Annotated in this window: 110 protein-coding genes and 4 pseudogenes (2 of these 114 only partly in view); 59 read left to right on the plus strand and 55 right to left on the minus strand. The window is 65.2% G+C overall.

Annotated features, from left to right (window positions below):
- From H537_RS0130630 to iscB, 4 genes are all read left to right on the plus strand, one after another.
- A protein-coding gene (locus H537_RS0130630; RefSeq protein WP_051243709.1) for a DsbC family protein crosses the window boundary here: on the plus strand, positions 1-238 show its 3' portion. Its footprint begins 665 nt before the window's first position; only the last 238 of its 903 coding nucleotides appear in the window; its start codon lies off the left edge, out of view; its stop codon occupies positions 236-238.
- 90 nt (positions 239-328) lie between these two features.
- Positions 329-2551 (plus strand): hypothetical protein, encoded by a 2223-nt coding sequence (locus H537_RS0130635; RefSeq protein ID WP_029000935.1) that lies wholly within the window; start codon positions 329-331, stop codon positions 2549-2551.
- A gap of 75 nt (positions 2552-2626) precedes the next feature.
- Positions 2627-3868 carry a DUF1173 domain-containing protein gene (locus tag H537_RS0130640; RefSeq protein ID WP_043460758.1) on the plus strand — a complete coding sequence of 414 codons (1242 nt, stop codon included), beginning with the start codon at positions 2627-2629 and terminating at the stop codon, positions 3866-3868.
- A gap of 267 nt (positions 3869-4135) precedes the next feature.
- The gene (gene iscB / locus H537_RS0130650; RefSeq protein WP_029000938.1) at positions 4136-5569 is read left to right on the plus strand and encodes an RNA-guided endonuclease IscB; all 1434 of its coding nucleotides are present in this window, start codon (positions 4136-4138) and stop codon (positions 5567-5569) included.
- A 170-nt stretch (positions 5570-5739) separates the two neighbouring features.
- Here iscB and H537_RS0130655 read toward each other — a convergent pair whose 3' ends face one another.
- Positions 5740-6132 carry a hypothetical protein gene (locus tag H537_RS0130655; RefSeq protein WP_156902032.1) on the minus strand — a complete coding sequence of 131 codons (393 nt, stop codon included), beginning with the start codon at positions 6130-6132 and terminating at the stop codon, positions 5740-5742.
- Positions 6133-6475: 343 nt separating this feature from the next.
- On the opposite strand from H537_RS0130655, the gene H537_RS0130660 reads away from it, so the two are divergent.
- The 3 genes from H537_RS0130660 to H537_RS49865 are packed head-to-tail and all read left to right on the plus strand — an operon-like array spanning position 6476 to position 9214.
- Positions 6476-7111, plus strand: coding sequence for a response regulator (locus H537_RS0130660; protein WP_029000940.1), 636 nt, complete (start codon positions 6476-6478; stop codon positions 7109-7111).
- Positions 7112-7147: 36 nt separating this feature from the next.
- Positions 7148-7531, plus strand: coding sequence for a hypothetical protein (locus H537_RS53585; RefSeq protein ID WP_211235112.1), 384 nt, complete (start codon positions 7148-7150; stop codon positions 7529-7531).
- A complete protein-coding gene (locus H537_RS49865; protein WP_051243711.1) occupies positions 7532-9214 on the plus strand; it encodes an ATP-binding protein in 1683 nt (560 codons plus the stop codon). It abuts the gene before it with no gap.
- 86 nt (positions 9215-9300) lie between these two features.
- On the opposite strand, the gene icmT is transcribed toward H537_RS49865, so the two are convergent.
- From icmT to H537_RS0130695, 6 genes are all read right to left on the minus strand, one after another.
- On the minus strand, positions 9301-9570 hold the full coding sequence (icmT, locus tag H537_RS0130670; RefSeq protein WP_029000941.1) for an IcmT/TraK family protein: 270 nt from the start codon (positions 9568-9570) through the stop codon (positions 9301-9303).
- On the minus strand, positions 9567-10727 hold the full coding sequence (gene traJ / locus H537_RS0130675) for a plasmid transfer ATPase TraJ (protein ID WP_029000942.1): 1161 nt from the start codon (positions 10725-10727) through the stop codon (positions 9567-9569). The genes icmT and traJ overlap by 4 nt, the downstream gene beginning before the upstream one ends.
- Positions 10724-11515, minus strand: coding sequence for a type IV secretory system conjugative DNA transfer family protein (locus tag H537_RS46420; RefSeq protein ID WP_238446865.1), 792 nt, complete (start codon positions 11513-11515; stop codon positions 10724-10726). Before H537_RS46420 ends, traJ begins: the two co-directional genes overlap by 4 nt.
- 146 nt (positions 11516-11661) lie before the next feature.
- Positions 11662-12138: a DotD/TraH family lipoprotein gene (locus H537_RS0130685; protein ID WP_029000943.1), complete on the minus strand. Its 477-nt coding sequence runs from the start codon at positions 12136-12138 to the stop codon at positions 11662-11664.
- Positions 12139-12197: 59 nt separating this feature from the next.
- Positions 12198-13886 carry a TraI/MobA(P) family conjugative relaxase gene (gene traI, locus H537_RS46425; protein WP_259375251.1) on the minus strand — a complete coding sequence of 563 codons (1689 nt, stop codon included), beginning with the start codon at positions 13884-13886 and terminating at the stop codon, positions 12198-12200.
- Positions 13883-14116, minus strand: a complete 234-nt coding sequence (locus H537_RS0130695) for a hypothetical protein (protein WP_029000944.1) — start codon at positions 14114-14116, stop codon at positions 13883-13885. The genes traI and H537_RS0130695 overlap by 4 nt, the downstream gene beginning before the upstream one ends.
- 25 nt (positions 14117-14141) lie before the next feature.
- Here H537_RS0130695 and H537_RS0130700 point away from each other — a divergent pair, with 25 nt between their 5' ends.
- Positions 14142-14342, plus strand: a complete 201-nt coding sequence (locus tag H537_RS0130700; protein WP_029000945.1) for a hypothetical protein — start codon at positions 14142-14144, stop codon at positions 14340-14342.
- A gap of 860 nt (positions 14343-15202) precedes the next feature.
- Here the strand turns inward: H537_RS0130700 and H537_RS46430 are convergent.
- Positions 15203-15460 (minus strand): hypothetical protein, encoded by a 258-nt coding sequence (locus H537_RS46430; RefSeq protein WP_051243716.1) that lies wholly within the window; start codon positions 15458-15460, stop codon positions 15203-15205.
- Between the two features lie 99 nt (positions 15461-15559).
- Positions 15560-15856, minus strand: coding sequence for a plasmid mobilization protein MobA (gene mobA / locus H537_RS0130715; protein ID WP_238446868.1), 297 nt, complete (start codon positions 15854-15856; stop codon positions 15560-15562).
- Between the two features lie 259 nt (positions 15857-16115).
- Between mobA and H537_RS53590 the strand changes: the two genes are divergently transcribed.
- Genes H537_RS53590 through H537_RS0130730 form a run of 3 tightly spaced genes read left to right on the plus strand, consistent with a single transcriptional unit; the run spans position 16116 to position 18259 of the window.
- Positions 16116-16925 (plus strand): hypothetical protein, encoded by an 810-nt coding sequence (locus H537_RS53590; RefSeq protein ID WP_156902035.1) that lies wholly within the window; start codon positions 16116-16118, stop codon positions 16923-16925.
- 10 nt (positions 16926-16935) lie between these two features.
- On the plus strand, positions 16936-17619 hold the full coding sequence (locus tag H537_RS0130725) for a nucleotide-binding protein (protein WP_029000947.1): 684 nt from the start codon (positions 16936-16938) through the stop codon (positions 17617-17619).
- Positions 17612-18259 carry a hypothetical protein gene (locus tag H537_RS0130730; protein ID WP_029000948.1) on the plus strand — a complete coding sequence of 216 codons (648 nt, stop codon included), beginning with the start codon at positions 17612-17614 and terminating at the stop codon, positions 18257-18259. The genes H537_RS0130725 and H537_RS0130730 overlap by 8 nt, the downstream gene beginning before the upstream one ends.
- A gap of 165 nt (positions 18260-18424) precedes the next feature.
- Here the strand turns inward: H537_RS0130730 and H537_RS0130735 are convergent, their stop codons facing one another.
- Complete coding sequence (locus H537_RS0130735) at positions 18425-19483, minus strand: DUF932 domain-containing protein (RefSeq protein ID WP_051243719.1); 1059 nt, start codon at positions 19481-19483, stop codon at positions 18425-18427.
- Between the two features lie 96 nt (positions 19484-19579).
- On the opposite strand from H537_RS0130735, the gene H537_RS53595 reads away from it, so the two are divergent.
- Positions 19580-19753 carry a hypothetical protein gene (locus tag H537_RS53595; protein WP_156902036.1) on the plus strand — a complete coding sequence of 58 codons (174 nt, stop codon included), beginning with the start codon at positions 19580-19582 and terminating at the stop codon, positions 19751-19753.
- A gap of 920 nt (positions 19754-20673) precedes the next feature.
- On the opposite strand, the gene H537_RS56360 is transcribed toward H537_RS53595, so the two are convergent.
- The 4 genes from H537_RS56360 to H537_RS46435 all read right to left on the minus strand — a co-directional run bounded on the left by H537_RS56360 (position 20674) and on the right by H537_RS46435 (position 24150).
- Positions 20674-20796: a hypothetical protein gene (locus tag H537_RS56360; protein ID WP_259375252.1), complete on the minus strand. Its 123-nt coding sequence runs from the start codon at positions 20794-20796 to the stop codon at positions 20674-20676.
- Between the two features lie 120 nt (positions 20797-20916).
- Positions 20917-21507 carry a hypothetical protein gene (locus tag H537_RS0130745; RefSeq protein WP_029000950.1) on the minus strand — a complete coding sequence of 197 codons (591 nt, stop codon included), beginning with the start codon at positions 21505-21507 and terminating at the stop codon, positions 20917-20919.
- A gap of 226 nt (positions 21508-21733) precedes the next feature.
- Positions 21734-23209, minus strand: a complete 1476-nt coding sequence (locus H537_RS0130750; protein ID WP_029000951.1) for a tetratricopeptide repeat protein — start codon at positions 23207-23209, stop codon at positions 21734-21736.
- Positions 23206-24150: a hypothetical protein gene (locus H537_RS46435; protein WP_156902037.1), complete on the minus strand. Its 945-nt coding sequence runs from the start codon at positions 24148-24150 to the stop codon at positions 23206-23208. The genes H537_RS0130750 and H537_RS46435 overlap by 4 nt, the downstream gene beginning before the upstream one ends.
- Before the next feature lie 362 nt (positions 24151-24512).
- On the opposite strand from H537_RS46435, the gene H537_RS53600 reads away from it, so the two are divergent.
- On the plus strand, positions 24513-24743 hold the full coding sequence (locus tag H537_RS53600) for a hypothetical protein (protein ID WP_156902038.1): 231 nt from the start codon (positions 24513-24515) through the stop codon (positions 24741-24743).
- 163 nt (positions 24744-24906) lie between these two features.
- Entirely contained in the window at positions 24907-25341 is a 435-nt protein-coding gene (locus tag H537_RS46440; protein WP_051243722.1) for a hypothetical protein, read from the plus strand.
- 66 nt (positions 25342-25407) lie between these two features.
- On the opposite strand, the gene H537_RS0130765 is transcribed toward H537_RS46440, so the two are convergent.
- On the minus strand, positions 25408-26469 hold the full coding sequence (locus tag H537_RS0130765) for a metallophosphoesterase (protein ID WP_029000952.1): 1062 nt from the start codon (positions 26467-26469) through the stop codon (positions 25408-25410).
- A 316-nt stretch (positions 26470-26785) separates the two neighbouring features.
- On the opposite strand from H537_RS0130765, the pseudogene H537_RS56905 reads away from it, so the two are divergent.
- Both H537_RS56905 and H537_RS56910 read left to right on the plus strand, forming a co-directional pair.
- A pseudogene (locus H537_RS56905) lies at positions 26786-27208 on the plus strand (DUF6880 family protein); the annotation flags it as partial.
- 334 nt (positions 27209-27542) lie between these two features.
- Positions 27543-28019, plus strand: a pseudogene (locus H537_RS56910) (DUF6880 family protein); the annotation flags it as partial.
- Between the two features lie 233 nt (positions 28020-28252).
- Here the strand turns inward: H537_RS56910 and H537_RS46445 are convergent.
- Both H537_RS46445 and H537_RS46450 read right to left on the minus strand, forming a co-directional pair.
- A complete protein-coding gene (locus H537_RS46445; protein ID WP_043460765.1) occupies positions 28253-28561 on the minus strand; it encodes a hypothetical protein in 309 nt (102 codons plus the stop codon).
- A gap of 135 nt (positions 28562-28696) precedes the next feature.
- On the minus strand, positions 28697-29362 hold the full coding sequence (locus tag H537_RS46450) for a hypothetical protein (RefSeq protein WP_043460851.1): 666 nt from the start codon (positions 29360-29362) through the stop codon (positions 28697-28699).
- A gap of 602 nt (positions 29363-29964) precedes the next feature.
- On the opposite strand from H537_RS46450, the gene H537_RS53610 reads away from it, so the two are divergent.
- The gene (locus H537_RS53610; protein ID WP_156902040.1) at positions 29965-30258 is read left to right on the plus strand and encodes a hypothetical protein; all 294 of its coding nucleotides are present in this window, start codon (positions 29965-29967) and stop codon (positions 30256-30258) included.
- Positions 30259-31016: 758 nt separating this feature from the next.
- Here H537_RS53610 and H537_RS55960 read toward each other — a convergent pair.
- From H537_RS55960 to H537_RS0130795, 3 genes and pseudogenes are all read right to left on the minus strand, one after another.
- Positions 31017-31268: pseudogene (locus H537_RS55960) on the minus strand ((2Fe-2S)-binding protein); the annotation flags it as partial.
- A gap of 29 nt (positions 31269-31297) precedes the next feature.
- A complete protein-coding gene (locus tag H537_RS0130790) occupies positions 31298-32176 on the minus strand; it encodes an alpha/beta fold hydrolase (protein WP_029000954.1) in 879 nt (292 codons plus the stop codon).
- 9 nt (positions 32177-32185) lie between these two features.
- The gene (locus H537_RS0130795) at positions 32186-33091 is read right to left on the minus strand and encodes an NAD-dependent epimerase/dehydratase family protein (protein ID WP_029000955.1); all 906 of its coding nucleotides are present in this window, start codon (positions 33089-33091) and stop codon (positions 32186-32188) included.
- A gap of 104 nt (positions 33092-33195) precedes the next feature.
- Here H537_RS0130795 and H537_RS0130800 point away from each other — a divergent pair, with 104 nt between their 5' ends.
- Positions 33196-34293: an RNA-guided endonuclease InsQ/TnpB family protein gene (locus H537_RS0130800; protein WP_029000956.1), complete on the plus strand. Its 1098-nt coding sequence runs from the start codon at positions 33196-33198 to the stop codon at positions 34291-34293.
- Positions 34294-34318: 25 nt separating this feature from the next.
- On the opposite strand, the gene H537_RS0130805 is transcribed toward H537_RS0130800, so the two are convergent.
- From H537_RS0130805 to H537_RS46470, 5 genes are read right to left on the minus strand one after another with little or no spacing between them, the layout of a single operon-like run.
- Positions 34319-36064 carry an FAD-dependent oxidoreductase gene (locus tag H537_RS0130805; RefSeq protein ID WP_029000957.1) on the minus strand — a complete coding sequence of 582 codons (1746 nt, stop codon included), beginning with the start codon at positions 36062-36064 and terminating at the stop codon, positions 34319-34321.
- The gene (locus H537_RS46460) at positions 36061-37059 is read right to left on the minus strand and encodes an NAD(P)-dependent oxidoreductase (RefSeq protein ID WP_064736074.1); all 999 of its coding nucleotides are present in this window, start codon (positions 37057-37059) and stop codon (positions 36061-36063) included. The genes H537_RS0130805 and H537_RS46460 overlap by 4 nt, the downstream gene beginning before the upstream one ends.
- An 8-nt stretch (positions 37060-37067) precedes the next feature.
- The gene (locus tag H537_RS0130815; RefSeq protein ID WP_029000958.1) at positions 37068-38024 is read right to left on the minus strand and encodes a Bug family tripartite tricarboxylate transporter substrate binding protein; all 957 of its coding nucleotides are present in this window, start codon (positions 38022-38024) and stop codon (positions 37068-37070) included.
- Positions 38025-38048: 24 nt separating this feature from the next.
- Positions 38049-38474, minus strand: coding sequence for a nuclear transport factor 2 family protein (locus H537_RS49875; RefSeq protein WP_029000959.1), 426 nt, complete (start codon positions 38472-38474; stop codon positions 38049-38051).
- A complete protein-coding gene (locus tag H537_RS46470; protein WP_051243811.1) occupies positions 38474-40156 on the minus strand; it encodes an FAD-dependent oxidoreductase in 1683 nt (560 codons plus the stop codon). The genes H537_RS49875 and H537_RS46470 overlap by 1 nt, the downstream gene beginning before the upstream one ends.
- Positions 40157-40249: 93 nt before the next feature.
- Here H537_RS46470 and H537_RS46475 point away from each other — a divergent pair, with 93 nt between their 5' ends.
- Positions 40250-41152, plus strand: a complete 903-nt coding sequence (locus H537_RS46475) for a LysR family transcriptional regulator (RefSeq protein WP_051243727.1) — start codon at positions 40250-40252, stop codon at positions 41150-41152.
- Between the two features lie 264 nt (positions 41153-41416).
- Here the strand turns inward: H537_RS46475 and H537_RS57110 are convergent, their stop codons facing one another.
- Complete coding sequence (locus H537_RS57110) at positions 41417-41581, minus strand: hypothetical protein (protein WP_156902041.1); 165 nt, start codon at positions 41579-41581, stop codon at positions 41417-41419.
- A gap of 59 nt (positions 41582-41640) precedes the next feature.
- The gene (locus tag H537_RS57115; protein ID WP_043460771.1) at positions 41641-41967 is read right to left on the minus strand and encodes an MmgE/PrpD family protein; all 327 of its coding nucleotides are present in this window, start codon (positions 41965-41967) and stop codon (positions 41641-41643) included.
- Here H537_RS57115 and H537_RS55970 point away from each other — a divergent pair.
- Positions 41873-42076, plus strand: a pseudogene (locus H537_RS55970) (integrase); the annotation flags it as partial. The gene H537_RS57115 and the pseudogene H537_RS55970 overlap by 95 nt on opposite strands.
- 171 nt (positions 42077-42247) lie before the next feature.
- Here the strand turns inward: H537_RS55970 and H537_RS0130845 are convergent.
- A complete protein-coding gene (locus H537_RS0130845) occupies positions 42248-42427 on the minus strand; it encodes a hypothetical protein (RefSeq protein WP_169517121.1) in 180 nt (59 codons plus the stop codon).
- Between the two features lie 402 nt (positions 42428-42829).
- Between H537_RS0130845 and H537_RS0130850 the strand changes: the two genes are divergently transcribed.
- The gene (locus tag H537_RS0130850) at positions 42830-44764 is read left to right on the plus strand and encodes an aldehyde dehydrogenase family protein (protein WP_238446870.1); all 1935 of its coding nucleotides are present in this window, start codon (positions 42830-42832) and stop codon (positions 44762-44764) included.
- Between the two features lie 89 nt (positions 44765-44853).
- Here H537_RS0130850 and H537_RS46485 read toward each other — a convergent pair whose 3' ends face one another.
- Positions 44854-45063, minus strand: coding sequence for a hypothetical protein (locus H537_RS46485; RefSeq protein WP_043460777.1), 210 nt, complete (start codon positions 45061-45063; stop codon positions 44854-44856).
- Between H537_RS46485 and H537_RS0130855 the strand changes: the two genes are divergently transcribed.
- The 19 genes from H537_RS0130855 to H537_RS0130940 all read left to right on the plus strand — a co-directional run bounded on the left by H537_RS0130855 (position 45062) and on the right by H537_RS0130940 (position 64071).
- Positions 45062-46198, plus strand: coding sequence for a zinc-binding dehydrogenase (locus H537_RS0130855; protein WP_029000963.1), 1137 nt, complete (start codon positions 45062-45064; stop codon positions 46196-46198). The two genes, H537_RS46485 and H537_RS0130855, sit on opposite strands and share 2 nt — an antisense overlap.
- A 2-nt stretch (positions 46199-46200) precedes the next feature.
- The gene (locus tag H537_RS46490; protein WP_051243733.1) at positions 46201-47028 is read left to right on the plus strand and encodes an N-acyl homoserine lactonase family protein; all 828 of its coding nucleotides are present in this window, start codon (positions 46201-46203) and stop codon (positions 47026-47028) included.
- Positions 47029-47050: 22 nt separating this feature from the next.
- Positions 47051-48016, plus strand: coding sequence for a Bug family tripartite tricarboxylate transporter substrate binding protein (locus H537_RS0130865; RefSeq protein WP_029000964.1), 966 nt, complete (start codon positions 47051-47053; stop codon positions 48014-48016).
- Positions 48017-48084: 68 nt separating this feature from the next.
- On the plus strand, positions 48085-48495 hold the full coding sequence (locus H537_RS0130870) for a carboxymuconolactone decarboxylase family protein (RefSeq protein ID WP_029000965.1): 411 nt from the start codon (positions 48085-48087) through the stop codon (positions 48493-48495).
- 34 nt (positions 48496-48529) lie between these two features.
- The gene (locus H537_RS46495; protein WP_043460778.1) at positions 48530-49501 is read left to right on the plus strand and encodes an NAD(P)-dependent oxidoreductase; all 972 of its coding nucleotides are present in this window, start codon (positions 48530-48532) and stop codon (positions 49499-49501) included.
- A gap of 76 nt (positions 49502-49577) precedes the next feature.
- Positions 49578-50531: a Bug family tripartite tricarboxylate transporter substrate binding protein gene (locus H537_RS0130880; RefSeq protein WP_043460779.1), complete on the plus strand. Its 954-nt coding sequence runs from the start codon at positions 49578-49580 to the stop codon at positions 50529-50531.
- A gap of 107 nt (positions 50532-50638) precedes the next feature.
- The gene (locus tag H537_RS0130885) at positions 50639-51553 is read left to right on the plus strand and encodes a LysR family transcriptional regulator (RefSeq protein ID WP_029000967.1); all 915 of its coding nucleotides are present in this window, start codon (positions 50639-50641) and stop codon (positions 51551-51553) included.
- 504 nt (positions 51554-52057) lie between these two features.
- Positions 52058-52204: a hypothetical protein gene (locus tag H537_RS53620; protein ID WP_156902043.1), complete on the plus strand. Its 147-nt coding sequence runs from the start codon at positions 52058-52060 to the stop codon at positions 52202-52204.
- A gap of 10 nt (positions 52205-52214) precedes the next feature.
- Positions 52215-53051, plus strand: a complete 837-nt coding sequence (locus H537_RS0130890; RefSeq protein ID WP_029000968.1) for an SDR family NAD(P)-dependent oxidoreductase — start codon at positions 52215-52217, stop codon at positions 53049-53051.
- Positions 53052-53654: 603 nt separating this feature from the next.
- Positions 53655-53948, plus strand: a complete 294-nt coding sequence (locus H537_RS0130895; RefSeq protein ID WP_043460781.1) for a hypothetical protein — start codon at positions 53655-53657, stop codon at positions 53946-53948.
- 11 nt (positions 53949-53959) lie between these two features.
- On the plus strand, positions 53960-55555 hold the full coding sequence (locus H537_RS0130900; RefSeq protein WP_029000970.1) for an MFS transporter: 1596 nt from the start codon (positions 53960-53962) through the stop codon (positions 55553-55555).
- A 157-nt stretch (positions 55556-55712) separates the two neighbouring features.
- The gene (locus H537_RS0130905; RefSeq protein WP_211235113.1) at positions 55713-56645 is read left to right on the plus strand and encodes an NAD(P)-dependent oxidoreductase; all 933 of its coding nucleotides are present in this window, start codon (positions 55713-55715) and stop codon (positions 56643-56645) included.
- Between the two features lie 41 nt (positions 56646-56686).
- Positions 56687-57070, plus strand: a complete 384-nt coding sequence (locus H537_RS0130910; RefSeq protein ID WP_029000972.1) for a carboxymuconolactone decarboxylase family protein — start codon at positions 56687-56689, stop codon at positions 57068-57070.
- 119 nt (positions 57071-57189) lie between these two features.
- Positions 57190-58119, plus strand: a complete 930-nt coding sequence (locus tag H537_RS0130915; RefSeq protein WP_051243744.1) for a tripartite tricarboxylate transporter substrate binding protein — start codon at positions 57190-57192, stop codon at positions 58117-58119.
- Between the two features lie 100 nt (positions 58120-58219).
- Positions 58220-59170 carry a Bug family tripartite tricarboxylate transporter substrate binding protein gene (locus tag H537_RS0130920; protein WP_043460782.1) on the plus strand — a complete coding sequence of 317 codons (951 nt, stop codon included), beginning with the start codon at positions 58220-58222 and terminating at the stop codon, positions 59168-59170.
- Positions 59171-59229: 59 nt separating this feature from the next.
- Positions 59230-59688, plus strand: coding sequence for a (2Fe-2S)-binding protein (locus H537_RS0130925; RefSeq protein WP_029000975.1), 459 nt, complete (start codon positions 59230-59232; stop codon positions 59686-59688).
- A gap of 65 nt (positions 59689-59753) precedes the next feature.
- On the plus strand, positions 59754-61967 hold the full coding sequence (locus tag H537_RS0130930) for a xanthine dehydrogenase family protein molybdopterin-binding subunit (protein WP_169517122.1): 2214 nt from the start codon (positions 59754-59756) through the stop codon (positions 61965-61967).
- A 62-nt stretch (positions 61968-62029) separates the two neighbouring features.
- Positions 62030-63709, plus strand: a complete 1680-nt coding sequence (locus H537_RS0130935) for a PQQ-dependent dehydrogenase, methanol/ethanol family (protein ID WP_043460783.1) — start codon at positions 62030-62032, stop codon at positions 63707-63709.
- A gap of 17 nt (positions 63710-63726) precedes the next feature.
- Positions 63727-64071: a c-type cytochrome gene (locus H537_RS0130940; protein WP_084151062.1), complete on the plus strand. Its 345-nt coding sequence runs from the start codon at positions 63727-63729 to the stop codon at positions 64069-64071.
- A gap of 128 nt (positions 64072-64199) precedes the next feature.
- On the opposite strand, the gene soxA is transcribed toward H537_RS0130940, so the two are convergent.
- The 10 genes from soxA to H537_RS0130995 all read right to left on the minus strand — a co-directional run bounded on the left by soxA (position 64200) and on the right by H537_RS0130995 (position 73504).
- Positions 64200-64907: a sulfur oxidation c-type cytochrome SoxA gene (soxA, locus tag H537_RS0130945; RefSeq protein ID WP_169517123.1), complete on the minus strand. Its 708-nt coding sequence runs from the start codon at positions 64905-64907 to the stop codon at positions 64200-64202.
- 80 nt (positions 64908-64987) lie between these two features.
- Positions 64988-65314: a thiosulfate oxidation carrier complex protein SoxZ gene (gene soxZ, locus H537_RS0130950; RefSeq protein ID WP_043460785.1), complete on the minus strand. Its 327-nt coding sequence runs from the start codon at positions 65312-65314 to the stop codon at positions 64988-64990.
- Positions 65314-65769 carry a thiosulfate oxidation carrier protein SoxY gene (locus H537_RS46500; protein ID WP_051243746.1) on the minus strand — a complete coding sequence of 152 codons (456 nt, stop codon included), beginning with the start codon at positions 65767-65769 and terminating at the stop codon, positions 65314-65316. The genes soxZ and H537_RS46500 overlap by 1 nt, the downstream gene beginning before the upstream one ends.
- A gap of 144 nt (positions 65770-65913) precedes the next feature.
- Positions 65914-66363 (minus strand): sulfur oxidation c-type cytochrome SoxX, encoded by a 450-nt coding sequence (gene soxX / locus H537_RS0130960; RefSeq protein ID WP_043460874.1) that lies wholly within the window; start codon positions 66361-66363, stop codon positions 65914-65916.
- A 32-nt stretch (positions 66364-66395) separates the two neighbouring features.
- Positions 66396-67688 carry an FCSD flavin-binding domain-containing protein gene (locus H537_RS0130965; RefSeq protein ID WP_051243817.1) on the minus strand — a complete coding sequence of 431 codons (1293 nt, stop codon included), beginning with the start codon at positions 67686-67688 and terminating at the stop codon, positions 66396-66398.
- 26 nt (positions 67689-67714) lie between these two features.
- Positions 67715-68071 carry a c-type cytochrome gene (locus H537_RS46505; protein WP_084151064.1) on the minus strand — a complete coding sequence of 119 codons (357 nt, stop codon included), beginning with the start codon at positions 68069-68071 and terminating at the stop codon, positions 67715-67717.
- A 273-nt stretch (positions 68072-68344) separates the two neighbouring features.
- On the minus strand, positions 68345-69334 hold the full coding sequence (locus tag H537_RS0130975) for an SMP-30/gluconolactonase/LRE family protein (RefSeq protein WP_064736076.1): 990 nt from the start codon (positions 69332-69334) through the stop codon (positions 68345-68347).
- Between the two features lie 673 nt (positions 69335-70007).
- Positions 70008-71315 (minus strand): multidrug effflux MFS transporter, encoded by a 1308-nt coding sequence (locus H537_RS0130985; protein WP_084151065.1) that lies wholly within the window; start codon positions 71313-71315, stop codon positions 70008-70010.
- Positions 71316-71372: 57 nt separating this feature from the next.
- Entirely contained in the window at positions 71373-72356 is a 984-nt protein-coding gene (locus H537_RS0130990) for an aldo/keto reductase (protein ID WP_029000985.1), read from the minus strand.
- A 176-nt stretch (positions 72357-72532) separates the two neighbouring features.
- Positions 72533-73504: a LysR family transcriptional regulator gene (locus H537_RS0130995; RefSeq protein WP_029000986.1), complete on the minus strand. Its 972-nt coding sequence runs from the start codon at positions 73502-73504 to the stop codon at positions 72533-72535.
- Between the two features lie 386 nt (positions 73505-73890).
- Between H537_RS0130995 and H537_RS46510 the strand changes: the two genes are divergently transcribed.
- The 3 genes from H537_RS46510 to H537_RS0131010 all read left to right on the plus strand — a co-directional run bounded on the left by H537_RS46510 (position 73891) and on the right by H537_RS0131010 (position 76391).
- A complete protein-coding gene (locus H537_RS46510) occupies positions 73891-74826 on the plus strand; it encodes a xanthine dehydrogenase family protein molybdopterin-binding subunit (RefSeq protein ID WP_051243748.1) in 936 nt (311 codons plus the stop codon).
- A 31-nt stretch (positions 74827-74857) separates the two neighbouring features.
- Complete coding sequence (locus H537_RS0131005) at positions 74858-75604, plus strand: SDR family oxidoreductase (protein ID WP_029000987.1); 747 nt, start codon at positions 74858-74860, stop codon at positions 75602-75604.
- Positions 75605-75914: 310 nt separating this feature from the next.
- Positions 75915-76391: a nuclear transport factor 2 family protein gene (locus H537_RS0131010; protein ID WP_029000988.1), complete on the plus strand. Its 477-nt coding sequence runs from the start codon at positions 75915-75917 to the stop codon at positions 76389-76391.
- Between the two features lie 24 nt (positions 76392-76415).
- On the opposite strand, the gene H537_RS0131015 is transcribed toward H537_RS0131010, so the two are convergent.
- From H537_RS0131015 to H537_RS51675, 4 genes are all read right to left on the minus strand, one after another.
- Positions 76416-76616 (minus strand): response regulator, encoded by a 201-nt coding sequence (locus H537_RS0131015; protein WP_029000989.1) that lies wholly within the window; start codon positions 76614-76616, stop codon positions 76416-76418.
- A 9-nt stretch (positions 76617-76625) separates the two neighbouring features.
- Positions 76626-76958 (minus strand): hypothetical protein, encoded by a 333-nt coding sequence (locus H537_RS53625; protein WP_156902045.1) that lies wholly within the window; start codon positions 76956-76958, stop codon positions 76626-76628.
- Between the two features lie 35 nt (positions 76959-76993).
- A complete protein-coding gene (locus H537_RS0131025) occupies positions 76994-77590 on the minus strand; it encodes an NAD(P)H-binding protein (RefSeq protein WP_029000990.1) in 597 nt (198 codons plus the stop codon).
- A 219-nt stretch (positions 77591-77809) separates the two neighbouring features.
- Positions 77810-78016, minus strand: a complete 207-nt coding sequence (locus H537_RS51675; RefSeq protein ID WP_310733037.1) for an aldo/keto reductase — start codon at positions 78014-78016, stop codon at positions 77810-77812.
- 176 nt (positions 78017-78192) lie between these two features.
- On the opposite strand from H537_RS51675, the gene H537_RS0131035 reads away from it, so the two are divergent.
- Positions 78193-79086: a LysR family transcriptional regulator gene (locus tag H537_RS0131035; RefSeq protein WP_029000991.1), complete on the plus strand. Its 894-nt coding sequence runs from the start codon at positions 78193-78195 to the stop codon at positions 79084-79086.
- A gap of 70 nt (positions 79087-79156) precedes the next feature.
- On the opposite strand, the gene H537_RS0131040 is transcribed toward H537_RS0131035, so the two are convergent.
- From H537_RS0131040 to H537_RS0131050, 3 genes are read right to left on the minus strand one after another with little or no spacing between them, the layout of a single operon-like run.
- The gene (locus H537_RS0131040; protein WP_029000992.1) at positions 79157-80566 is read right to left on the minus strand and encodes an efflux transporter outer membrane subunit; all 1410 of its coding nucleotides are present in this window, start codon (positions 80564-80566) and stop codon (positions 79157-79159) included.
- A gap of 20 nt (positions 80567-80586) precedes the next feature.
- Positions 80587-83814, minus strand: a complete 3228-nt coding sequence (locus H537_RS46515; protein WP_051243751.1) for an efflux RND transporter permease subunit — start codon at positions 83812-83814, stop codon at positions 80587-80589.
- A gap of 30 nt (positions 83815-83844) precedes the next feature.
- A complete protein-coding gene (locus H537_RS0131050; RefSeq protein ID WP_029000993.1) occupies positions 83845-85086 on the minus strand; it encodes an efflux RND transporter periplasmic adaptor subunit in 1242 nt (413 codons plus the stop codon).
- A gap of 389 nt (positions 85087-85475) precedes the next feature.
- Between H537_RS0131050 and H537_RS0131055 the strand changes: the two genes are divergently transcribed.
- Complete coding sequence (locus H537_RS0131055) at positions 85476-86441, plus strand: AraC family transcriptional regulator (RefSeq protein WP_156902046.1); 966 nt, start codon at positions 85476-85478, stop codon at positions 86439-86441.
- Positions 86442-86455: 14 nt separating this feature from the next.
- Here H537_RS0131055 and H537_RS0131060 read toward each other — a convergent pair whose 3' ends face one another.
- The 6 genes from H537_RS0131060 to H537_RS46520 form a co-directional block, all read right to left on the minus strand.
- Positions 86456-88009 (minus strand): cation:proton antiporter, encoded by a 1554-nt coding sequence (locus H537_RS0131060; protein ID WP_029000995.1) that lies wholly within the window; start codon positions 88007-88009, stop codon positions 86456-86458.
- Positions 88010-88133: 124 nt separating this feature from the next.
- Positions 88134-89117, minus strand: coding sequence for an aldo/keto reductase (locus tag H537_RS0131065; protein ID WP_029000996.1), 984 nt, complete (start codon positions 89115-89117; stop codon positions 88134-88136).
- 21 nt (positions 89118-89138) lie between these two features.
- On the minus strand, positions 89139-90128 hold the full coding sequence (locus H537_RS0131070; RefSeq protein ID WP_029000997.1) for an aldo/keto reductase: 990 nt from the start codon (positions 90126-90128) through the stop codon (positions 89139-89141).
- A gap of 71 nt (positions 90129-90199) precedes the next feature.
- Positions 90200-91192: an aldo/keto reductase gene (locus H537_RS0131075; RefSeq protein ID WP_029000998.1), complete on the minus strand. Its 993-nt coding sequence runs from the start codon at positions 91190-91192 to the stop codon at positions 90200-90202.
- Positions 91193-91804: 612 nt separating this feature from the next.
- Positions 91805-92866 (minus strand): NAD(P)-dependent alcohol dehydrogenase, encoded by a 1062-nt coding sequence (locus H537_RS0131085; RefSeq protein WP_029001000.1) that lies wholly within the window; start codon positions 92864-92866, stop codon positions 91805-91807.
- Positions 92867-92916: 50 nt separating this feature from the next.
- Complete coding sequence (locus H537_RS46520) at positions 92917-94347, minus strand: MFS transporter (protein ID WP_043460794.1); 1431 nt, start codon at positions 94345-94347, stop codon at positions 92917-92919.
- 147 nt (positions 94348-94494) lie between these two features.
- Between H537_RS46520 and H537_RS53630 the strand changes: the two genes are divergently transcribed.
- The 10 genes from H537_RS53630 to H537_RS0131135 all read left to right on the plus strand — a co-directional run bounded on the left by H537_RS53630 (position 94495) and on the right by H537_RS0131135 (position 104100).
- The gene (locus tag H537_RS53630) at positions 94495-94827 is read left to right on the plus strand and encodes a hypothetical protein (protein WP_156902047.1); all 333 of its coding nucleotides are present in this window, start codon (positions 94495-94497) and stop codon (positions 94825-94827) included.
- A 225-nt stretch (positions 94828-95052) separates the two neighbouring features.
- Positions 95053-95217, plus strand: coding sequence for a hypothetical protein (locus tag H537_RS53635; RefSeq protein ID WP_156902048.1), 165 nt, complete (start codon positions 95053-95055; stop codon positions 95215-95217).
- 15 nt (positions 95218-95232) lie between these two features.
- Entirely contained in the window at positions 95233-95859 is a 627-nt protein-coding gene (locus tag H537_RS0131100; RefSeq protein ID WP_029001001.1) for a glutathione S-transferase N-terminal domain-containing protein, read from the plus strand.
- Between the two features lie 65 nt (positions 95860-95924).
- The gene (locus tag H537_RS0131105; RefSeq protein WP_029001002.1) at positions 95925-97346 is read left to right on the plus strand and encodes an MmgE/PrpD family protein; all 1422 of its coding nucleotides are present in this window, start codon (positions 95925-95927) and stop codon (positions 97344-97346) included.
- 119 nt (positions 97347-97465) lie between these two features.
- Positions 97466-98419, plus strand: a complete 954-nt coding sequence (locus H537_RS0131110) for a Bug family tripartite tricarboxylate transporter substrate binding protein (protein ID WP_029001003.1) — start codon at positions 97466-97468, stop codon at positions 98417-98419.
- A 95-nt stretch (positions 98420-98514) separates the two neighbouring features.
- Positions 98515-99954, plus strand: coding sequence for an aldehyde dehydrogenase family protein (locus tag H537_RS0131115; RefSeq protein WP_051243754.1), 1440 nt, complete (start codon positions 98515-98517; stop codon positions 99952-99954).
- Between the two features lie 17 nt (positions 99955-99971).
- Positions 99972-101102 carry a zinc-binding dehydrogenase gene (locus H537_RS0131120; RefSeq protein WP_029001005.1) on the plus strand — a complete coding sequence of 377 codons (1131 nt, stop codon included), beginning with the start codon at positions 99972-99974 and terminating at the stop codon, positions 101100-101102.
- A 78-nt stretch (positions 101103-101180) separates the two neighbouring features.
- Positions 101181-102299: an amidohydrolase family protein gene (locus H537_RS46525; RefSeq protein WP_084151071.1), complete on the plus strand. Its 1119-nt coding sequence runs from the start codon at positions 101181-101183 to the stop codon at positions 102297-102299.
- Positions 102300-102305: 6 nt separating this feature from the next.
- Entirely contained in the window at positions 102306-103058 is a 753-nt protein-coding gene (locus H537_RS0131130) for an SDR family NAD(P)-dependent oxidoreductase (protein ID WP_029001006.1), read from the plus strand.
- Positions 103059-103143: 85 nt separating this feature from the next.
- On the plus strand, positions 103144-104100 hold the full coding sequence (locus H537_RS0131135; protein WP_029001007.1) for a Bug family tripartite tricarboxylate transporter substrate binding protein: 957 nt from the start codon (positions 103144-103146) through the stop codon (positions 104098-104100).
- A 48-nt stretch (positions 104101-104148) separates the two neighbouring features.
- On the opposite strand, the gene H537_RS46530 is transcribed toward H537_RS0131135, so the two are convergent.
- Together H537_RS46530 and H537_RS0131145 are read right to left on the minus strand one after the other, a co-directional pair.
- Positions 104149-105117 (minus strand): amidohydrolase family protein, encoded by a 969-nt coding sequence (locus H537_RS46530; RefSeq protein WP_238446872.1) that lies wholly within the window; start codon positions 105115-105117, stop codon positions 104149-104151.
- A 5-nt stretch (positions 105118-105122) separates the two neighbouring features.
- Positions 105123-106115: a Bug family tripartite tricarboxylate transporter substrate binding protein gene (locus H537_RS0131145; RefSeq protein WP_029001008.1), complete on the minus strand. Its 993-nt coding sequence runs from the start codon at positions 106113-106115 to the stop codon at positions 105123-105125.
- Between the two features lie 283 nt (positions 106116-106398).
- Here H537_RS0131145 and H537_RS0131150 point away from each other — a divergent pair, with 283 nt between their 5' ends.
- The 4 genes from H537_RS0131150 (at position 106399) to H537_RS0131165 (ending at position 111762) form a co-directional block, all read left to right on the plus strand.
- Positions 106399-107355 (plus strand): Bug family tripartite tricarboxylate transporter substrate binding protein, encoded by a 957-nt coding sequence (locus H537_RS0131150; RefSeq protein WP_029001009.1) that lies wholly within the window; start codon positions 106399-106401, stop codon positions 107353-107355.
- 1079 nt (positions 107356-108434) lie between these two features.
- The gene (locus tag H537_RS0131155; RefSeq protein WP_169517124.1) at positions 108435-109421 is read left to right on the plus strand and encodes a Bug family tripartite tricarboxylate transporter substrate binding protein; all 987 of its coding nucleotides are present in this window, start codon (positions 108435-108437) and stop codon (positions 109419-109421) included.
- Between the two features lie 10 nt (positions 109422-109431).
- Positions 109432-110784 (plus strand): MmgE/PrpD family protein, encoded by a 1353-nt coding sequence (locus H537_RS46535; RefSeq protein WP_043460805.1) that lies wholly within the window; start codon positions 109432-109434, stop codon positions 110782-110784.
- A 60-nt stretch (positions 110785-110844) separates the two neighbouring features.
- A complete protein-coding gene (locus H537_RS0131165) occupies positions 110845-111762 on the plus strand; it encodes a LysR family transcriptional regulator (protein WP_029001011.1) in 918 nt (305 codons plus the stop codon).
- Between the two features lie 29 nt (positions 111763-111791).
- Here H537_RS0131165 and H537_RS46540 read toward each other — a convergent pair whose 3' ends face one another.
- On the minus strand, positions 111792-112452 hold the 3' portion of the coding sequence (locus H537_RS46540) for a tripartite tricarboxylate transporter substrate binding protein (RefSeq protein ID WP_064736077.1). It continues 299 nt past the right edge of the window; 661 of the gene's 960 nt are visible here — the last part of the coding sequence; the start codon falls outside the window, past its right edge; its stop codon occupies positions 111792-111794.

Here is a 112452-nt window from a genome sequence, read left to right on the forward strand (position 1 = left end):
CAGCGCCGGTGCGCGCTCGGCCGGCTGGAAGAGGCTGGTCACCGGTGGCAGCGTCGCCGATGCGCCGGCCTGCGAGGACGGGCCGCGTGCAGTGGCCGCCAATGACCAGATCTTCCGTGTCCTGGGCCTGCCCGGCACCCCGTCGATCGTGGCTGCCGACGGGCGGATCATGTCCGAGAGCCTGCCCCTCAACGCGCAGAGCGTGGACAGCTGGATGCGTGCCGCGCAGCGTCGCTAAACCCGGGCCCGCGTGCGCTGCGGCTGGCCTCGCGACCACCCACAACCCAGTCCACTTCGACATCGTCTCGCCCCATGTTAAGGAACGAACATGGCAGCGCTCAATCGGCAGCACGAGATCAACCCGGCCAAGCTCACGCGCGATACCCGCACCGCAGGACAACGCCTCCTCACCACGTTCCTGCGCCCCAGGGTCTTCAGGCTCTGGTTGCTGGCGTCCATTGCGCTGCAGCTCTGGCTGCCTGCGCTGTGGCCCATATGGCTGGTGACCATCTGGGCCGCGACGATCTTCTTCCAGGACCAGAAGTTCCAGATGCCGCTGCGCATGCCTCAGGACGCCGGCGGCCTGGATCGCACGGACTACACCGAGGAGATGAAGGAAGAATCGCTGCTGTTCGGGCTGATGCGCCGATCCAGGGCCGTGCGAAAGCTCGCCGTGGCCGGCGGCATTCTCTACCTGGGCTACCTGCGTTCGCCCCAGTTCCACGAGTACGGGCGCGAGTTGTGGCTGACCAATTCGGACGCGCGCACGCATCTGTTCCTGGATGGCACCACGGGCAGCGGCAAGACCCAGACACTGCTCGGCGTGGCCTTCAACACGCTGTGCTGGGGCTCGGGGTTCACCTACGGCGACGGCAAGGCAAGCGTGGCCCTGCCGTTTTCGATCTGGTCGATGTGCCGGCGCTTCGGCCGCGAGGATGATTTTCTCGTTCTCAACTACCTCACCGGCGGTGAAGATCCGTTCAAGCGCTTCGTGGCCATGGAGGATGGCAACTTCGCCAGCGGCATGCCTTCTCTGCCCCAATCCAACGGCGCCAATGCATTTTCCGAAGGCGCATCGGATTTCTTGCTGCAGTTGCTCGCGTCGTTGCTCCCGCGCATGACTGGCGGTGACGGCGCTCAATGGCAACAGAAGGCGTTGAACATGATTGACGCCGTGCTGCGGACACTCTGCTACAAACGCGCCCGCGGCGAAATCGATTTATCGATCGGGGTAATTCGCCACTACCTGGCACTGAACAACCTCGTGCAACTCTATATCGACGGCAGGGAAGGCAATTTGCCAGAACTGGCATTCCTGCCGCTGAAAGCTTACTTTGAAACGGGCCTGCCAGGCTTCAATCCGGATCTCGCGCATGATCCCTCGCAGTGGGATCCGGAGGTCTTCAACCAGCATGGCTATCTCACAGGCCAGCTTTCCCGCACGCTGTCCATGATGATGGACACGTATGGGCACATATTCTCCGACAAGTACGGTGAAATTGACCCACTGGACGTGCTTCTGAACAACCGCATTCTCGCAGTCCTGATTCCATCGCTTGAGAAATCCCCTGCGGAAGCCGCTGCGGTCGGCCAACTTCATACAGCCACACAGCGCCTGATGATGGCGCAGACCCTTGGATACAAGCTGGAGGGCGACAAATCCGAAATCCTTGACTCCCGTCCCTCCAACCGCCCGAACCCCTACATCATCATCAATGACGAACTTGCGTACTGGTTCTCCGAGGGGCTGGCGGTCATGTTCGCCCAGGCCCGGGAACTGGGCTTCATGATGGTGGCGGGCGTACAGGACGTGCAAGGCATGAAGCGCGCGGCAGCCGGTGACGAAACCGCGTCTGTCATCGCCAATACCAAGATCAAGTGGACGCTGGCGCTCGAGGACCCGGACGATACCTTCGACCTGATTCGAAAGGCAGGCGGCGAAGGTTATTACAGCCTGCTCTCCGGGCATGACACCGTCACCGGAACCTTCTCGACCAAGTATGCCGCCCAGGATACGGCCAGCGTCGAACGACGCGATCGGATCAGCCTGGGGGAACTCAAGGACCTGAATCCCGGCGAAGGCTTGGTTATCTTCAAGAACAGCGTCCTGCCCAGCAGCGCGTTCTACCTCCCGGATGAGCAACGGTTGTCGTCGTGCCTGCCGGCGCGGATCAACCGCTTCCTGCAAGTCGAGCGTCCCGCCTACAAGCGCTTGCCGAGGTCCGCCAGGCGCGTCAGGGACGACGCCCGGTCCATGGATCTGATCGCCTCCTATATCCGGCGTTCCGAGGCGCCCTACGCCCCAACCCTTGACGATCCCATCCTTGAGGCCTGCCGCGCGGCGGCCGATCACTTGAACGCGATCCAGCGCTTCGAGGTTTCGCCTATTGAACGCGGCATCGTCCTGTTCCAGGCCGCGCGTGCGGCATTGCATCGCTGCGAGGCTGCGGGCCGGCAAGGCTATATGCATGAAGCCCACTATGACGACCCGCCGGAAAGCTCCATTTCCGAGGATGACGACGAACTGCCGGAGGACGCGGATGCGAATTAGCAAAAACCGAAAGGGCATGGAATCTTGTCGAGCCGACGGCAGTGCTCACTCGTCCAGGGAGTCAAGGAGAATGCCATGAGCGTCTGTTTCCTTATGGGCGGTTCGCCGATTCAACCCGGTGACGCTGGATTTGAAGATGCGATTTCAGCCGCCTACGCGGCCAAGCAGAGGCCGCTGTGCCTGTGCCAGGATCCCGGCATCCCGATGTATATTGCGGCGATGGATCGCCACCATATCGTCAAGCGCATGCCCAATACGGGGAGTCAACACTCCCCTGACTGCACATCGTTCGAACCCCCGGCTGAACTGTCAGGCTTTGGCGAGGTCGCAGGCGCAGCGATCATCGAAGACACCGATACAGGAGCCGTGGCGCTGAAACTCGATTTCAGCCTTTCGAAGACAGTTGGCCGATCTGCACCCATGCTCGCCGGCCGCGAATCCCATACCGTCAGAACCGAAGGCGCCAAGCTGACATTGCGCGCACTGCTGCACTATCTCTGGGAGGAAGCCGGTTTGAATTCGTGGTCACCGGCCATGGAGGGCAAGCGCAGTTGGTACGTGGTGCGCCGGGAGTTGCTTGCGGCGGCAGCGACCAAATCCGTCAAGGGACATTCACTCGGCGACAAGCTCTTTGTTCCAGAGCCTTTCTCCCTGGAACACAAGCAGGAAATCGAGCGCCGGCGCACCGAGGCGCTTGCCCAGTTGTACGCCGTTGGCAGACGGCAAGAGTTGATGCTGCTGATCGGTGAGGCGAAGTCCGTCAACCCCGCGCGGTACGGATTCAAGGTGGTCGTCAAACACCTGCCGGACATGGCTTTCAACCTGGATGATCAAACCGCCCACCGCATGGCGAAGCGTTTCGGGGATGAATTGGCGTTGTGGAACGCCGATGAAAGCACGCACTTGATGATGGCCGCGACATTCGGGGTCGGCCCCGCCGGAATGATGGCCGTCAACGAAATGTCCTGCATGCTGACCTCTGCGGCATGGCTTCCCATCGACGGCCTCCACGACCAGCAGCTCGTGTGCTGCCTGGTTCGGGAAGGGCGCCGGTTCCGCCGGTGCCTGCGCTACAACCTCGCAGCGGACAGGCCCGTGGCAGTTGCGGTGGCCACCGACACGCGCCCGCGGCCGGTGGCCATGTACGTCGTCACACCGGGCGTGGAAGACGACTACCTGACGGCGCTGCGGGAGATGGCGCAACACAGCGAGTTTCCCGCCTGGTTCTGGCATGCAGGATGCGAGCCCTGCCCTGCGCTGCCTGCGATCAACGGCTTCGAGGCGGTCAACCACCCCGCCATGAAGGGCGAGGCTTGAAAGAGCCTGGTTGACCAGACCGAGAAAGGAGCTTCACAGCACCAATCTACGTTGCGCACAGGACAGCAAGGCCGACGTTGAAGTGCTTCTCCAGCTTCAACCTCTCGAAGCCGCAGCAGCAGACAACCCCGGGGTAGGGACGAAACGGGCTGCGGCGGGTGCCCCGTACGGGGTGCCACCCGGTGCGCAACACGGTCGAGGAGAGCGTGGCCGAAAAGGCCACCGTCACTGGAGCCCGTAAGGGCAGTATTTCAAGGAGCCGCCGCCATGTCGGTGTTCGTGTTGGATCGCAGCAAGAAGCCGCTGATGCCATGCAGCGAGAAGCGCGCCAGGAAGCTGCTGACCGCGGGCCGTGCGCGGGTGCATCGCATGTACCCGTTCACGATCCGGCTGTTGGACCGCACGGCCGAGGATTCGGCGCTGCAGCCGCTGCGACTGTCCATCGACCCGGGCAGCAAGGCCACCGGGCTGGCGCTGTGCCGCGTCGAGGATCGGGTCGACGCCGACACCGGGGAGGCGGGTGAGCCGGCGCTGCACATCGTGGCATTGGTGGAGCTGGTGCATCGGGGGCAGGCGATCCGCGACAGCTTGCGCCGGCGCGCGATGCTGCGCCGCTCGCGCCGTGGCAGAAACACGCGCTACCGCGCGCCGCGCTTTGACAACCGGGGCGGCAAGCGCACCGGCTGGCTGGCGCCGTCGCTCTTGCACCGCGTCGAGACCACGCTCACCTGGGTGCGCCGGCTGCGGCGGTGGGCGCCGGTCAGCGAGCTGGCGCAGGAGCTGGTGCGCTTTGACATGCAGCTCATGCAGGCGCGCGCCGCCGGGAAAGGCATCGAAGGCGTCGAGTACCAGCGCGGCGAGCTCGCCGGCTTCGAGGTGGGCGAGTACCTGCTGGCCAAGTGGGGCCGCAGGTGTGCCTACTGCGACGCCGAGGGCGTGCCGCTGGAGAAGGACCACATCGTGGCGCGCGCTCGCGGCGGCAGTGACCGGGTGAGCAACCTGGCGCTGGCGTGCCGGCCCTGCAACCGTGCCAAGGGCGCTCAGGACGTTGGCGAGTTCTTGGCGCATGCACCCGCACGGCTGGCGCGCATCCTGGCGCACGCCAAGGCACCGTTGAAGGACGCCGCTGCGGTCAACGCCACGCGCTGGCGGCTATTCAATGACCTCAAGTCCACGGGCCTGCCACTGCAAACGGCTTCAGGCGGGCGCACGAAGTTCAACCGCACCCGCCTGGCCTTGCCCAAGACCCACGTGCTGGATGCCGCGTGCGTGGGCCGAGTCGGTGAGGTGCTGCGCACCGCGCAGCCGACGCTGCAGGTCCAATGCAATGGCCGCGGCTCGCGCAGCCGCACGCGGCTGGATGCCCACGGCTTCCCGCGCGGTTACCTCATGCGCGAGAAGTCGGTTCTCGGTTTCCGCACGGGGGACATGGTGCACGCCACCGTGCCCGCCTCGTCCAGGAAGGCCGGTACCTGGGTGGGCCGCGTAGCCGTGCGTAGCAGCGGCAGCTTCAACGTGCAGACCGCAGCTGGCACCGTCCAGGGTATCAACCACAGGCACTGCCGCGTGCTCATGCGCGGCGACGGGTACGGCTACCAACTTGTAGCGCAGCACCGAAAGGAGAGCGGGTACAGGGACGGCGCTTCGCGCCGTGCGCTATCCCTCTTCGGCCTGAAGGCCGAGGTTTCCCGCGCCGTCTGATGAAGCTGCCGCAGATTTCCCCGACAGCACGCGGCACTGAAGCGGGTGAGGCCGGTTTTCGCTTCGATGCCGCGCGGGGGCGACGGATTGGCCGCAGATCTCTTCAGGCACGAGCTCAAGGCTGGAGCGATCGACAACGTGGTTGCCGACCGCATTCGCTTGGTGTGCTCTCAGCGCGTGGGCGCCGCTTGCGCTTGAGCCAGGAGCTCACGGAACAAATTGATGTGCCAGCGGAGTTTGCGCAGCGCGGAGGACGGATAGCCGGCGCGGCCGCCATCGCTTTGCGAACGGAGTTCTGCAACACGACTCTCGGAAAACCCCAGCGCGTACAGCGCCGCGTCGTCGCCGGCCTTGAGGCTCTTGTGCGCGGCGCGCATTACGCGCAGTGCCTCCTCGAGTCGGTGCAGTTCTTCGTTCAGGTGTTCGCAGTCACTGGCGTCCACTGTTGGAAGAGCGCGCACCCTCTTGCGGACGCCTCCTCGTCGTACCCGCCGGTCATCCTTCACACGTTGCTTGGCAATGCTTTCACCGACCAAGGGGAAAGCAACTCGATAGACACGCATGGGTCACTCCTTGCGTCCTACAGCATGGCGACACGCTGCTTACCGCACCGGCACTACATCAAGGAATGCAAAAGCACTCCGCCGATGGAGCCACACTATCCACTTAGGGAACGTTCCTGCGTTACCCGAAACCAACTTTTACTGCACCATGGAAGAACATCGGCACGTAATGTCGGTAGATGCGCATATGGCGGACGTCTAGACTGGAAATGTTGTGTAGCCTCACGGCATCACGTTGACGTGGCGTCCAGAAGTTCGGTCGCCCCGTCTATGCGACCTCTCGCTTCGGCGTGAGGGTGGTCAACGCTCACCGTGACGAGAGAACACGGGTGGAGGATGTCGCATGGATTCAATCCGGGTGCTCGTGGCCGATGACCATCCGCCGATCACGCGAAGTCTTCAGCAAGATCTGAAGATGTTCGGCATTGACGAGGTCCAGGCCACGACGGACGGTACCGCAGTGCTGAGCATGTACACGGCCTTGAAGCCGGACGTGCTGGTACTCGATTTGCGCATCGGTGCGATCCGCGGGCTGGATGTGGCGCGCCAGGTACTCGCGATGGATCGAAATGCGCGGATCGTGTTCTATTCTCAGTTCGATCAGCCTCATATTGTCCGTGAAGCTTACCGGCTAGGGGGCAAAGCCTTCCTGCCGAAAAGCGCCCCGCTGGAAATAGTCGCCGAGGCAATCACTGCCGCCAAGGCCGGCAACACGTACCTGCACCCCGAAATAGCAAAACAGATTGCCTTGCTAACAGTGCGCGGCGAAGAATCGCCCGCAGACAAGCTCGACGAGCGGGAGTTGAAAGTATTCAAGTTGATGGCGAAGGGGTTGACCAATGAAGAGATCGCCGTTGAATTGAACCTGCATCCCAAGACGATCGGGATCATCACCAAGGCCGTGCGTGAATCATTGGGCGTGCAAAGACCAGCCGACATCACCCGGTTGGCGCTGAAGTATGAGCTGATCGACGATTGAGACCCACCCGGCCGCCGGGATTGCTGACCTTTATCAATGATGAGAGCAAGAAAAACCAGATCCGGCGGCCATCACGCTCCCAGTCGATGGCCAGAAGGTTTTCTGGGCTGGCTTACAAAAGCCTATGATGACCAGTTGCGCAGCCATGCCTTTCCCGCTGACGAGCACAATATCAAGATCCCTCAAACCCAACCACATGAATTTTTCCAAGCTCTACTCATAAATCGTTTTCTCGATCGCGTGAACGAGAAAATTCTTCTCTGCCTGGCGCACTTTCCGAGTGATGATGAAACCTTCGCCTTGCCAAGCGCATCGACTCTGACTGATTCCAAACTGCGCAGCGAGCGCTGCACGGCAGCATGGAACTGCAAACAACTCCAGAATCACACAACAAGCCGCTTTGCATGGCGCAAATTTTAAATGATGACATTCAGGTTCGGCCGCCGCGACGTCAGGATCTCGAAGGTCAACATAGGCATCGCCATCGGAGTCTTGTGGATCGCGATAATATCGGGCATTGCTTTTCTGCTTTATTTGGTCAAACATTCCATTGACCAAGCAAGTGCGCGCCTCAGCGACCAAGCCACAGCGTACGCCCATCTCATTGCCGAGCATGATAGATTCAGTTTCCGGATGGCAGACTCCATCCTGCGCGACTTGGCAAACCATCTCACTCCAGACGACTTCCTCAAGCCGATCTCCCAGGAGCGAAGAAGCCACATCCTTGAGTTGCTGCGCGACCATCGCGACCGGTTGCCCGGCATCGCCTCATTCACCTTGATCAATTCGAAGGGAACAAGAATCGTTGGGGTGATTGGGCAAGATGGCACCGACTTCGGTGACCTTGGCTATTTCAAGGCGAATCGCGATGGCCAGGAACTCTTCATTAGCAACATGGAAGACGACCGCGCTAGTGGCAAGCCAGGCATTCACGTGTCGCGACGCTTCTCCGCGCCTGACGGCGCCTTCTGCGGATCCATACAGCTGACCTTGTCGGCCGAAGATGTTTTCTTTGCGTACTACCGCACGCTGAATCTTGGGTCAAATTCCACCGCGACATTGCGCGCTCCACAGCGTCTGCTGATCAGTTTCCCGAAATACATCCTCTCTGAGGACCGAATCCAGGGGCGTGACGACGTTGGCAGGCAAATAGCTGCGGGTCTGGATAGCGGCGTACTGACATTCATCGATCCCATTGACCACCGGGGGAAGGTTACCGCCTTCGAACGACTGGAAGGCACCAATTTCTACGCCACTGTTTCCTTGCCCACTGGACAGGCGATGTCGGATGCGGATGCGCTTGCGTGGGGCGCCATATTGGCAGCATGTGCCTGTCTGGTCGGCGCCATCGGCGCCTCATCGGCCATCGTACGGAGTCACGCGCTGGCCACCGCCCGAGAATCTGCCGAGAAGGCGCACCGTGAACGCCAAATGCTTGTCCATAAACTTCAAAGCGTGGCGGAGGAAGAGAGGCGAAGCATCTCTCATGAGATCCATGACGTACTGAACGCCATAGCCATCCGGGTACGCAACGATGCACAGGGAATAATCAAGCTGGCCGCATCAGGCAGACAAGACGCCACACTGGCTGAGATCGCCGAGCGTGCCGCATCGATCAGCGAGAACACCAACGACCTTTACACGCAGGGGCGTGCTCTTGTGAAAAGGCTTCGACCAGAAATCCTGGATGTTCTTGGCCTGGACCAAGCCGTAGATGAGATGGTACGCGGATATGGTGTTGCTCATCAGGACTGCATTTTTTCATTCCAATCTGCCGGCGACATGTCGAGGTTGGAAAACAGAGTATCCATAGCGGCATACCGAATCGTGCAGGAAGCCCTTTCAAATGTCATCAAGCATGCTGGCGCGACGGCGGTCAACGTATCGCTCAAGCATTACTCTGAAAATGGATTGCTTGAAATAGCTGTCGAAGACAACGGAAGAGGCTATGACAGCACCACGCCTACGGATGGCATCGGCCTTGTCGGCATGCGCGAGCGCGTGGCCGCATTTCACGGCACTCTTGAGATAAGGACCGGCGTGAATGCCGGCACACGGATATTTGCCACCATCTCCCTTCCGCAGGGAAGCCCCCCAGCTTAGGCCAGCGGCGAGCTCATTCAATATGACCACGTCCTCCAGCACAACGAGGAAATCGATCTGCTTTAATAAATCTCAGGAAAATATGCTCAGTTCCAGTCTTGAAAACGGTTGCGGTACCACCACGGGCGCGCGTAAATGCGCCGGCCCCGCAGCCAGGACATCGTCTTGCGATACAGCACGGTGAAGGTCAGGCCAAACCTGTTCAGGATGGCGAAGGCCACGATGGTTCCCACCGCGGTGTAGAGAGTCCACCACCGCATGTGGAACAACCAGCCAAAGATCGGCAGAAACGCAGTGCAGGGAATACCGAACAGCTTGGGCGTCATCGACGCCGCCCGCCAGATGGATACGCTCATGGAGTTCCTTTCGCACGCTGCGCATAGGCCTTGTGGCCCGCGAGCTCGATGAATTCCTGCTTGTCGATCCTGCCCGCGTGCAGCAGCCCCCACGCCTTGTCGTCCAGCGTGGCGTGCTCGGCTTCGAGTTTTTCGCGAAGCATCTTCGGCCATCGCTCGAACGGCTGGTCCTGCAGTTCGTTGCGCAGCTCGCGGTCGAAGATCAAGTACTCGCGGATTGCCTGGCGCTTGCCGTCCGTGGTCTTGAGCAGGCGCTGCACGACGATCAGCGCCAGCGATCCGATCAGCCGGCTGGCAATGGCCGACTGCTGCGCCGGTGGGTAGACCTGGATCATCCGGTTGATCGTCTCGGCCACCGAGTCGGTATGGCATGAGGCATTGCAAAGGTGGCCAGTCAGCCCGGCCTCGATGGCGGCGTCGATGGTCTCCAGGTCGCGCGCTTCGCCGATGCCGATGATGCTGGGCTTGCGCCGCATGGCGTTGCGCAGCCCGCTCGCAAAGTCAGCGATGTCCCGCCCGATCTGCGACTGTGCCGGCTGCGGGCCCCTCCAATGAGGACCACCGAGAACGAACTCCACGGGATCCTCGTACGTGATGACCTTTCGATCCGGCATCATCACGCCGGCATAGCCATAGATGCCGGCCAGCAGAGTCGTCTTGCCAGATCCTGTGGGTCCACACACCAGGACCAGTCCCTTGGCCGGATAGAAGGCCTCGAACAGATCCGGCTCGATGTCCATTGTCGTGATGTCGGGCAGCTCGGCCGGGATCAGCCTCATCGTGATCGCGAACGCGGCGTCGAGCTGCGCCACGCGCGCCTGGATGAAGTTGTTGCGTGCGCGCAGCCGCTTGCCCCGCGCGATGCCCAACTCCTCGCCGAACAGCTCCAGCGAACGATCCGCTCCTGTCCCGGCGCGGATCGCACCTTCGACATCCGGTCCCCAGACGCTGCTGATCAGCGCCGAGAGCTGGCCTTGCTTGACCGTCTGGTAGCTGGCCCGGCGCTGGCGGCCGTGCAGCTCGACCCAGATGTGGTCGCCGCCCTGCACAAGGATGTCGGAAACACCCTGTTGTGCAGCGTAGACCACGAAACGCTTGAAGGTGTCCGGGTCGAGCTCGCCGCGGAAGTCGTAGGGCTCGAAGGCGAGCTCGCTCATCGCGAACCAGATGCGGCTCCGGGTGCGGCCGCAGGGGCTGTCGGTGCAGCGGGCGCAATAGGCCGCGCCGCCGCCGGCGCGGCCGAGGTCGGAGAAGACCGTAGCGTGGGGCGCCACTTGCGCGCATCGGTCTCGAATCCGGCCTTGCCGGTCATGCGTCGCAACCTGTCGCCCAGGACCATGCGCTTGTGGTCTCCGGTCACGGTCTGCTGCGACTCGGCCACGCGCGTGGGCGAGATCATGCCCTGTTGCAGCAGCGTCGAGTACAGCACCATGCCGTTGAAGTCGCGCACAAGCCGGTTGAAGTTCGCCGCGAGGATGGCGTCGGCCTGGGCCCGTCCCTCGCCCCATCCCTGCTCGACGGACGCCTTCCAGAGTGCCTGCTCTTTGCCGTCCTGCGGCCGGGCCTGCAGGTCCGGCAACTCCACCCAGGGCTTGTTGGGCAGGCCGATGAGCAGGTAGTCGCGCCAGGTAGGCGGCACGCTGACGAAGCGTTCCTCGCGCTCGATCTTGTAGACCTGGTTCGCCGTGCGAATCTGATCCTGCGCGAACGCCGCCACCTCCTGTGCCGTGGTGATCACGGGCGGCAGCGCGCCGCTGCGCGACACCAGCGGCGAAAACTGGAACATCGCCTCCAGCGCTGGCGCGCGCCCTTCCAGCGCACGCAGCAGTTCCATGGACCGAGACACCATGCCGCCACGGAAACCCACGGTCTTGCCCGTGTCGCGCAGCAACTGGGCCCGCAGGTCGGCGATGCCGGTATTTGCCCGCGACTGTGGATTGATCAACGCCTCCAACGAAGGAGGCGCCACCTGCACGCCAGGCGGGGGCCACGCTCCGGCAGGGACTGGGGATGTGGATGGCGCGGCACATGCCGCAACGCAGCACAGACAGACGGCCGCAGCGGCGGTGCATCGGTACATGACGAGACCCCTTACTGCGGCCGGCTGTACTCGAGGATGATCCGGTCGCCCACCTGCGAAACGATGGCCCGGAAGCCGATCTGCGCCCGCAGCAGCTGCAGCACGCCGGCGAAAGGCTCGTCCTTCACGCTCAATTTGACTGGCAGCGGCAGCCGCACACCCGCCGAAGCAAAGCCCAGACCTCTGTCGCGTGCGAGGCGGCGCAACAACTCCGCCGCATCCCCGCGCCACGTCAGCGTCACGGGCTGGCCATCGTCCCTGATGTCCGCCGCTGCGGGCTCGACCGGTGCATTGAGCGCCGCGGCCTGGAACAGCTCGGCCTGCGACCTCTGGAGCTTCGCTGCAGCGTCCAGGATCTGGGCATCGACCAACGCCTGCGCATCAGCCATCGGACCGGCAGCCAACGGCTCCTTCGGTGTCCACGCACAGCCCGTCAAGGCGGCCGCGGCCAAGACTGACGCCGTGAACAGGACCTGACCGTCATGCATGATGACGTCTCCGTTTCGTATGAATTACATGATACGGAATTCAGCAGCTTGTCCAAAGCCTATCGCATGCGGCGCCGGCGTGCCGGTGCTGGCTGCGGATTCGCAGCGCCGCCTCCTGCCGTTGGCTCCGCCGAACCACACGCCCTGGGCTGCACCGAGCCGGACAGGGCGGCGGCCTCCATCGGCGCCGTGGATGCCGTCCGAACTGCCGACCCGAGCCTGGCGACAGCCGCCTTGAAGCCGGGCTGCCCGGTTGTTTCAGCGCCGGGCCCGTACTTCTGCAGTGCCAAGGCATGTGCTGCCGCGAGTGCGTTCCGGTGCGCAAGCGCGCCTGGCAGGACCTCGATGCGTTGTCCGTGGTCGATGAATACCTCGTCGCCTGCACTGCTTCGGTAGGACACCGTCCCGTTGCGCAAGACCACGAAGGTGAAACCGTCGCCGAGATCGCAAGCCACGGGGTCGACGGCCTGTGCGCCTCGAAACCCGTCCACGTGCCGTGCATCGGTCAACTCGGCAAGCCGGCGCCTCTCGCGCGGCTCGGCACGGGCCCAGCCGTGAAGCTGGCTGATGGCCGCCGCATCGCCTTGCGCGGCCCGGTCTGCCACCCATTCCCGAAAGGACATCTGCCTGTCGGCGCGGTCCTTGCGCAGGGCCGCCCTGTCCCGCCTGACCGTCGTGCGCAGTCGCTCTCGGTCTCGCAACGTTTCGAACGCGATCACGCTGTACAGCGCCTTGCGGGTGGTGGCATCGCGCACCGACGCGCGTACTTGCGCACGTTGGCACCGCGAAGCGGCACGCAGTTCCTCGAAACGCTGCTTCACGGTTGCCTCGTCAAGGGCTCGAAGTTCGAAGCCCGCTCGGTACTTCTCGTAGCGCTCCCGCAACCCGCGCAGTGCGTCGGCGCGTTCGTGACGCCGCTGCTCGCTGAGCGCCGGGTCGTGAACCGGCTCGCGGAACCGGTCATACCGCTGCTGCGCGAGTGGACGCGGCGTCGACGGCGCCTTGTAGGCACCCAACGTCCTAGTCAGGCGCGGCAGCGACAAGCTCTCATGCATGTCGCTGGCCTTGACAGGAGTCCTGCTTTCTCCACTCAGGTCGTACACGGCCAGCCCCTGTCCCTTGGGACGCAACTCCAGCCCGAAGCGCGCCAGGGTCGCGTGCAGGTTGTCCCAGCCAGGCTTGGGGCCGGAGAGCAGCTTCAGCACCGCGGCCTTGGGCTCGCCGCGTGCGTATGTGAAGAGGCTCTCGGCACCGGCATGGCGCTCCATGTCGGCAGCACGGATGGGCAGCCTCTCGGTGGTGTCTGGCGCCTGCCTGGCCCAGTCGATGACCTTCTGCCCGCCCCTGTCGAACACCGCATAGGGGCCCGAGTCATGCTTCCACCCGTGCTGCAGCTCCAGCTCGCGCATCGCGCGGTCGAGCTTGAAGTAGTCACGGTCCGGGTAGACGGCGGCGAATGTGCCGGGATGCACACGGTTGACCGCGACGTGCAGGTGCGCATGAGCCGTGTCCCGATGCACTGCGAACACGTACTGGTGATCCTGCATGCCGACCGCGCTCAGCGCATGCCGCCCGCAGGCGAAGGCCTGCTCATCGGTAGGCGTCTCGCCGCAGGGCCAGGACAGCACGACGTGATAGACCGGGTCCTTGACGCGCGCATTCTGTGCCGCCACCGCTCTCATCTCCGCTGCGGCCGTCTCCAACGACAGGCAGTTGTGTTCGCAGGACGTGCCGCTGGCCGATGTCACCCGATCGGGTTGGCCCAGGAGCCGGGCGAGCTCTCGGTCGGCGAGAGCACTTGCTGCATCTCCGTGATGTCCTGCGTCAGCGGCTTGAGCATCGCGCGCAAGTGCGGCTCGATGGGATCGGGCTCGGCACCAAGCGCGCCGATCAAGCTCGTCAGCCGGTCCAAGATGTGTGCCTGCTGCTTCGACATGGTTTCGAGCAAGGGCAAGACTTCCCTGATGTGTATGGCCATGGACCGCTCCAGACAGCGCTGAGAGTTGGAAGAAGAGCGCCTGGGCGCGTGCGACAAGTTCCGTGTCGAGCCGCGGCGCCAGCCGCAGGTACTCGCCGGCAGCCATCAGCCGGCGGCGCGTGACGTCCAGGGCATGCCGGTATGCTGCCTCGGCTGGACCGGCAGCCTCCTCCGGGCTGCCCAGCCGGCTTTCGCCGCGAAGCGGCAGCCGGCCAAGTTGCTGTGACGCGGCAAGGCGGTTCCTCGTGCTGGACACGCCCGCTGCGCCGCGGCCCCGGGCTGCTTGGAGGTGAAACTGCGCGGCATCCAGGTGGATCCGGGCCAGTTCCAGCGCCGTGGCCCACTGCGCCGCCATCCCGTGCGCCCCAGGCGTGGCAATTCCACCGCGAGCGAACAAGCCCGCCACGCGCGTGCAGAGCGCCCGGGCACGGTTGACCAGCGTCGCATCGGCTGCCGATGCTGTCCTCGCGAGTGCCTCGCCGGCTTGGTGCACGTTGCGGCGCACCTGGTCAAGAGCGTCCTGGCGGTGCACATCCGCAAGGACTGCCAGCGGGCCACGTTGGACTCGACGTGGCCGCCGTGCGGCCTGCCAATGGCCGCGGATGTGGTTTTCATCGTCTTGCGGGGCGGCACGCTGTCCAACCGCTTCCAGGTACGCTTGCGCGGCGTCCAGGTGCCCGCGCGCGTGCGCCAGCGTGTTGCCCTGGATCGCTTTCTCCTTCGGTGTCCCGTGCTGGTCAGTTCCGCACGGGCCAAGCGCTGCCGCAAGCCGCGCGTAACGCGCGCGAGCGCGCACAGAGACTTCCGGGGCCAACGAAGGGGCCGCCCGCACCAGCGACTCGCCAGCCGCCAGAACGCGCTCCCGTGCCCGTTCGATCGCCCGCATATGGCCCGCATCTGCATGAGCTCGCTCAGCCGAAATCAGCGCGGGCCGTGCGCGCTGCCGTTGCGCTGTTGCCCGCGCGTTTTCAGCGCGTGTCCGTGCTGCTGGCGCTGTGCGCATGTCGCGTCGGCTTTCAGCGTCCAGATGCTGTTGAGCTTCGCCGAGTCGGCCACCTGCCTGGGCGAGCGCCTCGCCATGCGCTGTCAGCCGGCTTGCTGTGACGTCCGGGGCAACTCTGCGCGCACCGCTTCGATCTTCAGGTTCTGCACCAGTTCGTCCATGTCGTGGCCCATGGGCACGAGCAGCCGCGCGAGCACTTTCAACACGTCCTCGGATGGCATGTCGAGCAGCTGCATCAACTCGTCCAGCAGCTTGCAGATGGTCTTCTGCTGCTCCGAGATTTTCACGAGCAGTTCCAAGAACTTGGTCGTGTCGCTGTCGGTCGCTTGAATGGAGCTCATCGTCGTCGTCCTCTTGCGGCTTCTCGCTCACGTAATTCACGAGAGCGTCGAAGCTCGACCTGCAGTCCTGCCGGCGTTGCGGCACCTTGGCCAACATGCTCAGCTTCCCAGTCGCGTGATGGCCCGCGTGATCTCGGCCAGCAGCGCCGCGTACTCGCGCTGCAGGGCACCGCCACCTTCGCGGAACAACGCCTTCTGCTGTCCGCCGAGCAGTCGCAGCTCGTTGAGGATGTGCTCGTCGACGCGCGTCTTCGTTTTGCGTCCCAGGGCCGCAGCAAGCATGAACTGGCCCACGCTCATGCCACAGTCGGCGGCCTTCTCGCGCACGGTCTGCCTCTCGTGTTCGTGGCAGCGAACCCGCGGCAGCATCGCTGTGCGCTTGCGCTTTTCGCTCATGCTCACTGGTGACCTTCCCATGCACGTCGGGGTCTCGGGGCGTGGCCCTGAGCAAGGGTCAAGCGCAGTGCAGGAAGTGCAACGACTGGAGCGCAGTCGGTTGTACGCACGCCGTTGGCGGCGGGAGTACACGCCCTACCCTGTCCCGGCACCATGCCCCTTGCCCGGTACAGCACCGTATCACCCGTTCCGTATTATGTCTAGAATGCGGAAAACAATCCCGCGTGGATCAACTTCGCTTCAGGAAATGGATGGCCCCATGGAGATCACCGTTGCACAGGTTGATGACCTCCGGTTGAAGCTGCGGGAGATGCCTGCGCAAGAAGAGACCAAGCAGAAGTTGACGCTGCAGCAGGCCATTGCCCGGATGGCCGACGAGCTCACCGAACTGCAGCGCCGGGGATACTCCATGGACGACATCGCGAACATCCTTCGCGGGACCGGTCTGGAGATTTCGCCGCAGTCGTTGAAGAGCTACCTGAGCCGCTCTCGGAACACGACCAAGCAACGCCGCGGTCGCAGCAACGCCGCTGCGACTCGCAGCAACGCCGCTGCGACTCGCAGCAAGAAGGCAAGTGGCAAGGAACCGTCTCGAGGACAAGCCGTGACATGCGGTCAGGGCGCGTCCGAGCATGCGATCGGTCACGCTCCGGTGACCCATGCACCTTCACCAATCGATGAACGTCTGGAGGGCTTGCCGGGGGACGAGAGTAGGAACAGCCACACCGACAGCACAAGCGGCCGTCCCGGGAACGACATGAGCGACAGTGCCGTGGATACCCGAGTGGATCGTGACGTGGATGGCCCTGTGGATAGCGAAGTGGATGGCCGAGTGGATCGCGCAGTGGAGCGCCGAGTTGAAACCCTTCGGGACGGATCTGTGAACGGAGCCGGGAACCTGCGTGGGGCTGTACAGAAAGACGGATCTGGAGGCGCGTCAGGCGACAGCGCTGGGGAGAGACTGCAGAACCGGGCAGACAGCCCTGCTGTCAGCAGCACGCGGGATCAACCACAAGCAGCGCATCGCAGCAGCAGTTTCGTGCCGCGCGCGGATTCCCCAGTGATCTGAAAGGTACGTCATGAAGCGACGGATTTACATTGCGGGTGGAAGCAAGGGCGGCGTCGGGAAGTCGATCCAGAGCGTTGCGCTCATCGACACGCTCACCTCTCGCGGTGAGAAGGTATTGTTGATCGAGTCCGACACCTCCAATCCGGACGTGTGGAAGATGTACAGCGGTGAAGTCCAAGCCGAGCTTGTCGATCTCGATGATGCCAACGGCTGGATCGATCTGGTGAACGTCTGCGATCAGAACCCGGATCACGCGGTCGTGGTGAACACGGCCGCGCGGAACAACCGGGGCGTGACGGCCTACGGGCAGACGCTCAACAGCACCCTGAGTGAGCTGCAGCGGGATCTCGTGACGCTGTGGGTCATCAACCGACAGCGCGACAGCCTGGAGCTGCTGCGCGACTACATGGAGGCCTTGCCCGGGTCGAGAACGCATGTGGTGCGCAACAGCTACTTCGGAGAGGAGCGCAAGTTCGAGCTCTACAACGGCTCGCAGATACGCAAGACCGTTGAAGACGCTGGCGGCCGGTCGCTGACGCTGCCGGACCTGGCTGACCGGGTCAGCGACGATCTCTACAGCCGCCGCCTGTCGATCTCTGCTGCGATGAAGGAATTGCCGCTGGGCAATCGCGCGGAGTTGGCGCGCTGGCGCGCGGATGTGCATTCGATGCTCGGGACGGTCCTGGATGGCTGAGCTCGAAACAGCGTTTGCCACACTGCTGGGCCGGCAGCCGACGCAGCAGGAGATCCAGGAGCTGTACCGGGTCAAGAACGCGCTCCACATCGGCGACAACGACGCGTTGTGGATCGTGCTGATGGCCCTTCAGTCTTACGAAACGCTGTATCGCAGGGTGCCCGCGACCATCGGCGAGGAAGTTCGCAAGATCGTGGCTGACCAGCGCACGCTGATCGCACAGACTGCTGAGGCGGAAACGAAGCGCGCATTCAACTCGCTGGCCGAAGCCGTCAGCCAGGCAAGCGTCGCGGTCGCTGCGACGGCAGCCGAGTCCCGCCGCGTCCTGGCGTGGGGCTGGGCCCTGCTGGCGCTGGTCGGGTTCGGCTCGCTGTGCATGGTGGTCGGGGCCTCGCTGGCGACGGGACATGCGCCACCCTGGCTGAGACACCCGACGGGAACAGGCATGTCCGCAGCCCTCCTCAGTGCGCTTGCGCAGACCCCCGCCGGCTGGATCGCAGCGCTCGCAGGCGGAGCGGCCGCAGTCATGGCGCTCTGGCAGTCCAGGGCCGAAATTCGCGCAGGGCAGCGTCTGGGCATGGTGGCATCCGCCCTATGCCTCATCGCGCTTTGCGTCGCTTTCCTGTTGCCGACGCTGTGACCTGCACTTGGCGGTTGCTGCTGGCACTGCTCGCACCGCGCGTCAGCAGTAGCGGCCAATGCGGCACAGCGAACTGCCGTCGCCGCCGCGACAGCTTGCACCCCGTAACCAGCACACTGGCATTGCGCACCCGCAGCGCCAGCGTGCGCCGAAAGGGTCACGTATTCAGATTGCAGCCTCGGACAGGGCACCAGCCTTCACCGCCAACTCGCGCACGGCGTCCCAGGCGCGCAGCTTCAGGCCCTCGCCGGCGCCGAACCAGGCACTCGCCATGCGTGTGTCGTCGGTCCTGCCGCGCTCGTGGTCCACATAATCCGTGACCGCGTTGAGCAGCGCCCACGCGCTGCTCGTGCCGCACAGGTCGGCGCCGATCTGCTCGCCGCCGAAGAGGTCCATGAGGCGCTTGTAGCCCCGGCTGGCGCGTACATCCCGCACCGCCTTGCCTTTCGGCGTAGCCTGGATGGACAGCAGCAAGTCGGTCATGAAGTTGTCGGCCTGCGCTTCGCTTACGGGAACCTCGGCCAGCAGCCGTGCGTCCACCAGCCAGCGCTCCCACACGGAAGCCACGATGCCGAGTTGTTGGCGCACTGCTTCGCCGTCGAACTTTTGGACGTGGGGGACTCGGACGCATTGCACGACAGCACCTTCAGTCTTGTCGGCCTCGGTCTGCCCCATGCCGGCCGCGCCGGCGGCCATCGTCAGCGTGTTGTGGCAGACCACGCGCACCGTCGTGAACTTGGCGACCGTGGCCATGGTGCCGTCGTAGCTTGTGGCCAGGAGCACGTAGGGCCGCACCACGTCGTGGCCGATCACCGGCGCGCCATCGCTTACCTTCGCGAGCCCCCACACGCGCCGGCCTTCTGCCAGCACGCCTGCGGTTTCCAGGCTGAAGCCACCCAGGTCAGCGAGCTTGCCGAAGAACTCCAGGACCTCGCCCGGCTGCACTACCCGGTAGTCCGTAGCGACCACCGAAAGCGCCGCGCCCGTGTCCGAGCGGTAAAGCACGTCCCGGCCCGCCATCGCCTCGATGCGATCCGAGGCACCGGCATGGGCACGCTGGAACAGGACGGGCGTGCGCTCGACGCTGTAAGCCAGGCCAGCCTCGCGGCGCCAGGTATCGAGATCCGCGCCGCGCGTCAGGCGCTGGCCGAGCTTGTGCCAGGGAGCATCGCCGACGTAGGCAATCGCAGCTTGGCCAGTAGAGGTGTCGATCATGTGGGCCATGGCGTTTCTCCGGTGGATAGCAGCGTGGTGCTGCCATGTCGAAATAGTACGTCGTTACGCGTAACGAGTCAATGGCGTTACGCGTATCATGGGAACATGGACAGCCCTAAGCCAAAGCCCACAGCCAAGTCGAACAAGGAACGCCAGGAGGCACTGCGCCAACGCCGCGAGGAGCAAGGCATGACGGAGCTGCGCGGCCTGTACGCCCCCACGGAGCTGCACGCAGAGATCAAGCAGCGCATCCGGCATTGGCTCAAGAGCCGCCGCTGAGGCGCCATCCACCGGCGCGTACACCTTCGCAGCTGCCGCGCCAGTGCCGTGGCCGTTGGCCGGTAGGCTTCAGTAATCGCGCTACGCTTGTAGAGCCTGGGGTCGTGCTCCTCGAAGCTCAGCTATTCCACCAGCGCCAGCAACCGAGCCCGGCTGGCCCGCTGGCGCGGTGTCGGTTCCTCCAAGTTGGGCAACAGTTCCGTCAGTTGCAAGCGCGGATTGAGTGCTACGAGGAATACAAGAGCTATGCACCGATGCGGTGGGTGACGGCCTGCAACCCGTTGCCAGCATCGCAGCCGCCGTTGAAACCGCCATTGGCAGGCGGCAGTGGTCTACGCCGTGGACAGGCGTGGTCACCTGAGCTACGCCTTCGACTTGTCTCATCCATTCGAGTCCGAGCGTCGTGCCCTGGACGGCTGCAGCGGACACGCAGGCGGCTCGACCTTGAACGCTTCGCCAGCTCGGAGCTCGATTCCGTGACGTCCTCGAACGCTCCTCTGGACGGGGCTGGCGTGGACAGTGCGATCCTGCTTCGGCACTTGCGCGCCGTATCCTGGCCGAATATTTACGCGCCTAAGGTCACCGCCAACCGGTCAACGACTAGGTGCGGGGCAGCTACGGCGTATCCATTCAGTACAACGTCGGCACGCGGCTGACCGCGTCCAAGCGTGTCGGCGAAGACCAGCACAAGCGCAACTGAACTGGGCGGCGCCGTGCAACACCACAGCTTCTGTCAGAGCCGCACAGCGATGCGGCCGCAAATCGGCTTTACTGGCGCAACCCTGCACGCTGGCGGCGTAACCCCACCGGTGCAAGAGCAGTCACCCGCCCACCGGCATCTTCGCAGCAGCCATGTGCGACTTCAGGCGCCAACTCGCCGTGCGGGGCCAACCACACCCCGAGCCAACAATGATGACCCGTCAACGTGGTTGCAATGGCAACGGCGCAGTGGGACGCTCTTCTTCACGTCTGCGAAGGCAGTACGGGAACGAGAAACCTCCAGCGGCGATGAGCGTCGCGAAGGACAACAGCAGGATCAGCATGACCGCTCCTTCCATTGCGTTGAGATCGAAACCCACTCTACGCAAACCGGGGCCGGTCGGGGACAAGCTGCCTGACGGGGTTTTCCCTCGTCTGACTTCAGTCCGTCATTTGCGCTCGCTTCAGGACGGGCAACCGTCCCGTCTGCGCTCGCCTGCCTTCCTGATCAACTGGAACAAGCAGCGCCACACCAAGTCGCCGCACCAGGCGCTGCCGTGCTCGAACACCACAGCCAGCCGGCGCCGCTCGGCCAGCGTCACACACCCGACGCGCCCATCCATGCCCTGCACCGTGTCGCCCACGGCCAGCGGCTCGCGGTAGGGATCGAACGCAGTTGCGACGCCCTCATCCGTCACGGCAGCCTGGCCTTCGTCGCCTTCGGCCGATTGCACGTGCGCCAGATACGCCGGCATGAACGCCCACGGCACGCCGTCGATCATGACCACCACCAGCTCGAGCGAGGCGCACCCGGCATACCCGACCACCACCCCCTCGCGGCCGGCCAGGGCCACGACCTCCTCGGGCGCGAAGGGCTCGAGATACTGTTCCCGCAACTCGTCCGCCGTTGCGTCCACAAACACTCGCTGTCCCGGCCGAAACGTCAGAAGCGCCACGGCGCTCGGCTGGCCTTGCGCCTCGTTCGACCCTTTCGGAAGGACGTAGTTCGGCACGAACGACAACTGCCCGTCCGGCGCGGTCTCGATAACGCCCAAGGCTGTCGTGCGACGAGCAGCGGTATACAGCCGCTTGCTCAGGTGCGGCTTGGGCGTGGCCTTTTGATCATCGGTGAGCCAGCGCCGCGACGGCGGCCGCCAGAGCAGCAGCGTCTGACACGTCCCGCCTCGCGGCCCCAGGTGTCGCGCTCCGCGACACGCCTTCAAGGCTCCACCTCTGCGGCCGTGCCGGCAAATGCAGCACCTTGCCGGTACCTGCCCGGGCTCACCCCACTGGCAGCCCGTTGAGAAAGTTGCGCTTGCCCGCGTACACCTTGCGCAGATGTGCCAGCCAGACCGCCCGCTGCGGCGCGTGCATGCGCTGCGCGATCTCCGCAACCAGATGGAGTTCCATCCGGTACGGGCTGGTGGCCCGGTCCATCGCCGCGTCGAGGACGCGCATGAGAAGCGCTGCTGCCGTATCCCGCTCCTCGGTACCGAGGTGCAGCGCGATGGTGCGCAGCGTGACCAGGGAACAGCTCGCGGGTGGTTGCACCAGCTGCGCGGCTTCGCTCCAACGCTCCTCGGCGCACAGGATCTGCGCGCGCAGCGTGACGTCGTTGGGACCGTAGCGCCCGGTTGCCATCTCGTGCAGCTGCAGCCAGGCCAGCACGCTGTCCCTCAGCGCCGCGACATCGTGCCCGGCGGCCTTGGCCGCCTCGAGCAGTGCGTGAAACGCTTCCACCTCTGGGCGGCGCTCGAACTGCTGGCGCCGCAGCACCAACGCCTCCTCAAGGCGCCCTGCACCTTCGAGGCCGCGCAGCAGTGCCGCCTGCAGGCCCGCATCGTCCGGGAACGCGCGGCAACCCTCCTCGGCCTGCAACAGCGCCTCGCAATGGCGGCCATGGCGCCCCAGCAAGCCAATCACCGCCCCGTGTCCCTGCGGTGTCGTCAAATCCTCGCGCAGCACGGCCAGCGCACCGTCGATGTTGCCCGCACGCTCCAGCTGCTCCAGGTGCATGCGTTGGAGCTCGCAGAGATTGATGTCCGACCGCGGAGGGAGACCCGCGTACCGGCCCTTGCGGCGCGCCCTGGCCTCTTCCCAACGCGCCTGCTCGGCCCGCAGCGCGTCCTTGGCCGCCCGCCAGCGCCGCTGCAGCGCCTGACGCAGGCCTTGCCGCGCGGCCTCACCCATGGCGGTCTCGGCCGCCACGGGGTCGAAGCTCTCGACGGGGTCCTCCAGCAACAGTTGCAGGTACGCCTCGCCAAACGCCCCGGGTTGAGGCCCAGCGGCCTGCAGGCAAGCCAGCCACTCGGCGCCGATGGCACGGCACAGCTCTCCAAACTCATCACCCGAGTCGTCAGCCTGGTTCATCAGCTCCCAGGCACGCCGCAATGCGTGGCTGCCCAAGGTCACTGCCGCCTGCGTGTCGCGCGCACGGGTCTGGCGCAACAGCGGCAGCACCGCTTCGCCGCGGCGCACGTACTCCCGGCCTTCGCCGAGCTTGATGTAGTGGCGCCCCGGCTCGAGCATCCCGTCGGCGATGGCCACGAGCTCGGCCGGGTCGCACGTCACCTCGCTCGCGCGGCGCCAGCACTGCAGTTCGCGCTCGACTTGGAAGTCGCTGTCGGCCATCTGCATCAGCTTCTTGGCCAGCACGGATGCCGGCAGCCCATGCAGGAATGCCTGCAGCCGGCTTCGCTCCTGCATCTCGGGCAGCGGCTCCAGACCACCGGCCCCATCGACGTCTTCAGCGCTCACGGCAGCAGCGGCGCACGACCAAACGGCTGGATGGATGCATCGGCCGAAACCTCTGCCGGGATCGCCTTCGGCTGCCTGGCTGGCGCACACCGCCGCAGGATGCATTTCCAGCCGTTGCGTGCCCTGACTGCCTCGCCCAGGATGTCGAGATACTCGTCCACGTCCACCACGCTGTCGCCGGGCAGCGGCCCCTGGGCATGCTGCTGCAGCGCCAGCAGCCGGCGCGCCGGCGTGTCGCCCAGCGCCAGGATGCAGCTGTAGGCCTCGCACGCATAGGCAAAGGTTTCGCGGCGGTGAAAGTCGATGTCCAGCAGCCACTCGCGCCGCCGAGTGGCTGCAAGCCCGATCGTCGCGCGCTTGCAGTTGTGAAACACATGCGCGGCCTCGTGTACGACGAAGTCGGCAAAGGGATCTTCCTCGGCGAAGTACGCCTGGCTGACAAAGCAGGTGGTTTCCTCGCTCAGGCCCACACAGGCCGTGCCGTCTTCGGACAGCGGCTCGCAATCCGCGGCGGCGAGGACCATGTTGGCCAGGGACCAAGCGGTGTGGGGCCAGAGCCCGGACCGCAGCACCGCCTCGATGTTGCCGGGCCCCACGAACACGACCGAACGCTTCAACAGCGCCAGCACCACAGGCCGTTCGGTCGCCGGGAACAGCCCTTCCACCATCGGCGACACCTTGCGGCGCACCCAGGGTGCGAGGTCCCCCTTCAGCGGCAGTACCGGCACCGGCCGCGCCGCCAGCCGCGCCAGGGTTTCCGTGACCAGTCCCTCGCGCAGGAACGCAGCGGCGTTGCGCGCGGCTTCCAGGAAGCTGGCGCCAGCCCAGCGGGGTGCGTCATGGCAGTCTCCCGTGGCCAGGTAGCGTTGCAGTGCGGCTTCCCGGGTTTCGACAGGCGTATCCATGCGGCGATTCTGATCGAGCCCGTCGTGAGTGACCATGCTCGCCCAGCGTCTGCAACAGGCACCACAGACGCCGCCGCCATTGAACCGACCACGGGGACGCCGCCTCAGCATGGAACCGGCCTGGCAAGCTTGACTTGAAGGTGAGATGGCGGGATGTACGATCACTTGGCGCAACCCCCGATGGACCATCAGCGCGGCAAAAGTGATGATTCACATCAAGCTGTGCATGGCGCGAGGTCTGCGCGCGGCCAGCCCGATCCCTTTGCGCGGAGCCAACGACGCCTCCAGCCTCCGGGGATCCCAGGCGCTCATTCGAGCGCCTTTCGATCTCTTCGGCGGTTGCGCCGATGGAGTCGTGCCCGTGCCGCTACGGGCTGTACTGCCGTACCTACCAGGCCATGCAACAACCCGAGTTCACCGGAACTTGCCTTGATTCGTCCGAGTCCGCCGCACGCTCCAAGCTGCCGCGGATTTCCAAGGACGCACTGAATGCCCTTGAATGCCGGTTGCGTGAACATCGGCTGAGCGCTGCGGAGGAAGCTTTCCTGACCGCACGGCTGGCTACCTACCGAAAGCTGGCGCAACTCGGCCTGTGCGACGACTGCTGTTGCTCTGCCAGCGCGGCATAGCTTCGGCCGGCTGGCGCTCCAAGCCACACGCCAGGCGGGCGTCGTTGTCGACGATCCTGGCCAAGCTGCGTGGACCGTGCTCGGCGACGCAGGGCCACCGCCACCGATTCGCATGTGACACCACCGGGCCCGGCACTGCAGCGGCGCTGGCATGGCAAGCGGCATGAGCACTCTCCACAGCGGCCTGCGGGTTCACGGCCTGCTCTACACGGACGCCTCGGAAGCACCGGACCGACGCCTGGTAGCCGGCGTCGGCATCATCCGAGCACTCATGGAGGAGAGCCCTATGCCGCGCCTGCAAGCCATCATCCCCGACGGCCTCAAGTTCGAGGACCTCGCGCTGACCCGCGACCCCGCCACCGGTACCGTGCGTTTCGAGCTCGACCCTATTCAGGCCATCTGCGAAGCCAGCGCCCTGGACTTCGACGCGCTGCTGGCCAGGGACGACGGCGCCATCTGCGCCCTCATCGCCGCCTGGTACGAGGACCACTTGAAGGACGGCGGCTCACCCGACCCGGTGCTGCCGGCGCTGGATGAGGAGACCCGGTACGAGAGAGAGCGCGGCGGCGGTTTTTCCTATCCGCCCGGCCATGCGTGAGCCGTGGTGAAGTTCGGCGTGACGGCCGGACCAGCTCCTGAAGCAGCACAAGCACCAGGCCGGGGCTCACCCCCTGTTGAAATCGATGGTGGGCAGCCTTTCGCCGCTATCGAGTACGAGCTCGCGCTCGGGCCAGCGCAGTGCCGCGAGCCGCGTCCGCTGGACGTGCTCACCACCGAGACGCTCCTGCCAGCGCCCTCCCACCGAGAAGTCCACGCAGAACACGTTGCCGCGGGCTCCCAGCCAAGTGTTGGGCGCCACGCCCTCGAACAGGTCCGGGCCGCCCTTGCCCATGGCCTGGCGCTGCAGCGGCGGGAACTGGCGCCAGTAGTGCCCCACCACCACCGGCGTTTCGTCACGGTAGCCGTCCCACCACCGCACCCGCTCGGTGAAGCGCCATTGGCCGCTGGCAAAGAACGGCACCTGGGCGCAGCGCTCGACGCCGGAGGTCAGCACCCGCAGCGGGTTGAGCATCTGGCGCGCCTCGTCACGCTGCCCCACGGCCTGCAGCATCGGTACCGCAGCAGTGGGGTCGCTGAAGCGGTGACGCCAGCGCCCCTTCTCGATACGTGCGGCTGCGTGCAGTCCCTGCACCTGCAGCGCTGCTTCGGCCTCGGCATCCATCGCCTCGAAGAGCTTGTCTGGCGGCATGTCCAGTGGCAGTGCCGCCAGGCGCGACAGCGACGGCGCATGCCACGCCGCGTGCACCACGCGCAGATCCGCGCGCGACAGCGCCAGCGGTAGCCGTTCGAAGAACGCCCGCATGTCGGCACGCTGCTGCTGGTCTTGTAGCCAGGTGAACGGCATGAACTTGGCGTCCCGGCGCGGATCTTCGTTCCAGAACCAGTCGTTGCCGTGCTTGCGCAGCCCGCGCAGCAGGTTGAGCTCGTGGTTGCCCAAAACCGCCACGGCACGCCCGGCATCGACCAAGCGCCGCACGCGCCCGACGACGCCTGGACTGTCCGGGCCGCGGTCGCACAGGTCGCCAACGAACACCAGGGTGCGGCCTTCGGCGTGGTTGCCGGCCTCGTCATAGCCCAAAGCGGCCAGCAGCGCGCACAGCGCCTCATGCTCGCCGTGCACGTCGCCCACGATGTCCAGCGGCGTGCCGGGCAAGTCGGCATGCATCGGATGTCTCCCTCGTCGTTTCGATGTTGTTGTCGCGCCATGCGCGCCTGCAGTGGTGCAGCCTTGTCCCATACCGGTCCGGCGTCTCGCCACCATGATGCCAATGGCTTGAGCGAGCTGCGCAGCGCCTCACACGCGGCGCCAATGATCCAGCGCCCGGCCACAGTCCGCTGCCGTGGTGTTATTCGCTGCCCCCCGCGCTGGCTGGGCTCCCGGCCCCCTGCGACCTCCACGGCCGCAGCGGACCATCCAGCCGATGCTGCCTTCGCTTCCCGAGGACCCGTAATCCTTCATCCGCAAGCAGGACGCGCCAACGCTGACTGGCATGTTGCTGGAGCTCGCCAGTGAGAACGAGGCCGTGCGGCGGCGGCGGCTGGCACGGCTGCAGCTCACCGAGCGGTCCGAGCGGCTGGCTGAGCATTTGCGCAATGCCTTGGAACGCTGGCGCCGCGGCGCCATGGAGGACCTCGACGAAGACGAGACGCGTGCGTTCGGCCAGTCGCTGCAAGGCTGGGTGTGCCTGGTGGAGCGCGAGCTGCTGACCAGGAGTCCGGCGACGGCACTCGAGCTGGCCGAGGCGTTCCTGGAGTGCGACGCGGCGCTCCTGGAGCACGTGGACGACCCGCTGAACTTCGTGGCGCAGGCATTTCGTGCCGGCTGCGAGCTGTGGCTGCGCGCCGCCGCGCGCTGCGAAGCTCCCGCCTCGGGCTGGCCGCAACGGCTGGCGCAGCTGGCCAGCGCCGATTCGCACGCATGGCGTGCGGCAGGAGCTGCTGCTGGACGAGTCCGCACTGCGTTGCTGGTGGACCAGCTCGAAGGCCAACTGGCGCAGCAGGTGGCTGCTCACTGCAGCGGTATCGCGCCGGCGGCGCAGGTGATGCGAATCTCTGCAGACTTGTCGTTGCTGGCACAGGCACTGCGCGACCTGGACCTGCATGTGCACACCGTGCTGCGCTACAGCCCGCAGCCGGACCCGCAACAGAAGCAGGAATACGTGCAGCGGTACTTGCAGTGCGATACGCGCGGCGCAAGCGCTGCCCTGGCTGCAGCAGGGTTGGGGCGACGTGGACTGCATGCGCCAGCGCCTGCTGGCCAAGGAGCTGGAGCGGCTGGGCCGGCTCGACGAAAGCGCTCCCGTTCGTCAAGGCCTCTTCGAGCGTTCGCTCAGCCTGGAAAACCTGGGTGCCTGGCTGGACGTCGTGCCGGCGGCGTCGCGCGCGGATGCGCTGGAAACGGTACGCCAAATCGCCAAGGACCACAGCGAGCCGGTGACCACCGCCCGGCTGCTCCTGGCCAGCGGCGACGCCACAGCTGCCGAGACAGCGCTGGTGGCCGAAGCCAGCCGCATCCGTGGCAGTGACTACCATTGGCTGGTGCCGCTGGCGCAGGCGTTGGAAGATAGCGCCCGCCTGCTTGGCCTCACGGCTGTGTACCGGGCGCTGCTCAACTCGATCCTTGACCGGACCCATGTGCGCGCCTACCACAACGCCGCGTGCTACTGGTTGCGCCCGCAGGCCATCTCGGCGCAGTGCCCGTTTCTGGACCTGCTGCAGCCGCATGCGGAGTTCGAAGCGCAGCTGCGCAGGAAACACGCGCGCAAGGATGCCTTCCGGGCTTTCGTCACGGCTTGCGCCCCATGCCCGAGGACAATGAGGATCCGGACGACGGCTCGTAGCGCGTCAGGCGCCGTCCCGCGGTCCGGGCTCCAGGCAGCCAGGCGTGCCAGACCCTTGGCCTCTACCCGGTCAGCGCCGACGCCAGGCCCTCCAGCGAGAGGGCAACTCTACGCGTGCCCTGGCGGGTATCTGAAACCGCTGCCGCGCCCCGTTTCGAGCCGTGCCTCCTCCATGAAGTCCTCGAGTACCGCATCCGGCTTGCCGCCACGCTCAAGATGCGCTTCGTACCAGGCAGCGATGAAGATGGCGACGAAGGGCTCCGCACCGTCCACGATCTGGTCGAAATCGACGCCGCTGGCCTCGCAGATGGCCTGGATCGGCGTCACATCAAAGAGGAGAGACCCATCTTCGGGGTCTCGTGACAGGTGCAGGTCGGCAAAGTCGACGCCCTCGGGAATCGTCAGGCGAAGGTCCATCACTTCGTCTTCAGCCGTTGCTCCAGGCGCTTGCCGCGGTACTGCGGCGCGAATGGCAGTGCCGTGGCAACACCTTCACGCTGAGGGCGCGCAGGGCGCTGCGTGCACAGCGCGTGGAGGTTCAACGCTGGCGCGTCACGACGCCTGGGATTCGGCCGCCGGGGTCTCGGTCGCGGACGGCTCTGCCGGCGCTGCCATGTTCTGAGGCTCAGCCCTGTCGTTGGCAGCCGTCTTGCGCGCGGCCTTCTTGGCCGGGGCCTTCTTTGCTGGCGCCTTCTTGGCGGCCGCCTTGGTGGCGGCGTCCTTCTTCGCTGCCGGCGCCTTGGCAGTGGACGTCTCGGCCGTTTCGGCCGGCGCCGCCTTGGCCGAAGCCTTCTTCGCCGCCGCCTTCTTCGTGGCACCCTTCTTGGCTGCCGCCGGCGCCTGCGCCGTGGCGGCGGGCTTCTTGGCCGCAGGCGTGGCCGTCTTCGCGCCGCGCGGCGCACGGCCCTCTTCCATGCCGAAGCGTCGCGCCAGCTTGGCGTCCTGCGTGACGAGGCTGGCAGCCTTGCCCGTCACGGACGCTTCCAGCGACACGCCGCCAGCGTCCTCCATCCTCGTGAGCGTCTGCGCGAGCTTGCCCACCGCGCGGGAGAGTTGCTTGACCGTCTTGGCACCGACGGCCAGGTTGGCCAGGTCGATCTTCAAGCGGTACGTGGCAGCCGCCGTCGGCTGCACCGACTTGCTGGCAGCGCTCACCTTCTTGGCAGCGGCCTTGGAGCCAGCGGTTTTCTTGGAGGCCGGAACTTTCTTGGTGGGCATGGTGTTACTCCCTCAACGGTGAGGACGGAATTGGTCCGACGAGAATTATCACCGCACGGCAAAGCCGGTCCTTGGGCGTTGATCCGCGCAACCGGTCTCGACCTTGATGCCGCCGGCAAGTCATCGTCCCACAAGCCCAGGAGACGCAGTTTTTCGGGACCGCTGGCACGCACCATCCCAGCGCGGGGGGAGTCGCAAAGCCGCGATTCCTTGTGCCTGTTCGGTGGACGTAGGAAAAGCCGGCAAGCTCAGCCCGGGAGTGGCGATTACTCTTTGACTCAGGTGTCCGAGCAACCGGCGTCTGTGCTCAATTTTTAAGCAGACACCAAGTCGCTTTCCAAATCAACGGTTTACCGCACCTCCCAGGCGCTGCTTCACAGAGTTGTCCACACAATCTGGGGACAAGCGGGTCGATGGTTTCAGACACCATCATGGCGATCGAACGGCTTACGCAAGGACATAGAGGCGGACACCATTGAAGTCCACGCACGCGGAGGTTTGCTTTGCCGGCCAACGGCGGTTGTCGAGCAGCTATCGCGGCGCCATAGGGCAACTCGGTAATGCTGAGACGACGCTATTGAATCCACCACGAAAGGGCGCTCATGAATAGATCGAGTCCCATCACCATGATGCTGGACCTTGCCTACGGCCGAGGCTTGGCGGACGGCAAAGGTTCAGCCGCAAAGGTGCCTCGGGCAGGCACCATCCGTGCGGGCGACACGCAAGCATCGATATTGGCGGTGGCTGCCGCATCGAAAGGCTGGTGGGAGAGCAGAAGACCGCAAGGCTGGACGCTTGAGCAACACCTGGCGGATCCGACCGCCGGCTGTAGCGGTATCGTGAACGACCAGGCGCTGGCACAAGCAGTCGCTGGCTGGCTGCGGCAGCACCGCTGATCATGCAGCCGCGCTCGTGCTGCGATGTGAGGCGCGCGACAACGTCTGCGGGCCTTGCCGGCGCCTCTCAAGGGCGGACGCCACAGCCGATAATGCAAATCATATTTGCACCCAATCGCGACATATGTTCAAACATAATTGAACAGGTACGTTGGACACAGGCATTGGCGGGCATCTTCCTCTGCGTCTACGCCAATGGCCCTACGCGAACACACGCAACGCGTGTTTGGTGCCGGCTTCCGTACGGGCACGGTTTGGCACCAGTACACCGATCCCACCGCCAGCGCTGACAACAACCAACCGCCTACAGGCGAGAACGGGGTAACCCCGTCTTCCGCAGCCGCATCGCCGACTTCGTCGCCGTCTACCTCGGTCACGCGGGCCTGCGCGACGACGACGGCAAGCGCCTGTCGATCGAAGGCCCGTCGCAGTTGGCGAAGAGGATCACAGGCTGGCTCCGGCTCGACAAGGTCGTCGGCCGTGACTTCCCGGTCGCGCCACCGTGACCCGTCTAGCGTCGGCTCAGCGGTGCTCTACGTTCGCTGGGGACGGCGGCTCTACGTTCTTACGCTCGGTGGAATGACTGCCGGAACACAGTTCGCCCGCATCGGGACAGCGATGCCAGCCTGCGCCGATGACCGTCGCTTGGTAGGCGCGATTGGCATTGCACAGCGCCGGGAAGCTCGGGCCGGGTGGACTGGCGCGTGGCGCTCAGCGGCCGGGCGCAGGCGCGGCTGCAGGAGCGCGCGCTGTCGCTGGGCCTTCTGCAGCGGGTGCGAGTTGTCGGGCGAGGGCCCCTCGATGGTGGTGATGCGCTTGTTCGCCACCGCCTCCAGCGGCATCGCGCACGAGCGCACAGCCGCGCCGTCCAGGTGCACCGTGCAGGCGCCGCACTGCGCCATACCGCAGCCGAACTTGGTGCCAGTCATGCCCAGGTGGTTGCGCAGTGCCCACAGCAGGGGCGTCGCGGCGTCGGCGTCGACCGCCACCGGCTTGCCGTTCAGATCAATCGGCTCGTCGTCTGTCTCCTCTCGTTGGTTCAGGCCAAGCGGCCCGCGAAATCGCGCAGGTGCTGGTTCACCGTCGCCGCAGCCTCGATCATGGGAAAGTGCCCCACGCCGGTGATGGTCTTCACCTCGCAGCGCGCGATCACCTGCCGTGCGAGGTCCATGAACGGCGTGCTGATGCCCTCCTTCAGCGGCACGCGCTTGTAGTCAGAGGTGAAGTACGTCGATTGCAGCAGCAGCGTCGGCACGGTGATCTGCTTCATGGCTTCGAGGCCGGCGGGCAGCTCCCAGCGTACGGCATCGACCAGAAGTGCCTCCGCGTAGGCCGGGTCCAGGGCCTGTGTGCGCGCCACCAGGCGTTCGCGCAGCTTCTGGTCACCGTTTTCCATCACCATCGAATCGAACTGCCTGCGGGCCCAGCCCCGGTAACCCTCGCTGGCCAGCTGGCGCCGCAGGTTCGCGTTGATGGCATCGGGCTCGCCCGAATAGACGCTGCCATCGACGAACACGAGGCCCGCGATGCCCTCCGGCGCCTGGCGATACGCCTCGCGAATGACCTTGGAGCCCATGCTGTGGCCCACCAAGATCACCCTGCGGGATCCGCTTTTCTGGCGCACCTCGTTCACCGCCTGCGCCAGGGCAGCCATGGTGGGCTCGGCCGGCATGGGCGACCGGCCGTGGCCCGGCAGGTCCATGGCGATGCAGCGGTAGCGCGGCGCCAGGCCTTCGAGCTGCGCCTGGTAGTCGTCCAGCGCGCAGGCAAACCCGTGCACGAATAGGAAAGTGGGGTCGTTGCTGCCGGCCTGCACAGCATGGAGCGGGCCGGCAGCCTGCGCCGGCAAGCCCCCGGCAAAAGCCGCGAAGCCCGCCAGGCCGGACGCGAGGAAGGAGCGTCGGGAATACTGGTTCATCGCTGCTCCTTACTTGCCGCGTCGCAGGCTGGCGATCATCTGCCCCACACGCTGCTCGTACGGTGGGTACTGGATGCCGAACTCGCTCATCAGCCGCTGGTTGTCGAACAGGTAGCCGCCGGAGACGGCCTCGCCGCCGGTGTCGTGCTCGAAGGCGATGTCCGCTTCGGGCAGGAACTTGCGGACGATGCCGGCCAACTGCCCCAGGCTGAGCGTCTCGCCGCCCGAGTTGTAGAGGGTGTGCTCGGGCTTCGGCTTCAGCGCCAGGCGCACGAAGACCTCCGCGATGTCGTCGGCGTAGACGATGCAGCGCATCCGGTCGCGATAGTCGAACAGGGACTTGCGCTCAAGCGCGGAGTTGACGATGCATTGCACGTGGTCGACCGAGCCAATCAGCTTGTCGGTACCGGCGATGTGCGCGGCACGCAGGCCCGTGATCCGCATGCCGTGCTTTTCGCGGTATTCCTTGGCCTGCCACTCGTTGAACACCTTGTGCACCGAATACTGCTTGGCCGGGCATGGCGGATCGGTCTCCAGGATAGGACGCTTACCGTAGGGTGCCTGGCTGCCGTTGACGGCGATGGAGCTCGAATACACGACGTGCGCCACGTCGGCCAGGCGCGCCGCCTCGAAGCAGTTGTCCATGCCCAGCACGTTGACCTTCATCGCCGGGCGCGGCAGGTTCTCCCGCATGTAGCTCAGGTTGATCACCGCCTGCGGCTTGTGCGTGGCCATGGCGGCGATCACGTCCTCGAACGAGGTCAGGTCCAGGTGCTGCGACTGCACCTGGCAGCCCAGGTCGCTGAAATCGGCCGTGGCGATGTCCAGGCTCACCACCTCATGGCCTTCGGCCGCCAGCAGCCGCACGACGCGGCGCCCGATGAAACCGGCGCCGCCGATCACGAATACCTTCATCACAAACCTCCGCGAGAAACCTCGGCATTCATGCCGAGGAGGGATAGCGGTACGCGTGAAGCGGTCATGCATTCGGTGTTTGGTGGCAACATGAGCCTTCCCCTATGCTGGATGAAATGACAGTTTGCGTAATTCGCCTGCGCATCAAGGACCGCCACGCCAAGTGGCTCTCTGAGCGTGCGCGCGAGGTGAACACGGTCTGGAACTACTGCAACGATCTCAGCCGCAAGGTCTGGGAGCGCGAATGGCGCTTCCTCAGCGGCTTCGACTTCTGGCCGTTCCTCAGGGGCGTCACCAAGGAAGGACTCGGCCTGCCGGTACAGACCGTGCAGGAGGTGGCTGAGCAGTACGCGGTGAAGCGTCGCACGGCCAGGAAGACGCGGCTGGCGTGGCGCAAGTCCGGCGGGGCGCGGCGCAGCCTGGGCTGGCTGCCGTTCAAGGTGCGCACCATCCGCTACGCGCACGGGCAAGTCTGCTACGCCGGCCAGTGGCTGTCGCTGTGGGACAGCTACGGGCTGGGCGGCTTCGAGTTGCGCGCCGGTTCCATCAGCGAGGATGCGCGCGGGCGCTGGTACTTGAACGTCACAGTCAACGAGCCCGACTTCGTCGGTCCGCTGCCCATGCCATCCATGAGCGACTGCGTCGGCATCGACCTGGGCTTGAAGGAGCTCGCGGCGCTGTCCAGTGGCGAGAAGGTCGCCGCGCAGCGCTTCTACCGTGACCTGGAGCCGGCGCTTGCCACCGCGCAGCGCGCGGGCAAGAAGGCGCGCACCCGGGCGATCCACGCTAAGGTCGCTAACCGGCGACGTGACCACCTTCAGAAGCTTTCCACCACCTTGGTGCGCCAGCACCGGGGCATCTTCGTTGGCAACGTCAATGCCCAAGCCCTCGCCCGCACGCATCTCGCAAAAAGCGTGCTGGACGCGGGCTGGAGCGCGTTGCGGACCATGCTGCAGTACAAGTGCGATCGCGCAGGCGTGTGGTTCCGCGAGGTCAACGAAGCGTTCTCCACCCAGACCTGTTCTTCGTGCGGCTCGATGCCGCCGGGGCGGCCGAAAGGTATCGCAGGGCTTGGAATGAGAGAGTGGACGTGCAGTGCATGCGGATCGGTCCATGACCGGGACGTCAACGCGGCACGGAACATTCTCGCGGTCGGACATGGCCGTCTCGCAGGAGGAATCACCGTCCTTCAGGGCGTGTGAGGATGTCAATTCCTTGCTCCTTGTCTTACGCAACAGCCGCTGGTTCGGCCGCCTGGGCGGCGGGCTGCGCCGCCTGCCCGGTGCCGATGTGGCGGACCGCCACGAAGGCGAAGACGATCGCCGGCCCGATGTTGATGCCGCCGCCCGGATAGAAGCCGCGCATCACGTGAGACATGTCCTGGCCGCAGGCATACAGGCCCGGGATCGGCTGCTGCGACGCATCCAGCACCTGCGAGTGGCCGTTGGCCGCTAGGCCGATGGCGGTGCCCAGCGTCGACGGATACATCCGCAGCGCCACGAAGGGCCCCTGCGTGATGGGCGCCAGGTTGGGGTTCGGCTTGCAGGCCGGGTCGCCCAGCAGGATGCTGTTGAAAGGGTTGGTCCCGCGGCGGAACTCGAGGTCCACGCCGGTGCGCGCGTAGTCGTTGTGCTTGCGCACGGTCTCGAGCAGGCCCGCGGGGTCGACGCCGATCTTGCGCGCCAGCCCTTCCAGCGTGTCGTCCATGGCGATGTAGCCGGACTTCACGTACGGCGCCAGGCTAAGGCGGAAGGGCCGGATCAGCCCGAGCCCGCGCTTCCAGACGAACTTGCGCTCGCAGATGAAGTGGAAGTGGTTGCCCTGCGCCACCCCGTTGCGGAACATCGCCTCGCCGATGTCGTGGTACGAGTTGGACTCGTTGACGAAGCGCCGGCCGTGCGCGTCGACGGCGATGATGCCGGGCTTGCCGCGGTCCAGGTAGCCGTACAGGATGGTTTCTTCGCTGCCGTCCGGGTGCCGCAGCACCGACGAGGGTTGCCACAGGCCGGGCCCGCAGACGGCGTGATCGATCGCACCGCCGATGCGCCGCGCCGCGTTGATGCCCTCGCCCACGTTGGCCTCCCAGCCGACCGAGCGGTCGTGCGGATGGCGCGGCCCGAGCTCCTCCCGCATCTTCGCGTTGTGGGGGAAGCCGCCGGTGGCCAGGACCACGCCCTGCCGGGCGCGCACGCGCTTGCGCCGGCCCTCGTGCTCCACCACCGCGCCGACTACACGCCCCTCTTCGGAGATGAGTTCGACCAGCGGCGCGCTGACCCACAGGCCGCCTTGCAGCTTGCGCAGCGTGAGGAACAGCCGCGCCACCAGGGCGTTGCCCGCGCCGATGTCGGTGCCGCGCGAATAGCGCGTGCGGTCCAGCGCATAGCGGCCGAAGGCGCCGAGCACACGCAGGAAGCCGCGCACCGACTTGAACGGATTGAGGAAGTCGTCGACCTTGCGCTTGTCGATCGACATGCCGCCCAGCAGCATCAGGCGGCGGATCGGCGGGCGCAGCAGCTCGAAATCCTTGCCCAACAGGCGGCCGTCGAAGCGCCGCGGTTCATGGGTGCGGCCGGCGCTGACGCCGCCGACCTGGTCCGCGTGGTAGTCGGGCCACTTCACGTAGTCGAAGGCCACGTCGGTGCCGTCCTGCAGCGTCGCCATCGCTTCCGGGCCGGCCTCCAGGAAGGCGTCGACCAGGTCGGCGCGGTAGTACTCGCCCAGTTCGTGCCGCAGGTAGGTGCGCGCGTTCTCGACCGAGTCGACGGCGCCGCCGGCCTTGGATTGCAGGGTGTTGGGAACCCAGGCGAAGCCGCCCGAGGTGGCCGTGGTGCCGCCGACCACCGGCATCTTTTCGCAGACCAGCACGTCCAGGCCGCGCTTGCGGGCGAAGATCGCCGTCGAGAAGCCGGCGACGCCACTGCCGAAGACCAGCACATCGGTCTCGTGGTCCCAGGAAACGTTTCCAACAGTCACTTCAAACTCCGGTCGGTGTTGGCGCCATGCCGGGTGTCGGTGGGCGCGGGTGGGTCTTCGCGCAACACGGCGCGGATGGCGGCGGGATCGACGCGGATCGCGACGCCGGCGCGTTCCTGCGGCAGCAGCATCACGCAGCGGCCGTCGCGGCGGGACCAGCCCCGGTTGACGGCCTCCTGCAGGTCCGCCAGCGCGAGGTTGGCAAAGCGCATGGGCACGCCCAGCTCGCGCCCGAGCTCGGTCGCCGCCAGCGTGTCCTTGTGCATGATGTCCAGCACGGCCTGCGGTGCGTCGTACTCGCCGGGCAGGAACTGGTCGACGAGGCCGTCGAAGGTGCGGCGGCGCCCAATCGCGCCCTGGCGCACGGCGCGCCACAGCGCCAGCGGGTCGGCGCCGGCCTTGACGCCGAGCGCGAACACTTCCGCGATCGCGGCCTGCGTCGCCTGGCTGGCGCAGTTGTGGACCAGCTTGGTCACGAGGCCGGACCCGCAGGGGCCGATGTAGGCCGGGCTGTCGGCCAGTGCGCGCAAGACGGGCTCGTGGCGCTGGTAAGCCTGCGGATCGCCGCCGACCCAGATCGCGAGCTTGCCGCGCTCGGCGCCCGGGGGACCGCCGCTGATCGGCGCATCCAGCAGGTGGGCGCCGCGCTCCGCGAACGCCGCATGCAGGCGCCGCACCAGTGCGGGCGAACTGGTCGAGGTCTCGAACCAGGCTAGGCCGGGTCTCGCGCCGGCCAGCAGGCCGTCCGGGGCCAAGCCCACCGCCTCGATCTGCGCCAGCCCGGGCAGGCAGGAGAACACCACGTCGCATTGCCGCGCAACGTCGCGCGGCGTCTGCGCGCGCACCGCGCCGGCCTGCACGAAGGGCGCGGTGGCCTCCGCGCGCGCGTCCAGCACGACCAGCGGGTAGCCGGCGGCGCGCAGCCGAGTGGCCATGGGCCGGCCCATGGCGCCAAGGCCGATGAAGCCCACCACGGGCCGGGATGCGTCGTCCATGGCTGCTCCTACTCCGCCTGGATCCCGTGTTCCGCCACCAGGCGCGACCAACGAGCGATGTCGCTGTCGATGAGCGCCTTGAGTTCCGCCGGCGACGCCCGCTGCGGCACCATGCCGATGGCCGCGAGCTTGTCGACCATGTCCTTCTGTTTCAGCAGGCCGGCCATCGCCGCGTGGATGCGGTTGACCGTGGCCGGCGCCATGCCGCCCGGCCCGACGAAGGCTGTCCAGGCCGAGAAGTCGTAGCCTGGCAAGGTCTCGGCCACCGAGGGCCAATCGGGCGCCGCAGGATTGCGCTTGGCGGAGGTGACCGCCAGCGCACGCATCTGCCCGGCCTTGCGCTGGCCGAGGGCGTTGACCATGTCGACGAAAGTCGCATCCAGAGTGCCGCCGATCACGTCGGTCAGCGCCGGCGGGATGCCTTTGTAGGGCACGTTGAGCACTTCGATGCCGGCCTGCTTGGTCATGGCACCGATCTGCCCCTGCGACAGCGTGCTGGCATGGCCGATGCTCACCTTGCCGGGATTGCGCTTGGCCAGCGCGATGAAATCGGCCAGGGACTGCGCGGGATGGCTGGCCCGCACCATCAGCACCTGGTTGGACAGGTAGCCGCCGGCGATCGGCGTGACGTCCTTGCGCGGGTCGTAGGGCAGGTTCTTCAGCACCGCGACGTTGATCGCCAGCGGCGACAGCGAGGCGAGCATGAGGGTGCTGCCATCGGGCGGGGAGCGCAGCAGGTCCTGCATGGCGATGATGCCGTTGGCCCCGGGCTTGTTGTCGACCACGATGGTCTGGCCCAGCGCGGCGCCCAGCGGCTGCGCGAAGAGGCGGGCCACCTGGTCGGTCGAGGAACCCGCGGGGTTCGGTACGACCAGGCGGATGGTGCGCCCGCCCTGGGCCAGCGCATCGAGCGCGCCGCCGGCCAGGCCGAGCGCGAGCAGTTGCAGGGTTGAACGTCGCTTCATTGGACGATGTCTCCTTGGATGTGTTCAAGGGTGGACGCGTTGCGCGTCCGGCTGGTAGACCGGCCAATAGGGGAAGAAGCTGCGCGCGCTGAACAGCCAGTGCCCCTCTACCTTGCGGAACGAATCGATGTAGTGGCCGCAGAAGGCGCCCTCGCCGACGGACGTCATGGCACAGGTGCCTTCCGCCTCGTTGCCGGCCAGGTGCGTAACCTCGTTCATGACCAGGGGGATGCGGCGAGCCGGCTGCATGCGCTCGAAGTACTCGCGCAAGGCCGCCTTGCCCTCGACGCTCTCGCCATTGCGGGCGTTCTGGAACACGCCGTCCTCGGTGAAGAGCTCGACCACTTCGTCGCGCAGGCCGCGTACCGTATACCAGCAGTAGCGGGAGCGCAGCTCGCTGATGGCGGTGCGGTCTTCCAGCGCGGTGAGCCGTTCCTCGATGCTGGCCATCATGCCTCCACGATTTCGGCCGGGACGCCGGCGGGCGCCGCTTGCGTGCCGGCCGAGGCTCCGCGCACGACGTCGACGATGGATTCGGCCTCCCCCACGGCGTCGCCGCGCCAGGCCACGTGCCCGTCGGGCCGCACCAGCACCAGGGCACGCTCGTACAGGGCGGCGATGCGTGCATCCTCGATGCGCTCGATGGCCAGCGGCACGCCGCGGCCGGCGAAGGACCGCTCCAGCGCCCGCGTGTCTGCGCCGGCGCCGAAGGCCAGCAGCACGAAGGAGCGGCCGAACAAGTCCAGCGTGGAGCGGCCGTCGGCCAGCCAGGCGTGCGGCGCTCGGGAGCCGGGGCGGGCGGTCGGCACATACACCGAGTAGTCGTCCGGCGTGGCGGGCGTGCCGTCCGGAACGCAGATCGGCGAGCCTTCGTAGCGGTGGCCGATCTGCAGCCCCAGCGACTCCCATTCGACGCGGGTGGAGTTTGCCAACCGCTGTCCGACCTCGGCACGCACGCGGGCCCCCTCAGCCGTCTGGTCGCAGACCGCGCGGGTGTCGGGCACGTCGCGCCAGGCCTTGAAGTTCTGGGTGGAGAAGCCGATGTTGCGCGCCGCGACCGGTCTGCGCTCCACCTCGTAGCTCGCCAGCAGGGCCGGGCCGGCCCAGCCCTGCAGGGCGCCCTGCAGCTTCCAGCCGAGATCCAGCACCTCCTGCATACCGGTGTTCATGCCCATGCCGCCGGTGGGCGACATCGTGTGGCCGGAGTCGCCCACCAGTAACACGCGGCCGCGGCCATAGGACTCGGCCAGCATCTCGCTGCGGCGCCACGGGTCCACCGCCAGCACCTCGAAGGCGATGTCGGCGCTGCCGAAGGCGCGGCGCACCCAGTGGGCGGCGTCGAAATCGGCCAGGTCCAGCTTCTGGTCGGAGCCCAGCACCGTCAGGCGCCAGATCTCGTTGCCGTCGACGACGGTGAGGTTGCCCCAGGTGCCTTCCGGGCCGACGAACAGGTAGCGTTCCGCCTCACCCATGCGATGCTGCCGCGCCAGGCCCGGCGCGCGGATCAGGATGTTGATGGAGTAGCTCAGGAGGCGCCCCGTCATCGGGATGCCCAACTCGGTGCGCACGGCGCTGGCCGCGCCGTCGCAGGCGAGCAGGTAGTCCGATCGGATCTCCCGGGTGGCGCCGGTGCGCGCGTCCACCACGCGGCTGGTGACGCCCGTCTCGTCTTGCGTGAATCCTTCCAGGCGGTGCAGGTGGCGCATGTCCACGTGGGGCTGCTCTTGGACGGCCGCGGCCAGGATCGGCTGCATCCACAGCTGCGGGCAGCGCTGCTTCTTCTCCGGCGTTTCCGGCGGGGTGGGCGTGTCGCGCATGCTGGGGTAAGGCTCCTTCGCCAGCAGTAGGCCATTGAGCGAGGTGCAGAACACCATCGACAGTTCGTAGTCGTCCGGGAAGCCGCAGTTGCGGATGCGATGGGCGAGGCCCCAGCGGCGCAGCAGCTCCATCGTACGAACTGCCATCAGGCCGGTGCGCGGGTGCGCGATGCTGCCATCGCCCTGCTCGATCAGCGTCGAGTCGATGCCACGCCAGGCGAGTTCGAGCGCCATGCCCAGGCCCACCGGGCCGGCGCCGACGACGAGGACAGGGGTGCAGGTGGGCTGGTCGGATGCGGGCGTGGCGGAGGACATGGGTGAGAGCACGGGTTCGTTGCAGATGCAGTGATCTTCGTTGCCGGCCCATTCACAGTCCAATGGATTGTGGAGCGATGTACTATTCAAGCCGTGAATCTGCAGACCTTCGACCTGAACCTGCTGCGCGTGTTCGCCGCGATCCACGCCGAAGGCAACGTGTCGCGCGCGGCGATGGTCGTCGGCCTGTCGCAGCCGGCCATGAGCAACGCCCTGCTGCGGCTGCGCCGGGCCTGCGACGACCCCCTGTTCGTGCGCACCGCCGACGGCATGGCGCCCACGGCGCTGGCCGACGCCATGATCGGCCCGGTGCGCGAAGCCCTGGCTCACCTGAAGCAGGCCCTGGAGCAGCGCACGGAGTTCGACCCGCGCCACCTCGAGCGCACCTTCCGCGTCCTCACTTCCGACGTTGGCGCGGCGGCCTTGCTGCCGCCGCTGATGCAGGTGCTGGAAACCGAGGCGCCCCACGTCGTGCTCGAGGCCGTGCAGCTGCCGCACGAGCAGTACGCCCGCACGCTGCAGGAGGGCCGCGCCGACCTGGCGATTGGCCACCTGCCCTTCCTCACGGCGGGCTTTCACCAGCAGCGGCTGTTCCACGACAGCTACTGCTGCATTGCGTCCGCGCAGCACCCGCAGTTGCGCGGCGAGATCAAGCTGGCGCAGTTCGTGGCGGCGCGCCACGTCGCCATCGCCTCCGGCAACGCGGATGCGCAGGTGGATCGCGAGCTCGCCCGCCGGCGCCGGCGCCGCAGCGTGGCGCTGCGTGTGGCGGAGTACCACACGGCCGTCGAAGTGGTGGCCGCCACCTCCCTCATCGCCACCGTGCCGCGGCGCGCCATGCAAGCTGCGCGCGGCCTGCAGACGATGCCCCTGCCCTTCACGCTGCCGCAGGCACATGTGCGTCAGTTCTGGCACAGCCGCGTCGACCAAGACGCGGCCAACCGCTGGCTGCGGGCGCGCCTGATGGCGCTGGAGTTCGGCGCGGCCGACGCTTGAGGCGCGCTCGCGGAGCCGTCAGCGCGGCCAGCGGGGCGCGCCCATCCGCCAGGCATTCCAGCCCGTCGACCATCCGGCGCAGCTCGCGCCAGGCGTCCTCGCGCATCGGCCGCGCCGCGGCGCTGGAAACGGTCGCTGCCTTGGCGTCTAAATCCGCCGCGCTCAGGGGGGGCTGGGGTGGCCCAGGGGCAGCTCGATGCGCATGCCATGGGCGCTGCCGTCGCCCAGCTCCACCCGCACGGCGGCGGGCGAGACCTTGCCGCTCTATTCGCGCTCGACCTCCTCGTCGACATGTGGCTCCCCCCACGCCGCCATCGTCTGCGGGTCGGTGTGCTGCAGCGCTGCCTCGAAAAAGTGCGCCAGCTGCACGCCGCCATCGACCGGTGCCGCCGCCACCGTGTAGGGGCTGCTGAACTGCGCCTGCACCACCGAGCGCGGCGCCGCCCGCAGTTACAGCGGCAGGCAGGCCGCTTCGTAGGCAAGCCGGTTCAGGCCGATGCGCACGCGCCGGATGCCCTGCATGCGGCGGCGATCGAGGCCTGCAATGCAAGCGCGGCGCTGATCGCGGTGTGGTTCGGGCGGCAGCAGGGACAAGGCTTGAAGCCGACCTGCGGGAAGGTGCAGCGGCGGCCCAGGCCATCGCGCAGCGCCTGGCTGTCGCACTGCCCGCGCAGGTAGACGCGCAGGAAACCGTCTGCGCCCTCGAAGGTTGCCTGCGGGCCCGCCGCGCGCTGGATCGGACCGCCACGCCCGCGCCACTCGCCCGAGTGGCGGCCGTTCGCCAGGGCGCTGTCCGCGCGCTCTATCAAGTACACGGTGTCGGTGCTGGAGGCGCTGTTTCGCTGGCTGGTCGAGCATCGCTACGTGCTGGCTAACCCGGTTGCCGGCATGAAGGTGAGTGGGTGCGTCCATTCGATTGCCCCTACCAGCTGTCGCTGCAAGCACCGCCTGAGGCGGCGGGCAGCTTCAACGCCACCGCGGCGGCGCGTAGCAAGCTTGTCTTCGACGGTGCAGGACGCTGCGCCACCTGCCACACCGGAACGCCCTTCACCGATGCCAATTCGTTGCTGCACCTGCCATCCCGTCAGCCGGTGACTACACTTCCGCTCGCCGAAGCCGGCGGCGTCCCATCACCGACTTGCCCCGCACGCGCGGGCCAGACAGCATCACGCTCGGGCCGTGCATGGCGTTGCTCATCCACAGCTGGCCTGGATGCGCGAAGGCGAAGCGCCATCGGTCCTGGTCGCCGGGGCCGTCCTGCGCGGTGCGGTCCATCAGCCCGGCACGCTGTAGCAGCCGATGCACCGTCAAAGCCGCGGGTCCAGCTGACTCGGGGGGGTCGGTCCCAGGGCAGCGATCAGTTGCGTAATCGACAGATGCGGCTGCTCTTGCTTGAGGCTCAGCAGAACGTCGGCTGTGGCCTGTGACTGCGCGCGTGACCGCACCGAACGCACCGGCCCTTCGGGAAAAGCGTGTCGAAGCCGCCACTCCGGTAGTCCTTGAGCCAGTGGCGCAAGGTCTCCGCCGCCACCCGGGTGCGGCTGCTGGCCGGGATGACGCGGTAGATCACGGCTTTCTGTCAGCGCCGCCCGAATATTGGCTCAGCCGCGGTTTGCATGACGCCACCGCGGGGCAACGCATGACTTCAGCGCTATTGGTACTTGATGGTGTATCGCCATGGTGCTGGATCTCCTGGTACAGGTGCTGCGTGCGGTTGGCAAGCGCATGACAGGCTGGCAGTGCGACGGAGCGCGGCTGCCGGTCAGTGCCATCAGCACTGTGAAGAGTGCCGCCTGCCCGGCAGGCGGACTTCGCAGCCGCTGGGTGCACGGGCTTTACCACCGGTTGCTGGCCCAGTGTCCCTGCCTGGGGCACCCGGCTCCCATTGACATGCAAGCGCGACGCTTGCCTGTGCCGCAACCGGGCATGACCACGGCGCACGTTGGAGCAGTTGGCCTGGCCACACCAGCGCGGCACCAGTCGGCTCGACGCGGCCCGCCGCTGCATCGCACTGGGCTCGGGTGCCCTGGTGCAAGACGGGTGCTGGAAGAGGAGCAAGCCGCTACCCGAGGCCAGAGTTCATGGTTCCTGAAAACCGGCTTCCAGAAATCGCCATGGACGCGCCCCAGAGGCTTTCCTAGACTGCTCCGAAGCAGCCGCAATGCCAGGAGACACATGAACGAAGCCCCGAGGCCCGAGCCCCAACGCATCCCCATGCACATCGGTGGCACCTGGCGCGACGCCGAGCACTACCAGGAGGTTCGCGACCCGTACCGCGGAGAGGTAGTCGCCCTCGCTCCCATGGCCACGGCGCGCGACTGCGACGACGCGCTGCGCGCTGCGCATGACGCCCGCGCAATCATGGCTGCCATCCCTGGTCACGAGCGTGCCGCCCTGCTGCGACGGGCGGCCGACAAGTTGACTCAGCGCGTCGACCCCATCGCCCGTGCCATGACGCGCGAGACCGGCAAGGCGCTGCGCGACTCCATCGTCGAGACCCAGCGCACTGCCGATCTGCTGCGCCTGTGCGCCGAGGAGGCCATACGCATCCAGGGCGAGCACATTCCGATGGACGGGACCACCATCGGCGCCGGCAAGCTCGCCTTCATGATGCGTTACCCGGTCGGCGTGGTGGCCGCTATCACGCCGTTCAACAGCCCCGTCAACTTGGCCGCGCACAAGGTCGGTCCCGCGCTGGCCGCTGGCAACTGCGTGGTGCTCAAGCCATCGCCCAAGGCACCGTTGTGCGTGCACCTGTTCATCGAAGCGTTGCTGGAAGCTGGCGTACCGGCCGGCGCGGTGAACACGCTCTACGGCGACGCGGTCGCGCCGCAACTGGTGAAGGATGTGCGGGTCGACTTCGTGAGCTTCACCGGCTCCGTGCGCGTCGGCAAGCTGATCCGCAATGCAGTGGGCATGAAACGTGTCGCGCTGGAGCTTGGCGGCGTGGGCCCTACCTTCGTGCACCACGATGCCGATGTGCTCGCTGCTGCCAAGGCCAGTGCTCGAAATGCCATGGCCTTGGCCGGACAGAGCTGCGCCTCGGTGCAGAACGTGTTCGTGCACCGCAAGGTCCACGACCGCTTCCTGGACGCCTTGTGCGCCGAGATGGACATCATTCGCTTGGGCGACCCGCTGGATTTAGCTACCGAGGTCGGCACGCTGATTGACGAGGAAGCCGCCCGCCGCGTCGAAGCCATGCTCGAAGGTGCGGTAGCCAGCGGCGCGCGCGCCGTGCGCGGCTGGAAGCGCGAGGGTGCGCAGCTGACCGGCACCATCCTCACCGGCGTGCAGCCGGAGATGCCGGCGGTGTGCGAGGAGATCTTCGGACCGGCCATGAGCGTGCAGCCCTACGAGGACATCGATCCCCTGTTCAAGGCCATCAGCGCTAGCCCGCTAGGCCTGCAAGCCGGCATCTTCACCAATTCGCTGGACTTGGCGCTGGCCGCCATGCGCAACTTGCGTACCGGAGGCGTGATCGTCAACGCAACCTCGCGCTGGCGCTCCGACCAGATGCCTTACGGCGGCGTGAAGGATAGCGGCATGGGCCGCGAGGGCCCGAAGTTCTCAATTCGCGACATGACCGAGGAACGACTCTTCGTCCTCAACTGAACGCCGATAGCCTGCAGATCAGATCGGCGCACGAAGGGCCTGCTGCAGTCGGATCACCCTCCAGGCAGGACTGATCCGTTGACGACATCTCACTGCGCCTCTCTGCACCCACGAACAGGTACATCCTCAACCGAGGAGTCGTCCTTGAACTGGCCGCGCTCGGCGCCGGCCACCGTGTCGGGCGCACCTGCAATGCGGCGCCCACGGCGGTCTTTTTGAAAGCTGCCCCGATCGCCGCTGTAGGCGGCCGGGCTGCGCGGCAGCGCGAACGTATCAACAGTCAGCCAGGAGAACACCATGCGGATGACCGCAGCAGTCATGTACGAGCAGGGCCTGCCGGCGCCCTTCGCCCAGAGCCGGCCCTTCCGCATCGAGGAAGTCGAGCTGGAAGGGCCGGGCGAAGGCGAAGTGCTGGTGGAGATCCGCGGCGCCGGCCTGTGCCACTCCGACCTGTCGGTGGTGGAGGGCTTGCGCAAGCGGCCGCTACCGATCGTTGGCGGCCACGAAGGAGCCGGCATCGTGCGGGAAGTCGGCCGCGGCGTCACGGAGTGCCAGCCGGGCGATCACGTGGCCATGGCCGCCGTGGCAGGCTGCGGCAAGTGCCGAACCTGCGTGTCGGGCCGCCCCGGCCTGTGCCAGGCCGTGAGCGGCGCCCGCAACGAAGGCTTGCTGGCTACCGGCGCTCGCCGCCTGCGCCTGCTCGATGGCGGCCGGCTCAACCACTACAGCGGCATCTCCGTGTACGCGCAGTACGCCGTGGTGGTGCCACAGGCACTCGTGAAGCTGCCCAAGGACGTGCCTTTCGACGTCGGCGCGCTGTTCGGCTGCGCCGTTGTCACCGGCGCCGGTGCGGTGTTCAACAGCGCCAAGGTGCGGCAAGGTGCCTCGGTGGCCGTCATCGGCCTGGGTGGTGTCGGCCTGACGGCGGTGATGGCGGCGCGCGAGGCCGGAGCTTCGAAGATCATTGGCATCGACGTGCTGCCAGGCAAGTTCGATCTCGCCCGCGCCGTGGGCGCCACCGATTGCGTCGATGCGCGCGATCCGCACGTGGTGCAGCAGGTGCTGGACCTTACCGATGGCGGCGTCGACTTCGCCTTCGAGGTCTCCGGCAACTTGTCGGCCCTGGAGATGGCGCAGAAGATCACGGTGCGCGGCGGCGAGGTGGTGGGCGTCGGGCTTGGCAAGGCCACCGCTACCTTCACCGTGGCCCACCTGCCCTGGGTGGCCGAGGAGAAAGTGCTGCGCGGCTCAATGATGGGCGGCGGCGTGCCGCAGGATGACATTCCACGCTATGCCGACCTGTACCTGCGCGGGCGGCTGCCGGTCGACCGGCTTCGTAGCGACCACATCGGCTTCGACCAGCTCAACGAAGGTTTCGACCTGCTGCACGGCGGCGGCGTGGTGCGTCAGATCCTGCTGCCGCACGGAGCTTGACGATGGCCGCCCTGCCCGAGTACGAGCTCTACGCGATCCGCTATGCGCGCCGGCCCGCGATGCGCCGCGACCATTTTCTCCTCGGCGATCCACACGAGGCTGCGATGGACATGGACTATTTCGTCTGGGTGGCCGTCGGTAAGGAGAGCAGCATCGTCGTCGACATGGGCTTCTCGCGGGAGACGGCCAAGCGGCGCAACCGCGAGTTCCTGCGCTGCCCGGTTGAGTCGCTGAAGCTGGTCGGGGTCGATCCAGACGCCGTGCGCGACGTCGTGGTCACCCACCTGCACTACGACCACGCCGGGAACTTCCAACGCTTCCCGGCAGCACGCTTCCACCTCCAGGAGCCGGAGATCCGTTTCGCCACGGGCCGATCGATGTGCAGCGCCTTCTTTCGCCTGCCCTACGAGGTGGAAGACATCGTTGACGTGGTGCGCCTCACCTACGCCGAACGGGTGAGCTTCCACGACGGCCCGTTCGAGCTGACGCCCGGCATCGAACTGCAACCGCTGCGCGGCCACACGCCTGGCCTGCAGGCGGTGCGCGTGCACACCCGGCGGGGCTGGGTGCTGCTGCTGTCCGACGCCGCGCACTACTTCGAGAACGTGGTGCACCGGCGACCGTTCCCGCTGGTGGTGGACGTGCCGCAAATGATGGATTCGTTCGACCGCGCACGCCAACTCGCGGGCGGTTTGGACCGGTTGGTACCCGGGCACGATCCGTTGGTGCTGGAGATGTATCCGCCTCCGCGTCCCGAACTGAAAGGGGCGGTGGCCCGGCTGGATGTGGAACCCGACATGGCGGTGCTGGAAGCCCGCCTTTCGCAGTGACGCAGCAACCCAGGAGACATCCTTGCGACGCAAAGCTCTGGTCCTCGCCGCGGCCTCACTGCTGGCCTTCAGCGGCGTGCACGCTGAGGGCGCCTACCCCAACCGCCCCATCAAGATGATCGCGACGGTGGCTCCCGGGTCCGCCGGCGACACCATGGCTCGCCGCGTCGGCGAGCCTCTCGGCAAGCTCCTTGGCCAACCGCTGGTGGTGGAGAACAAGCCCGGCGCACAGGGCGCTATCGCCTCGCGCGCCGCTGCCAAGGCCCCGGCGGACGGCTACACGCTGCTGCTGGCCGGCAACTCCTCGCATGCCGCGAGCGTGCACACGATGAAGGACCTGGGCTACGACCCGATCAAGGACTTCACCCCGCTCACCCAACTCTCGCTGAATCCGCTGCTGCTGGTGGTGAACGCGGAGCTGCCGGTGAAGAACCTGCAGGAGTTCCTGCGCTACGCCCGTGAGAAGAACGGCAAGCTGAATTACGGCATCGGCAACTCCGGCACCCTGGTGGCCGCGCAGCTCCTGAAGGTCCAGGGTGGCTTCGAAGCCGTGGGCGTCAACTACGCTGGCACGCTCCAGGCCACCACGGACCTGCTCGGCGGTCGGTTGGACTTCATGATGAATGACCCGGTGGTGGCCGCCGCCCACCTGCAAAGCGGCAAGCTGCGCGTGCTTGGCATCACCTCGCGCCAGCGCTTGGCCAGCATGCCGGACGTCGCACCGCTGGCCGAGTTGGGGCTTCCCGATTACGACTATGCGTCCTGGATTGCGGTCTACGCACCGGCGGGGCTGCCGCGCGACATCGGCCAGCGCCTCCACCAAGGTCTTCTGAAGGCAATGGCCGATCCCGAGATGGCGAAATACCTTGCCAGCGCGGGAATGATTCCCGCCACATCGTCCAGCCCCGATCGCCTGATGACCTTCAACCAGGAGCAGATCGGCCTGTGGGGCCGCTGGGTAAAGGACGCTGGCATCAAGCCGCAATGACCGAGGGACGAAGACGGTCCGACATCACCAGGTCCCTCTTGACACCAACCGCAACGAAGGAGAATCCCATGCCCAATGCTGAACTACTCGCCCGCGGACGCGCGGTCCGCCGCGAACTCGTCGGTGATGTCTGTGCCGACAAGCTTGATCGCGAGGTCTACACCGACAAGCACATGGAAAAATTCGGCGACGTCTGCCAGGAGGTCCTGTTTGCGCAGCTATGGACGCGCGACGGCCTGGACTTGAAGACACGCTCGCTGATCACCATGATCTGTGACACTGCTCAAGGCAGCACGGACGCCCTGGCGCTGCACGTGCGGTTTTGCCGCAACCATGGCTGGAGTGAGGACGAAATCATCGAGGGGCTGATCCACTGCTGGCCCTACATCGGGGTCCCGCGCGCCCGCGCCGCGCTGGTGGTGGCGACCCGGGTCTTCAATGAATTGCAGTCCGAATCCGCCAGCGCGAAACAGCTGTGAATCCATTGCGCCACTGCATACGCGCCAGCCTGGCATGACGTCCCTCCACTTACCCACCGTCGGATTCATCGGCCTTGGCCTCATGGGCGCCCCGATGGCCACCAACCTGCAGCGCGCTGGCTATCCGCTCGTCGTCAACGACCTCCGGCGCGAGGCGGCGCGGGTGCATTGCGACGCGGGCGCGGTGTGGGCCGAAACGCCGTGCGCGCTCGCGGCGCAGTGCGACGTGGTCTTCACGTGTCTGCCTGGCCTGGCCGTGATCGAATCCGTCGTGCTGGGACCGCAGGGCGTGCTGGCCGGCATGCGACCCGGCAACGCACTGTTCGAGATGTCGACCAGCACCCCGGAACTGGTGCAGCGGCTGCATGCAGCCTGCAGCGAACGCGGCGCGCATTTCCTCGACGCACCCGTGAGCGGCGGCCCGGCCGGCGCTGCGCGGGCGCAACTGGCCATCTGGGTCGGTGGCGTCGCCGCGGCCTACCGGCGCTTCGAGCCGGTCCTGCGCGCCATGGGCGACAGCCCGGTGCACGTGGGCGCGGCGGGCAGCGGGCTGGTCACGAAACTGGTCCACAACTGCATCAGCCAGGCAACACAGGCGGCCATCGTTGAGGGTTTCGTGCTGGGCGTCAAGGCCGGCGCCGACCCGCTGGCCTTGTGGAAGGCGGTGCGCCAGGGCGCCATCGGCCGCCGCCGCACCTTTGACGGCCTGGTCGACGAGATCCTGCCGGCACAGTTCGACACGCCCAATGCGGTGTTGCCCATCATGTACAAGGACTTGCTGGTTGCCACCGGTCTGGCCCGCAACCTGGGCGTACCGATGCGCTTTGCCAACCTGGCGCTGGCGGACCTGCAAGAGGCGGTGAACCGCGGCTGGTCAGCCCGAGACGGCCGCTGCGTGGCACTGCTGCCACAGGAGCGCGCCGGTGTGCGCATCCAGGTGGATCCGGCCGCGATTCGCGAGGTGCTGCTCGAGGACCCGCCCGCTGGCGGGTCTGAGTCTGCCTAGACATCTGGCCCTAGCCCAGCATTGGCGGGGGCTTTGGCTTTTCGGCGTGCATATTCCAATCAAGCAAGGAGACCCAATGAAACTGCTGCGTTACGTCTTGGTCGGGCTGCTGCTCTGTGCCGGGTCATCCTGGTCACAGACTTTTCCGGACAAGTCCAGGCCGCTACGTATCATCGTGCCCTCCGGTGCCACGAGCACGGCCGATCTACTGGCCCGTGCTTACGAGCGTGGCATCAACGAAGTGTCCGGGCTGAGCGTCGTGGTTGAGAACAAGCCCGGCGCTGAAGGCGTCATCGGTGTACAGGCGGCCAAGGCAGCACCGCCGGACGGATACACCATCATGATGACCAGCAACTCGACGCAAGTGCTCAACGTGCTGATGCTGCGGAACATTCCCTACGATCCCGTGGCCGACTTCGTCCCTCTTGCGGGGGCCGGCACCATACCGCTGGTCATGTACGTTGGAGCGGCGAGTCCGTTCAGGACGGCACAGGAGTTCGTTGCCGCGGCACGTGCAAACCCCGGGAAGTACTCGTTCGGAAGCTTTTCGACCACCGGTCGGATGGCAGCGGAGATGCTGGAGCAGTATGGCGGGATCAGGTTGCTGCCGGTGCCTTACAAGACACAGAGCGAAGTCCTCACTGCCGTGAGCTCCGGCGAGTTGGACATGGCGTTCGCAACGGTATTGAGCGCGAACGCGTTCAACAACTCCGGAAGGATTCGAGCGTTGGGGGTGAGCAGCACGTCGCGCCTGAAGGATCTGCCCAATGTGCCGACCCTGCGGGAACAAGGACTTCCCAATTACTCGTTCACATCCTGGCTTGCCACCTATGCACCGGCTAAGACATCCCCGGCAATCTCAAGTGCGCTGCTTGACATCCTGCAGAAGGCATCCAAGACCACAGTCGTGCTGGAAGCGCTTGCCAAGTACGGCATCGAGCCTCTGAACCTGTCCGGAGAGCAATTGACCACGATGCAACGCGCGGAAGTAGAGAAGTGGGGCAAGCTCGTGAAAAGCCAGCGGCCGTAGCGATCCGGCAGCCTCGACGACTTGCCTGAAAACAGCGCGCGAAAGAGGTTGTGCGAGCGGATTAGGATGACGTATCGAACTAATCCGAGGCGAACCTGGAGGCGACTATGCTCATTGATCTTGTGCCGCTGCGGACCTTTGTCGCTGCCGCCGAGGAGCAGCATCTCACCCGCGCGGCCGAACGGTTGCATATCAGCGTGTCAGCGGCAAGTGCGCACGTGCGCGCCATTGAAAGCATGGTGCAAACCCAGCTGTTCGTTCGCACCAACCGCAACCTCGAACTCACCCGTGCAGGCCAGCTCTTGTTTCGCAAGGCCAAGGCGCTCCTGAACGAGGCAACGCTGTTCACCTCATTCGCGCTCGAGGTCCACGGCAAGGTCGAAGGACAGCTGGTGATCGGCTCGGACAACGAGCCCACCATCAGCAGAATCGGCCAGACCGTGGCCGCATTGCGAGCGGCGCATCCATTGGTCCAAGTGGAGCTGCATGCGCGGTTGACGAACAGCGCACGGCATGGACTCAAGACGGGTGAGCTGGATCTGGGATTGCTCATCGACCCTCCGGCCGATCCGGATTTCGTCTACTACAAGCTCAGGACCGTGGCGTTCCGAGTGGCCGGTTCTGCGGCCTGGAAAGAGAAGATTGAAAGTGCGAGTTGGGCTGAGCTTGCGAGCCTGCCATGGATCGCCCCAGTTGAACGCAGCCCCTCGTATTCCACGATGCTGCGCACGATGTTCGAGGCGCGTAGTCTTGAACCCGATATCGTCGCCCGCTTCAACAGTCCGGTGCTCGGCCGCGCCATGCTTGATGCCGGTGTGGGTCTCATGCTCGTGCGCGAGGAGCACGTCGTGCACGGGCTTGCTCAAGGCAGCATTGCGGCCTCTCCCATTGCCCGTGCGGAATTCCCTCTCTTGCTCGCGCACCTGATCAACCGTGCCAACGACCCGCTGATCGGCGCCTTCCTTGTTGCCGCACGCAATGTCTGGCCGGACATGTGCCCTGTGAGCCATGAACGCCAGTGATCTCGGGACGCTTGCTGCACCCCGATCACCGTAGCTCCGGCCGACGAGAGGAACCTGGGAAGGTCTAAGAAAGGCCAGGACAACGCTGCAGGCGGTGCAAGGCGCGGTAAACCATGTTGTCGAGTTCGTCCTTGGTCTGCGCCGTGGTTGATTGGCCTTGCCGTTGCTGTCGCGACGGTATTTCGAGGCGCCTGACGGCAGGGGTTTCGGGCGCATGGCAGCGCTCGTCGATAGGCCCGAGTTCGGCCCTTTCATCCCGAATGGCTTTCCAGCTGTGTTCACGCGACGAAGTGACGCAGCGTTGCGCGATCAGGTGTGGTGCATTCGGCGGCGTGGCCAGGACTGGCGTTCCTTCAGGCCTTCAATTTGACTCCGCACTCTGGGATGCAGGCCACTGCATCCGCAAGTTTGGCGCAGTCCAGGCCCTGTGCTGTTGCCACATTCGTCGGACACCGGTATCAAAAGCCGCCTCGTTTTGATAATGCCAAGCATGCATACCCCAACATGGACGTGGCGTCCCTGCGGGAAGCCAACGCAAACATCAAGCGTGTCCCGGATATCGGTCAGATCGCCAGTCTCGAGGCGAACGATATGGCCAGACGGGAACTCGACGCCTTTGTCGAGCGCGTTGCACATCAGCATTCACACTGAAGGAAAAAACATGGCAAACGATGGATCGGACAGCTGGCTGGGCCTTGCCGGACGTGTCTGTGTCGTCACTGGGGCCGGCAGCGGCATAGGCGAAGGAGTGGCGCGCGAACTGGCATTGCTGGGGGCATATGTGGCCGTTCTTGATCGAGACGAGAAGTCCTCAGGCTCAGTGGCAGCCAGCATCCGTGGGGCCGGAGGGCAGGCCGTTGCGGTCGTTGCCGACGTGGCAGACGAATCGGCGGTAGCCGCAGCAGCTCAACTGGTGGCGAACGAACTTGGTCCTTGCCAAGTGCTCGTCAATAACGCCGCCCTCGTGAGCGGCAGCACCGGAGCGCTGATGACCGCTGACCTCGGATTGTGGAACCGCATGCTCGGTGTCAACCTGACCGGTGCACTGATATGCACACGTGCATTCGCGGCACAGATGGTTGCCATGGGCCACGGCGGCAGCATCGTCAACGTATCGTCGATTTGCGGCCACATGCCGCGCCCCTTGGGAGGCGCCTACAGCGTAAGCAAGGCGGGCCTGATGATGATGACGCGGATGCTGTCCCTCGAATTGGCGGAGCATCGCATCCGTTGCAATTCTGTCTCTCCCGCTTGGGTGCGCACGCCGGCCAGCGAGGCCATTTACAGCGACCCCGAAATCGGAGGAAAGCGCAGACAACTCGTTCCGGTTGGCCGGATCAGCGATCCGGTGGACTTGGCCAATGCGGTCGCGTTCTTGGCCAGCGACCGGGCCGGCTATGTCAACGGGCAAGACATCCTTGTCGATGGGGGCCTGACGCAGACCCTGCTCAACATGGTGCCGAAGCCCTCCCGCCCGATGACGCCGGACAAGCCATAGTCGCTTGAAGTGACCCGTGCCGCCCGGCGCGGGTCGGACGCTTCAGTGCTCACAGGCATCGCATTTCGTTTTCACGTTGACAGGGAATCGGGGTTTCTTATCAGTTGGGTGATCAAGTGAAGTTCTTGAGCGCGTCATAGCGACGCTGCCTCAGCATGCGCCCGTGTGCGGCATGCAAGAGTTGCCGTCAGTGGGAACTGTCGGCAGGCGATCTGTCACTCGCGGCCTGGGCACCCAATTTACTGAAGAACCTCTTGGATCGCAGCTGGATCCACCTGAATCTGAACGTTCGCACGCTCCTGTGGCAAGAGCATCGCCGTACGGCAGTCGCGATCGGTCCACCCGCGATTCGCGACTTGGCATTGCACACCTCGCGATGATGAACTGCCCGGGAATGCCAAGGTGGCATGGCCATGCGCGTTTCCCGGACCCAACGTGGACACCTCTCGGACTTTCCGATGACGCCATCAAGGGCCATCCACATTGACATCCCTCCACTTGGAGCACTACCATGTTAACGCATATACGATTTAGTGTTCCTATATGCGAACACCACGAACGTAGCCAAGTGACACCTGGGTCATGAGCCGCAAGGAGACAAGCATGCCGGTGGGATTCATCGACCTGGGCGTAACGGGCTCCGGGAGCTCGCGACACTCTTGCAAGGCCGGCTTTGATTTCGCCGTTCAGGGCCCGTGCGAGCAGAGCGCACAGCCGCACCATCGGGCGGTCAGCACAGCGCCAGCGGATGCGGCCGGCCCGCACGACACCGATGCCCGCAAGTGTGGCCGCGATGAGCTCGAACCCATCTGGCCGATGCCACTGCAAAATGAACGCGCCGGCGTCACCGTCCGCTCTTTGGTGGACGCCTTGCAGCCAATGCTCGAGCGCAAGTGACAGGACCGCTGATGGACCTGCCGCCCCGACCGGCTGCCAGCGCGTGGGGGCCGCTGCGCCATCGCATCTTCCGCATGCTCTGGCTCGCCTGGCTCACCGCCAACGTGTGCATGTGGATGAACGAGCTGGCGGCAGCCTGGTTGATGAGCACACTCTCCAATGATCCGGTGCTGGTGGCACTGGTGCGTACAGCCGCAACCCTGCCAGCATTCTTGCTGGCCCTTCCCAGCGGTGCCATGGCCGACATTGTTGACCGGCGCCGATGGTTCATCGCTACGCAACTGTGGGTCACCGTCGTCGCCACGCTGCTTGCAGCGGCGGTGTGGGCAGGGATCATTGGACCCACGGTGCTGCTCGTTTTCGTGCTGGCCTACGGAGCCGGGCTGGCCCTGCGCTGGCCGGTTTACTCCGCTATCGTCCCCGAGCTTGTGCCCAAGGAAGATCTCGCACGCGCCGTGGCACTCAACGGGCTGGCGGCCAATGCGGCCCGCACCATCGGCCCAATGGTTGCAGGAGCCCTGATGGCTTGGCTCGGCACGGGTTGGGTGTTTGCCTTGAACGCCGTGCTGTCGCTTGCATCGGCAGCGGTCATTGGGCAATGGCGGCCTGCACCGCGTACCAGCACGTTGCCCGTCGAGCGGTTTTTCGGCGCCATGCGCGTGGGTCTGCGGTACGCCGCCCAGTCGCCACCGCTGCGCGCTGTGCTTTGGCACAGCTTTGCGTTTTCCCTGCAAACGACCGCCCTGCTGGCGCTGCTGCCGCTGGTAGCCAAGAGTCTGGGTGGGGGCGAGACCACGTACACCCTGCTGATGGCGTCCATGAGCATCGGCGCGGTGGGCGCCGCCATGGTCTTGCCGCGCTGGCGCTCGCGCATCCGTCCACGATCGATGGTGCACGCCTGCGCGACCGTCTATGCCGCATCGGCCATGACTACAGCGTACGTTGCAAACACCCCCATTGCGCTGGTCGCAATGATTCCGTCGGGTGCAGCCTGGATGGCCGTGTCCAACGTGCTCGCAACGAGTGCCCAATTCGCATTGCAGGACTGGGTTCGGGCACGCGGGATGTCGATGTACTTGATGACGATCATGGGCGGCAGTGCAGCAGGCGCAGCACTGTGGGGTATCGTCGCTCGCTACACCGATGTACCCATCACCCTGGCCATCTCATCCGTCGTCGGCCTTGCACTGCTATGGGCCATTCGTCACCAGCACTTCAGCGACAACCCAACGGACGAGATGAAGCCGCTGGACCCAGCCGCGGAATGGGCCACGTACTCAACGTCGACGGCGCAGGTCGGGCCAGTGATGGTGACGATCGAATACCTGATCGATCCCGGTGACAGCAGCGAGTTTGCCGAGCTCATGCAGCACAGTCGCAGAGCTCGGCTGCGCGGTGGTGCCCTGTCCTGGGGGCTGCTCCAGATGGTTGACGACCCTTGCCGCTACGTTGAGTACTTCGTTGACGAGAACTGGGTGGAGCAAACCAGACGGCACCAACGACTCACCAAGGGTGACGCTCAGTTGCGCACTCGCCGGCGGTCACTGCACCGCGGCACAGTACCTCCGCGGGTAACGCGCTACGTGATGCAGACGACCCGTGGTTGAGCCGGGGATCGCGACCACGGTCCACACGCCGTGGACTGGATCCTGAGGCCCGACCGCATAAACCCTGATGTCATCTGCTCGTAAGCGCCCTACCATCTGTTCATAGCGCCGACATGTTGTTCGTATATATGAACAACACTTTTTCAACAGTGACGGGATGAATATGAAAGTAGGCTACATCGGTCTCGGCTCCATGGGAGCCGGCATGGCGCTGAACCTGCGCAAGGCAGGGCACGACGTTGTCGTTCATGACGTTCGCAAGGAACTTGCGGAGCCCCATCTTGCCGCCGGGTCGACCTGGGCCGAAACGATCAGCGACGTTGCTCGTTCGGCGCAGGTGGTCTTCACGTCGCTGCCGGGCCCCAAGGAAATGCAGGCAGTGGCTTTCAACCAGGGAGGGCTGCTTGACGCCATGCAGCCGGGCACCGTCTGGTTCGACGTGTCGACCAACTCGCCTACCGTTGTGCGCGAGACGGCGAAGCGCTTCGCGGAAAAAGGCATCGCCATGCTCGATGCACCGGTCAGCGGTGGGCCTGCCGGCTCGCGATCGGGCAAGCTGGCGATCTATGTCGGTGGCGATCGCGACGTTTTCGACCGGTACAAGCATGTGCTCGACGCGATCGGCGACGAGGTGATGTATGTCGGCTCAGTGGGCGCGGGCAACAGCGCGAAGCTCGTGCACAACTGCGCCAGCTTCTCGATCCGCCTGCTGATCGCTGAGGTGTTCACTCTCGGCGTCAAGGCGGGCGTCGAACCGGCCGAGCTGTGGCATGCGATGCGAATGGGGGCGGTCGGCCGCTCGCGCACCTTTGACCGCATCGGCGACCAGTACCTGCAGTCGAAGTACGACCCACCCTCCTTCACGGTCCGTCTGGCCCACAAGGACCTCACGCTTGGCCTTGAACTGGCCGAGCAACTCGGCGTGCCGATGAAGTTCACCGAGGCGGCGTTCCGTGACTTCAGCGAAGCGATCGAGCGCGGCTGGGCTGACGGCGACGCACGACTGCCCATGCAGCTCCAGAACGAGCGTGCCGACGTGACGATCAAGCTCACGGCGGAGCAGGTGAAGCAGACGCTGGCACGCGGCTGAACCATTTTTTCCTACCTTTGCAACCTGACATGGAGAACCACATGAGCGAGAACACCAAGGAAGCCGGCCGCAAGATCATGAACGAGCTGATGGGCGACGGATACGTCGAAGGCAAGGACAAGAAACGCAACGCCTTCAATTCCGCCCTGTTCGACTACTCCGAAGAGGTCTGCTTCGGCCGAACCTGGTCGCGCCCGGGCATCGATCGCAAGCTGCGCAGCATCCTCAACATCGCGATGCTGACCGCGCTGAACCGCCCGGCACAACTCGCACACCATGTCGAAGGCGCAATCAACAACGGTTGCACTCTCGAAGAAATTCGCGAGATCCTGCTGCACGCAGCCGTCTATTGCGGTCTGCCGTCCGCGGGCGAGGCCTTCCGCGTCGCCGAGGAAGTTCTGCGCGAGCGCAAGCTGATCAGCTGAAGCGAATCACATCGACACACGCGGAGAGGTCCCTTGCCATGCGCGCACAGTTAATGCGGCCCGTTAGACGCCTTGTGCTGATAGGAACGGTTGCACTTGCATCTGTGCTTGCCATAGGCGTGGGCCTCGCCTCGGACGCTGTTGCCCAGGCCTTTCCGTCCAAGCCGCTGCTGATCGTGGTACCGGCAGCGGCCGGGGGCAACCTCGACAACGTGACGCGCAATATTGCGCAGCGCCTGCAGGAGCAGCTCGGACAGCCCGTGGTGGTTGAGAATCGTCCCGGCGGCAACTACAACATCGCTGTCGATTTCGTGGCCAAGGCACCAGCCGACGGCTACACGTACCTTGCCATCGCAGATTCGTTTCTCTATTCACCAGCGATCGTGCGAACGGCCAGGTTCGACCCGCTGAAGGATTTCGTCGGTGTCAGCATGTACGCCTCGGTACCGCAGGTGCTGGTGGTCAATCCAGCCGTACCGGCCCAGTCCGTCAAGGAGTTGATCGCGCTGGCCAAGAAGCGCCCGGCAGAGCTCACCTACGGCTCTGCCGGGACCGGGTACAGCGGCCACATCGCGGCAGAGCTTTTCAGCTTGCAGGCAGGCATCAGCATGACGCACGTACCCTACAAGGGCAACGCGCCGGCGCTGGTTGATGTCATTGGTGGGCGCATCTCGATGCTGTTCGATACCGTCAGCACCTCGCTACCGCACATCAAGTCCGGCGCCGTCCGGGTACTGGGTGTCACGACCTCGGCTCGCTCCCAAGTTCTTCCCGACGTGCCGACGGTCAGCGAAGCCGGCCTGCCCGGCTACGAAGCCGCGATCTTCAATGGTCTTGTCGCACGCAGCGGAACACCTCCGGCGATCCTCAAACGCCTGAACGAAGCAGTTCGCAACGTAGTCCAGCAACAGGAGCTGCACAGCCGTTTCGAGGCGCAGGGCGTTGATCTGGTCGCCAGCGAGTCGCCCGAGCAGTTCACGAACTTCCTCAAGGCGCAGTCCGAGAAGTATGTCCAGGTGGTCAGGAAGGCCAACATCCGGGCCGATTGAACACGAGGTCCCCATGTGCATAACAGGTGTCATGCAAGGCATCGGCCGGAACACCATGATCCGAGGTCAGCGATCAATGCGGTCTGTCTTGAGCCTGCTCATGACCGCTGCGACGTCGCTGGCGGCGGCCCAGCATGTGCCCGCCCTGGACTATCCGAACAAGCCAATCAAGCTCATTCTGCCGACCACACCGGCCGGCAGCGTGGACACCGGCGCACGCCTGCTGGCCGACAAGCTCAGGGAGCGCCTTGGCAAGCCGGTCATCGTCGAGAACCGACCCGGTGCCAACACGATCATCGGAACCAACGCCGTCGCCAAGGCACAGCCCGATGGCTACACCCTGTTGTTCGTCTCGAGCTCGCACGTGCTGGTGCCCCTGGTCGCATCCAAGCTGCCCTACGACCCGATCAAGGACTTTGCCCCTGTGGGAACAGTGGCCTACACGCCCTTCGTAATGGTGACACATCCGTCGCTTCCGGTGAGCTCGGTGCGGCAGTTCATCACATACGCCCAGTCAAGGCCCGGCGAACTGAACTACGGCTCCTCCGGCGTAGGCCTGGGATCCCATATCGCGGGCGAAGTGTTCAGCGCCATGACCAAGGTGCGCATGCAGCACATCCCCTACAAGGGCGGTGGACAGGTCATGGCGGAGCTCATTGGCGGACAGGTGCAGGTCTCCTGGAATTCGGTCAGCGCCGTGGCACCGCATGTCAGGAGCGGGAAGCTCAAGGCGCTGGCAGTGTCCGCCGAGAGCCGTGTGGCCGCCCTGCCTGAGGTCCCGACCTTCGGCGAAGCGGGCCTTGCGGACTACCAGGAGAGGGCCTGGCTGGGCCTCTTTGCGCCCGCAGGCACTCCGAAACCCATTATCGACAAGCTGTCGGCGGAGATGACCGCGATCCTGAGCACACCCGGCATCAGGAACGCCCTCGAGGCACAGGGCCTGGTGCCGTTCATATCCACGCCCGAACAGTTCACGGCGCTGATCAAGAAGGAAACGGACGGTCTGGCGCCCATTGTGAAGGCGGCCAACATCCGCCTCGACAGCAACTAGCCGAATGCGGTGCGAGCCGGCATCGCAGCGGCGTCTTCATCTATCTCCAAGGGGACATCATGGCAACCAATCTGATTGTCAACGGACAGCGCAAGTCGGTCGACGCCGACGCGGACACGCCTTTGCTTTGGGTCCTGCGTGACCACCTCGGCATGACGGGCACGAAGTTCGGCTGCGGCATTGCGCAATGTGGTGCTTGCACCGTGCACATCGACAAGACCGCCGTGCGTTCATGCCAGGTGCCGCTGCAAGCGGTGGCGAACAAGCAGATCACCACCATCGAGGGGCTGTCGACAGACGGCTCGCATGCGCTGCAGAAGGTGTGGGTCGAGAACAACGTGGCCCAGTGTGGCTACTGCCAGTCCGGAATGCTGATGGCCGCCGCGGCGCTTCTGCGCAGCAATCCGCGGCCGACCGACGCCGACATTGACGCCCATGTGAGCAACATTTGTCGCTGCGGAACTTACCCGCGCGTGCGGGCCGCCATCCACAAGGCTGCACAGTCAATCAAAGCTTGAAGAGGAAAAACATGGGACACAACCGGAGACAGTTCCTGATCAGTGCAGCTGCGGTAGGCGGTGGCATGGCACTGGGCATCACCTGGTCCGCCGAGGCATCAGCCGCAGTCGGCTCCGTGAATCCTCAGCCGTGGGGTGGCCAGCCACGTGCCGCCAACACCACCGAGTATTCACCTTGGCTCACTATCGGACGCGATGGCCTCGTCACCGTACGCGTAACCGCGCCCGACCTCGGTAATGGCGTGATGACGCAGCAACTGATGACGGTGGCGGAAGAGCTGTATTGCGACTGGAACAAGCTGCGGGCCGAGTACGCTCCAGCCAATCGCAATTTCGTCGAAGGGCATGTCTATTCCAAGGAGATTGGTTACCTGACCTACTTCGGCCGCTCCACTGCGCCCAAGCGGATGGAGATCTTGCTGCAGGTCGCTGCCAGCGCGCGCGAGCGCCTGATGGCAGCCGCAGCTCGGACCTGGGGGGTGCCGCGTTCCGAGTTGCAAGTCAGGGATGGCGTCATCACGCATGTAAGCAGCAGGCGCAAGGCCAGCTTCGGCGAACTGGCGGAGACGGCAGCCACCATCCAACTCGATGCGGAGCCAACGCCCAAGCCGCACAAGGACTGGTGGTTCCTGGGCAAGGCCAGCCCGATCAAGGTGCAGCAACCCCAGATCGTCACTGGCAAAGCGGTCTACGGGATCGATGTGACCTTGCCCGACATGGTCTACGCCGCGCTGATGCAGTCGCCAGTGCAGGGTGGAAAGCTCAAGAGCTACGATTTCGAGAAGGTCCGCGGCATGCCTGGCGTGCTCGGTGTCGCGGTGGTCGATCCCACCGAGCCAAGGCCACAGGTGGATCCCAAGCTGCTGCCGTTCCCGGTCGGCCAGTCTGCCCCTCAGAGCGCTATCGCCGTGATCGCGGAGCACTACTGGCAGGCACGAAAGGCGCTGGAAGCGATGCCTGTGCAATGGGATGACGGCCCCGGCGCGCAATGGAAGACGCAGGACCAGATAGACAAGGCCCTGAACAGCGCCATCGAACAGGAAGGCGAGAAGACCGAGGTCAGCCGGGGCAATGCATTGGAGGCGCTGGAGAAATCAGCCAGGACCGTCGAGGCCGTTTACCACGCGCCGTTCGCTGACCACGTGACGATGGAGCCGCTCAACGGCACCGCGCTCGTCACGCCCGAGCGCGTTGACGTCTGGCATCCCACCCAGCAAGCGCAGCAGGGCCACATGATCGCGGCCCAGGAAACCGGGGTGCCGCCGGAGAAGGTCTTCATCCACCAGACTTTTGTCGGCGGGGGCTTCGGCCGCCGTGCGTACGGCAATGACCTGCGCATGGTGGTCGCGGTGGCGAAGAAGTATCCCGGCCGGCCGGTCAAGGTGATCTGGTCGCGCGAGGAGACGATGCGCCAGGGCCGCTATCGCCCCATCGAAACCGTCAAGCTGCGCGCAGGGCTGGACTCGAATGGTCTTCCATCAGCATTCCACGTGCGCGTGGCCGGTTCGCCTGGTTTTTACGTGCGCTACCTCAGCGATGGTCCGCTTTCCTCCGGCCTGGTCGACAACGTGCAAGTCGAGTCGCGGGTGGTGCCGCTGCACGTGATGGGCGGTCCCTACCGCGGACCCGGCATGAACGTCAACGCGTTTGCCACCGAGACCTTCATCGACGAGTGCGCCGTGGCTGCCGGCGTGGACCCGCTGGAATACCGGCTCAAGCTGTTCTCGAAGTGGCCCGATCCAGGCTGGACGCAGTGCCTGAAGGAAGTGGCGACCAAGGCGAAATGGGGGCGCAAGCTGCCAGTGGGTTGGGGCCAGGGCATTGCCATCGCCAACTGGGGCATGGGGGGCAAGCCACAGGCCGGCGTGACGCTGGCAGCCGTCGTGACCGTCGAGGTGAGCAAGCAGGGCCTGGTCCGCGTCGACTCGATCGACATTGCACTCGACCCAGGTCGTGTCGGGTACCCGGACGGCATCGTCTCCCAGATGGAAGGCGGCGCCATCTTCGCGCTCAACTCGGCGCTCAACGAGCGACTCACCGTCCAGGACGGGCGCATCGTCGAGGGCAACTACCACGAGTACCCGATGCTGCGGATCGCTGACGCCCCGAGGCGCATCAACGTGCATTTTGGGGGCGTTTCCGGTCATGAGCGCATGGCAGAGATCGGAGAGTCCCCGATGGGAGCCGTTCCCCCGGCCCTGGGCAACGCGATCTTCGCTGCGACCGGCAAGCGCCTGCGCTCCATGCCGTTCCGCATGCACGACCTCAGTTGGTCATGAGGCAAACAGAGCAGTCCGCACCCTCCACCACACTATTCAGAAGCACCATTCCAAGACACCGTATGAAGTTCATCTCCCACCTCCCGGTGGCGGCATGCGCCGCCCTGCTCCTGGCAACGACGGCCCACGCCCAGTCCGACGAAGACCTCAAGCGCGACGGTGGAGGCGCCAACGTCCTGACCTATGGCATGGGCTATGGCCAGCAACGCTACTCGACGCTTGACCAGATCAACAAGCGCAACGTCGGCAAGCTCAAGGCGGCTTGGTCACTTTCGCTCGAGAACGACTTCGGCGAGCAGGCGCAGCCGATCGTGCAGGACGGCGTCATGTACGTGAGCAATCCCAAGTGGACTGTCGCGATTGACGCCGTGACGGGCAAGCAGCTGTGGCGTACCGCATCGGAATTCGATGCCGATACTGCGCGCGTGGTGTGCTGCGGTGTTTCCAACCGAGGGGTCGCGCTGTACAAGGACATGGTGCTGCGCGGGACCCTGGATGCCCATCTTGAGGCCCTGGACAAGAAGACGGGCAAGCGGATCTGGAAGACCAAGGTCGTCGACTGGAAGGAAGGCTACTCGATCACCGGCGCGCCCGTGGTAGCCAACGGCGTCCTGATCACCGGCATCTCGGGTGGCGAGTTCGGTGTCCGCGGGTTCCTGGCCGGCTTCGATCCGGCAACGGGCAAGGAGCTCTGGCGTCGCCACACCACGGCTGCACCGGAGGAAAAGGGTGGTGAGACCTGGGGTGTCGAAGGTGCCTACAAGACCGGTGGCGCATCCACCTGGATCACCGGTTCGTACGACCCGGACCTGGACCTGGTGTACTGGGGCACCGGCAACGCAGCCCCCTGGAACCCCAAGCAACGGGGAGGCGACAGCCTCTTCACCTGCTCGGTGATCGCGGTACGGCCCACAACCGGTGAGCTGGTCTGGCACTACCAGTTCACGCCCGCAGAGCTGTATGACTACGACGCGGTGGGCGAGATGATCCTGGGCGATCTTCCGATCGACGGGAAGAAGCACAAGGTAGTGATGCAGCTCAACAAGAACGGCTTTGCCTATGTGCTCGACCGGGCCAATGGCAAGCTGCTGGCGGCCAATCCGTTCGGCCGCGTCAATTGGGCCAGCAAGATCGATCTCCAGACCGGCCGGCCCGTGGAGTCCGAAGTCACCAAGGCAGTGCTTGCGGGCGAGAGTCCCAAGGTCTGGCCGAGTGCGATCGGCGTGAAGCCATGGGCGCACGCGGCGTTCGACCCGAACAAGCGCGTGCTCTATGCCAACACCGTCAACATGTGGATGACGTACAACATTGGCGGCGTGACGGGTGAACACAAGCCCGGCCAGCGCTGGACGGGTTACCGGGATCTGAGCATGGAGAAGGAGCCGGGAGAGCCGTGGGGCTACATGGAAGCGATCGACCCGTTGAGCGGCAAGCCCAAGTGGAGGGTGCCGCTTGAGGACCAGACGCACTGGTCGTCGATGATGGCAACGGCCGGTGGACTGGTCTTCACGGGGCGCGAGACCGGCGAGTTCATCGCACTGGATGCCGACACCGGAAAGCAGCTCTGGCAGTTCACCACCTCCTCCGGGATCAACGCCAACCCCGTCACCTGGAGCTACAAGGGCAAGCAGTACGTGACCGTGCTCTCGGGGATCGGCGGCGTCGGCGCCCGTCGAAACGGCGACGTCGTCAAGAACGTCCCCAAGGGCGGTTCGGTGTGGACTTTCGCGCTGCAAGACTGAGCCTGCCCACGATCACCATGAACATGCACGTCTTCCCGCATTTCCTTCGCTGCCTGGTGGCCGGCGCCAGCGTATGGGCATGCACGGCGTACGGGCAACCCGCCGGCACGTCGTTCCCCGCGGAACACATTGCTTTGGGGGCCAAGCTCTACGCCGACAACTGCGAGTCATGCCACGGGCCCCGCATGAAAGCACCGGGCGGTGAGGTCTTCGACCTGCGCACCTTTCCGGCGGACCAGCGCAGCCGCTTTGTCGAGTCGGTCAGCAACGGCAAAAGAAACATGCCCCCGTGGCGCAGTTTGTTGAGCCAGGAGGAGATCGGCTTCCTGTTCGCGTACGTCGTGGCCGGCGAACGGCCATGAATCCCAAGCGGCCGATGAGCGGTACAGCTTGATCCCACTCGCCCGCACAGATCATCTGGGCGGGCCATCGAGGATAGCCAGGCAGCACCCCCACTGCCCGGCCCTTGACCGCCGTCGTCTGCTCTACGTTACCTTCGGATCGCCGGCGTCTCCACCGGCAAGCCACGGCCCAGCCACTTCACGAACAGCTCGAGGTCGACGTATTCCTGGGATCCGTAGACATAGGGCTCGGCACGTACCGCTTCGTTGCACCATGCAAACATCCGGTGCGTGGATCCCATCGTCTGCCAGAGCTGCCGGTACACCGGATGTCCGTTGATTTGCCCCTGGCTGATGAGCTCGCCACGCAACCGCGAACCGGCATGCTGCTGATGGCACTGGGCACAAGACAGACCCAGCTGGCCTCGCTGCTGGTAGTACGCCGTGCGCCCCCGCTCGTAGCTCTGAGCCGCCAGTCCGTCAATCTTGACGGTAACGGGCAGGCCGCGAGATTGACGGCCTATCAAGGCCGCGATGGCCAACAACTCCTGCGATTCATAGGCAAATGGCGTTGCCTGCTGGTGCTTGACGCGGCATGCATTGATGCGCTGCTCCAGGTTGATCACGCGCTGCCGCACTGCATCATAGGCGGGATAGCGTGCTGCAACGCCGCGCATCGCCTGCACAGGGCCATGGCAGCCAACACACGATTTGCCGTTGCTTTCAGCGACCGACCACAGCCGCTGTCCCTGCTCAACCCACAGCATGCCCAGATTGGAGAACTCGTCGTCCTGTTGCGCGCGTGTGTCTGCCGAAAGATAGGTATAGCCGGAGCGGCGCCCCTCGATCGAGTACATCGGTAGGTCCTGGGCCGCGACGCGGGCCGCCGTTGCGGCCAGCACGAGCACTGCAAATGCGGCAAGATCGCAACGCCGCCTCATTCGACTTCGATGCGCGCATGCGCCGTCGTCACGTTTCCATCGTCGTCATGCCACTGGAACTCGAGCGTGCCTGTCTCTGTCGCGACCGTATGGAAACTGAGCTGCGGGTTGGCTGCCATACCGGTTCCTAGCCGGGCCCGGAACACCTCTTCGCCGTTGTACCGGCAGATAAAGGTATGGATGAGGTGCACCGGAATGCGCGTGCCCTGAGTATCGAACCGGTAGCCGTTCTCCATGGGATGCATCACCATGCAACGGATCTGGATCACCTCGCCGCGCTTGGCTTTCTCGGGCACCTTGACCCGCGCGTTGCGTTCCTGCATTAGTACCTCACTGTCAGCGACTCGCAGGCCCCGATGGTCACGGTCACGTTCACGCGCTGGGTCCACCAGCTTCCGTCGTTCATCTGCGCGTACACCGCCACGTACTGGCTGTCGCTGAGGCGGATGTAGGTTTCGACTTCAGCTTTCCCGGACCTCGGACCCAGCGTGAAGCTGGCCACCCACGGCCGCGGGTTGCGCTCGGCCACCACGTGCACCAAGCGCACATGATCGTCAACCGTCATGGGGCTCTGGACACGCACAGTCAGCGGCACCGAATTGCCGCTTTCCGCAATTTCAGGCAAGCCGATGAAGATTCGGCCGTTTTGGGGCTGGCCGTTGCCGATCAACCGTTGCACGGTGGCCGCGGCAGCTTCTTCGTCGCGGGGCGGCTCGGCGGCTGACGCTCTCTCCTGAGCCCTCGCCCGGTGGGCTCCGAGCAATGCCAGCAGCAGCATCGCGCGGCGCGTGAGCCATGGTTCAGGCCGCCGTGGCCCTCGGTCCATTTCGGTCGATTTCAATGTACTTCCTGGCATCTGTTCGGCCTTCCGGCAAGCATGATCGCCCGGCTGGTCGTTTGGCAACCGGCATCGTGGATGCGCTCAACGCAGCGTCATCAGGTAGGCGACCACGTCCTCTACCTCCTGCGCCTGCAGCATAGGCCGGTTGACATACCTCGCAGCGACGCGGTGTAGACCATGAACCTTGTAATAAGCCGGCATGATGCCGTCCGGGTTCAACCTCCTCGCGTCCACGATGCGCAGTCGCAACTGCGCTTCGGTGAGCCGACTGCCCACGCCATCCAATGCCGGTCCTATGTTGCCGAACACAGGAACCTCGGGCATCGGTAAATGGTGGCAAATCGTGCAGTTGCCCTGGGCGGAAGTTGCCGTGATGGCACGGCCGCGACGCGCGTCACCCTGCACTGTGGTGAGCGGCCTTGGAATGCCATCGCCCACGACGCGATACTTTGCGATGCCGGACGGGGGCTGCTCGGCATGAGCGGCTGCCGTGGCGGCCAGCCAGCCGGCCACCGCCGCGGCGAGCGGCATCCACCGGCCTCGAACCAAGACTTCCCGCAAGCTCAGGCGAACATGTCGTTCCATATGTTGTGCGCCCACGCCTGCGCGTACACGCCCTCGATCTCACTGCGCTGTGCAGACAGGCCGCCGGCTCCGGCCACCGGTACGAGGGTCTTCTGTGCGTTGTCATAGCGGTGAACCGAAGCCACGTGCATCGCCTCACGATCACTCACGAAGCTGTAGCAGGTATTGGCGATCACGACGTCCACGCTGGGCTGACGGCCGCTCATGATCTCGACGATTGCCGCTGCAGCAATCTTGGCATGCTGATTGGCCATATGGCCGGACTTCGGCATCGCAGACGCGGCCTGCGTGGCATCGCCGAGCACGTGGATGCCGGGATGCACGGTGGACTCCATCGTCATCCAGTCGACGCCACACCAGCGGCTGTTGGCGTTGGCCAGTCCCGTGGTACGGCAGATGTCTCCAGCACGCATCGGCGGCAGGACGTTGAGCACGTCGCCGCGGATCGAGTCGAAGTCGGTATGCACGCTGCTCGACGCAGGTGTGACACGCTTCACCTCGGTGCCTGGCCGGTATTCCAGGATGCTGCCGTACAACTCGCTCCACGCGGCCTTGAACAGTGCCCCCTTGGACACCACATCCTCGTTGGCGTCGAGCACGATGACCTTCGAGCGCGGCTTCTCGCGCTTGAAGTAGAACGCGACCTGGCTGGCCCGCTCGTAAGGGCCAGGCGGGCACCGATAGGGTGCCCGCGGAATCGACAGCACGTAGACACCGCCATTGGGCATGCTCTCGAGCCGGCGACGCAAGGCAACCGTCTGCACCCCTGCCTTCCACGCATGCAGCACAAGGTCCGGGGCGGCTACGGAAAGTCCCTCGATTTCCTCCACCATGAAGTCGACGCCAGGCGACATGATCAACCTGTCGTAGCTCAGTTCATCGCCGCCACTGCGCAACCGCAGCATCCTCTTGCCCGGGTCAATGGCGGTGACCTCGTCGTGGCGAACCTGCACACCGTGCGCGCGCAATCCCCGGTAGTCGCGTGTGAGGTCAGCCATTGACCGGGTTCCGCCGAGGACCAGGTTGGACATCGGGCACGAAACGAAGGCCGAATCGCGCTCGACAAGGATCACCTCGATGCGGCCGCCGGACCACATCCTCAAGTACTTGGCCGCGGTCGCACCGCCAAACCCGCCTCCGATGACCACGACACGTCCAAGCGCCCGCCCCGGCGCAGCAGGGCCTCCTGCGCAACCGGCCAGTGACAACCCCGCCAGCGTGCTTCCCAGCCCCGGAGCGACCGCGCCGGCGACCGCGCAATGAAGGAAGATGCGTCGCGTTCGATGCGTCACGTTCGTCACCGGTCGCGCCCTTGCGCTAAGTAGGCCGCTACAGCCCGGATCTGCTCGTCGCTGTACCCCTTGGCCAGTTGTTGCATGACGGTGGCTGGCCGCATGCCGGCGCGGAACTCTTTCAGTGCAGCCTCGAGTGCCGAGGCCGGCTGCCCTGCCAGCGACGGTATGACACCGGCGCTGATGCCGTCGGTGCCGTGACAGGCGGCACAGCCAGCCGCCATGTTGCGTCCCAGATTCCGGTCCGCGGCCTGAACTGGCACGGCAAGCAATGCAGCCGCAAAGGCTGCGACAACCCGCCACGGTCGCTGCCCTGGCGCCGGTGGCGAGCCGGGCACACCCGAAGCGATGCTCGAGTGCATAAGCAAGGATCGACTCCTCACAACGTCAATTTTCAATGAGAGCTCCTCAGCCGCCCAGCCTCAAGGAAGCCGCGCAACAGCACAGTTACAGCAGCGTGAGCCCCATGGATCCGGCCCATCGCACCAGACGACCGTGGCGGACAGGCCGGCTGGGCCGGGCAGCGACCGCCAGGCGCTGGTCTTGTGCTCGGACAGTTCGCCCAGGGCAACGCGGGACAGATCGGGACTGGCAACAGCCGTTCACAGTACCCGCGACCGCCTCCCCATTGGGCATCAATGGTGCGAGTACATGGCATGCCCTGGCGCAGGACCCTTGGCCGAGAAGATCATTGAGCCGCGCCCGTGCAGATCCCAGCCGACGATCAGAAGTTCACGCGAGCCGGGCTTGATAGCCAGGCTTGTGCATTGCAGGAAGTGGCCGTCTTCGCGTCCGGGCAGCAGGATCTGGCCAATGGGCATGCCGAAAGGGCTGAAAACGAGAATGCGCCCTTGGCGCTGCATCGCGACGTACACATTGCCGGCCGAGTCGGTACGCATCGAATCGGGCGCCCGGCCGACAAAGTGGTACGGCACCATCGAGCCCGACCGGGCGATGTCACCGGGCGCCTTGAGGTCCATCCGGTGCAGGCGGTTGGCGAAGTACTCGGTTGCCCACAACACTTTGCCATCCGGGCTGAGTGCCACGCCGTTGGCGCCGCACATCCGCGGCAGGACAGGCTTGACCGTCTGTTGGTCGGGCGCCACGTAGTAAAGCCCGCCGGCAGGATCGGTAGCGGTCCCACGGAAATCCGTGAAGTAAAGCCCCCCTTCCTGGTCAAATGTGACGTCATCCACCACGTGTCCCAGCTCGGGCGCAACGATCGTCTGCCTGTTGGTGCCGTCGGCACTCAAGGCAATCACCGACCCCTTGGCAAAACGGCCGTCCTGGTCGATTGATCCAACGGACGCCACGAAGATGCGGCCGTCCTTGTGAACGGCGATACCGGCAGGATGAAGGTTCTCCTCGGTGTAGACGACGCTCAATTCGCGGTCAGGCGAGAGCCGCAGGATTCGGCCGTTGTAGATGTCCACAAACAGCAAGCTACCGTTCCGATCAAAGGCCAGGCCTTCCATGGACGTGCCCACGTCGCAGACCTTGAAGTACGGTTCGGCGACGGCTGTGGGCAGGTCGCGCTCCCAGATGGGGATCGGCACCAGCCCCCGCGTGGCATCGGTGTAGGACAGGGTGTTGCTCACGGCGGCGGTGCTCATGGTGTCGGACATTGGTAATGAGTCGATCGAGTGCCCGGTTCGGTTCCAGGCAACTGCAACGTCAACAGGTCAGTGCAGTTCGTATATGGGAACTTAAGATCGTTCTTATGAATAGATCCTAGGAATTCTGACAACCACCTGCCATTGGCGTTTCTACGGGTGTCGTCCAGGAGCCAGAATCACCCCCTTGTCTGCTCAGGATGTTGAAGCTGCCCCGCCCGCGCACCGCTTGCAGGCTCGAGAGTGCGACCGATGTCGTTGTCCATGCTCCAGCACAAAGACCTGCTCAACGATATGGGCGCGCTGCCGACTTACCGCGCGGTAGCGGAAGAGTTGCCACGGGCAGCTTTTCAGCGCAGTACTTGGCATCGCCCTTCCTGTGGGCCGTCGCAGGCAGCGCCGTGGCAGGGCTGGCGCTGCGCTGGCTCGTGCAGCAGTGCCGGAACGAGTGGTGCACATGCCTTGCCGCCATCGCCGGGCAGCTCGTGACCTCCTTGAGCGCTTGGCTGCTGGCCCCGTGCAGCTGACGCTTTGCGGAACAAGGCCTGAATGTGTTGACCGCCTTCAGTCCCGTCAGGCACGCTGCGTTTGCTGCGGAACGACACCGTTTGGTTGCCAAGTGGCCACTCCGACGGGTGAGGAAGTCAGCATCAGCCGCCTGGACTTTGCGGGCGCTCCTCAGCGACTAACGCTGGGCAGCGGCCTGCACCGCAGGCGAGGACGGTTTGAGTATCAGCACGCACAGGAGGCTGCCCAGACCTGATAGAGCGATCACCCCGCCCATGGGCCAGGGCGTGCCATCGGCAAGCGCTCCGACCAAGGCCGAGCCCAGGATGCCACTGCCGTACTGGATTGCCCCGATCAGGGCCGATACGGAGCCGGCGTGCGCAGGAAAGCTGGCAAGGGCTCCGGTGATCGAGTTGGCAACGATGAAGCCCGTGGCCGCGACAAACACGAACAGCGGCGCAACCAGTCCCGCCATGCCGCCCCACTCCGTTCGGGCGTCGATGGCCACAAGCACGCCAGCAACGCTCGCCACCACTGTTCCTGCAGCCATCAGACGGTCACCACCGTACTTCGACACGAGCCGTGCATTGAGCAGATTGGTGGCCATGATCCCGGAGATGCCCAGCGCGAACACCAGCCCGTAGTGCTGCGCGGACAAGTGGTGGTACGCAATGTAGGCGAACGGGGTGCCAGCGACGTAGGCGTACATGCCAGCGTAGAAGAATCCTCCCACGCCGGCGTAGCCCAGCAGCCGTCGTTGCTGGAGCAGCTTGGCGTAGCGGCCGACAGCATGCCTGAGCGCCTCTTGGCTGCGGCGGTTCCGGGGCAGTGTCTCGGGCAGCATGTACACCGCCACCAGCGTCACCAGGCCGACTCCGACGAGCGTCCAGAAGATGGCGGGCCAGGACGACACTTGGAGGATCAATCCACCTGCGCTGGGCCCCACCAGCGGTGCGATGGCCATCACCGTCATGAGCGTGGACATCATCTGCGCAGCACGGTGGCCTTCAAAGATGTCGCGGACCATGGCCCTGGCCAGTACAACGCTGGCACAAGCGCCTGAGGCCTGGACGACGCGCCATCCGATCATGGTGGCGGCATCCCTGGACAGCGCGCACCCTGCCGACCCGATGACGAACAGCACGAGACCGATCGCGATGGGCAAGCGGCGGCCGTACCTGTCGCCGATGGGTCCCCAAAAAAGCTGCCCCAGGCTGAAACCGATCAGGTATCCGGAAACCGTCAGTTCAAGGGTCCCGGCGTCGGCGTGCAAAGCCGCCTGCATGGCCGGCATGGCGGGCAAGTAGAGATCGGTCGAGATCGACGCGAACGCCATCAGCGCGCTCAGCGTTGCCAGGACCCACAGGCCACGAACGGGCGTCTGGTGCCGCACGTGGTCAGAGGCATCCCGATCTGCAGGACGGGCTGGGATCACCTTGGAAGGCGCGCGGAACTGGACACTGCACGCTTGCTCACGCGGCCTCATTGCTGAACTCCATGGTGAAGGGCTGCACTGGCGGGGACGCCGTCGTGCAAGGAGAGCTCATTTGCCGGCACGCGCTGCCAGCTGCGGCGGATACCGGTCGCCTTCCACCTTGATGCGGGACAATGTGTCATGGATTTGCGTGAGCTCCTGAGCGCTCAACTCAATGCTGGCGGCGCCCAGGTTTTCCTCCAATCGGGCAAGCTTGGTCGTGCCGGGAATCGGCAGAATCCAGGGCTTTTGTGCCAGTAGCCAAGCCAGCGCAATCTGAGCCGGCGTGGCCTGCCTGGCCGATGCAATGGTTGCCAGTAACTGCACCAGCGCTTGATTGGCCGCGCGAGCCTGCTGCGAAAAGCGCGGCACGATGTTGCGGAAGTCATCCTTTGCAAAGGATGTGCTTGCATCAATCTTTCCGGTCAGGAAGCCCTTGCCCAGCGGACTGAACGGCACGAAGCCGATGCCCAGTTCCTCCAGCGTGGGCAGGATCTGCTGCTCCGGTTCACGCCACCACAGCGAGTACTCGCTCTGCAGCGCCGCCACGGGCTGTACTGCGTGAGCTCGGCGAATCGAAGTCACGCTCGCTTCGGACAGCCCAAAATGCCTGACCTTGCCCTGTGCGATGAGGTCCTTGACGGTGCCGGCCACGTCTTCCATCGGCACGTTCGGATCGACGCGATGCTGGTAGAACAGATCGATGCGGTCCGTCTTTAGCCGCTTGAGCGCGGCGTCAGCCACCGCGCGAATGCGCTCGGGACGGCTGTCCTGGCCCTTCGTGGCGTCGCCGTCCTGGAAGCCGAACTTGGTAGCGATGACAACACGGTCGCGCATGGGCGCCAGCGCCTCGCCGACGATTTCCTCGTTGGTGAACGGTCCGTAAGCTTCGGCGGTATCAAAGAAGGTGACGCCTCGCTCCACGGCGTCGCGCACCAACCTGATCGCTTCGGGCTTGTCGAGTCCCCGGCCATACGCGTAGTTCAGGCCCATGCAGCCAAAGCCGATGGCTGAGACTTCCAGTCCACCGCAGCCAAGTTTGCGTGTTTGCATTGCCATGCCCTTGCTGATGTAGTGCTGACAGGCAAACACTGTAGGGTTCGTGGCAGTCGGCGACTAGCCGGCATCGGCTTGAACGAGAAGCAAGCAAGGCTTGATAAAAGGCTGATCGCAATACGGTGTAGCGGCCGATGGGCCAGTGCGCCTCCCGAGCATGGCGCCTGCCGGATTCAATGGCGAGCGTGCGCCTTTCGGCCCGCGGCTTCTGCGTTCTTGAGCTCGATTTCCGTCATCACAAAGGCTGGATTGCCGGCCAGACGTTCGATGGCCAAGTCGATGAAGGCACGCGCGCGGGCGGGCTGCGCGGTACGGTTGCCGTAGTACAGGAACACGCCCAAGTGATCAGCAACGTGCTGAGTCAGCAGCGGCACCAGGCGGCCTGAGCGGATATGCGCGGCAGCGCTCATGCTCATGAGTTGGCCAACGACGCGTCCGCTGAGCACAGCTTCGAGCTCCATGTCGATGTCGTTGGTGCACAGCGCAGGCGCTACCTCGTGGGCAATGACTTCATCGTCGATCTTGACGTGCCAGGGCAGCAGTTTGCCCGTTCCCGGCTGGCGGAACACGCCGCAGCGGTGGGACGCCAAGGCGTACAAGTTGTCCGGCACGCCATGGTGGCTTAAGTACGCGGGGGCGGCACAGATGATCAACTGCAACGGAAACAGCCGGCGTGCGATCAACCCTGCGGCTAACGACAGCCCGATGCGAAACCCGACATCGACGCGGTCCTGGACCCAGTCGCCGATGCGATCATCCAGGAACACGTCCGGCTGCACTTCGGGATACAGGGTGCAGAACTCGTCTATGACCGGCCACAGCAGGGACACAAATGCCGAGTGCGGACCGACAATGCGCAGTGGCCCTGCGATGTCGTCCTTTGCCTGGCGCACCGTCTGCAATGCGCGCTGCAGGGCCGTTAACGCCGGCTGGGCCGTTTCCAGGAATCGCTGCCCTTCGTCCGTGAGCGCGATGCTGCGCGTCGTGCGGTGAAACAGCCGCACACCCAGGTGCTGTTCCAGCTGCGCCAGCGCCTGGCTGGCAGCCTGCGGCGTCATGCTCTGGGCTTGCGCGGCTCGCCTGAGGCTGCCGAGTTCTGCTGCTTTGACGAAGGTGGCGATGGAACGGAGTTCGTTAATGGGCATGGCAGGGCTCCTATTCCTAGATTATCAACAGCGGCTTGCCAATGTTTCAAGGAATAGCCGGTTAGTTTTACCTTGGCGAGATCAATACAGTGCCACTGGAGAACAGTCTCGTCCGGTTGCATCCGACAACGCAGCGGCGGACCGGCGCGCGTCTATAGGGAGCCTTTCACTGCATCGGCCCCCACTCGACCTTGGTCAGAGGCCTGGGGCAAATTCACGAGTTTTACGATACAAGTCAACGGACACAGCCGCGTCCTCGATGTCGATGGGGATACGCCGCTGCTGTGGGCCTTGTGCGACATGCTTGGCATGACCGGCACCAAGTTCGGTTGCGGGGCGGGGCTGTACGGGGCCGGCGCCTGGATGTCGACTTCGGCACTCAGGCCGTGCGCATTGGCCAGCAGGTGATCGGACCGGTCAAGGTGATCTGGAGCCGCGAGGAAGACATCCAGCACAGCACCTACCGGCCTTACCACTACAACCGCTTGAGCGCGACGCTCGACACTGCGGGGCGGCCCGTGGCCTGGCACCACCGCGTCACTGGGTCATCAGAGATGGCCCGCTGGGCTCCGGCCATGTTCACCAACGGGATCGACCGCGACGCGGTGCGCGACGCGGCCGGGCCCTACGAGTTTTCCAACGTCTTGGTCCAATACGTGCGACAGGACCCGCCGCCAGGGCTGCTCACGGATCCATGGCGCGGCGTCGGCCATATGCAGAACGCCTACCCCGCGGAGTGCTTCCTCGACGGGCTGGCGCATGCCTCGAACACCGATCCGGTGAGCTTGCGCAAGGCCCTGCTGGACAAGCATCCCCGCGGCAAGCGCGTGCTGGATCTGGTGGCGGAGAAAGCGGGATGGGAACGGCCACTGGCACCGGGCAAGGGACGCGGTTTGGCATTCACGCTGGCATTCGGCACCTACGCTGCCCAGGTGGCCGAGGTCAGTGTGGATGCCCAGGGCAACGTGCGAGCCGACCGGATCGTCACCGTCGTCGACTGCGGCCAGATCGTATCCCCCCGCACGGTGGAGGCGCAGGTGCAGGGAGGCACCGTATTCGGCTTGTCGGCGGTGCTTTTCGGCAATATCTCGATCAAGAACGGACGCGTCGAGCAGTCGAACTTCCATGACTACCGCGTCCTGCGCATGAACGAGATGCCGGTGATGGAAACCTACTGCGTGCCGAGCACCGAAGATCCCGCGGGTATCGGCGAGGTGGCCACCGTGCTGGCGACGCCCGCGATTGTCAATGCGATCGTCAAGGCTACCGGCCAGCGCATCAGGCAGCTGCCGATGAACGCCGCCGAGCTGAAAGCTGCGTGAGCCCGGCATCAACGGTTATGGAGTGCCCACCATGCGCAACAACATCCTCGGCAAGGTCGTCGTCATCACCGGAGCCAGCAGCGGCCTGGGCGAGGCAACTGCCCGCCACCTGTCGGCGCAAGGTGCCGTCGTGGCGATGGGTGCGCGCCGCAGTGATCGCATCGAGTCGCCGACCCGGGAGATCATTGAAAGCAGCGGCAAGGCCATTGCCGTGCCCACGGACGTGACGGAGCGTGGCCAGGTACAGCATCTCGTCGAGGCCGCGGTACAGGCCTTTGGACGCATCGACGTCATGATCGACAATGCCGGCCTGATGCCGCATTCACCGCTGGAACGCTTGAAGGTTGAGAACTGGGATCGGATGATCGATGTAAATCTCAAGGGCGTGTTGTACGGCATTGCCGCAGCGCTGCCCCACATGCAGCGGCAGAAGTCCGGCCACATCATCAATATTTCCTCGGTAGCCGGTCACAAGGTTCGCCCGGGCAGCGCCGTGTACGCGGCGACCAAGCATGCGGTGCTGGCGCTGTCCGAAGGGCTGCGGCAGGAGGGCAAGCCGTACAACATTCGCACCACGGTCATCTCGCCGGGCGCCATCGCCACTGAACTCCCGAACAGTGCGACCGAGCCCGACGTTACCCAAGGACTTCGCGATTTCCATGAGTCTTTCGCCATTCCCACCGATTCGTTCGCGCGGGTGGTTGCCTCCGCCATCAGCCAGCCCGACGACGTTGACGTGAACGAAATCCTCTTCCGTCCGACACGGCAGGAGCTCTGACAGCCGTGGAGCCATCTACGCCTAGGTCCAGGCGATCGCCGAGGTTCTGCCGCTTGACCTGAACAGTCAACCTCACGCCGGGATGCATGGCGCACGATGGAGCTTTGGCTTCGAGTTGGCCGCTGCGGAGTTGGAGGTGACTGCAGCGCGGGATACAGGACCACCCGGTCCCTGGAGCGCCGCGACCCCGCGATGGCGAGATGGCGAGATGGCGCGGCAACGCAAAGCGGTCCCTGGTCTGACGTGCCCATTCGTGGCAGAGCGATTACGTCTTGCCCCGGCTGGGCACCGCAAGGGCGCAGAATGGGGCATGTTCACTGCGCTGCTCGCCACTGCGGAGCCCGGTACCGTCCTGGCACGGGAAAATGGCCAGCAGGCTGCTGCAAAGGAGACCGCCATGGCATCGCCGGCACAGACCCAGGCACGCTCCGACATCCTGGAGGTGCTGCGCGCCTACCATGAGGCGATGGTGGAGGCCCGCACGGACCTGCTGGATCAGCTGATCGCCGCCGACTTTCATCTGGTTCACATCACGGGCTACCGACAGCCCCGGCAGGAATGGTTCGGCGTAATCCTGCGCAGGGAATTCGATTACCACCGCATTGACGTGGACACAAGGTCCCTGGAAGTGAACGTCGCCTCAGACTCCGCCATGCTGGCGGGTCGGGGTATTTTCAATGCCACGATCAACGGCATGAAGCACCCCTGGCGCCTGCAGTTCACCATGCAGCTCGCACGCCGAAACGGCTCCTGGATCGTGCTGAGCGCCCGCTACAGCACGTTCTGAGGCTGATCGTCCGACAACGCGGACTCAGCCGGCGCCCTGCAGTGCCGCGGCAAGGCGCTGCAATAGCTGCCACCCGTCTATTGGTTTAATCCAGTAGTCGTCAAAACCGGTGTCGAGGGCATGCGCGATGTTGCTCGGCATGGCGTCACCGGAGAGCACGATGCAAGGCACATCGCGCGTACCAGCATCGTCGTTCAGTGCCTGCAGCACGTCGCAGCCAGACATGTCGGGCGATCACATCTCGGTGAGCACCAAGTCCAGCTTTACCTGCTCGCATGCTCTCAACCCGTCGTTGCCGCTGGCTGCGGGGTGCAATGCGTAATCGGTTCTTTCGCTCAATAGGCGCTGCATCAGCAACGCGTTGACATGGTCGGTCTCGATGTAGACCGCCGTCACGACTTTGCTTTCCAAGCCTTTTCCTGCCGTGCGGTTGTCGAACGTTGACCGCATGCCTTGAGCCACTTCATCGATTTCACACCATGACAGGCGCTGGTTTGCTGGTGCTGGTGTCACGTCTTCGGTTGTTTTGCCCGTACCGGGGCCGACTCGGTCTGGTACAAGAGCCAAGCCCTGGCTCTGTTCAGCAGACCGTCACAGAGGGCTCAAGTGGCCCCGTGGACTCCAAGGCTGCGGCGGCTTTCCAGACCTGGGGTGGTTGCCAGCCGAACAACGAGATCTGCCACGCTCTTGCGCGATACGGTAAGGCCCGCGTTCTTGAAGAGCTCACCCTTTTGTGTGGTGGCGTAGGCAACCTCGTCGCGGTTATCCAGCCAAGCGGGACGTATGAGCGTGTAGTCGAGGTCGGATGCCTCGATGACGGCGGCCGACTTGCGGTACGGATCAAGGATGCTGCCGTGGCGCTCACCCGGCACCTCATCGTAGATGCCCATCGAGGTGATGAAGATCAGCCGCTGGACACCGGTGGCATGCATGGCCCGGACGATGCTCTGGGCCTGCTTTTCCATTGGACCGGCAAGGTTGGCATAGACCACGTCCTGGCCTGCCATGGCTGCCTCAAGCTTCGCCTGATCCAGCACGTCGCCTTCGACGACGCTCACGCGGCCTGTCGGCCCCGCATTCTTCAGTCGTTTTGCATTGCGAAGATACAGCGTCAACCGGACATCCGCGGTTTTCAGGAAAAGCTCGGTCGCTACACGGGCAATTTGGCCATGGGCACCGAGAATCAATATTTTGGTCATGAAAAGCTCTTCACTATTGATAGGGTTCAAAGAACTTCGATCGTTCCGGGATGCCCACGCGGCCGCTGTCATTGCGGGAGCCCGAGCGTGCCGGCACGTTGCTCAGCGCATCGGCACGTCGCCCGCGCGCAGTTTCTGCGCCGCCGCAGCTTTCCACTTCAGGCCCCGTGTTCGTAGTGGACGCGCACTCGTTCGGCACCGGTGAAGTCCGGTCGGTCTTCAGCGCTGGATTTGCGAGTCCAGCGCCTCGGACAGCGGCGCGCCCTGGATGTCGATCTTCGAGAACGCCACGTCGATCTCTCGCAGGTCATCGTCCGTGAGCTGCAACTGCGCCGCGCCCAGGTTGTCGTCCAGGTGCTCCAGCTTCGTGCCACCGGGGATCGGCACCATGTAGGGCCGGCGCGACAGCAGCCATGCCAGCGCGATTCAAAAAAACATTGCATGGTGAAAAACTCCTGTGTGAGACGAGGCGAACGAGCTGCTCCTGCCACCGCTGGTCAGGGGCGGTGCGGCAGCGCTTCGCCGAGAAAAGCACTGTAGTAAGCCGTCCATTGCCTGAATAGACTGCAAAATTCGTTTGCACTCATAAGGCGGGTCTATCAATGATGCGCAGCAACTTCGATGACCTCTTTGCTTTCGTGGCCGTGGCGCGCGAGGGCAGCTTCACGCGGGCCGCAGCGCAGCTGGGTGTATCGCAAGCAGCCTTGAGCTACACCATCCGGCAACTCGAAGAGAGGCTGGGATACCGGCTGCTGACCCGCACCACGCGCAGCGTCTCGCCCACCGAGGCTGGAGCGCGGGTGTTGGCGACACTGGCACCGCGCTTCGAGGAAATGCAAGCCGAGCTCACGGCGCTGAGCGAGCTGCGCGACAAGCCCGCAGGCACCATTCGCATCACGACTTCGGACCACGCGGCCGATGCGGTCCTGCTGCCCAAGCTGGCCAGGCTCCTGCCGGAGTACCCGGACATCAAGGTCGAGATCGTCATCGACTACGCCTTGACCGACATCGTGGCCCAGCGCTTCGACGTGGGCGTGCGGCTGGGCGACCAGGTGGCCAAGGACATGATCGCGGTGCGCATCAGCCCGGACATCCGCATGGCCGTCGTGGCGACACCGGGCTACTTCGAGCGGCACGCCAAGCCCGAGCAGCCGGAAGACCTCATGCGGCACAACTGCATCAACATGCGGCTCCCTACCTACGGCGGCCTGTACGCATGGGAGTTCGAAAAGAATGGCCACAAGCTCAGCGTCCGTGTCGAAGGGCAGACCACGTTCAATACCCTGCCCCAGACGCTGTACAGCGCGCTGGCCGGCCTGGGAGTGGCCTACATCGCGCAAGACATCGTGCAGCCGCACATCGACGCCGGGCGGCTCGTGCCGGTGCTGCGCGACTGGTGCCCAACATTCACGGGCTTTCACCTCTACTACCCGAGCCGGCGGCAGTCATCCCGGGTGCTGGGCATCCTGGTGGAGGCGCTGCGCTACCGGGCGTGAGCCTCGCGGTGCACGCTTGCACCACCGTGCTGGACGCAGGCCGTTCGTACGCCGGCCCTGCACCACGCCGTCAGCTGCTCTTGGCGTCCCAGCTGCCGCCCAGCGCGCGCACCAGGGCGACTGTCGCCTGGTATTGCGCCGACTTCACCTGCAGCGCCTGGCGCCGGTTGGCAAGTTCGCTGCGCTGGGCATCGAGCAAGTCGAGCTGGCTCACCAGCCCGTTGCGGTAGCGCGAGGTGGACAGCGCAGTCGCGCGGGACGCCGACGTCACGGCCTGCGACTGCAGCTCGGCCTGCACGGCCAGCAGCTGCAGTGCCGAGAGCTGGTCCTCCACGTCACGGAAGGCCACCAGCACCTGTTCCCGGTAGCCGGCCACCGCGGCATCGAGCTCGGCCCGCGCGCTTTGCACACCCGCCTCTCGACGGCCGCCGTCGAGCAGCGGCAGCGCCAGCAGCGCACCCAGGCTCCAGGCCCGGGCCGACCAGTTGAAAAGGTCCCCCAGCTGCGGCGAGGCTTGGCCGCCCGCCGCGGTGAGCGACAAGCTGGGCAGCCACGCGGTGCGGGCGATGCCCACGCGGGCCTGCGCCGCCTGCATGCTGCGCTGGGCGGCCGACACGTCGGGCCGGCGCGCCAGCACGGTGCTGGGGACGCCGGCCGGGATCACCGGTAGTCCGGTGGTCCAGGGGCCGGCGTCGAGCCCGAAGCTGGACGCCGGCTCGCCGACCAGCGTGGCCAACGCATGCTCCAGCTCAGCGCGGCGGCGGTCCAGTGCGACCGCGTCCGCCTCGGTGGCTGCCATCTGGGTGCGTACGCGCGCCACGTCCAGCTCGGCGACGTCGCCGGCATCGAAGCGGCGCTCGGTCAGGCGCAGCGTGTCACGGTAGGCCAGCACCGTGCCGCGTACGAGCGCCCGCTCATCGTCGATGGCGCGCAAGGCGAGATAGGTCTGCGCCACGTCCGCCTGCACCAGCAGCTGCGTACTCTGCAACAGCGCCTCGCGCGACTGCGCGTCCAGCGCAGCGGCGTTGCTGGCCGAGCGCAAGCGGCCGAACAGGTCCACTTCATAGCTCAGGGCCGCGCCCACGCTGGTCATCGAGCCCGGCCGGCCCTGCGCCGAGGTGTCCGTGGCGCGCGTGGCCCCCGCAGTGGCGCCAAGCTGCGGCGCCCGGCTGGAATCGGTGGCGTGCAGGACGGCGCGGGCCTGCGACAGCCGGGCCGCCGCCACCGCGATGCTGGTGTTGCCGTCCGTGGCCCGCTCCACCAGCCGGTCGAGCGCCGGGTCGGCAAAGGCCTTCCACCAGTCGCCGCGCGGCTGCGCCTCGGCCGGTGCACTGGCCGTCCAGCGGCCGTCGCCCTCCTTGAAGGCGGCCGGCGTTTCGGGCACCGCCGCCGGGTCGATGGACGCTGGGGTGGCGCACCCTGAGATCAGCAAGGCCGTGGCGAGCGCCACCACGGTGAAAGGGGACGTCTTCTTGATCATCGGTCGATCCTTCTTGCACTTCAACCGTGTTGCGAATGGGCTGCGGTGGAGTACGCAGGCACCATGGCATCCGCTTCCGGCGCGTTGCCGTGCGGCACGCGGCCCTGGCGCTTGAGCGGGCGATTGCCGGCCAGCTTGCGCAGCAGCACGTAGAACACTGGCGTGAGGAACAGCCCGAAGACCGTCACGCCGATCATCCCGGCAAACACCGCCACGCCCATGGCCTGCCGCATCTCGGCGCCGGCGCCGGTGGAGAGCACCAGCGGCAGCACGCCCATCACGAAAGCCAGTGAGGTCATGAGGATCGGTCGCAGGCGCAGGCGGCTCGATTCGATGGCGGCCTGGACGGGCGTGCGCCCGGCAAACTCCAGTTCCCGCGCGAACTCGACAATCAGGATCGCGTTCTTCGCGCTCAACCCCACCAGCACGATCAAGCCAATCTGCGTGAAGATGTTGTTGTCGCCGTGATCGAGCCACACGCCCGTCATGGCGGCCAGCAGGCCCATGGGTACGATCAGGATGATGGACAGCGGCAGCGTCAGGCTCTCGTACTGAGCAGCCAGCACCAGAAACACGAGCAGGATCGCCAGCGGAAACACCCACATGGCGGAATTGCCAGCCAGGATCTCCTGGTAGGTCAGCTCGGTCCATTCGTAGCCGATGCCCGCGGGCAGTGCCTCGGCGGCGATGCGGTCAATGGCGTCGCGCGCCTGACCGGACGAGTAGCCCGGCGCCGGCCCGCCATTGACGTCGGCGGAGAGGAAACCGTTGTAGCGCATGGCGCGCTCGGGGCCTGCAGTGTGGCGCACCGTCATCAGCGCCGACAGCGGCACCATCTCGCCTGAGGACGAACGCACCTGCAGCTGACCCACGTCCTCGGCGCGGGCGCGGTACGCCGCATCGGCCTGCACGCGCACCGTGTAGGTGCGCCCGAACTTGTTGAAGTCGTTGACGTACAGGCTGCCGAGATAGATCTGCAGCGTGTTGAAGATGTCAGTCACCTCCACACCCAGCTGGCGCGCCTTGGTGCGGTCGATATCCGTGTAGAGCTGGGGCACGTTGATCTGCCAGCCGGTAAACAGGCCCGCGAGCTCCGGCGCCTGGGAAGCCTTGGCCATGAAGGCCTTGACTGCCTGGTCCATGGCCTCGTAGCCCAGGCCGCCCCGGTCCTCCAGTTGCAGCTTGAAACCGCCCGTGGTGCCTAGACCCGGCACAGGTGGCGGTGGAAACATGGCGATGGTCGCGTCTTCCACCTGACTGAAGGCCTGATTGAGCTGGGCAGCCACGCTGACACCGCCCTGGTCCTTGCCCTTGCGCTGATCGAAGGGCTTGAGCATTGCAAAGACGATGCCGGAGTTGGCGCTGTTGGTGAACCCATTGATCGACAGGCCGGGGAACGCCAGCGTGCTCTCCACATTCGGGTTGCGCTTGGCGATGTCGCCCATGCGGCGGATCACCTCTTCGGTGCGGTCCAGCGTGGCACCGTCGGGCAGCTGCGCGAAGCCGACCAGGTACTGCTTGTCCTGCGCCGGCACGAAGCCACTGGGCACGGCCTTGAACAAGGCACCCGTCACGGCCAGCAGCGCCACGTAAAGTCCCATCATGAGGGCCTTGCGCGAAATCACCGACCCGACGCCACTGCCGTAAATCCGCGCACCCTTGACGAAGCCGCGGTTGAACCAGGCAAAGAAGCGACCGAACAGCCGGTCCATCGTGTGCGTGAGCCAGTCCTTGGGCGCGCCGTGGGGGCGCAGCAGCAGGGCCGCCAGCGCCGGCGACAGGGTCAGCGAGTTGACGGCCGAGATGACCGTGGAGATCGCGATCGTCAACGCGAACTGGCGGTAGAACTGGCCGGTGAGGCCACTGATGAAGGCCAGCGGCACGAACACGGCCACCAGGACCAGGGCGATGGCGATGATGGGCCCGGAGACCTCGCGCATGGCATGGTAGGTGGCGTCCCGCGGCCCCAGCCCGGCCGCGATGTTGCGCTCCACGTTCTCCACCACCACGATGGCGTCATCGACCACGATGCCGATGGCCAGCACCAGGCCGAACAGCGACAGCGCGTTGATCGAGAAGCCCAACAGGTGCATGACCGCGAAGGTGCCGACCACCGACACCGGCACGGCCAACAGCGGGATGATGGACGCGCGCCAGGTCTGCAGGAACAGGATGACCACCACCACGACCAGCGCCACCGCTTCGAGCAGCGTGTGCACAACCGAGGCGATGGACGCCCGCACGAACTGTGTCGGGTCGTAGGCGATGCGGTACTCGACGCCCTCCGGCATGGTCTTGCCAAGTTCCGCCATGGTGCTGCGCACCGTCTCGGAGATCTGCAGCGCGTTGCCGCCCGGCGCCTGGTGCACGCCAATGCCAACGGCCGCGTCGTTGTTCAGCAGCGAGCGCAGCGAGTAGTCCGCAGCACCCATCTCGATGCGGCCCAGGTCGCGCAGGCGCGTCACCTGACCGTTGGCACCGGCCTTGACCACGATGTCACCGAATTCCTCTTCACTCTGCAGGCGTCCTTGCGCGTTGACCGGCAGCTGCATGTCGACCGTGGTCAGACCCGGCGAGGCACCGACCACGCCGGCGGCGGCCTGGATGTTCTGCCCGCGGATCGCGCTGACCACGTCACTGGCTGACAACCCGCGTTGCGCCACCTTCTGGGGATCGAGCCAGATGCGCATCGCATACTCGCCGCCGCCGAAAATCGGCACCTGGCCCACGCCCTCGATGCGCACCAGCCGATCGCGCACATGCAGCAGCGCGTAGTTGCGCAGGTAGTTGATGTCGTAGCGGCCGTTGGGCGAAACCAGATGCACGACCATCGTCAGATCGGGCGAGCTCTTGATGGTCGTGACGCCCAGGCGTCGCACCTCCTCGGGCAGCCGAGGCTCGGCCTGCGCCACGCGGTTCTGCACGAGTTGCTGGGCCTTGTCCGGGTCCGTGCCGAGCTTGAACGTCACGGTCAGCGTCATCACGCCGTCCGTCGTCGCCTGGCTGCCCATGTAGAGCATGCCCTCGGCGCCGTTGATGCTTTCCTCCAGTGGCGTCGCGACCGTCTCGGCAATCACCTTGGGATTCGCGCCCGGGTACTGGGCACGCACCACCACGGACGGCGGCACGACCTCGGGATACTCAGAGATTGGCAGGCCACGCATGGCGATCAGTCCGGCCAGGAGCATGAGCATCGATATCACCCCGGCGAAGATGGGGCGGTCGATGAAGAACTTCGATAGGTTCATGGGAATTCCTTGTCGCGGCAGGCCAACGGATCAGGACTTGAGTGCCACCTGGGGGTGCGTCTGTCCGTCGGACTTGACATCCATCCCAACCGGCTTGGGATCGACCACGGCGCCAGGGCGCACGCGCTGCAGGCCGTTGACCACGATGCGCTCACCGGGCCGCAGGCCCTCGCTCACGATGCGAAGCTCGTCCACCACGCCACCGAGCTTGACTTCGCGGTAGGCCACCTTGCTGTCCTCACCCACGACCAGCACGTAGCGCTTGTCCTGGTCCGTACCGATGGCGCGCTCGCTCACCAGCACGGCCGGCACGGTCCGGGCCTGGCCCATGCGCAGCCGGGCGAACTGGCCCGGCATCAGGTTGCCGTCAGCGTTGTCGAACACAGCGCGCACGCGCACCGTGCCGCTCCTGGCGTCGACCTGGTTGTCGACCAGCTGGAGCTTGCCCACCAGCGGCGTGTCGCTCATCGCGGCGGTGCCCAGTTGCACCGGGATGCGCTCGATGTCCATGCGTGCACCGGCTCCCTCCTTGGCCAGCGTCTTGAGCTGTCCCACCGCCCGGGCGACCGCCTGCTCGTCGACGTCAAAGCTGGCATAGATGGGACTGACGGACACCAGCGTGGTCAACACCGGGGCGCCGGGACCAGCAGCCACCAAGTTGCCTACCGTGATCTCCAGCTTTCCGACGCGGCCCGCCACGGGTGCACGCACCTGCGTGTAGTCGAGATTGAGCCTGGCGGACTGCAGCGACGCCTGCGCGGCGCGAAGGTTGGCATCCGCCTCGCGTGCGGCGTTCACCCGCTCGTCCAACTCACGCTGTGCGATGGCCCGCTCGTCCCACAGCCGCTGCGCGCGCTCACGCTCGCTGGCGGCATAGGCCACGCGCGCCTGGGCTGCCACGACCTGTGCCTGTGCCCGATCAGACTCGGCGGCGTAGGGCGCAGGGTCGATGCTCAGCAGCAGGTCGCCCTGCCTCACCAGTGCACCTTCTCGAAAATGAACGGACTGCACGGCACCTGCCACGCGCGAGCGCACTTCAACACGCTGGACTGCCTCAAGCCGACCTGAAAACTCATCCCAGGCAACGACATCGCGTGTCTGTACCGTCGCAACCGACACGGGCGTTGCCGCAGGTGCGGACGTCGCCAGGGTTTCGGCCACCGCGCCATGCGGCTTGAACATCACCGTCGCCGCGAAACCCACCATGGACGCAGCCACGGCCACAGCGGCCTTGTTGACAGGCAGTCGGCCCTGCCAGGGATTGAATTTCATGAACGACTCCAATTGAAAAAGGGATGCGCTACATCGGCGCTTGAAGAGGTCGGCCGGAGCGCTGTTAACGGCTTTGCCGGCTCCGAAACATTGAGAGGCAGTGTAGGAACCGAGCCGCATTTCCAGTTGCCTGATCGACGAACGTCATTGCCTGATCCCACAAACCATTGCAGTAAACGGCCAGTTCGCCAGCGATAACGCACCCTGTCCGGCACCCCATAGGGCGGCCGAGCGGAGGCGGATCTGCAGCACATGCGTCGGCGTCAGTGTGTCCTTGGCACACCGCTGTGCGGCCCGGCCTTGCCGCTTCGTCCAATTCCATTGCTCAATCCTGCAGCTTCCGGCAGACACCCGTGACAGCGGGCGAGCCGGTGCCTATGCTGGCCGCCATGGTCACTATCACCAGCCAAGCCACCCCCGCCGAGGCGTCCGCAGAACAGGTACAGCTAGTGCTGCTGCGCGCGGAGCTCGCTACCCGCATCGAGCGCCATACCGGCTTCGATGGTGTGCACTCCACGGCCATTCCCCGGCTGACGCTGGTCCGAGTGTCGACGGCGCAGCATCCCGTGCACTCGGTCTACGAACCGGCTTTTTGTGTGCTGGCCCAAGGCGCCAAGCGCGTGCTGCTCGGCGACGAGGTGTATGTGTACGACGGCAGCCACTACCTGGTCGCTTCCCAGGATTTGCCCGTGGCAGGCCATGTCGTGGATGCATCGCCCGAGACGCCCTACCTGGGCCTGAAGCTGGACCTCGATGCCAAGGACATTGCCTCGCTGGCGCTGGATCTCGGTCGGGATGGGCGCCTTCCCAGCCGGTCGCCCCAGCGCGGCATCTTCACCGGCGAGCTCACGGCTGCGCTGCTCGAGCCGGTGTTGCGGCTCATCAAGCTGCTGGACAGCCCCCGTGACATCTCCACGCTGGCGCCGCTGGTGCTGCGCGAGATCCTTTACCGGCTGCTGAGCTCGGAGGAAGGCTGGCGGATTGCCCAACTGGCCGTCGTGGATGGCCACAGCCAGCGGGTGGCGCGGGCCATCGACTGGCTGCGGCAGCGGTTCCACGAGCAGCTGCGCGTGGAGGAGCTGGCACGCGAAGCCCACATGAGCGTGTCATCGCTGCATCATCACTTCAAGGCCGTGACAGCCATGAGTCCCTTGCAATACCAGAAGCAGCTGCGCCTGCAAGAGGCCCGCCAGGTCATGCTCAGCGAGAACATCGATGCCGCCACCGCCGGGCACCGCGTCGGCTACGAGAGCCCCTCCCAGTTCAGCCGCGAGTACAGCCGCTTCTTCGGTGCTCCGCCTGCCCGGGACATCAAGCGGTTGCGTGAACAGCAAATCAGCAGCAGGCCGCACTGAAGGCGCTTGTCAATTCACCTCCCGTCCCTCAGCGATCCCGCCACTTCCAGCCAATCCAGCTCGAGCTCGAGCTGATGAAAGGCATCGTCCCCGATTTCATGGCTGTCACGCATGGCCAGTACCGCCTGCCGCGCCGCATGGACAGCTCGCTCGTGAGCGGCGCGGTAAGCGGCTCGCAGCTCGCCGCCTGCAGCCGGAACCGACACTGCATCACCGAGCTTGAGCCTGAAGGTACGCCGAACGCGCTCGGCGTCCGGCGATACGTCGCCCTCCAGGGCCGTGAGCACCGCGTCGAGTGCCTGCCGACGCGCGCCCTTCACCTCCCCCTCTACAGGATCGTCGTCCTGGAGGTTGAGCCACTTCAGCAGCGGCTTGAGCGTCAATCCTTGCACGACAAGAGTGCCCAGCACCACTAAGAACGCCGTCAGCACGATCAAGCCGCGGTAAGGGAATTCCGATGGCAGCGCCAGGGCGGCGGCCAAGGTCACGATGCCGCGCATGCCGGCCCAGGAAATGACCAGGCCGCTGCCCACGCTGGGGCGCAGCATCGGCCGCGGCGGATGAAAGCCGTGGCGCCGGTGCCACCATCGAACGACGGCATTAAAGCTCATGTGCCAGGCAAAGCGTACCCCGATCACCGTGAGCAGCACGGCCGCCGCGACGAGAAGATACTGCTGACGGTCGCCCACATGCAGCGATGCAAGGATGGGCTGGATCTGTAGGCCGACGAAGATGAACGCAAGCACGTTCAACGCGAAAACGGCCGTCTGCCAGACCGCATTGGTCGGCAGCCGTACATGGGACTTGATGCGCCGCGGTGCCCACTGCGCTAGGCTCATCGCGAAACACACCGTCGTCAGCACGCCCGAGAGCCCGGCATGCTCGGCCAGGATCCACACCCCGAAGGTGCTGACGAACTGCAGGATGATGGCCGTGGGAATGTGCTCGATGCGCTCGAACATGCGCAGCGTCAGCCAGCCCAGCAGGGGTCCTGCCAGCACACTGCCCCCCACCGACAGCAGGAACGTCGGCGCAACCGCGGTAATGGAGAAGTCCCCCGCCGCCACGGCGCCCACCGCCAGCCGGTAGACCAGCAGCGCGCTGGCGTCATTGAGCAGGCTCTCGCCCTCAAGGACGGTGACGATGCGATGGGGGGCTCGTACCTGGCTCAACACCGCGCTGGCGGCCACCGCGTCCGGTGGCGCAACGAGAGCCCCCAGCGTGATCGCTGCAGCCCAGGGCATGGCAGGCACGAGCACGTGGAGCACGATGGCGACGCATGCCGTCGTCAGGGCCACAGCGAACACCACCAGGCCTGCGACAGCCGCCCAGTTTTCCCGCAGGTCGCGCAGCGAGGCATCGTAGGCGGCATCCAGCAATACGGGGGCCACGAAAAGCGCCAACGCCAGTTCCGGCGGCACCGCCAGCGACGGCGCGCCTGGGACGAAGGCCAGTGCCGCGCCACCAATGGCCAGAAAGACGGGGTACGGCGCCCCGGTGCGACGCGCTGCTGCCGAGAGCACAACGGCCGCCACGAACAGCACCAACAGTTCCTCAAGCTCTCTCATGAAATCATGGACTGACGAGCAGGAAACACTGATCTTGACGCCGGCATGCGGGCTCAGGCCACGCCGGTCACGAGCCGGATTGGGGCGAGGACGCGTGACACTTCCTGGGCATGGTCCGACTTCGTCAACCGCAGTGTTCGTGTCCGGTTCCTCGCGAGCCTTGTACCTTGATTTTGGATGCCGCGTCGTCAATCTCGCGCAAGTCATCGGTCGTGAGGTCCACGTCCGCCGACGCCATGTTTTCCTCAAGACGCTCCAGCCTGCGGGTACCCGGTATCGGAACGATCCAGGGCTTCTTGGCCAGCAGCCAGGCAAGCGCGATCTGGGCGGGCGTTGCATGCTTGAGCACCGCGACGCGGTGAAGCAGCTCAATCAGCGACTGGTTGGCATTCATTGCCTCTGGAGCGAAGCGGGGAAACCACGAGCGCACATCGTCGTTGCCGAATTTCGTGTCGGGCCTGACCTTCCCGGTGAGAAAACCTTGGCCTAGCGGGCTCCAGGGCACGAAGCCGATGCCAAGTTCCTCGCAGGTGGGCAGCACGTGGGCTTCTGGGTCCCGTGCCCACAGCGAATACTCGCTCTGGACAGCACACACCGGCTGGACCGCATGGGCCCGGCGGATCGTGGCGGCGCTTGCTTCCGAGAGGCCGGAATACCGTATTTTTCCCTCCGCGACCAGGTCTTTCACCGTGCCCGCCACATCCTCGATAGGCACGCTCGGGTCGACGCGATGCTGGTAGAAGAGATCGATGACATCGGTCCTCAGCCGCTTGAGCGACGCTTCGGCTACTTGCCGGATATGGTCAGGCCGGCTGTCGAAGCCGCGGCGCTCCTTCGACCCGGGGTCAATGGCGAATCCGAATTTCGTGGCGATCACCACCTGGTTGCGTACGGGGGCCAGGGCCTTACCGACGAGCTCCTCGTTGGTGAACGGTCCATACACTTCGGCAGTGTCGAAGAACGTGGTCCCCCGGTCCACCGCAGATCGAAGCAGCGCCATCATCTCTTGCCTGTCCTGCGGCGGACCGTAGTTCATGCTCATGCCCATGCACCCCAGCCCAAGCGCCGACACTTCGAGGCTACTGCGGCCAAGTTCGCGTTTTTGCATGTCCAAGCTCCGGTGTAGCTGTCAGCGGTAAGAGAACTGGAGAACTTCGTCCGGCAGCCGGGCGCCCTGGATGCCGATGCGGGATGCCGTAGTCTCGATCTCGCTCAGGTCATCGGCGCTCAGTTCGAGCATCGCAGCTTCGAGGTTCTCCTCGACGCGCTCGAGCTTGCGGGTACCAAAGATCGGGACGATGAACGGGTTGCGGGCCAGCAGCCAAGCCAGTGCAATCTGTGCCGGCGTGGCCTGCTTGCGCTCGCCGATGCGCCGCAGCAATTCCACCAGCGCCTGGTTGGCCTGACGCGCTTCGGACGTGAACCGGGGAAACCGGGCACGCCAGTCGGCGCTGTCGAACTGCGTGCTGGCGTCAATCTTGCCAGCCAGGAAGCCTTGGCCCAGCGGACTCCACGGCACAAATCCGATCCCGAGCTTTTCACACAGCGGCAGGATTTCCGGCTCGGGATCGCGCGTCCAGAACGAATATTCGCTCTGGATGGCGGTAACCGGCTGCACCGCATGGGCTCGTCGTACGGTGTCGGGGCCTGGCTCCGAAAGACCGAAGTGCTTGACCTTGCCCGCCTCGATCAATGCCTTCACCGTGCCAGCCACCTCCTCGATCGGCACCTCGGGATCGACTCGGTGTTGATACAGCAGATCGATGGTGTCGACCTTCAGGCGCCTGAGCATGCCCTCCACCGCGCGGTGGATGTGTTCGGGCTTGCTGTTGAGCCCTGGACGGCGCTCGCCGGTGTCAGGGTCGATGTTCCATCCGAACTTGGTTGCGATAACCACCTGTTCGCGCATCGGCGCCAGCGCCTCGCCAACGAGCTCTTCGTTGGTGAAAGGACCGTACGCTTCGGCCGTGTCGAACATGGTCACGCCGCGTTCAAAGGCGCCGCGGATGACGCGGATTGCCTGCGCACGGTCTGGCGCGACGCCATAGCTTGAGGCAAAGCTCATGGTCCCGAAACCTAGCTCCGACACTTCCAGCGCGCCGAGTCTGCGAATCTTCATCAGGTCCGATTCACACATTGGTGGCTCAAAAGGCGTTGCCGCCCGCATTGGACGGCAAGAACTGTGCTTTTTCAGCGTTGGATTTGCGAGTCCAGCGCCTCGGACAGCGGCGCGCCCTGGATGTCGATCTTCGAGAACGCCGCGTCGATCTCTCGCAGGTCATCGTCCGTGAGCTGCAACTGCGCCGCGCCCAGGTTGTCGTCCAGGTGCTCCAGCTTCGTGCCACCGGGGATCGGCACCATGAAGGGCCGGCGCGACAGCAGCCATGCCAGCGCGATGCGCGCCGGCGTCGCGCCCTTGCGCCCGGCCAGCTCCTTGAGGAAGTCCACCACCGCAAAGTTGGCCTCCAGCGCCTCCTTGCTGAAGCGCGGGAAGCCCGAGCGCAGGTCCGAAGGGTCGTCGAACTTCATGTCCCGCGTGATCTGGCCGGTGAGAAACCCCTGCCCCAGCGGACCCCACGCCACGAAGCCGATGCCCAGTTCGTCGCACAAGGCCAGCGTCCCCTGCTCGGGCTCGCGCTGCCACAGCGAGTAGTGGTTCTGGATCGCGGCCACGGGCTGCACCGCGTGGGCGCGGCGGATGTTGTCCATGCCGGCCTCGGACAGCCCGAAGTGCTTGACCTTGCCCTGCTGGACAAGATCCTTCACCGTGCCGGCCACGTCCTCGATGGGCACGCCCGGATCGACGCGGTGCTGGTAGAGCAGATCGATGCGGTCGGTACGCAGCCGCTTGAGCGAGGCCTCCACGACCTCGCGGATGTGCTCGGGGCGGCTGTCCAGACCGACGATGGCGTTGTTCCGGTCGATCTTGAAGCCGAACTTGGTGGCGATGACGACCCGGTCGCGCACGGGCTGCAGCGCCTCGCCCACCAGTTCCTCGTTGACGAACGGCCCGTAGCCCTCGGCCGTGTCGAACAGCGTCACGCCGCGCTCCACGGCCGTGCGGATGACGTTGATCGCCTCGCCCTTGTCCGTGGCCGGACCCAGGCCGAAGCTCAGGCCCATGCAGCCCAGCCCGATGGCCGAGACTTCCAGACCGCTGTTGCCGAGTCGACGCTTTTGCATGGTGAAAAACTCCTGTGTGAGACGAGGCGAACGAGCTGCTCCTGCCACCGCTGGTCAGGGGCGGCGCGGCAGCGCTTCGCCGAGAAAAGCACTGTAGTAAGCCGTCCATTGCCTGAATAGACGGCAAAATTCGTTTGCACTCATAAATTGGCTTTATGAGCCACGACGAGGTCCTTGCCAGGCAACAGCGTCAATGCACGTGCGAGGTGCTTTCAATGGCGCAGATAGCGCGGGACGCCGCCGCCCGTCGCTGGCCGCTCCAGGCCCCTGCTGTGCCGGCTGCCCACTACGCCGGGAGCCCACGCACTTTGGTGTTCCCCTTCACAGCCAGCACCTCGGTCGTGTTCGATAGGGCGAGTTCGGCTGATGTCTTGTTGCCGATGTACGGCCGTTTTTAATTGAGCGCGCGTAGGCTGGCTGCCGCGCGTCAATCTGGATGAGTCTCTCATCCTGATCGTCGCGCCATAGGCTGGCGAGCCGTGGCGCTGCAAAGAATGGGGCGAGCCGTGCCGAAGGGGCATCACAGCGCCATGGTGTTGGCAGCCGACGGCACACCAGGGAGCTCACCGGCAGCGCCAACGGCTTGATGCAGTCCGTCGAGGACCGCGACTCTCAGACCCAGCCCTTCAGCGAAGCCAGCTCGATCACGAAGCGGTACTTCACGTCGCTGCGAAGCATTCGCTCGAAGGCCTCGTTGATGTCCTGGATCCGGATCACCTCGACGTCGCAGACGATGCTGTGCTGTCCGCAGAAGTCCAGCATCTCCTGCGTCTCTGCGATGCCGCCAATGAGCGAGCCGGCCACGGCCTTGCGGTTCATCACGAGCGGGGCCGAGTTGAGCATGGGCTCCAGAGGGCCCAGGTAACCCACCAGCACCAGCGTGCCGCCGGTGGCCAGCGTGGGCACGTAGGGGTTGATGTCGTGCACGTAGGGAACGGTGTCGATGATCAGGTCAAAGCGGTTGGCGACGCCAGCCATCTGGGCTTCTTCAGTGGACAGCACGATGTGGTCGGCGCCAAGCCGGCGCGCATCGGCTTCCTTGCCTGGCGAGCGGGTGAACAGCGTCACCTCGGCACCCAGCGCCTTGGCCAGCTTCAGCGCCATGTGCCCGAGGCCGCCCAAGCCCACCACGGCCACGCTGCTGCCGGGGCCAACGTTCCAGTGCCGCAACGGCGACCAGCTCGTGATGCCCGCGCACAGCAGCGGCGCCGCAGCGGCCGCATCAAGGCCGTCCGGCATCTTCAGCACGAACTTCTCCGTCACCACGATGCGCTCGGAGTAGCCGCCGTACGTCGGCATGCCGTCGTGCGGATCCACGTCGTCGTAGGTGAGCGTCTTGCCGCTTTCGCAATACTGCTCCAAGCCACGACCACAGGCTCTGCAGCGCTGACAGGAGTCCACTAGGCAACCGACGCCGACCAGGTCGCCTGCCTTGAAGCGGCTGACGTTGGTGCCGACCTGGGTCACTCGCCCGACGATCTCGTGGCCGGGCACGAGCGGGTAAGTAGCGCCGCCCCAGTCGTTGCGGGCGTGGTGGATGTCCGAGTGGCAGACCCCGCAGTACAGGATGTCAATCACCACGTCGTCCGGCCGGGGGTCGCGTCGAACAAAACCGAACAGGCCCAGCGGGCTCGTGGAGGAGTGGGCGGCGTAGCCCCGTACGTTGATGCTCATGGTGGTCGATGATGGGGTAACCAAGTCGGTGGCTCTGGAGCCGCCGCCAGTCACCCCACCGTGCGCGGCTGCGCGCCGGGGCGGACGATAAAGGCCACCACGATGGCGAGAGCGAGGGCGAGCATGACAGTGCTGGCCATGAAGGTGTGCGCAATGCGCAGCGACAGCAGTTCCGGGCCCTCCATGGGCGCGACACTGGCTGCGGCAAACACCACAACCAGGATACCCAGGCCCAGCGAGCCGCCAAGCTGGTGTGCCACGTTCACCAGGCCCGAGGCCGCTCCGGCATCCTCACCGGCCACGCCAGCGACCGCGGAGACCGTCAACGGTCCCAGCACGCCGCCCTGGCCGATGCCGATCAGGATCATGGGCAGCGCCACGCCCGTGAGGTAGGCCGTGTGCGCGTCCACCTGCCCAAGCCACGCCATGCCCACGACGCCCAATAGCAGTCCAAAGGCGAGCAGCCGGGCGTTGCCCCAACGCCGCGTCAGACGCGGCACCGCCATGGCAGCCAGGAAGTTGGGCAAGGTGGTCGGCAGGAATGCCAACCCCGCTTCCAACGGCCGGTAGCCCAGCACGCCCTGCAAGTACTGGGTGGTGAAAAACCAAAAACCCACCATGCCGCCCAGGAACAGCAGCCGCGCCGCGTAGGCCCCGCTGCGTTCACGGCTGGCGAACAGTCGCAGCGGCAGGATGGGCTGCCGCGCGCGCGCCTCATTGACGACGAACAGTGCCAGCAGCAAGACACCAGATCCCAGGATCGTGAGCGTGAATGGGTCGCCCCAGCCGACTTCGGCAGCGCGCACGATGCCGTACACCAGCGCCGTCATGCCCAGCGTCGAGCTCACCGCGCCCGCTACGTCAAAGCGACCCGGGCGCTGCGGCGTTTCCGCGAGATAGCGGCGCGCCCCCAGCATCAGCGCCAAGCCGATGGGCAGGTTGATGAAGAAGCCCATGCGCCACGAGACCAAGTCGGCTACCAGCCCGCCCAGCACCAGCCCCACGCTGGCGCCCACGCCTGCGGCGGCCGCGTAGTAGGCCAACGCGCGGGTGCGCTCCGGTCCTTCCGGGAAGTGAGTGGACAACAGCGCCAGCGTCGATGGCGCCAGGACAGCCGCGCCGACGCCCTGGACGGCACGTGCAGCCAGCAGCCAGGCCGGCGACTGGGCAATACCGATCGCGAAGGAGGACAGCGTGAACAGTGCCAAACCGGCGATGAACATGCGCCGGCGTCCAAGAATGTCGCCGGCACGCGCACCCAGCATGAGCAGACCACCAAACGCCAGGGTGTAGGCGTTCTGCACCCAGGACAGCCCTGCCGGTGAGAAACCCAGCCCAGCCTGAATCTTGGGCAGACCCGTGATTACGATCGAGATATCGATCACGATCATCAGGTAACTCACGACGATGATGGCCAGCACCGCCGCGCGGTGCGAAGTGCCCGTGGAGGGGGCGAACCCTCCTTTGACGAAGTTATTCATGGGTACGGACTCTCAATACGAAGCCTGAGAGCGTGGAGCCAACTGCAACGGAGCGCACTGTAGGCGCTCCATATTCATCGAACTAGTCGTCAAGGTCTTGAATGATCAGCAAGCCTTTATTGATAAACGATCGCCGGTAGTAACGCCATGCCCATCAACGGGCCTCGTTCCGTCGCCACCTTCGCCAAGGCTGCTGAGTTTGGCAGCCTGCGACAGGCCGTTGCCGGCCGAGGCATGACGCCTCAAATCGCCAGCCAGCCAGGCGCTGGAGCAATTGGAGCAGCACTTGGACGTGGGCGGTTCCACCGCACAACATGCAGTCTGGCACTCACCAATGAAAGCCAGCAGTTTTCGGCAATTGCACAACGCGCGCTGACTGCACTGCAACAAGCGCTGCAGTGCGTGCTTCAGGCCAAGAAAGAAGCCGTCGATCCGACAGGCATCGCCGGCCCGTGCTCAGACTTTCTGTCTCTGCTGTAACCGTGTCCAGCGCGTCACGTCGTCGATACCTGCAAGGGCGTCCTGACGTGCGCAGGCCCCGACAGTTGCCCTGCCAGGTGTGTCTTCGGTGAGTGGCCACACCCGCCGCTCACCGGCTGCAGGGCCCAGGCTTCGCATTACCTCTACCTTGACAAGCAAACGGCCAACACTGTACTGTTCGCATAAAGGACAAATAGTTCCTATATACGAACAGGAGACAGCATCATGCACTCGGCACCACGCATTGCCTTGGGCGGCATTGCACTGCTCACGGCGCTACGCCTGGCCGCCATGGAGACCGTGCGGACCATTCCTTTCTCTACGAGCGCCGAAGCCTCTTTCGTGACCAGTGCAGCGCTGGCCGTGAACGGCAGCCGGTCGCTCCACTGAGCCGGAAGACACAGCATGTCAGGAGGCCCGGAAACCTTTGTCCTGCGCTCGTCGTTGACGTCACCCTTCGTCCGCAAGGTACGGATGGCGGCCGACGTGCTCGGCCTGGCAGACCGCCTGACGCTCGTGCCCGCCGATGCAGCCGACCCGCAGGACCTGCTGCGCCGGCAGAACCCACTCGGAAAGTATCCGTGCCTCCTGCGCGCCGACGGCACGGCGATCTACGACAGCAGCGTGATCCTGGAATTTCTGCAGGACGTTGCCGGCACCGACCGGCTGCTGCCGGCCACCGGCCCGACCCGCATCCCGATGCTCACGCGGACGCGGCTGGCCGACGGGATCGTCGATGCCGGTGCGCTGGTGCTTTACGAAGCCCGCTACCACCCGCCCGGATCGCGGTCCGACACATGGCTCGGCTACCAGCGCGACAAGATCCGCCGGGCGCTGTGCAGCTTCGAGGCCAACCCTCCGGACGCCCGGGTCACTGATGCCGTATCGATCGGACTGGCCTGCGCGCTGGGTTTCCTTGACCGACGTGCGCCTGTGGTGTGGCGACCGGAATGTCCTCGACTGTCCGCGTGGCTCGAAACCTTTTGCGCCTGCGAGCCGGCCTACGACCGCACGCGCCCCCCCGCTACCTGAACGATCTCGCCATCCCCATACAGCGCGGCACGCGCCCAACACGCCGATTCCACCGAAAAAGCACCATGAGCCACACCCCTACCCCCGACCAGCCCTCGAGCCCTGACCTCGCGATCGACCTCGCACGCTTTGCGGCGCGCATCGACGCATCCCGGCTTGACGACACCGTTGTCAAGGCCGTCAAGACCAACATCCTGGACACGCTGTCCTGCGCGCTTGCAGGTTCCTCCGCGAAGGCAATCTCGGAGATCCGAGGCCTGGTCGAGGAATGGGCCGGCACGCCTCAGGCCGACATGTTCGTGTTCGGCGGCCGCTTCCCTGCGCACCATGCGGCCTTTGTCAACGGCGGCATGTCGCACGCCCGCGACTATGACGACACACACGACGCCGCGATTCTCCACGCCGGCGTGACGGCCGTTCCGGCAGCCATCGCGGCTGGCCAGCTGCGCGGCGGGCTCTCCGGCGCCGAGCTGGTTGCTGCCGTGGCCGCCGGGCTGGAGGTCACCTGCCGCCTCGGCATCGCAACCGAGGTCGACATCGTTGAGAGCGGCTTCATCTACACGTCGCTGCTCGGCTATTTCGGTGCGACGGCTGCCGCCGGCCGTGCGCTGGGGCTCGATGAAGCACAGATGCTCAACGCCTTTGGCATCGTCTACAGCTCGGTTGCCGGCAACCACCAGGTGACCCGTGACGCCTCGCTCATGAAACGGCTGCAGCCAGGCCTGGCCGCCCAGGCGGCCGTGCTCGCGGTGCAGCTCGCCCAGCGCGGCATCCGCGGTGCACAGCACGTGTTTGAGGGTGCCGACGGCTTCATCCGCGTCTACCTGCACGGTCGGGTCGATCCGGCAATCGTCCGTAAGGACCTCGGGCAGCGCTTCGAGTTGCTCAACCTCAGCTACAAGCCCTACCCGTGCTGCCGTGACACGCATGCTGCCGTCGACGCTGCGTTGAAGTTGCGCACGAAGACACAGCGCAGCCCCGACGACATCGAGTCGATCCGCGTCGGCGTCACCGGGCCAGGCTACCAGATGGTGTGCGTGCCGGAGCAGGTGCGGCTGGCGCCCCGCACGATTGTCGAGGCGCAGTTCAGCATTCCCTACACCGTGGCGGCAGCGTGGGTTGACGGGCAACTGGGGATGAAACACTTCTCGGACGAGGGGCTGCAGCGGACGGACATTCTTGCTCTTGCAAAGCGTGTCCAGCCCTATGTCGACGATGAGATCGACCGAGACTGGCACCGCTTCGTCACGCCGGCGCGCATGATCGTCCGCTTCCGGGACGGCACGACGGTGGAAGAGCGCATCGACTACCCGAAGGGGCACCCGAACAATCCGATGAGCGATGCGGAGTTCGCGGCCAAATCCGCGGATTGCGCGACGTTCACGGCCCGACCCCTGGCCTCCGACGTCGCCGTGCGGCTGACCGAGACGGTCCGCCGGCTCGAGTCCCTCGGCGACATCGCCGAGCTTGTGCGCGCGATGACCTGAGCGGCGACTGGCACCGAACCTGTCCCGTCGCTGCGCCCGCTGGCATGCATCGAGCATGGCCCTTCGATGCCCAGCCGCGCCAGCCCGAGCACTTGACGACATACATCCAGGAGACCCCCATGAACAAGCGCGCCTTGCTGAAGGCCTCAGCACTTTGCCTGATAGCCACCAGCAGCTTCGGCCAGACCACCGACCAGCCGATCCGCATCATCGTCCCGCTGACCCCTGGCACGCCGAGTGACTCGGTGACCCGGATCGTCGCGACGGCGATGAGCGAGCAACTGAAGCGGCCAATCGTCATCGACAACCGCCCCGGAGCCAACGGTGTGCTTGCCGTGCAGGAACTGATGCGGTCCAAGCCCGACGGCAGCACGCTGATGCTTGGCGGCATATCACCGGTTGCGCTCAATGTCGCGGTCGTCAAGAACCTGCCATACGACCCCAAGAAGGACTTCACGCCGATTGGTGGCATCTACAACGCCTTCCAGGCTTACATAGTCGGCAACAACCTTCCGGTCAAGACCTTTCCCGAATTCATTGCCTACGCAAAGAAGAATCCTGCCAAGGTTTCGGTGGCGTACTACTCGGCGCTGACCAAGATCCAGTTCGCCGCACTGTCCAAGCTGGCCAACGTCGACTTCCTGCAGGTGCCGTACAAGTCGACGACGACGGCCTACACCGACGTCATGGGCGGCTCGGTCGATGCCAGCATCGTCGACATTGCGACTGCGATGACGCTGGTCAAGAGCGGCAAGCTCAAGGCACTGGCTATCACGCTGCCTGAACGCAGCCCCCTGGCGCCCGGTCTGCCAGCGGCATCGGAAGCAGTGCCCGGGGTGGCCGTGCCGGCTTGGTCAGGCCTCATCGGTCCGGCCGGCATGCCAAGGGACGTCGTCATGAAGTTGAACTCCGCATTGAACACCGCGCTGCAACAGAAGGAGACGGTTGCCAAGATGGCCGAAGGCGCAGCCCAGCCGTGGCCGACGACGCCGGAAGAGTTTTCAGGACACATCGGTAAGGAAATTCAGCGCTGGGTGAAAGTTGCCCAGGACGCCGGCATCCAGCCCGAATGAGGCAGTGGCGACGTTGTGCCTAAACGTCTGATTCCGCAGGCTGTGCCATGACGGCCCTTGCAGCTCCTACAGCAACCACAGGAAGACCCTATCCAATGAACGCCCTTCAAACCCCTGCTGAACCTGAACGCATCCGCATGCGAATTGGCGGCACGTGGCGCGACGCCGAAGTGCACCTTGACGTTCGCGATCCCTACCGTGGCAACGTGATTGCGCATGCACCTGTCTCTACCAAGTGCGACTGCGAAGATGCGCTTGCAGCCGCCCACCGAGCCAAGGACGCGATGGCGTCGATGCCCGGGTACGCGCGCGCCGCGCTGCTGCACCGGATGGCCGACCTGGTAAAGGAGCGCACCGAAGACATTGCCCGCACGATGACGCTCGAGACCGGCAAGGCGCTGCGCGACTCGCTCATCGAAGTGCAGCGGGCCGGCGAACTGCTTCACCTCTGCGCCGAGGAGGCCGTTCGCATTCAGGGCGAGCACATCCCGATGGATGGCACCACCATTGGCGCTGGCAAGATCGCGATGCTGATGCGTTTTCCAGTCGGCGTCGTTGCGGCAATCACGCCCTTCAATGGACCGATCAGCCTGACCGCGCACAAGCTCGGGCCGGCTCTTGCAGCCGGCAACAGCCTGGTGCTCAAACCCTCACCCAAAGCCCCGCTTTGCGTGCACAAGCTGGTCGAGGTGGCGATCGACGCCGGCGTGCCGGACGGCGCCGTCAACACGCTGTTCGGCGACGAGATCGGGCCGCAACTGGTCAGCGATGGTCGGGTCGACTTCGTCAGCTTCACCGGGTCAATCCCGGTGGGCAAGCGCATTCGTGACACGATCGGCATGAAGCGCGTTGCGCTGGAGCTCGGCGGCGTAGGGCCGACCTTCGTCCACCACGACGCCGACCTCGCCGCGGCAGTGAAGGCCTGCGCCCGCAACGCCGTCTCGCTGGCCGGGCAGAGTTGCGTCTCGGTCCAGAACGTCTACGTGCACAAGCAGGTCCATGACGCGTTCGTCGATGCGGTCTGCCGCGAGATGGACACCATCCGCTTCGGCGACCCGCTGGACATGGCCACCGACGTCGGCACGTTGATCGATGAGCAAGCGGCAATGCGCGTCGAGGGCATGCTGCAGCGGGCAGTCGATGCTGGCGCACGGCCGCTGCGCGGCTGGAGGCGCAACGGTGCCCAGCTCAACGCAACGATCCTGTCGAACGTGCAGCCACAAATGGACGTTGTGTGCCAGGAGATCTTCGGCCCCGCGATGACCATCCAGCCGTACGAGGAGATCGAGCCCATTTTCAAGGCGATCAGCGACAGCCCGTACGGCCTGCAGTGCGGTGTATTCACCAACTCGCTGCAGCTGGCGCTGGACACGTTCCGCAAGGTGCGCACCGGCGGCGTGATCGTCAACGGCACCTCCCGCTGGCGCTCCGACCAGATGCCCTACGGTGGCGTGAAGGACAGCGGCATCGGGCGAGAAGGGCCGAAGTTCTCCATCCGAGACATGACTGAAGAGCGCTTGTTCGTCCTCAACTGAAATACCGGGGCCTCTCCATGAGAATGACTGCTGCGGTGATGTACGAGCAGGGGTTGCCGGCTCCCTACGCCCAGAGCCGGCCGCTCAGGATCGAAGAGGTTGATCTGGAAGGCCCCGGGGAGGGTGAAGTGCTCGTCGAAGTGCGCGCCGCCGGACTGTGCCATTCCGATCTTTCGCAGGTCGCTGGCCTGCGCAAGCGCACGGTGCCTGTCGTGATGGGCCACGAAGGCGCCGGCATCGTGCGCGAGGTCGGCCGTGGTGTGACTGGCTTCGCGCCGGGCGACCACGTCGTGATGACGGTGGGCTCAGGATGCGGCCATTGCCGTTTCTGCATCGGTCGCCGGCCAGTGCTTTGCGATGAGGTCGGCACGTCGCGCGCCCGGGGTCTGCTGATGAACGGCGAGCGGCGACTCAGTCGAGACGGCCGGGCGCTGTTTCACCACAGCGGGGTGTCGTCCTTTGCCCAGTACGCGGTCACGGTTCCCGGCACGCTCGTCAAGGCCGATCGGGCCATCCCGCTCGACATCGCCGCGATGTTCGGCTGCGCCGTCGTCACCGGCGCCGGATGCGTGTTCAATGCCGCACAGGTGTGTCCCGGCCAGAACATCGCCATCTTCGGCCTGGGCGGCGTGGGTCTGTGCTCGGTGATGGCCGCAAAGATCGCAGGTGCCTCGGAAATCATCGGCATCGACATTCACGAGAGCAAGTTCCCGCTTGCAAAGGAGCTCGGATGCACACGGACGCTGTCGGCGCTGGACCCAACGCTGGTGCAGCAGGTGAAGGAGTTGACGAACGGCGGCGTCGACTTCGCGTTTGAGATCTCCGGCAGCAAGGCGGCGATGACATCGGCCATCGCCGTGACCTGCAAGGGCGGCGAAGTCATTGGCGTCGGCCTCGGTTCGTCAACCGACCTGTACCAGTACGCCCACACCGCGCTGGTTGCCGAGGAGAAGGTGCTGCGGGGTTCGTTGATGGGCAGCTGCGTGCCCGAGCGAGACCTGCCGCTGTACCTGAAGTACTACCTCGAGGGGCGGCTGCCGGTGCAGCGGCTCAAGAGCAGCACGATGGGCTTCGAGGACCTGAACCACGGTCTCGACCTGCTCGAAAAGGGCGCCGTCCTGCGTCAGCTGCTGCTGCCCAATGGTTGAGCCGCGCACGGACGCTCCTGTGCGCGGATCACCGACGTCAATGCCCGTTCTTTGCGCCACGCGCGAATCGAGGATCCCATGAATACCTCCTCAGAAAGCCCGGATGACTACCGGGGCTCGTACCCGAGAGCCTCACGCGAACTCCACGACTGGCATGCGCTGGCACCGGCCGCCGAAGCGGTCGAGCCAACACTGCCAATCGTCGACCCGCATCATCACTTGTTTGGCACATCCAGCGACTCCCTCCACTACCGGGTCGATGACCTTCAGGCAGACCTGGCCGGCGGTCACAACGTCATCGGTACCGTGTACATGGAGGCTTATGAAGCCGGATGGCGAACCACCGGTCCGCAGCCGCTGCGTCCGGTTGGCGAGGTGGAGCGGATCGTGGCTCTAACTCGTTCGCCGCTGGACACGGTGCACGGGAGCTGCCGGGTGGCCGCTGGCATCGTCGCCAGCGCCGACCTGTGCCTTGGCAATGCCGTCACGCAAGTCATCGATGCAGAGATCGAAGCCGCGCAAGGTCGCCTGCGCGGCGTGCGACACCATGCGGCAACGGACGCTGGCACGATCGGACGCTTCATCAAGAATCCGCCCCGCCCGCGCCTGCTCGGCGAAGCGGCATTCAGGCAGGGTTTCGCGCAGCTGAGCGGCTATGGGCTGACCTTCGACGCGTGGATCTACCACACGCAGCTCGACGAGCTGATCGAGCTGGCCGACTCTTTCCCGGATACGACCATTGTCCTGGACCACGTAGGTACAGTCATCGGCGTCGCCGAGTACCGGCCCCGGCGCGAGGAGGTGCTCGCGTACTGGCGCGCACGCATGCGCGCGCTCGCCGAGCGTCCGAACGTGCGGGTGAAGATCGGCGGGATGGGCATGCCGGTCTTCGGTTTCGGATTCGAGCGCAAACCGCGGCCGGCCAGCGCAGAGGAACTTGCGCAGGCCTGGAAGCCCTTCATCGAAACCTCGATCGAGACGTTCGGCACCGGACGCTGCATGTTCGAAAGCAATTTCCCGGTAGACAAGCAATCGTGCAGCTACACCGAGCTGTGGAACGCCTTCAAGCTCGCAACCACGTCCCTGACGAAGGACGAGCGCAGCGATCTCTTCTACCGGACGGCCTGCCGGACCTACCGCCTGCCCGACCTTGAGGCCGAAGGCGACCGCTGGCTGTCGCTCGACTCAAAGGAGTAATTGTCCATGAGACTCGCGAACAAGGTGGCCATCGTGACAGGCGGGGGCGCCGGCATCGGCCGCGCCTGCGTCGAGTTGTTTGCGCGTGAGGGCGCGCGCGTGGTGATCGCTGAGCTCGACACGACAACTGGGCAAGCCGTGCAGGAGGCAGTGGTTGCGAATGGCGGCGCCGCGATGTTTGTTCCCACGGACGTCAGTGATCCGACAAGCATGCAGCACCTGGTCGAGACCGCGATGCAGGCCTACGGCCAGCTCGACGTGCTCTACAACAACGCAGGAGGCTCGACGACGCAGGATGGGCCGGTGACCACGGCGCCGTTCGACGAGTTCTGGCGCAAGATGAGAATTGACCTCTTCGGTACCTGGCTGGGTTGTCACTACGCCATCCCGCACATGATTGCCGGGGGCGGAGGCTCCATCGTGAACGCGAGCTCGATGTACGCGCTCACGGGCACGCCTAACCGCGATGCCTACACCGCGGCGAAAGGCGCCATCACGGCGCTGACGCGCTCCATGGCCGTGGAGTTCGCCAAGCAGAAGGTGCGCGTCAATGCCGTCGCGGCTGCGGGCACGACGACCGAGCGCGTGCGCAAGCGCATCGAGGCGAACCAGATCTCGCAGCGCGTGCTGGACGCGCACCTGCTGGGCCTGGTCGATCCAACCGACGTAGCGCACGCCGTGCTCTACCTGGCCTGCGACGAGTCCCGGACCACAACCGGACAGGTGCTGGCTGTCGACAGCGGATTGACGATCTCCTGAGCCCTACCCATCCCGCACTGCCAGGCGCCACAGAACCCTTGATCCGGCGCCGCCAGGCGCCAAAGCAGAGCAACAGGAGACACCAATGGACAGACGCTACTTTCTGCAATCGCTGGGCATTGCTGCCGCCTGGCCGGCAGGCGCGCTTGCTCAGAGTCCCGGACGCCCGATCCGGATCGTGCTCTCCCTGCCCGCCGGGAGCGCCATCGATTTCCAGGCTCGCTTGGTTGCACCACACCTTGCCACAAGCTTGGGCCAGCCAGTCGTCATAGACAACAAGCCGGGGGGCAAGGACATCATCGCGATGCAGGACGTGATCAAGTCAGCGCCGGACGGCCACACGCTCTACATGGGATCGCTGTCGCCGCTGGCCATCAACGTCGCCCTGGTCAAAGGCCTGCCGTACGACCCCCGACGCCACGTGACGCCAATCGCCGGGATGGCATTGACAAACCACGTGCTGATGGTCCGGTCCGATTTTCCGGCCAAAACCTTCGGCGAGTTCATCGCCTACGTCAAGCAGCGGCCCGGCAGCGTCAGCATCGCGCATGCCACCACGCTGGTCCAGACGCAGATCGCGACGTTGAATAGGATGGCCGGCATCGAACTCCTGCCCATTCCCTACAAGGGCACATCACAGACGATCACCGACGTCATCGGTGGTGCTCTGCAGGCCACGCTTCTTGATCCGGGGAACGCTCTGGCCCAAATGAAGGGCGGTCAGCTGCGCGCATTGGCCGTGACCTCGCTCAAGCGCAACCCGTTGACGCCGGATCTGCCCGCCATCTCCGAGACGCTGCCGGGATTCGACTTCTCGGCCTGGACGGCCATGGTTGGACCGGCGGGCATGTCGAGCGAGGTGGTGCAGCGCATCAATGCGGCAATGAACCAAGCGTTGAGGCACAAAGACGTCACCGAGAAGCTGGCCCAGGCGGCCACGCTGCCTCTCATTCTTTCACCCGAAGAGCTCAAGGCATTGATCGAGTCGGACACGGCCCGCTGGATCAAGCTGACGCGCGAGGCCAATATCCAACCGGAATGAAGGTGTCGGTCGCCGCGAGGCGGCCTACGCTGCGGTCAGCACACAGAATCACACGATCCGGTAGACGCGCCGCGCGGTACCAGAGAAGAGCTCGCTGCGCTCCGCGTCGGTACATCCCAAGGTGGCAAGCTTGAAGGCATTCCAGATCGTGCCGTAGCTGCCCGCTACCCCGTCGGGCGGGAAGTTGCTGCCGAACATGCATCGCGCAGGTCCGAACGCGTCGATGCAGGTTTCGATGTAGGGCCGCCAAGCCTGCGCCAGCTCCCTCGCGCTGGGCGGGATCGGTCGGTCCTCGAAAGAAAAGCCGCATCGCTGCCGCGCGATGCCGCCAAGCTTCATCACCATGTTCGGACGGCGTGCGGCATCCACCACCAGCGCCTGCCACCGCGCGAACGTGTCCGGACGCGCATAGGCACCCACACCGAGCGGCCCGCCACAGTGGTTGACAATGATGGGAACGCCGGGAAACGCGTCGGCCAGGTTGCACAGTTCGGGCAGTTGCGGGTGGTACTGCCAAGCGTCGTACGACAGCCCACGTGCTGCCAGGCGACCAAAGCCCGCACGGAAGTTCGCATCCGACAGCAAGCCAGGCGGCGCGTGGGGTCGTCCTCCGGGGTTGATGTTCGGGTCGGCATCCCACGCAACGTTGACACGGATGCCGCGCAGTCTGTCGCCGCTGGCCCGCGCCAGTGCGTCGAGCACCTCGTCAACGGCCGGACCGATCGTCAGGTCTGCTGCGCCGACGAAGGCGGCGCCAACCTCCGTGGGCCCGAACAGGCCGCTGGCGCTCATTGCCGCCATCCCGGCGACGAATTCCGCCTCGCCCACGGGCTGCATCGCCAAAGGTCCGCTGCGCCGGTACATCGCGCCGGACTCGACGCAGACCGTGGCAGTCACGTTGTGGCCGCCGGCCAGATCCGCCGCGAACTCGTCCAGCAGGTAGCGGCTTCCGGGGCGCAGCCAGAGGTGATGGTGGCTGTCGACAATGGGCAGGTCCGGCAGGACGATCGGCTCCACGTTGCTCACTCCGGCTGCAGGCCCGAGACCTTCACCAGGTGCGCCCAGGCCTTGATCTGATCCTTGGTGAACGCCGCGAGAGCCTGCGGCGTCGAAGTTCTCGGCGCCAAGCCCAGGCGCTCGAACTGGTCATGCCCCTCCTTGCTCGCGATAGCCTTGACAAAGGCACTGTTGAGGACATCGATGACGGGTTGGGGCGTACCGCGCGGGGCGTACAGCGCGAGAAACGTCGTGATCTCCTGGTAGCCCGGCACGCCCGCATCGGCGATGGTCGGCAGCGAGCGCATGGACGGCAGGGGGACCGGCGCGGTGACCGCCAGTGCACGTATCGCGCCTTGCTTGATGAATTGATCTGCCACCAGCGGATCGCTGATGATGAAGTCGACGCGACCGGCTACCAGTTCCAGCATGGCTTGCGACGCTCCCTTGAAGGGAATCTCCGTCGCGCTGATACCGGTGATCGATTGCAACAGCCCGACAGCAACCTTGTTGCCGGAGTTCCCGACGCCATAGTTGAGCTTGCCGGGGCGAGCTTTCGCGTACGCGATGAACTCTGGAACTGTCTTGATTGGCAGGTCTGCCCTGACAACCAGCACGAGCGGGTTGGCACTGACGAGCGTGATCGGCTCAAAGTCACGCAACGGGTCGTACGTGAGGTTTTTTACCAGGTGCACGTTGGCGGCCATCGTGGTGTTGCCACCCATGAACAGCGTGTAGCCGTCTGGTGGAGCGCGGCGGGCTTGGTCGGCTCCGATGGTACCGGCCGCGCTGGCACTGCTGACGACGACCACCGGTTGCCCCAAGGTCTTGGCCGCCTGCTCCCCCAGGTAGCGCAGCAGTGTGTCCGACTGGCTGCCGGGCGTGGCCGTGCTGATGACCTGGATCGGCTTGGACGGGTAACGAGGCTGCGTCCAGCCCACATGGGACGCCGCCGCCAAAGTCATTGCCAGCAACCATCGCATGAACGTTATCAACGTTGAGGATTTTCTGGTCTGCATGTTGTGTCTCCTGCAGGCAGTCTAGAAAGCAGCTGCGATTGCCGTCCAACGCCATTTCTCGATGCCGGGCTTCTCGCTTTCTGGATGCAATCAAGCGGACGCGACCTCGCTATGTGGTAGCAACCCTCATTGATGCGGCACACTCATCACGTTAACGTATTAACGCTTATACGTCATATTGTTCTTATATACGAACAAGTGCGTTACCTCGGGACATCGACGAATTGGGCCGTGTGTGCCCGCTCGGCGCTTGGCCCGCCCTTTCAAGCAGGAGACTGTTCGCATGCGACGTCGCACGTTCGTCAAGATGCTCGGCTCGACTTGTGTCGCAGGCACGGCCTTCGCACAGTCTGGCACTGGCAAGCCGATCCGGATCATCGTGCCGCTGTCCACCGGAACACCGAGCGACGCCGTGGCACGCATCGTTGCTCCCAAGCTCAGCTCCCTGCTGGGCCAGTCAGTGATCGTCGACAACAAGCCAGGGGCCAATGGGCTGATCGCGGTGCAGGACCTGATGCGTTCACCGGCCGATGGCAGCGCTCTGATGATGGGTTCGGTATCGTTCCTTGGAATCAACGTGGCACTGGTGAAGAATCTGTCCTACGACCCGCGGCGTGACCTCACGCCGATTGCCGGCGTCTACTCCGGTAATCACGCCTGGATGGTGCATCCTGGCGTTGCAGCGCGGTCGCTCTCCGAGCTCGTTGCGCTCGCCAAAGCGCGCCCTGGTCAGCTGCGCGCCGGCTATGGATCGACTTTGGTCCAGGTGCAGTTGCTCGCGTTCGAGAAAATGGCCGGTGTCGAGTTTCTGAAAATCCCGTACAAGTCGACGGCCACCAACACGACCGACCTGATGGGTGGCACCCTGGATCTTGGCCTTCTTGACATGGGCACGGCCATGGTTCTGGCCAGGGATGGGAAATTGCGCGCGCTTGCCACAAGCCCTCTCAAACGCCATCCGCTCACGCCGGACTGGCCAGCCGTGTCGGAGACATTGCCTGGTTACGACATCGCGTCCTGGTCCGCACTCGTGGGCCCGGCAGGCATGTCGCAAGATGGGGTGAGTCGCATCAGCGACGCGATAGCACAAATCCTGCGACAGAAGGATGTGATCGAAAGCCTTGCCAAAGCCGGCACGGTGCCAATGGCAATGACACCGCCGCAACTGCAGGACCACATTGCCGCCGAGGTGACAAAGTTCATCACCATCGCGCGGCAAGCCAACCTCGAACCCGAGTGAACATCCGAAGCAGCGGGTCGTGCATCCCCTGGTCAGCGCTACGACAGCTCGCACGCTGTACTCAAATGGTTGCGCCGGACGAGAATGTGCGGCTGGCCCACGAGTCGACGTACACGGTCAAGACACCGCTGTTGCTTTTTTGAGCTAAGGCTGAACTTGACGTGTCGGCCCGAACAACACCATGGCGTGTTACGGGCTCACCAGCCCGATCATGCACCCTGGGTTCGATCGTAAGCGCAGACCCCCATGCGCCTATTCGTTGCCAGCCGCTTCATCTGGCTCTATTCGAGATCATCAAGGAGGTCGAGGGGTACTCGGCCTCGTTGGTGCTGCGGCGCTGCAGGCAGGTGTCGAAGTCAGTGCCGGGCCCTTCCCTTAGCAACGTCTTGCCGCCAGCCCAGGAAGGAGCCGAAGGTTCAAACTTGGGTCTCAAAGATCCTTCGCGGCAGTCAAGTCACTCTGAAATCCATGCGCGGCACCCCGCCTCTGCGCATTCAGAGCGCTTGGGATGGCTTGGGCTCGTGCCGCGCATGTAACACAGGCTTCATGCGACCTGGGGCCGCACTCCACCGCAGCGTGGTTCTGCAGCTCACGTTCTGAATACGGCGAAGGCCTGCTACAGCCGCAGACGCAAGCCGCCAACCCCCTTCTCAGCGCTATGGCTGCGTCAACGCTGCCGGCAGCCGCCGTTGCCCGCCCCGACGCCGGGCCAGAACGTGACACGCCGCAGATGAACTGACGCCCGCACGGGTGTTCACAAGCGGCACGTGCCGCAGGGATACCGCCACTGGAAGGAGCGGCGAGCGCTTCGTGATCCCGCTTTGTCGCCAGACGTCGGCGGTGCAGGGCCATGGTTCCTCATGAGAACGAGCGCGTGCGCACGACGGCGTCTGCACGCGAACAACTTTCGGGCCGACGCCCGCTTGGTCGCCATGCGCACAAACCCGAATGACACGGTCCGCTAGTCCATCTACATTTGAGTCGTATATACGAAAGCGAATTCGCATAAGCGAACTATTAACCATAGCAGGTTGCATCGCGACAGCGTGATTTGGATGAACACCCGTATGGAGACAAGCTTGCCCAACTCCTCCCTTTCCCGACGTAAAGCGGTGATCGCTCTGGCAATGACCACCATCGCGGCAGCGGCAGGTGCGCAGCAGCAGCCGGCACCCTATCCGAACAAGCCCATCAAGATCCTGGTTGGTGTACCGCCAGGGGGCAGCACCGACACAGTCGCCCGCCTTTTCGCTGAATGGCTGCGCGAAAGCATGGGACAGCCAACGATTGTTGAAAACCGGCCGGGCGCGAATACGGCCGTCGCGGCCGATGCCGTGGCCCACTCGGCACCCGACGGCTATACGCTGTTGGTGGCAACCGACGCGTTCATCACGGTGCCGTTGCTCAAGAAGGCGAGCTTCGACCCGTTCAAGGATTTCGCTCCAGTTGCCACGCTGACAGTGAATCCCTTTGTGATGGCCGTGCACCCTTCACTGCCCGTCAACACGTTGAAGGAATTCATTGCTTACGCCAAGGCACGACCGGACAAGCTGAGCTACGCGTCTTCAGGCAACGGCGGTGCCACCCATCTTGGAACCGAGAAGTTCAAGATGCTCACAGGTACCCGCATCATCCACATTCCCTACCGCGGCGCAGGTCCGGCATTGAACGATGCGATTGGTGGCCAGGTCGAGCTCTCGATGTGGACGCCACTGGCCATCGGGACGCACGTTGCAACCGGCAAACTAAAGCCGCTGGCTGTCACCGGCCCGCACCGCGTCTCCACCCTGCCCCAAGTGCCGACTTTTGCCGAAGCAGGCCTTCCCGCGTTCGATCACCAGGCTTGGCAAGGAGTCTTCGCACCGGCAGGCACACCACAACCTGTCATCGATCGCCTCAACGTGGAGATCAAAAAGATGCTCGCGCAACCGAGGATCAAGGAAACGCTCGACAAGCAAGGAGTCGATCCGTTCTATTTGGCCGCCGAGAAGGTGCCGGAATTTCTGCGCCGCGAGTCGGCAGGACTGGCCACCCTTGTCAAGTCCGCCAACGTCACGATGGATTGAGGAGGCTTGCATGACTGACAACCCGACCCTTGCGCTTACTCGTTATGCGGCATCGACGTCGCTAGAGGCCCTTCCCGCAGATGTGGTTGATCGCGCGAAGCAAGTGATCTTTGATGAGGTGGCCTGCGCCTGCTTCGGCCGCAGGAGTCTTGCGGGCGACTTGGGTGCGCGGTACGCCGGCCAGTTTGGCGGCGCTGCGGAAGCCCGTATCCATGCCAGCGCGCAACGTGTGGCAGCTCCCTACGCGGCACTCGCCAACGGTGCAGCTGGCCACGGCGAAGAAGTGGACGGCGCACATGTCGTGGGCGGCCATCCGGGCGCCTCGATCGTGCATGCCGCAGTCGCGATGGCGGAGCGCCAGCGCAGCTCTGGAGCCGAGCTCATCAATGCCGTCGTGCTCGGATATGAGGTGGGTACACGCGTGGTCAAGGCCTGCGGCACCCTGTTCTCCGTCAAGAATCGCTTCGGCCTGAATTCCGATTTCCTGTATACGCTGGGGGCGACGGCCGCAGCATGCCGCCTGATGCGGCTGGACTCCAACGCGCATGGCCACGCCTTGGCGCTGTCCACGTTCCAGTCCAACGCGCTTTGCGCCTTTTATGCCGAGAAGCGACACATCAGCAAGTCGTTTTGCAACGGTCAATTCGCATTCACGGGCGTCAGTGCCGCACTGATGGCGGTAGCAGGCCTCGAGGGTCACGAAGACATCCTCGGCGCCCCCTACGGCGTACTGCATGCCTGGGGTGTCGAGGGCGGTCGCGAGATCCTGCTGGATCGTCTTGGAAGCCATTTCGGCATCATGGACGCAAATTTCAAGCTGTTGAACGCCGGGTACCCCATCCACGCGCCGGTAGAGGCGGCTTTGACCCTTGTGGCGCAGCACGGCATAGCGCCCAGTGCGATCGAGTCGATCGACGTCGGCATGCCGACCCAGACGATGAAGGTGGTGGACAACCGCGACATGCACAACATCTGCCTGCAAGACATGCTCAGTGCAGCCTTGGTCCGCGGCGGGCTTGCGCTGCGGGAATCGCCCTTTCCCGCCGTGCTGAACGACCCGGTGTTCCAGCAACTGCGCCCCCGCGTCCAGTTGCGAGGCCACCCCGATCTTGACCGCGACCAGCCTGATGGCCGCGGTGCGATCGTGACGATGACGACCCGGGACGGTGCAGTGGTGTCGGCTCGAATCGACTATCCGAAGGGCCACAGCCGGCGGGGAGGTTTGAGCTGGTCCGATCTTTCCGCGAAGTGGCGCGAGGGCATGCCGGAGCGTGACGTCGACCGCATCGCCTCGCATACACGGCGCCTGGAGGACGCCGAGGACGTTTGCGAATGGCTTGACACATTTTCGGCCAGACCCTGACGTCAAGTTTCTTGAGCAACGGCCTTTGCAAAAACGGCCTTGAACCATCCCGGGACCGCCATGCTGATCGATCTCGTTCAACTAAGAACCTTTGTCGCTGTAGCGGAGGAGCAGCACCTCACGCGTGCTGCTGAGCGGCTACATATCAGTCAATCGGCCGCCAGCGCACATGTGCGTTCGGTGGAGGATAACCTGGATACGCAACTCTTTCTCCGCACCAACCGTAGCCTGGAGTTGACGCGGGCGGGCCAGATGGTGCTGCGTCAAGCCAAGACCTTGCTCAACGAAGCCGCGGAGTTCACCTCGTTCGCCCGCGTCGTCAGAGGCAAGCTCGAAGGCAACCTGGTTGTCGGGACAAGCAGCGAGCCCTCGGCCAGCCGCATCGGGGAAGTCGTTGCCGCGCTGCGGTCCAGTCATCCGCTGATCACCGTGGACCTGCGGGCACGGCCCTCATCGGGCACGCGCCAAGCCCTGAAGACCGGCGAGCTCGACTTCGGGATCATGCTGAGCCAGCCACTTGACCCTGGCTTCACGTACTACAAGCTCGCGACGATGAAATTCCGTATCGCCGGCCCCGTGGCATGGAAGTCCCGTATCGAAAGCGCCGGCTGGTCTGAGCTTGCGGCCATGCCCTGGTTGACGCCAGCTGACAGCAGTCTGGCCTATGCATGCATGCTGAGGGAGCTCTTCGGCGACCGGGGCCTGGAGCTCAATACCGTCGTGCGCTTCGACAATGCTGCGCTCGGCCGGTCGCTGCTCAAGGCTGGTGTCGGCATGATGCTGATGCACGAGCAGCATGCGCTGGAAGGCGAGCAGGACGGCCTGCTCACGCTCTCGCCGCTCGCCGAGGTGGATTTCGGGTTGTTCGCGGCGCATGTCGCCAGCCGAGGCAGGGATCCGCTGATCTGTGCCTTTGTCGACGCAGTGAAGCAGGGTTGGCCGGAGTGCACGCCGGCCGCCGCGCTTCAACAAGGTTGAACCAGCGCCAACCGGTTGCCTGGCATCGCTTACTCGGTCTTGATATTGCGGTCCTTGACCAGCCGCGTCCAGCGCGCGATGTCGCCGGCAATCAGCTTGCCGAATTCGGCGGTACTGCTGGGCGCCGGCACCCCGCCCTCGCGGGCTAGCAGATCTCGCATCTCCGGCTGCGCCAGGATTTCGTTGAGTTCACCGTTCAGACGCTTGACGATCTGGGACGGCACCCGCGCCGGCGCGACAAGTCCCCACCAGAAATCAATCTGGAATCCAGGAAATCCCGCCTCGGCGGTGGTTGGGATCTGAGGCGCGAACGGCGACCGCCTCGCACTTGTCACCGCCAGGCCGCGCACCTTGCCGCTTTCGACGAGTGTGTTTGCCGTTGCGAACGTGGTGAGACCGGCTTGCAGGTGGCCGGCCATCAGGTCATTGAATGCCGGCGCCATGCCCTTGTAGGGAATGTGTGTGAACTGCACCTTTGCCTCCGCCGCGAGCATCTCCATGCCGAGGTGGCTCATCGCGCCGACGCCGCCCGAGCCGTAGGTCAAGCCGTTGGGCTTCGTGCGCGCCAGGTCAATCAGCTCGCCCAAGGTCTTCACCGGCAGCGAGTTCGGCACCGCAACGAGCAACGGCGTCGTCCCGATGCTGCCGATCGGTGCGATGTCGCGAACCGGGTCGTAGGGAAGCTTCTTG

It is taken from the genome of Azohydromonas australica DSM 1124 (assembly GCF_000430725.1).
Lineage (GTDB): Bacteria > Pseudomonadota > Gammaproteobacteria > Burkholderiales > Burkholderiaceae_C > Azohydromonas > Azohydromonas australica.

Coding starts and splice junctions, on each gene's coding strand:
- H537_RS0130635 (WP_029000935.1), top strand. CDS start 329: ATGGCAGCGCTCAATCGGCAGCACGAGATCAACCCGGCCAAGCTCACG.
- H537_RS0130640 (WP_043460758.1), top strand. CDS start 2,627: ATGAGCGTCTGTTTCCTTATGGGCGGTTCGCCGATTCAACCCGGTGAC.
- iscB (WP_029000938.1), top strand. CDS start 4,136: ATGTCGGTGTTCGTGTTGGATCGCAGCAAGAAGCCGCTGATGCCATGC.
- H537_RS0130655 (WP_156902032.1), bottom strand. CDS start 6,132: ATGCGTGTCTATCGAGTTGCTTTCCCCTTGGTCGGTGAAAGCATTGCC.
- H537_RS0130660 (WP_029000940.1), top strand. CDS start 6,476: ATGGATTCAATCCGGGTGCTCGTGGCCGATGACCATCCGCCGATCACG.
- H537_RS53585 (WP_211235112.1), top strand. CDS start 7,148: ATGATGAGAGCAAGAAAAACCAGATCCGGCGGCCATCACGCTCCCAGT.
- H537_RS49865 (WP_051243711.1), top strand. CDS start 7,532: ATGATGACATTCAGGTTCGGCCGCCGCGACGTCAGGATCTCGAAGGTC.
- icmT (WP_029000941.1), bottom strand. CDS start 9,570: ATGAGCGTATCCATCTGGCGGGCGGCGTCGATGACGCCCAAGCTGTTC.
- traJ (WP_029000942.1), bottom strand. CDS start 10,727: ATGAGCGAGCTCGCCTTCGAGCCCTACGACTTCCGCGGCGAGCTCGAC.
- H537_RS0130685 (WP_029000943.1), bottom strand. CDS start 12,138: ATGCATGACGGTCAGGTCCTGTTCACGGCGTCAGTCTTGGCCGCGGCC.
- H537_RS0130695 (WP_029000944.1), bottom strand. CDS start 14,116: ATGGCCATACACATCAGGGAAGTCTTGCCCTTGCTCGAAACCATGTCG.
- H537_RS46430 (WP_051243716.1), bottom strand. CDS start 15,460: ATGAGCTCCATTCAAGCGACCGACAGCGACACGACCAAGTTCTTGGAA.
- mobA (WP_238446868.1), bottom strand. CDS start 15,856: ATGAGCGAAAAGCGCAAGCGCACAGCGATGCTGCCGCGGGTTCGCTGC.
- H537_RS53590 (WP_156902035.1), top strand. CDS start 16,116: ATGGAGATCACCGTTGCACAGGTTGATGACCTCCGGTTGAAGCTGCGG.
- H537_RS0130725 (WP_029000947.1), top strand. CDS start 16,936: ATGAAGCGACGGATTTACATTGCGGGTGGAAGCAAGGGCGGCGTCGGG.
- H537_RS0130730 (WP_029000948.1), top strand. CDS start 17,612: ATGGCTGAGCTCGAAACAGCGTTTGCCACACTGCTGGGCCGGCAGCCG.
- H537_RS0130735 (WP_051243719.1), bottom strand. CDS start 19,483: ATGGCCCACATGATCGACACCTCTACTGGCCAAGCTGCGATTGCCTAC.
- H537_RS53595 (WP_156902036.1), top strand. CDS start 19,580: ATGGACAGCCCTAAGCCAAAGCCCACAGCCAAGTCGAACAAGGAACGC.
- H537_RS56360 (WP_259375252.1), bottom strand. CDS start 20,796: ATGCTGATCCTGCTGTTGTCCTTCGCGACGCTCATCGCCGCTGGAGGT.
- H537_RS46435 (WP_156902037.1), bottom strand. CDS start 24,150: ATGGTCACTCACGACGGGCTCGATCAGAATCGCCGCATGGATACGCCT.
- H537_RS53600 (WP_156902038.1), top strand. CDS start 24,513: ATGCAACAACCCGAGTTCACCGGAACTTGCCTTGATTCGTCCGAGTCC.
- H537_RS46440 (WP_051243722.1), top strand. CDS start 24,907: ATGAGCACTCTCCACAGCGGCCTGCGGGTTCACGGCCTGCTCTACACG.
- H537_RS0130765 (WP_029000952.1), bottom strand. CDS start 26,469: ATGCATGCCGACTTGCCCGGCACGCCGCTGGACATCGTGGGCGACGTG.
- H537_RS46445 (WP_043460765.1), bottom strand. CDS start 28,561: ATGGACCTTCGCCTGACGATTCCCGAGGGCGTCGACTTTGCCGACCTG.
- H537_RS46450 (WP_043460851.1), bottom strand. CDS start 29,362: ATGCCCACCAAGAAAGTTCCGGCCTCCAAGAAAACCGCTGGCTCCAAG.
- H537_RS53610 (WP_156902040.1), top strand. CDS start 29,965: ATGAATAGATCGAGTCCCATCACCATGATGCTGGACCTTGCCTACGGC.
- H537_RS0130790 (WP_029000954.1), bottom strand. CDS start 32,176: ATGAACCAGTATTCCCGACGCTCCTTCCTCGCGTCCGGCCTGGCGGGC.
- H537_RS0130795 (WP_029000955.1), bottom strand. CDS start 33,091: ATGAAGGTATTCGTGATCGGCGGCGCCGGTTTCATCGGGCGCCGCGTC.
- H537_RS0130800 (WP_029000956.1), top strand. CDS start 33,196: ATGCTGGATGAAATGACAGTTTGCGTAATTCGCCTGCGCATCAAGGAC.
- H537_RS46460 (WP_064736074.1), bottom strand. CDS start 37,059: ATGGACGACGCATCCCGGCCCGTGGTGGGCTTCATCGGCCTTGGCGCC.
- H537_RS0130815 (WP_029000958.1), bottom strand. CDS start 38,024: ATGAAGCGACGTTCAACCCTGCAACTGCTCGCGCTCGGCCTGGCCGGC.
- H537_RS49875 (WP_029000959.1), bottom strand. CDS start 38,474: ATGGCCAGCATCGAGGAACGGCTCACCGCGCTGGAAGACCGCACCGCC.
- H537_RS46470 (WP_051243811.1), bottom strand. CDS start 40,156: ATGTCCTCCGCCACGCCCGCATCCGACCAGCCCACCTGCACCCCTGTC.
- H537_RS0130845 (WP_169517121.1), bottom strand. CDS start 42,427: ATGGACCGCACCGCGCAGGACGGCCCCGGCGACCAGGACCGATGGCGC.
- H537_RS0130850 (WP_238446870.1), top strand. CDS start 42,830: ATGGTGCTGGATCTCCTGGTACAGGTGCTGCGTGCGGTTGGCAAGCGC.
- H537_RS0130855 (WP_029000963.1), top strand. CDS start 45,062: ATGCGGATGACCGCAGCAGTCATGTACGAGCAGGGCCTGCCGGCGCCC.
- H537_RS46485 (WP_043460777.1), bottom strand. CDS start 45,063: ATGGTGTTCTCCTGGCTGACTGTTGATACGTTCGCGCTGCCGCGCAGC.
- H537_RS46490 (WP_051243733.1), top strand. CDS start 46,201: ATGGCCGCCCTGCCCGAGTACGAGCTCTACGCGATCCGCTATGCGCGC.
- H537_RS0130870 (WP_029000965.1), top strand. CDS start 48,085: ATGCCCAATGCTGAACTACTCGCCCGCGGACGCGCGGTCCGCCGCGAA.
- H537_RS46495 (WP_043460778.1), top strand. CDS start 48,530: ATGACGTCCCTCCACTTACCCACCGTCGGATTCATCGGCCTTGGCCTC.
- H537_RS0130880 (WP_043460779.1), top strand. CDS start 49,578: ATGAAACTGCTGCGTTACGTCTTGGTCGGGCTGCTGCTCTGTGCCGGG.
- H537_RS0130885 (WP_029000967.1), top strand. CDS start 50,639: ATGCTCATTGATCTTGTGCCGCTGCGGACCTTTGTCGCTGCCGCCGAG.
- H537_RS53620 (WP_156902043.1), top strand. CDS start 52,058: ATGGACGTGGCGTCCCTGCGGGAAGCCAACGCAAACATCAAGCGTGTC.
- H537_RS0130890 (WP_029000968.1), top strand. CDS start 52,215: ATGGCAAACGATGGATCGGACAGCTGGCTGGGCCTTGCCGGACGTGTC.
- H537_RS0130895 (WP_043460781.1), top strand. CDS start 53,655: ATGCCGGTGGGATTCATCGACCTGGGCGTAACGGGCTCCGGGAGCTCG.
- H537_RS0130900 (WP_029000970.1), top strand. CDS start 53,960: ATGGACCTGCCGCCCCGACCGGCTGCCAGCGCGTGGGGGCCGCTGCGC.
- H537_RS0130905 (WP_211235113.1), top strand. CDS start 55,713: ATGAATATGAAAGTAGGCTACATCGGTCTCGGCTCCATGGGAGCCGGC.
- H537_RS0130910 (WP_029000972.1), top strand. CDS start 56,687: ATGAGCGAGAACACCAAGGAAGCCGGCCGCAAGATCATGAACGAGCTG.
- H537_RS0130920 (WP_043460782.1), top strand. CDS start 58,220: ATGACCGCTGCGACGTCGCTGGCGGCGGCCCAGCATGTGCCCGCCCTG.
- H537_RS0130925 (WP_029000975.1), top strand. CDS start 59,230: ATGGCAACCAATCTGATTGTCAACGGACAGCGCAAGTCGGTCGACGCC.
- H537_RS0130930 (WP_169517122.1), top strand. CDS start 59,754: ATGGCACTGGGCATCACCTGGTCCGCCGAGGCATCAGCCGCAGTCGGC.
- H537_RS0130935 (WP_043460783.1), top strand. CDS start 62,030: ATGAAGTTCATCTCCCACCTCCCGGTGGCGGCATGCGCCGCCCTGCTC.
- H537_RS0130940 (WP_084151062.1), top strand. CDS start 63,727: ATGAACATGCACGTCTTCCCGCATTTCCTTCGCTGCCTGGTGGCCGGC.
- soxA (WP_169517123.1), bottom strand. CDS start 64,907: ATGTACTCGATCGAGGGGCGCCGCTCCGGCTATACCTATCTTTCGGCA.
- soxZ (WP_043460785.1), bottom strand. CDS start 65,314: ATGCAGGAACGCAACGCGCGGGTCAAGGTGCCCGAGAAAGCCAAGCGC.
- H537_RS46500 (WP_051243746.1), bottom strand. CDS start 65,769: ATGCTGCTGCTGGCATTGCTCGGAGCCCACCGGGCGAGGGCTCAGGAG.
- soxX (WP_043460874.1), bottom strand. CDS start 66,363: ATGCCGCTCGCCGCGGCGGTGGCCGGCTGGCTGGCCGCCACGGCAGCC.
- H537_RS46505 (WP_084151064.1), bottom strand. CDS start 68,071: ATGCACTCGAGCATCGCTTCGGGTGTGCCCGGCTCGCCACCGGCGCCA.
- H537_RS0130975 (WP_064736076.1), bottom strand. CDS start 69,334: ATGTCCGACACCATGAGCACCGCCGCCGTGAGCAACACCCTGTCCTAC.
- H537_RS0130985 (WP_084151065.1), bottom strand. CDS start 71,315: ATGAGGCCGCGTGAGCAAGCGTGCAGTGTCCAGTTCCGCGCGCCTTCC.
- H537_RS0130990 (WP_029000985.1), bottom strand. CDS start 72,356: ATGCAAACACGCAAACTTGGCTGCGGTGGACTGGAAGTCTCAGCCATC.
- H537_RS0130995 (WP_029000986.1), bottom strand. CDS start 73,504: ATGCCCATTAACGAACTCCGTTCCATCGCCACCTTCGTCAAAGCAGCA.
- H537_RS0131005 (WP_029000987.1), top strand. CDS start 74,858: ATGCGCAACAACATCCTCGGCAAGGTCGTCGTCATCACCGGAGCCAGC.
- H537_RS0131010 (WP_029000988.1), top strand. CDS start 75,915: ATGTTCACTGCGCTGCTCGCCACTGCGGAGCCCGGTACCGTCCTGGCA.
- H537_RS0131015 (WP_029000989.1), bottom strand. CDS start 76,616: ATGTCTGGCTGCGACGTGCTGCAGGCACTGAACGACGATGCTGGTACG.
- H537_RS0131025 (WP_029000990.1), bottom strand. CDS start 77,590: ATGACCAAAATATTGATTCTCGGTGCCCATGGCCAAATTGCCCGTGTA.
- H537_RS0131035 (WP_029000991.1), top strand. CDS start 78,193: ATGATGCGCAGCAACTTCGATGACCTCTTTGCTTTCGTGGCCGTGGCG.
- H537_RS0131040 (WP_029000992.1), bottom strand. CDS start 80,566: ATGATCAAGAAGACGTCCCCTTTCACCGTGGTGGCGCTCGCCACGGCC.
- H537_RS46515 (WP_051243751.1), bottom strand. CDS start 83,814: ATGAACCTATCGAAGTTCTTCATCGACCGCCCCATCTTCGCCGGGGTG.
- H537_RS0131050 (WP_029000993.1), bottom strand. CDS start 85,086: ATGAAATTCAATCCCTGGCAGGGCCGACTGCCTGTCAACAAGGCCGCT.
- H537_RS0131055 (WP_156902046.1), top strand. CDS start 85,476: ATGGTCACTATCACCAGCCAAGCCACCCCCGCCGAGGCGTCCGCAGAA.
- H537_RS0131060 (WP_029000995.1), bottom strand. CDS start 88,009: ATGAGAGAGCTTGAGGAACTGTTGGTGCTGTTCGTGGCGGCCGTTGTG.
- H537_RS0131065 (WP_029000996.1), bottom strand. CDS start 89,117: ATGCAAAAACGCGAACTTGGCCGCAGTAGCCTCGAAGTGTCGGCGCTT.
- H537_RS0131070 (WP_029000997.1), bottom strand. CDS start 90,128: ATGAAGATTCGCAGACTCGGCGCGCTGGAAGTGTCGGAGCTAGGTTTC.
- H537_RS0131075 (WP_029000998.1), bottom strand. CDS start 91,192: ATGCAAAAGCGTCGACTCGGCAACAGCGGTCTGGAAGTCTCGGCCATC.
- H537_RS0131085 (WP_029001000.1), bottom strand. CDS start 92,866: ATGAGCATCAACGTACGGGGCTACGCCGCCCACTCCTCCACGAGCCCG.
- H537_RS46520 (WP_043460794.1), bottom strand. CDS start 94,347: ATGAATAACTTCGTCAAAGGAGGGTTCGCCCCCTCCACGGGCACTTCG.
- H537_RS53630 (WP_156902047.1), top strand. CDS start 94,495: ATGCCCATCAACGGGCCTCGTTCCGTCGCCACCTTCGCCAAGGCTGCT.
- H537_RS53635 (WP_156902048.1), top strand. CDS start 95,053: ATGCACTCGGCACCACGCATTGCCTTGGGCGGCATTGCACTGCTCACG.
- H537_RS0131100 (WP_029001001.1), top strand. CDS start 95,233: ATGTCAGGAGGCCCGGAAACCTTTGTCCTGCGCTCGTCGTTGACGTCA.
- H537_RS0131105 (WP_029001002.1), top strand. CDS start 95,925: ATGAGCCACACCCCTACCCCCGACCAGCCCTCGAGCCCTGACCTCGCG.
- H537_RS0131110 (WP_029001003.1), top strand. CDS start 97,466: ATGAACAAGCGCGCCTTGCTGAAGGCCTCAGCACTTTGCCTGATAGCC.
- H537_RS0131115 (WP_051243754.1), top strand. CDS start 98,515: ATGAACGCCCTTCAAACCCCTGCTGAACCTGAACGCATCCGCATGCGA.
- H537_RS0131120 (WP_029001005.1), top strand. CDS start 99,972: ATGAGAATGACTGCTGCGGTGATGTACGAGCAGGGGTTGCCGGCTCCC.
- H537_RS46525 (WP_084151071.1), top strand. CDS start 101,181: ATGAATACCTCCTCAGAAAGCCCGGATGACTACCGGGGCTCGTACCCG.
- H537_RS0131130 (WP_029001006.1), top strand. CDS start 102,306: ATGAGACTCGCGAACAAGGTGGCCATCGTGACAGGCGGGGGCGCCGGC.
- H537_RS0131135 (WP_029001007.1), top strand. CDS start 103,144: ATGGACAGACGCTACTTTCTGCAATCGCTGGGCATTGCTGCCGCCTGG.
- H537_RS0131145 (WP_029001008.1), bottom strand. CDS start 106,115: ATGCAGACCAGAAAATCCTCAACGTTGATAACGTTCATGCGATGGTTG.
- H537_RS0131150 (WP_029001009.1), top strand. CDS start 106,399: ATGCGACGTCGCACGTTCGTCAAGATGCTCGGCTCGACTTGTGTCGCA.
- H537_RS46535 (WP_043460805.1), top strand. CDS start 109,432: ATGACTGACAACCCGACCCTTGCGCTTACTCGTTATGCGGCATCGACG.
- H537_RS0131165 (WP_029001011.1), top strand. CDS start 110,845: ATGCTGATCGATCTCGTTCAACTAAGAACCTTTGTCGCTGTAGCGGAG.